We start from the raw sequence: 84,094 nt of genomic DNA on the forward strand, positions 1-84,094 counted from the left end.
GCAATGGAAAATGGCATGTCGCCATCCGGGGACCTTTCACAGATTGACGAAACGAATTGGGGAAGAGTACCCCGTAATCAGCCCGTCATCCAGGCCTTCGACAATGACCCCGCCGCCCGCGCCCGCCAGGACATCGGACTGGATGGCCTCAATGACGTCGACGAACGCAGTTTTCATGGCGACTTCCTATCCCGGATGCAGGGGTTACTCAATCCCGGTGCTTTGCAGGAGCTTGCCAATGACCCGTCGGGCGACAACTTCCAGTACTTCCGGGGACCCGAGCTTGACAATCAAAACGCCGGCATCCTGAAACGGTACGAGCGCTTCAATGGCCCCGAAGGAAACTCCCGGACCCCTGAGCAGTCTGTTGGCGTCGAAACGTCTGCCTCTACCCTGCTCCCTGACGGCGAAGATATCAACCGCGACAATAACATGAACGAGGCGGAAGAGTACTATCAGTACCGGATATCGCTTCGGCCGCAGGACATGCAGGTCGGGCAAAACTATATTGCGGATATGCATACCGCCGATGTCAAATTGCCAAACGGACGTACTGAGCAGGTAAGATGGTACCAATTCCGTATCCCGATTGCCCAATACCAGGAACGCGTAGGCAACATCCGTGATTTCAAATCCATCCGGTTTATCCGCATGTTTATGACCGATTTTGCTGATACCGCAGTGGTACGGCTCGCACAGATGCAACTGGTACGGGGCGAGTGGCGCCGGTACAATGCAGAGAACAATAACGCCAAGGTCATCGCGGACCCGAGCATGGGCAACGTATCCCTGGATAATTCTACGGTTGAGGTTGCCGCCTTCAACATCGAACAAAACGGTAACCGACAACCCATTCCCTATGTAGTACCTCCGGGAATCCAACGTCAGCTCGACTGGGGTAACCTCAACAACAACGTGCAGCTCAATGAACAATCGCTCTCCCTGGACGTGAAGAATCTGCGCGACGGCTACGGCCGTGCCGCTTACCGCACCGCAACTAATGATTTCCGAGCCTACGGTCGCCTGGAGATGTTTATCCACGCCGAAGGACAATACCTGCATGACGGCGATTTCCGCGCCTTCATACGGGTAGGTACGGATGATCAGTATAACTACTACCAATACGACATCCCGCTGAAAATTACACCGCCTGGCACCAATGATCCTGAACTCATATGGCCCCAGGAAAATCGGATGAATATCCGCATCGGCATCTTCCAAGAGGCCAAGCAAGCCCGAAACCGGGCGACACGTAATGGCCAACCTTGGCCTATCGACGTTCCTTTTACCTTCTTTGACGGTGAAAATCGTGTGACGATCGTCGGGCAACCCGATATCAGTAAAGTACGCTTCTACATGCTTGGCGTAATGAACCCATTGCGCGGCACCGAGGTCAGTACACCCAATGATGATGGGCTCGATAAATCGGGAATCTTCTGGTTTAACGAACTGCGACTTACTGATTTTGACAATAAAGGAGGCTGGGCGGCTACGGCCAGGATGAATGCGCAATTGGCCGATTTTGCCAATGTAACGGTGTCCGGAAGTAAGAGCACGATCGGTTTCGGCTCCATTGAACAACGTGTCGGCGAACGCAGCCGTAGTGACGATATGTACTTCGATCTGGTTACGAATGCCGAACTGGGTAAGTTTTTCCCCGCTGATTATGGTTTGCGCATACCGCTCTTTTTCAGCTATACCCGCCAAGTGGGCACACCAGAATATAACCCGCTCATGCCGGATATCGAACTCAACAGTGCTTTGGCCAATCTTTCGCGAAACCAACGCGATTCGCTGCTTCGGGTAACCCAGGATTTTACCATCCGCAGAAGCTTTAACCTCACCAACGTACGTAAAGTACGTACGAACATCGATAAGCCCATACGCCCATGGGACATCGAAAACTTCAGCGCCACGTATGCGTATTCGCAACACTACCACCGCGATTACCTCACGGAAGTAGCGCTTCAAAAGAATTATCGTGCTGTCGTGGATTACACATTCAATAGCAGTGATGACCTGACGTTTGAACCGTTTAGAAAGTTCATCAAAAACAGGCACTTAGGTATCCTCAGCGATTTCAATTTTAACCTCATGCCTTCGTTACTCAATTTCCGTATCGACGTCAATCGCATATACAACGAAAATACTTTACGGGCAAACAACTCGGCAGACAATTTCCTGCCCGCCATGGGGACATTGTACAATAAAAATTTCACGATGAACCGCATCTATGGTATCAGTTGGAATCTTTCCAAATCATTGAAGCTCGACTTCAATGCCACCAACTATGCGATTGTCGATGAGCCGGATGGACGCATAAATGGATTAAAACGTGATACACTCTGGGAAAATTTCTGGCGGTTAGGCCGTACAACGGATTATAGCCACATGATGAACATCACCTATACGTTGCCTATCCATAAACTACCGGGACTGGACTGGGTGAATGTGGACGCACGCTATGGGACACAATTCAACTGGCAGACGGAGCCACTTTTATCAATACGTAGCCAGGATATCAGCATGGGTAATAGCATCCAAAATTCGCGTAATATCCAAGTAAATCCCACACTCAATATGGCTGGTTTGTACAACAAATTTGGCTTTATACGAAACAACACGGGACTAGACGCCAGCGGTACCGCCGCATTTTTCACTGGCCTGCTTACCAGCATCAAAAACGTCAACGCTGCTTATACACGGGTACAAAATACCTTTTTGCCGGGCTATTTACCGCAGACCAACATCTTGGGCTATGACTTTGATCATAATGCTCCTGGCTGGGGGTTCCTGTTCGGAAGCCAACGTGATATCCGTCAGCGCGCAGCAGCAAACGGCTGGATTACGACAGATACATTGCAGACACAGCTTTATATGACATCGCTAACGGAGGATATCTCCGTACGGGCCATACTCGAACCGCTTCGCGATTTGAATATCGAGCTGACGGCGGTAAAACTCAATAACCGGAACTACACGACATCGTTTCAATATTCGACGCAGGACGATGCGTTCCAAAGCCTGACCCCGGTCACGACCGGCAACTATAGCATCTCATACCTGACCATTGGTACCGCCTTCAAAAACCATGATGCACTTTTCCGTGAGTTTGAGCGCAACCGTCAGACCGTATCCCAACGGCTCGGCCAGTTGAACCCCAACTCTTCGGGGCAAAATGCCGGTTTTTCGGACGGCTATGGCCGTACGGCACAAGACGTCGTAGTAAACGCTTTCCTTGCGGCCTACCGGGGTAAGGATGCCAGGCGTGTCAGACTGGGTAATTTTCCGGAAATACCGATTCCAAACTGGAACGTCACGTACAATGGATTAGGCAAACTGCCGCTATTCAGCGAGGTGCTTACCTCACTCACCCTCCGGCATGGTTATAACACCCGGTATTCCATTAACGGTTATAATTCGCTCATACGGTACAACGAGGCTAATGGCTTCCCTTCCGAGCGGGATGTTAATAACAATTTCCTGCCGGAATTTCAGTTCCAACAGGTTTCCATCTTCGAACAGTTTGTGCCGTTGCTGGGTTTTGACGCACGATTCAAAAATAACCTGACGGCCAATGCGGAATACCGTAGAGCTCGCACATTGAATCTCAGCCTACAAAACAGCCAACTGGCGATGCTGAGCGACCAATCATTTATATTGGGCGCAGGTTACCGGGCTACCGGTTTTCAAATGCCGTTCGGATGGTTTAGCAACTTCAAAATGAATAACGACCTGAATTTCCGCTTAGATGTGGCTATTAACGACCTAAAAACCTTAATTTACCGGTCAGATATCAACGAATCAGAAGTGTCTGCCGGCAACAGAAGTATTTCCTACCGGCCTTCGGTGGATTATGTAATCAACCAGCGGTTCAATATCCGGATTTTCTTTGACAGTAACGCCGTTCGGCCCTATACTTCACAGACCTTCGCCACGTCATATACCAATTTCGGTTTTAACTTAAGGTTGATGCTCCAGTAGGCGGTAGCACCCGGAAGATTATTTTATTAATGAAACCCGGTATAAATCACGGCGGCGATCCGTGAGGTTCTGGACAGTGCCGTACCGATTCAGTTCTTTAAGTAAATTCAAATCCACATCCACTACCAATACCATTTCGGCGTTCGGTGTCGCCTCGGCTTTCACCGCATTGGTGGGGAAAGCGAAATCCGAAGGGGTAAAAACAGCCGATTGGGCATATTGGATATCCATGTTATTCACTTTGGGGAGGTTGCCTACCGATCCGGCGATGGCCACATAACACTCGTTCTCAATGGCCCGCGCTTGCGCACAATTGCGCACCCGGGTATAACCGTTCTGGGTATCGGTAAGAAACGGTACAAACATGATCTGCAACCCCTGGTCAGCCAAAATGCGGCCCAGCTCCGGAAATTCCACATCATAGCAAATCAATATGCCTACCTTTCCGCAGTCGGTATCGAACACACGCACTTGATCTCCCCCATACATGCCATAGTACCTGGTTTCATTGGGCGTGATGTGTACCTTCCGGTATTCGTCTGTCCGGCCATTCCGCTGGCACAGGTAGGAGACATTGTACAACCTGTTTTCCTCGCCCAGAAACGGCATCGAGCCCGCAATGATGTTTACATTGTACGAAACGGCCAGCCGCTGGATTTGCTGTTTGGTATCTTCCGTAAGCTTAGCCAGTTCGCGCATCGCCTCCGTAGTTGGCAAGTGGTTGTAAGGCTCCATTAAGGGTGTATTGAAAAACTCAGGGAACAAGGCAAAATCTGCGCCATAGCCGCTTACCACATCAACGAAAAACTCGACCTGCTCGTAAAACGCCTCGACATTCTGGAACGTCCGCATCTGCCACTGCACCAACCCCAGACGGATGGTCTGCTTCGTCTGGGATGCCGCTCTGGTCTGCGGCTCGTAATAAATATTATTCCATTCCAGCAAGGTAGCATATTCCAGCGATTCGGTATCACCGGGCAGGTAGTTTTTTAAAATCTTCTTGACGTGGAAATCATTGGCCAATTGGAACGTCAATGCCGGATCATAAATTTCCTTCAGCTTCACTTTCTCGATGTATTGCCTTGGTGTTAGTTCACCGGCGTGTTCGTGGTATTTGGGCAACCGGCCGCCCACCAGGATGCCCTTGAGGTTCCAATGTTCGCAAAGTTCCTTGCGGGCATCATAAAGCCGCCGGCCGAGCCGCAAGTCCCTGAACTCCGGATGGACGAATATTTCAATACCATAAAGCAGATCGCCCTCGGGATCGTGCGTGGAAAAGGTGCCCCCGGCAATAATCTCGCGGTAAGGATCAGTAATATCGGTTTTCTGGCTATCGATAATGATCGCCAAAGCGCATGCTACAACACGGCCATCTACGGCGACACAAAGCTGGCCCTCAGGAAATAACGTAATGAGATCCTTGATGTGATTGCGTGTCCACAGCCCACCTACACCACCATACGCCTGTGTCATGGAGTCGATGAGGCCGCGATAATCCTTGAGCGATAATTTCCTGATTTGGATGTTCATCTGTCAATCTCCTTATTTGCCGGTCAGTCGCCGTCACGATATTCGCCGGTGAGTGCATACCAACCAAATATACATAATCCTCCCGTAATGATGGGCATCAGGATAAAGGTATAGATAACGGCCGGCACCAAATCTTCGCCCTTGCCACTGGTAAATTGAGGAATAGCTTGGCTAACGATTAGGTAATAGCCTGCTGCCAGCCCCAATACAATCCAAACAATGCCCAATATTCGCTTTATCGTATTCATGTTAAATTTGCGCTATTACTACGTATTACTGCACATCCTGGTTTTTGTTTTTGATATACAATAACCCGATGATGAAGCTGACACTCGCAATGATAATGGGATACCAAAGCCCCTCTAAGTATGGCTTGTCATAGGGTAAAGCACCGGATGCCTGCTGCACCATATTTGCGGCTTGCGCCTTGGTAACCAAGTAGGTGGCAACCGCAGGCAAAAGCCCCCCGAAAATTCCATTCCCGATATGGTAGGGCAATGACATGGAGGTATAACGAATATGCACCGGAAACATCTCCACCAAAAAAGCTGCAATGGGTCCGTAAACCATGGTGACGTACAAGACCTGAATAAATACCAGCAGCGCGAGGAAGAAAAAAGCGCGTTGCCCTACCTTTACGGTTTGGGTGACGGCGTCTCCCTGACTGACTACCGTGGCGGTACTGCCGTCGTCATACACCTTAACCAACGTCTGACCAACCGTGCGCCGCTGCTCCATCAGCTCCTGTTTTGCTTCTACATCCGTTAACTGGTACATCCGGTCATAAATCGGCCGGTAAGTCAGCACAGCTAACAGCATACCGGCCAGCATGATGGGTTTCCGGCCGATTTTATCGGATAGCCACCCAAAAAAGACGAAAAAACCGGTTCCTGCCAGTAAAGCACACCCGATGATAAAATTAGTTTGGTCGAAATCGACCTTACATACGCTTTGGAGGAAAGATAACGCATAAAACTGGCCCGTATACCAGATGACCCCCTGCCCCATCGTAGCACCGAAAAGTGCCAGCAGCACAAACTTGAAGTTGTATTTCTTGCCGAAAGATTCCCGAAGTGGGTTGGTGGATGTTTTTCCTTCATTTTTTGCCTTTTTGAACAGTGGCGACTCATCCATATTCCGACGAATAAAGTAAGATACCACGACCATGACCGAGGAAATCAAGAAAGGTACGCGCCACCCCCAATCGTCAAATGCCTCAGCCGACATACTGCTTTTTGTCAACATAATCACCGCGAGCGAAATAAACAGGCCGAAGGTAGCGGTAGTCTGAATCCACGAAGTACGGAATCCCCGCTTATGCGGCTCGGAATGTTCGGCGACATACGTGGCCGCACCGCCATATTCGCCTCCCAGGGCCAAGCCTTGCAACAAGCGCAGCACCAATACGATAATCGGCGCCGCAAAACCGATGGTCTCATAACCGGGCACCAAGCCGATTGCGCATGTGGCCAGGCCCATGAGCAGCAAGGTAACCATGAACGTGTACTTACGGCCGATGATATCGCCCAGGCGACCGAAAAACAACGCTCCGAACGGACGCACCACGAACCCTGCCGCAAAGGTGGCCAATGTAGAAAGGAAGGCTGCGGTAGGATTGTCCGGAGGGAAAAACTTGGTGGAAATGACAATGGCAAGGCTGCCAAAGATGTAAAAGTCGTACCATTCAATCAATGTACCTAAAGAAGATGCACCAATCACTTTCCATAGTGTTTTCTTATTGGTTGTTACGGCAGGCGACGCTGAAGCATTGACCATAATCTTGGTTTAAAACGAATATTGGCTTACAGAATGTATATCCGATCAAAGGAGCATATTATATAATGGGAGCTAATGTAAAAATTTTCTGAAACAAAAGTGCGCATCCAAAGCGGTATAACGCACTTTTTTCAATTATACACCTGTGCGGGCTGGCACCCCGTGCCCTCAGGCAACAAGTGCGGCACTATCCCCATCAAGGAACAGTATGGCATTTGGATGTCTTCTCAACGCTGTCGAAGGATAAGCGGATGCGACTTCTGCGGTAAGGGTATGATAAACGGCTTGGGCTTTGGTAGGTCCGGGCACGATACAAAAGATATTGGCGGCCGCCATTAACGCCGGCACTGTTAAGGTCAAGGCATGAGTGGGTACATCTTCGATATCCGAAAAACAGCCGTCGTGAACTTGTTGGTTACGGCAAGCCAGGTCCAAATCAACCACCTTGACACGCATTGGGTCTTCAAAATCGGCCACATGTGGGTCGTTGAAAGCGATGTGGCAGTTTTCTCCAATGCCCATACAGACGATATCAATGGGATACTGAGTCAGCAAATCGGCGTACCGTTGGCATTCGGCCAGCGGATCAATGGTATCTCCATTCAGGTAATTGACCGCTCGGAAAGGCAATTTAGCAAACAACCGTTGTTTCAAGAAAAAGCCAAACCGCTGTGGGGCATTTGCAGGGAGACCGAGATACTCATCCATATGAAACGCGTTCACACGATTCCAGTTAATACCGCTGCTGTCTACCAAGTTTTCCAGAAATTCATTTTGGGAGGGCGCCGCTGCGAAGACAATGTTCACAGTATCCTGATTCGCTTGTAACCGCTTGACGGTTTCCGCAACGGCGTTGGCTGCAACCTTGCCCATCTCCTGTCGGTCGTTGCTGCGAACAACCGACAATTCGTCGATTCTATTATTCATCGTTCAACAGAAATAATTCCTACCATACTACGTCTCGTGCTTATAGACGATATCGCCGTTGACCAAGGTCAATCGGATTTCGATATCGTCATTAAACAAGACCACATCAGCGTCTTTTCCGTTGGCCAATACGCCTACGTGGTGATCGACGCCGAGTATCCGGGCCGGTGTGGCTGTGATCATCCGCACCGCTTCAACCAATGGAATACCCGCGCCGGCAACCATGGTCCGTACTAAGCGGTCTGCGGTCGCGATACTACCGGCAAACGCGGTACGATCCGGCAATTTGGCCACGCCGTCTTCCACGAGCACGGCCATACCGTCCGCGATATTACCCAGCACGCTGGGGCCCTCCGGCATTGCGGCGGCACGCATTGCATCCGTAATCAAAGCCGTGCGATCCGCTCCTTTTATCTTATAAACCAACTGAAGCAATTCCGGGGGCAGGTGTTTTCCGTCTGCGATGATCTCCACATCCATATCGTCCAAGAGGTAGGCACTTTCAATCACCCCGCCATAACGATAGGCGTTTCGCCGGGTAACACCAGACATGGCGGAATACAAGTGAGTCACCAGCGTATAGCCATTATCAAAGGCTTTCAAGACATCCGCATACAAAGCATCGGTATGCGCGATGGACGGTAGGATATTCCGCTCTCGTAGCATGCGGCCAAATGCTATTGCCCCCGCGCGTTCGGGTGCGATGCTCCAGCGCTTAATGGACGACGAACTCGCCAAGATTTCCATGTACTCAGCTGGGTCGGGGTCGCGGATATAGCGTGGATCCTGCGCACCACGCTGTTTCATGGCAAAATATGGCCCTTCGATATGCACACCCAAAAATCGCGAGCCCTGGATAGCGCGGGCTGCGGCTTGCTCATACAAAGCCAGCGATTGGATGATTTGTTCTTTCGTACTGGTCAGGATGGTGGGCAGGAGCGCCGTAGTGCCATAGCGTACATGTGTTTTGGCCGCCGTCAGAAAGGCATCTATGGAGCCATCCATGAAATCGGCACCACCACCGCCATGTACATGCATGTCGATGAATCCCGGTGCGACATAACTCCCCTTCGCATCAATTATCTCCGAGTTTGGCGCGTCGATATTGCCATCGGACACCTCCACAATCTTTCCCTCGCTCAACAGCAGCTGCCCATCCACTATCACACGGTTCGGGGTAATAATCCGGCCATTTATAATTTTTTTATATGCTTTGCCCATCTAAAAGGTTTTTCTACGCTCTAATTTACTCCAACTCCTTAGTTTATGCCCCCATATGGCATAATAGATCAAGTACAGATAACATGGCAGCAACACCCCGTACGCTTCACGTAAACCGGCACTATCCGCAAAATACCCATATACCATCGGCAAGACAGCATTGCCGCACAGGCCCATGATTAGCAGCGATGCGCCCACCTTGGTGAACCTACCCAAACCATCTAGTGCCAACGGCCATATCCCGGCCCACGTCAGCGAGTTGGGAATGCCGAGCAGCACCACAAACCAAATGGATATATCTGTATGATAACCGAATAAGGTGACATCTCCCTTGACGAACACGACCAACAATGACAACACGGCACCGAGGCCCGTCACCAGTCGTAACATATTCGTCTGGCTAATCCAACGCGGAATGACTAAGACACCCAAAAAATACCCTACGATAGCCATGCCGAGTGTATAAGACGGAAAGGCCTTCGCTTCCATGAGCGATATCCCCATCGACCCCGCGTAGTTGATGATGGTATCGATAGAAATCACCTGAGCGCCCACGTGGATGAAAATGGCCAAAGCGCCCAGCACCAAGTGCGGAAATTGTAGCACGCTGTTTTTGCTGCTGTTTGCCACGGCCACCTCCCCACGCTCTTCCTCGGCATCAATTTCCGGCAGCGGGGAGTAGCGAACACCTATGCCGATAACCAGCAGCAAGGTACCCACTACTGAATAGGGTACGACTACCCGGCGGATCAGCTCGTCAAGCGCTGCTCCACGCGCTTCTTCATGCATGAATGCCAGACTATCAAACAACGCTTGATCGGTAGGCCGAAGAACTGCCGCCGCAAAAAATAGGGGTGCTAAGATGCCTGCAACCTTATTGCAGATTCCCATGATACTGATGCGCTGGGCCGCACGTTCCTTGGGACCAAGGATGGTCACATAGGGATTGGCAGCCGTCTGTAAAATAGCAAGTCCAATACCAATGGTGAACAAGCCCAGAAGGAATAGACCATATGTCCGCATCATCGCCGCCGGTACGAAAATAAATGCCCCCAAGCTCAGCGCAAAAAAACCAACCATCATCCCCCGTTTGAACCCCAACTTTTTAAGCAGGTACGACGAGGGTACCGCCATAACGAAATAGGCAATGTAAAATGCGAAGGCCACTAAGTACGATTGGAAATGCGTAAGCTCGCAAGCGATCTTAAAATACGGGATAAGGATTGCATTGATCCAAGAAAGAAAGCCGAAGATGAAAAACATTCCGGCGATGATCGTAATCGACACAACCGTTTCTTGGCGTGATAAGGTACTGACGTTTACTGACTCCTCTTTTTTCATAACACGACCATTCAAGCCCCAAATTCAATTTGTCCAAAATCTTCAATCCGGTGAAAATTGGGTGTTTCAAACCAAATCGGATTCCATGACAGGTAATGTACTGTCGGTAATCCGTCACCGCATTTATAAAAATTCCCTATCGCTTTTACTCGCTTAAATGATGATATATTGTGATAACAGAACAATGCTGCAGGAATGGCCAACACAATCTGCCACGCAAACCGCTTCTTGTTGCCAACACTCGCCACATCCATCGTTGTCGCCGAGGCGATTAAATTGACAGTGTGCTCAGGTAGTAACTTCCTTGCGGGCCCCATCACGCCATAAGCGGCTTTGCACCAACCCAAGCAATTGAATTCCAAGTTGTAATACAGGATACCGTCAAACGAAACGAAGAATTCGACACAACTGTCTTGATGAACAGCTCCATTTGTAGTGGCTCTTGCCGTCACGTGCGCTTCCACAATGTCATACTTCAAAAAAATCGCATTGCCATTGTGAGCTATTGTGACATTTGCTTCCACGTCGTGGACAAAGTGCGGCCAAGGATTTACATCAATGGGCGTTTTTTGCACGGTCTCCAGCAACGGCATGACCTCCCGTGGTGATGGCACGCCGGCTACCGGAATAAACGGAACAATCAATCTTTTCATGCCGATACACACTTGTTATTATTCGGCATCTTTTAACTTGGCCAATCGGTGATAAAGCACGTGAACCTGCTCAACCCGCCACCGATTTTGTTCGGCGATCTCAGCTGGATAAAGAAAACCCGACATCAACCCTTCGAACCGCTGGTTAAGTACATCGGCATCAGCTAATATAGCATGAATTGCCGTAAGCAATTCCGGGGTTTGCGCCGGATCGAAATCCGCTGCATTGTATTTTGCTTCAATAGCTTTATAAGCCAGGTAATGCATGCGCAGATCGACCATCAGCTTGAAGTGTTCAAACTCTCGCTGGTTTCGCTTGGGGCTACAGGTATTTACCCCTTGCTGTACCTTTGTATAATTTTGAATAAGCATTTCAATGGTGCTGCCATCGGCAGGTTTGCCATCCGTGATCAGCACGGGCGGTGCCGCGAAAAATGACCAAAGCGCGTCGGCCTCCGTTGCCGTCAGTCCAAAACGGTCTTTGCCATACGTGTATACAAATGCCTGCGCGTCCAGCGGTTCAGAAGATGCCAATGCTTGAGCATAACTGGCAATCAAGATCCGAAATCCGGCCAAAGGATAGGTATTCCGTACCTGTATCATGTCGATCACATCATATCCTACATCCCATATGAAACCATAGACGCCGGTTGTAGACCACGAGGTCATGACCATTCCGCGATAACCCGCCTCTCGCGAATACGGAATAAAATCACGTTGATTATTGAAGTGAGTCATCCAATCGGTGACGTACCAGTTATCCGGATGGCAGCGGATGGATGGAGCTCCCCAAAACGTGAACCCTTGTTGTTGAAGTGCTGCAACGTCGCCAAAATGGTTAGTTTTCCACCCATAATTCCAATCGACAAATATGACTTCATCAGGTAACTCTGCCACCGCTTCGGGGTACTTCAATATGATATCTGCCCACATGATAGGTGTCTTTCCCAAATCAACCACCAATTGTGCTATCATTTTCATGTGATCGACAAAAAGTTTGGATTTGCCTGCTTCAGCAACCTTTCGGGCGCATTTTTCACAATGCCCCAACAGGTAGGTTTCGTCCCCTCCGATATGGATATAATCTGAATGATGGGTGTCAGCCAGATCGGCGAACAATTCTTTGAAAAGCGCTTTGCTGGCATCTGTCTCCATGGGACAGAGCTGAGAGATATCTTTACGGTCTTCTTTCAGCAGGCTATACCGTGGATGACGCAGAATATATTCAACATGCCCAAGCGTTTGTTGGAGCGGGATAACACTGATTCCCAATGAATCGCAGTAAGCGATAAAGTCGTTTACCTCCTCGCGGCTATACGCATACTGGTTGGCGATTATCGCGTGCTTTTTAAAGGGATAGGTTCCCTCCCATTCCATTACCAAGGTGTTGATGCCGAAATCAGCAAGTTCTTTTGCAAAAGATTTGAGCGCTTGGGGCGTCATGACCTGAATGCGCAAATCGAGGTGAAAGCCCTTAATCTCGAAATCATCCGAAACTTCTTTCGGAGTGGCCTGACTGGACGACGCACCGGTGAGTACCAGAAATACCAACAAAAATTTAATCAGGTGAAAATTAAACATAATACCTTTTCTTACTTGTTCTTTTGCACGAAATTAGTTCAATTCGCTATAAACTCGACGCGTTCAATGATCAGCTCCTGCTCGTTCAAATCAGCTGGCGATTGCCCCCTGAATAGCCACAAATTGATCTTCAATCGTTCTTCACTGTCAGGCGGAATATTTGCGCCCGTGTACGTCCACTGGTGAATCAAGTTGTCTGTTGTTGGTGTTAAACCATGTCCGCGTAAGCTGACAAAATCGATCCGATCAGGCTGCCAATCAAAAGCATGTGTTGAATAGGACCCGGTTAGATTCAGATCAAACCGCACTTTATTGCCGGGCAGATGCGAGGGCTGCACGGCAAACTGGGCGTCTTCGTTATCTGGCGCTGACCAACGGGAAAACTCAATATCAATTTCCTCTTCATCGTTCATATACGTAAACAATCCTGCCACTACGTTCTGATCCAGTTCATCGACCCGGCTCGACACATAGAAAACATACTTACCGTAGCTCAGGGAACGGCGCAGTGAGACGCCTGAACAATACCAGTTGCCACCCTTTTGGATGATTTTCAGGTGCAAGCGACCGTCATTGTCCACCCATACGTTTTCTTCCGAATCCGAAAAATAATTTGGCCCGGGGCCTTCTTGGTTTTGGCCCGATGTGCGTACGACCCAATCGAATCCAGAAAACTGAACGATACGGGTGGTGTACGTAGGAGCATCTTCTGGTAGCGCCTTGTCGCCGCATGAACACAAAACGACCATGACAATACTTAACGTTTTAAATACTTTAAAAAATGGTCCCATACAGTCGAGTTATTGTATATTAATGGATACCCGGATATCTTCTATCTCTGCACCTGTCCTATCCCTCGCAGATAAGACCATGGTATCCTCTCCGCTGCTCTCACCATCGTGAATATAAAGCAGGCTCAATGACTGGAGATCCGCCTGCGTAAACTCTCCACCCTGCCCAATAATATCGGCGCCTCTTATGAGCCAACCTTTTAAGGGTGCAGTTTCCACAGTATAGATGATATCGCCAGCATCGGCACCGGCTATCTCCAAGAGGTCCGTATTGATGACTACCGAGCCACCGTTCGAAACCGTGGCCTGTTCATTTGTCTCTACAACCAACTCATTTTGATTTGTTGCCAATGTTGCGATGATCATGGGTGGCGCCAGCGTGGCATGTTCTTTTGAGGCCAAATCATCAGTTTTGTTGCCAGCAGGAGCGGCACCACTCTCCACCGTAAAGGAAACCCTTCCACTCGGTGACTCATTTTTGTAGAAATCTGTAATATCAAAATTGAAGGCATCCACTTTAGACGTAGTAACGTATGAAATACGATCTCCAGCGCGACCGGGAGCATTGTTGAATGTGATAGTTGATTCCGTCCAATTGTTGTTTGCTGCTTTGTAAAGATCCAATGTATAGCCATCTCCGGTGGTGAAACTGACCGCCAGTCTGAGTTGCATATCCACGACGATACCCGGTTTTTCAAAATCCTCAAGGTCAAACATTAGATATGCAACCCTGTCGTAGGCCGAATTGCCTGTTGGACTAGCATATTTCGGCCTAAGAAGTGGATTCGCCCCATAGTTCGTATTCCCATATAATTCACCGGGGCTATCACCAGCTACAAACGAATCATGCAACGGATAGATCGTATCCCGATCCAAGGTGGTCTCCGTACTGTTATCAATCGCTGGAGCGGAGAAATAGACGATGAAATCGACAGCATGCATCACCCCATTGGTTGGCTCCAAGTTGGATGTACGGATCTCCCATTGCCTTGAGGTCCCTTGATTAATCAAGCCTACATAATTGTTATTGCGTGAGAGGTACATTAGCTGTCCATTTTCGGTCTCATAGGGAAGGGGACGATCACGGACGATGTCCGGATCAGTAAAAATAATGCGTTCCCTGACGACGTGGTACCGCAGCATATTGCGCAATATGGGTAAGGGTATATCGTCAATAGAGCCGTAACCGCTATTTTGCAAGTATGTGCTGAAGGCGTTGTTGTTGGGCACAATAAAGGTCCTTTCCTCATCTTGATACAGGTTTTGAAGTCCTGTACGTATAATTGCAGTCCTTAACTGTTCGAAATCACTGCTGGTCTGAATAAATTCCCATGCAGTTACACCCAATTTTCCATCGACCCCGGAGGGCTTATATGTGAAGTCCTCCTGGACTTCACAGCCACTTGCCAATGCCAATAAGGCAATGCAAACAACCAAAAATTGCCTAATGAATTTATTATTTTGCATCATCATACGTTTAAAGCTCAAAAATGAGGTTATCTATAAAATTCATTTTGTTCCAGATTGGGATTACGGTTGATGGCTTCCTCGTGTATTGGCCACAGGATATTGGCCTCATCACGCAGCCCGTTGATGGGCTGCATAATTTCAATCGCCCGGCCAGTGCGTACCAAATCGAACCACCGATGCCCTTCAAATGACAGCTCAATCGATCGTTCATGCAGAATAGCTGACTCGATATCGCCATACAACGATTCCGCCGTAGCTTGGTCGAGTGATGCCAAACCCGCACGCTCCCTGATTTCGTTCAGGAGGGGCAGCGCTTCTTCCGGCTGGCCAGATCGCGCGTGAGCCTCTGCTTTTAGCAGCATGATGTCTGCCAACCGTACCAGCACAATATTATTCGCAGAAGGATCAGGACTTTCATCATTGAATCCTTCGCCAAAAAACTTCCAAACCATACGCGGCTGTACGGCCGTAATGTCGTAGATACGGGGCCTTCGAAGGTCACCCTCCTCAAATGAATTCATAAACCGCTCACTGGGGAAATAATAACTATCTGAACCCAGAGCGTACAAAATCCGCAGCGAATTGGTTTGGACTTCATTGTAGCCTACCTCAAAAATACTCTCTGAAGAAAGGCCTATGGCAAAAACATTCGTCCAATCGCCCATGGTCACGAGCGAATATAGCGGATTATCCATAACGCGCTCAGCGGCAGCGATGGCATTTGCATAGTCTTTTCGCCACATGTATACATGGGTCAAAAAGGCATCTGCTCCGCCGCGCGTGATCAGCACCCTGTCGCGTTCGCCTCCGTAGCTTGCAGCACAATTAACCGAAGCAAACGTCAAATCTTCCTCGATCTGGTCCAACACAGCTTCGCGATCGGTCTTGCGGACAAATAGCTCCTGGTCGATACTTTCATAAGGTTCAAGAATCAACGGCACATCGCCCCAAACCCTCACCGCATAGAAGTAGGCGATGGCGCGAAGGGCATATGCCTGTCCCAATAACTGGTTTCGCAACGGACTATCCGCCCCACCAAATACCTGCGGAATATACTTAATCGCATAATTGGCCCTACTGATTACCGTGTAAAGGTTGTCCCATCTGGCAGAATTAATGATCGGAGTCAACGTGTTCTGCCGGAGTGCGGCCGGATCCCCTACAGCGTTCGAACCCACAGCATCAGCGCGGCCTTCACCCCACAGGGCGAAATTCAAACGAAAGGCCGACTGGAATGCATTATAGATGCCATAAACGCCCGCCTGCGCGTCGCTGGTATTTTTATAAAAACCCTGCGCAGAAAAGTTACTGATCGGCTCCTTGTCCAACAGGGTATCCGCACAAGAGGCCATCACCGCCACGACGGTCAATGCCCCAATTTTCTTTATAATTGTCTTCATCGGTGTGTGATTTAAAGCCCAATATTGATTCCGAAAATAAACGACCGGTTTTGCGGGTACGATCCTTCATCCACGCCCACGCGCAATCCGGCATATGAATTTACATCCGGGTCAAAGCCCGTGTACTTGGTCCAAGTGATCAGGTTGGTTGCCGTCATGAATGCCTCCAATTGCCTCAGGCCAATCCGGTCAATCAGGCTCGGCGCAAAACGGTACCGGAGGTTGACATTCTTCAACTTGATGAACGAACCGTCCTCAACCCACCTGCTTTGAACCCTACTGTCAGACTGTTTTGGGTCGTCACGTATGAGTTTCGGGAAGTCGGTAATGTCGCCTTGCTGCCTCCACCGCCGCAACGCATCTGTAGAAAGGTTGTTGTAGCGGACAATCGCATTGCGCTGATGATTGATCTCACTGTATATATCATTGCCTTGTGAAAACTGGAAGAATATATTCAGCGAAAAGTTCTTATAAGAAAAATCATTGGATATCCCGCCAAAGAAATTAGGCTCGGCATTTCCGATGATTTGGCGATCGTTCTGATCAATAATATGATCGCCGTTCAGATCGTGCCAGATGGGATCACCTCCTGCGAACACAGGACCTTGTGCACCGTGAGTGACTCCATTGACATTGTCTTCGTCCCGGGCATATACACCATCGAACCTCCACCCGTAAAAAATCCCGATGGGTAATCCTTCTTTCAGGATGTGGTAAGCCCCGTTCTGGATAAAGCCATTGGTGAGCACATTTTCAGGCAGCGATATCACCTTATTACGATTTGCGCTGATATTAAAATTGGTGCTCCACTGGAATTCGCCAACGAGGTTCCGGCTTGTCACCAAAAATTCAATGCCCCTGTTTCGGATACTACCGATGTTTTGGGTGATGGATGCAAATCCGGTTTCCCTGGGTATCGGCACGCTGTACAGTAAGTCACGGGTATCCTTAAGGTATGCGTCGACGTTCAAGATTAGGCGATTGGCCCATAAGGCGATGTCCAACCCAGCGTTATACTGCGTGGTCGTTTCCCATGTCAATGCAGCATTGGGCATCACAGTCGGCGCAGCGCCGGAATAGTCCAAATAGTTTGTCCCAACCAGAAACTCCCCTTGTGACGTGTAATCGCCGATAGCTTCATTGCCCGTCGACCCAATACTAAACCGGAGCTTCGCGTCGTTCAGGAAGCTCAGATCATTGAAGAGTCCTTCTTCGGAGAAGCGCCAGCCTACTGACGCTGATGGGAAATAACCAAACCGCTTATCACGTCCGAAACGTGATGAGCCGTCTGCCCGGAGATTTATCTCGGCGAGGTACTTACCTTGGTAGTCGTACATCACCCTTCCGAAATAAGACAGCATCGCGTGCTCCGAAGCCACGTTTATATCCATCCCGTTTGCATCTTTGTTGGAAATTACGCTTGCAGCATTCAGCGTACGGATGTCATCGCTTGGGAAAAATGATCCATTCAATCCTGTCCGTTCGTAACGCCAATTTTGGAAGCTGAACCCAGCAACACCTCCCACATGATGCCCATCACCAAATGTGCGGTCGTACTGGAAAAAATTCTCATTTCCCCAAGTCAGGTTATTGATGCTACGTACAGCACCGGTATTATACCCTTCGCGGTAATCCAGGATCGAGGGCATGAATTCATCTTCTTTCATAGCGGTGAAATCGAAATTCAGGTTGCTCCTGAACTTCAACCCTTCAATAATCTGGTATTCCAGATACTGGCTACCGATGATCCGATTGCTCTTATTCAAATGTGTGGCATGTAACGCGATACCGACAGGGTTACGCCTTCCCAAAGAATAGCCGTTCAATGAGCCATCGGGAAGGTACATAGACATGATAGGCGGCCGCACCAACAACTCGCGTATGACGCTTAGATTTCCAGTGCCACCTGCGTTAATCCGATTGTTCAGGCCATTTGTGTAAGAAATGCTTTGCCCTATTTTTAATTTATCCGTAACATTAAAATCTACATTCAACCGCGATGTGATACGCTTGTAGTTCGAGTTGATGATAATACCATCTTGGTCGAGATACGAGGAACTCCAGGCATACTGGGTGTTTTTGGTACCACCCCGGATAGCCAGGTTGACCTGATATTGCCCAGCAGCTCGCATCAGTTCGTCTTGCCAATCTACATCACCGTTATTCATCGGATTAAGCGAGTCCACCACGGTCCAGTACGGCTGTTCAGGGTTATCCATATTCATATAGGACTCCATCACAGCGTCTCTGTATTGGCTTGCATTCAACACGCTCAACTTGCGTGTCAACTCGCTGATACCGCTATTCACGGTCAGATTCACCTGTGCTTTGCCCTCGGCGCCGCGTTTCGTCGTGATCATGACCACGCCATTCGCCGCCCGCGAACCATAAATGGCGGTAGAAGCCGCATCTTTTAGGATTTCGATAGACTCAATGTCTCCGGGATTGATGTCTGCCAGCGGATTCAAACCGAAGTTTTCTGTACCGTTTAAGGAAGATAACGAACCGGATTCGATGGGGATTCCATCAACCACGAATAACGGATTATTACCCGAATTCAACGACGAATTACCGCGGACCCGGATCGTCATTTCGCCTCCGGGGGCACCCGAATTGGACGTTACCTGAACGCCCGCAGCACGTCCTTGAAGTACAGAAATCGGATCTTGCAGTGCAGTTTTGGCGATCTCCTCGCTGCCGACGGACACGACTGACCCAGTTAGATTGCGTTTTTTCTGACGACCGTAGCCGACTACGACTGTTTCCTCCAAGAGGTTGATAGATTCAGCCAAAGCAACGTCTATCGTTGTCTGCGATCCAACGGTGACTTCCTTTGTATCATAACCCACAGAACTAAAAACAAGCACATCACCAGCTGAAACGCCCTGCAACATATAGTAGCCGGTAGCGTCGGTGCTGCCTCCCCCCGCAGTCCCTTTGATAGCGACATTCGCACCTTCAATGGCGCGACCGTCCGCAAGGTCTGTCACCCTGCCTCGAACGGTATTTTCCTGACCAGCTACATCATCCACTGTAAGCAAGCCGACCATGAAAACGATGATGAGTGCTGCAAATTTTTTATTTCCGGTAAAAAATAACAGCAGACGGTTGTTGTTTCCCTTGATCATACAACATCATTTTAGTTTAGTTATTTGCGAATTTAAGTACGGGTACGTACCCGAAAAAAGAAACATGTATTTAAAGTAAAGCATCTTATCTAAGTTGCGCTATCTGCCGCACAATCCCAAACGGTAACGTACCCGCAGAAAACGAATTGAAACGCATCAAAACAATTACAGCCTTCGCCTCTATTAATATATGAGGTCTATAATGGTTAACGGTAACGTACCCGCTAAATACCGCATTAATTTTTATTTCTGCAACTTATTTTGAAAAAAGTTACGCAAACGCATGTGATCGCGAGAAAAAATATCCGGAAGCACCCGGCCGCGGAGACACGAATTATTGTTCAATTTTTGTAAAATTCGACGTTTTCCCTAGTAATAATGTCTATCGGCATGTATTGTTCTTTGTCAATCTTTTTACCCATTACAACGGCCTGGAACAACACCATAAGCCCTAAATATCCTTGCTCTTCTGGTTTCTGCCCTATCAAAAAGTCAATTGTCCCTTCCGTAAGGTAACCAATATTTTCCTCGATCAGGTCATAGCCAATAAGGGTGAGCTTGTTCTTCCGGCGTTTGCGAAGGTACTTTGCAACGCTACGCACGCGTGAATTGGTCACAAAAATGGCGGCAACGTCGGCATGCGCCTCCAATACAGCTCCCACTGCTTCGCCAACAGCCTTATCATTTGTGACCGTGATGTCAATTTTTTCGATATGGATGACGCTATTCTTTTTGTTTGTTCTATTGATATATGACCGGAATCCCTCTTCTTTTCTCAATAAATGGTGATAAGCGTCGATTTCCCTAGAAATATTCACGAGCAGCACCTTACCACTTTTGACGCCGAAACGGATCAACTGCCCTGCCAAGCGTCCGCTTTTGAACAAATGAGGGCCAACATACGCCAAGCTCTCCGCACCGGGCACATCTGAGTTAACGAATACATAAGGAATCTTTCTGGATTCGCAGGCCGCCGTAAACTTTCTCGCCTCATTTACAAAGGACGGAGCCAGCACCACTCCATCAAAGTCACCATCCAAAATCGTGGTTGCGTGCTTAGCGAAGGTCGTTTTGTCATTTAAATCGAAAAGGAACTGTTCTAATTGAATACCGTACTGCTTGATTTCCTGATAGGCTCGCTCAACCCCCTTACGGGGTGCTTCCCAATAGTCTGTCTCGCTGGCGTTGGGAATCAGGACCGCAAATCGGTTTGTCTTCTTTGAAGCCAATCTACTGGCTAAAATATTCGGCTGAAAGCCAATATCTTCAATAATCTCATTGATTCGCTGCCGGGTGGCTTCCGATACACCTTTTCGGTTGTGGATCACACGATCTACCGTGGCAATCGACACTCCAGCTCGCCGGGCAATCTCCTTAACCCCCGATAGTTGGCCTTCGGCGCGTTCTTTCTTCATAGCCTCTGATATGGTAGGCCAAAAATAAACGTTTTAGCGAATTTCCAAAATTTGCCATTATTCGGACCACCTTCAAAATGCACTGCATGTGAAACATTATACAATGCGATTGCTATATTTGGCGCCGAATACAGGTTGTCTACGTTAAAAAATAGCTAAATATGCTTGCTAAACACCTATCGCCAATCTTCATTATCGCTTTGTGCACCCTCGTTGCTCGTTCTCAACAACAGGCACCGAATCTTACCATCATCCCGGCTCCCGCGGAAATCTCGGTACAACCGGGCCGATTTGTCATCAATGCGTCGACCACCATCGGATACGACAGCGAATCTGACAAAAAAGTAGCTGAATTTTTCGGTGACTATGTCCGGGAAGCCTTGCAGATCACCCTTCCCGTCAAACGCGAGGCAGTGGGGGAATCCGTTATCTATTTTTCCTCGAAAGGAACCGAAGGGCTACCGAATGACGAGGCGTACACACTGGTTGTAGCGCCGGACCGGGTACACCTACAAGGTAAAAACGCTGGGCTGTTTTATGCGATGCAGACATTGACGCAATTGCTGCCAAAAGAGGACGATGCCCAACCGGCCATTCCTGCTGTCACCATCAGGGATGAACCACGTTATCGCTACCGCGGCATGCACCTCGACGTGTGCAGGCACCTGTTTCCTATCGAATTCATTAAAAAATATATCGATTTTATTGCGGCCTATAAACTTAACAATTTCCATTGGCACCTTACCGAAGACCAAGGCTGGCGCATCGAGATTAAAAAATACCCTAAACTGACCGAGGTAGGCGCCTACCGTGCGCAAACACTCATCGGCAACAACAAACAGCAGGGCGACTATGATGCGACACCTTACGGCGGATTCTATACGCAGGACGAAATCCGGGAAGTGGTTGCCTACGCTGCGGAACGCTATGTAAATGTTGTCCCCGAAATTGAGATGCCCGGCCACGCGTTAGCTGCGCTGGCATCCTATCCGTATTTGGGATGCGGTGATAACCCGGGGCCTTATAAAACCGCTGAGACTTGGGGCGTATTCGACGATGTATTCTGTGCAGGCAAAGAAGAGACTTTTGCCTTTTTGGAAGCCGTCATTGATGAGGTTATTGAACTGTTCCCCAGTGAATACATCCACATCGGGGGAGACGAGTGCCCTAAGACGCGCTGGCAGGCTTGCCCATACTGCCAAAAGCGCATGAAAAATGAAGGGCTGAAAGACGAACACGAGCTGCAGAGCTATTTCGTCCAACGGATGGAGAAATATATCAACGCCAAGGGGCGCCGTATCATTGGCTGGGATGAAATATTGGAAGGAGGCTTAGCGCCCAACGCGACGGTGATGAGTTGGCGAGGCGACGAAGGCGCCAGGGCTGCCGCTAAGCAAGGTCATGACGTCATTATGACGGCTCATACCTATGGGCTTTATTTCGATAACAAACAGGGGCCCGACACACACCGTGAACCGTTGAATATCGGCGGTTACGCTCCATTGGAAAAAGTGTACGCAGCGGACCCAACCCCCAAAGCACTTTCGGAAGCTGAGCGAAAGCACATCCTTGGTGTACAAGCGAATATGTGGACCGAATACATGGAAACCGACAGAAAAGTGGAGTTCATGCTATTACCGCGCCTATATGCCCTCTCGGAAATCGCATGGACAACCCCTGATCGCAAAAACTGGAAAGATTTTTCGGAAGTGCGCGTGCCGGCACATCTCGCCAAAATAGACCAAACGGAAACGGTGTATCGCGTCCCGGAAGTCATCGGGCTGAAAGACACCGTCATTTATGCCAGCGAATATGTATTCAAAGGGCTTCAACCTTCGGTTTTAGGGGGCAAGATCTATTACACCATTGACAACTTCAACCCCACAGATACCGACCTCGAATACCGAGACGGAGTAACAGTGGTTGTACCCAAAGGCAAAGAGCGGGTATTTAAAGCTATAGTGGTTGCGCCTTCAGGAAGACACAGCAACTATGTCCGCGCGGTTATTATCAACAGCAAATCGCCCGAAACAACTGCAAAGTAACACGCTAAAATCATACACCATGGCTGAAGAATTTAATTTTGCTTCTGGCACTAAAGAAGAACAATACCAAGCGCTGCTCCCTCAGCTGGAAGCGCTGGTAGCAGGCGAAGAAGACCTCGTGGCCAACATGGCCAACCTATCAGCGGTGCTCAGGGCCCAGTTCGATTTCTTCTGGGTGGGCTTCTATATCGTTAAAGGAGACGAATTGGTACTCGGACCTTTCCAAGGGCCGCTGGCTTGCACACGCATCGCCAAAGGTAAGGGGGTATGTGGATCCGCTTGGGAACGCAAAGAAACCATCATTGTGCCGGATGTCGACGCTTTCCCGGGCCATATTGCCTGTAGTTCGCTGTCTAAATCGGAAATCGTTGTACCGGTCACTCGCGCGGGGGAAGTTGTTGCTGTGCTGGATGTGGACAGTGAATACCTCAACCATTTCGATGAGGTCGATGCGCGTTATTTGGCGCAAATCGTAAACTTATTATCTTAACTTGTCCGACTGTTGAGGGGCGATCTCCCAAACCATCACTTGCTTATCGTCGCTGACCGACACAAGCTGGTTTCTATAGCTATTCCAGACCATATCGTTAATGGAAAGAACATGGCTGTCAAATCCCCGCTCAACATTGATTATTCGCAATAATCTGAAATCATCTGCGGCCCAAATCTTGATGCTTTTATCCCGGCTGCCCGTAGCAAAAATTGGCAGTGTGGGATGGTATTTAATAGCATAGACTGTAAACAAATGCGGGGTAAATGCCTTAGCGAGCGAAAATCCTTCTACGGCATCCAACACGTTCAACTGTGCATCGCGACCACCGGTAAGCAAAAAACGTCCATCGGGTGAAAAACAAAGTGAGGTGACGGGCATCGTGTGACCGGGCAGCTCCATAGCCAAGGAATAGTCAAGCGCGTTGTACAACTTAACTTTTCCGTCCTTGGTACCAAATACCACCCATTTTTCATCATTGCTGATAGCAATGGTTCGCACGGTTTGTGCCGAAACCTGAAAGTGATACAGGAGCTTAAAAGTATCCGTATTCCAAACGGAAACCGTCCCATCCTCCGATGAAACTACCATCTCGGGCTTGGTACTGAAGGTCTTGATGCCAAACACAGGGCGCTGATGGTGTTCAAGTTTGGCTGCCAGCCGTTGTACGCTCGTATCGACGACAGCTACTTTGCCATCGCGCATACCGATGGCCAATAACGGTGTATGGGCAATTAAGTGAAGTGCGTATACCGAAAATTGCAATGGATATAAAATGCGCTCGAACGCCATCTTCTCTAAATCCCATTGTACCACTCCTTTATCATTGCCCGCTGTAAATAGGATATGGGGTTCAGGGCCATTTTCAATGGCAAAAATCGGATTTTGGTGCCCCGACAATATACCCGACTTGTGGACTTCAAGTTTCATTCGATTCACAAGTAATAGCATGCCTACCAGCCCATCGACACCGGACTTCGGCCGCCGCCCGCTTATTGATGTCTGCTTTCCAGGTTTTTAGCGATAGTCTCCAACGATATGTTCTTTTCCCGCAACAATACAAGGAGGTGAAACAGCAAATCGGATGTTTCATTGATAAAGTCCACCTCCGCCTCAGCCAGCGCAGCTATTACGGTTTCCACTGCTTCTTCGCCAACCTTTTGGGCGATTTTATTCAACCCCCGCTCCCGTAATCGATTTACATAAGAATCAGCCGTCGGAAATTCGTAACGCCTATTAATGATTTTTGCCAGCTCAAAGATAAAATTTTGATTATAGTCCGTACCGAAACAGCTTCTGCTCCCGGTGTGACAGGTAGGGCCCTGAGGCTTGGCCTTGACCAATATGGTGTCACGGTCGCAATCAATATGTGTACTCACTACATGGAGGAAATGTCCACTTTCCTCTCCTTTTGTCCACAGCCGTCCTTTACTTCGTGAAAAAAAAGTAACGCGCCCCTCGATTTGGGTTTTTCGCCAAGCTTCTTCATCCATGTAGCCCAGCATCAATACCTCCAAGGTCTGCGCATCCTGTATGATGGCCGGAATAAGGCCCCCGCTTTTTTCAAAATCCAACATATCCAAAGAAATTACCTTACTTCAATTCCATGCCGTCGTAGCTCCGCTTTCAAATCGGGAATCAAAATCTCTCCGTAATGAAATACAGAAGCCGCCAGTGCAGCGTCCACATTGCTTTGCTGAAACACATCCACGAAATGCTGCCTGTTTCCCGCACCCCCCGATGCGATCAACGGAATGGATAAGTTATCATTAATTTTCTTCAAGAACGCACAGTCAAACCCATTTTTGGTCCCATCGTGATCCATGGATGTCAACAAAATTTCCCCCGCACCTCGGTTTTCAGCTTCCTTAATCCAGTCCTCGGTCTCGATGTCGGTTTTCAGGCGACCTCCGTTAAGGTGCACAAAATTCTTTCCGCCAACATTTCGTGTATCCACGGCTACCACTACAAACTGTATACCGAAGGCATCTGCCAACTCGTTAATCAACGCAGGATTCCGCACAGCCGCCGAATTGATGGATATTTTATCTGCACCTGAATGCAGTAAGATATCCGCATCGGCCAGTTCATTGATACCGCCACCTATGGTAAAGGGAATATTCACTTGCCGTGCTACCGCCTTGACAAGTTCCACTGTGGTTTTACGCCGTTCGTGTGTGGCAGTAATATCCAGAAAGACCAACTCATCAGCCCCCTGCCTTGAATACTGCCAAGCAAGCTCCACCGGATCGCCGGCGTCGCGTAAGTCAACAAAGTTGACCCCCTTTACGGTCCGCCCATCTTTGACATCCAGGCAGGGAATAATGCGTTTGGCCAACATGACTATCTAGAAACGAATGAGGGATTTGAGATTCCACTCTTTAATCTGTTCGATCGTAATCCGGTTTTCGTAAATAGCCTTACCTACCACACATGCCTCCACCTTGATAGCATCCAACGCATAGATATCTTCCATTGAACTGATGCCTCCGGAAGCAATCAGCTTAATGATAGGCGAATGATCCAGCAATTTCCGGTACAAATCTACTCCTGCCCCGCCTAGCTTGCCATCTTTATTGATATCGGTACATAGGAACCGGAAAAAACCCAATGAAAGGCATCTGTCAATATAGTCCAGTAACTTAACCGGCGAACTTTCCATCCAACCGGAATATTTAATGACCTCATCCAGCACGTCAATGGCAATCACGACATGGTCTGCATACTTCCGTTTGCCTTGATTGAGCTTGCTAAGCTCATCCAAAAACTCAGGATTTGTAATTGCCTGTGTACCGATGACCACGCGATGTATACCGGCATCCACTAATTCCTTTACTTTCTCTATACTGCGCACGCCACCACCGTATTGAACTTTCATATCGGTTTGACGGACAATATCGAGCAGGTATGCCTGATTGGAAAGATCTCCCCTCGCGCCGTTGAGATCTACGATATGGACAAATTCAGTACCATTAGACTGGTACTTTTCAATCATTTCTTCAAGACTTACGCTATATATGGTGGCATCATCATAATTGCCTTCACGTAAGCGGACGACTTTTTTGTCCAATACATCTATTGCCGGAATGATATACATACTTCTTTTAAAGGTTGATTGTTAATATAAGTTTGAAAAATTCAACAATAACCGCTCACCTGCCTCCCCAGATTTTTCAGGATGAAACTGTACGCCATAAAAATTTCTGTCCTGTATGGCAGCTGAAAATTTCAGTCCATAATGAGCAAAAGCGGCTGTAAAAGTAGCATTATATTCAATAAAATAAGAGTGAACAAAGTAAAAGTAGGCATCTTTTTTTATATTGTCGAATATCGGACAGCCATTTTCATGAAACACCTTATTCCAACCCATATGGGGGACTTTTTCAGCTATCCGCTTTTCAAAGTGTAACGTATTCAACGGAATAATATCCAACAGCGGGCTGTCGCCTTCTTCGGAATAAGCCGTAAGTAGTTGCATGCCAACGCATATTCCCAAGACGGGTTTAGTAATGCGGCTAATTAATGACGCCAGTCCGGACTCCCTCAACTTTCGCATTGCCGCACCCGCGTGGCCAACTCCAGGAATGATGATGCGGTCGTAAATCGCCAGTTCGTCTACCTCATTGATCATTCCATACGGAATATCCAGCCGGTCCAGGGCAGCCGTCAGTGAAAAAATATTTCCCGCTCCGTAATTAATGATTCCTGTCATATTATTTTGAATTGAGGACGAAAGAATCAAAGAACAAGAACAGCCCTTATTTTTCGCTCCTGTTCATGCTCTATTTATCCAGCCTCACAATACCCCTTTCGTGCTTGGCAACTCCATATGTTCGGCGTCTCTACGCACGGCCTTTTTAATGGACTTGGCAAACGCCTTGAAAATCGCCTCTATTTTATGATGTTCATTTTCACCTTCTGCCTTAATGTTGAGGTTGCACTTTGCGGCATCCGAAAACGATTTAAAGAAATGGAAAAACATCTCCGTGGGCATATCCCCGATTTTTTCCCGTTTGAATTCGGCGTCCCACACAATCCAGTTTCGTCCACCAAAATCGATGGCGACCTGTGCCAAGCAATCGTCCATCGGCAAGGTAAACGCATAACGTTCAATACCTCGTTTATCACCCAATGTCTCGGCAAAAATTTCTCCCAGGGCTATCCCTGTGTCCTCGATGGTATGGTGTTCGTCGATATGCAAATCGCCTTTGGCACGTACTGTGAGATCGATTTGGCCATGACGAGCTATCTGATCGAGCATATGGTCAAAAAAGGGCAACCCGGTGTAAATGTCAGCCTTGCCCTTGCCATCAAGGTTTAGCTTGATGTAAATATCGGTTTCATTGGTCTTGCGACGATGCTCCCCTATACGCGCACCCAATTTCAAGAATTCATAGATAGCTTTCCAGTCAGCGGTCTCCAATGCCACCACCGATTCGTCGATTTGATGGGCTTCAGCGGCACCGAGTGTGTCATTATTGCGCAACCAAATGGCCTTCGATCCAAGGTTTTGCGCCAACTTCACATCATTTACGCGATCACCAATCACATAGGAGTGTGCGAGATCATACCTATCTTTATCGAAATAAGCCGTAAGCAGAGCTGTCCCAGGCTTGCGTGTGGGCGCATTTTCATGCGGAAAGGTTCGATCGATATGTTGGGCGGTAAATACAACCCCCTCTCCGGCAAAGGTGTCGATGACAAAATGGTGCACCGGCCAGAAGTGTTCTTCCGGATGCGCGTTTGTGCCCAACCCATCCTGGTTGGTCACCAATACCAATTCAAAATCCAGTTCGCTCGCAATCCGCGGCAAATATTGCAATGCTCCCGGGTAAAACTTGAGCTTGGAAAACGAATCAACCTGTTCGTCCTCTGGCTCGAGAATCAACGTACCATCGCGGTCTATGAAAAGTAATCGTTTAATCGTATCAGGCATGGATCTAACTATTTGCCCCCCCTATTAAGATCGTATTGACCCCGCCAAACTTAGGTAAAATTGTCATGCAATAAAACAAAATTTTCTTCATTTCAATAGCTGCCGTGGCAGCATCCTAATCTCAGGGATACCGTTTCAGCGCCGCGATCAGCATCTTATTTTCATCAGGCGTCCCCACAGTTATGCGCAAGCATCCGGCGCATAGCTCCACTTTGGAGCGGTCGCGTACAATGATGCCCTTGTTTACTAAATACTCATACACCTGTCGCGGTTCGGTCGTTTTCGCCAGTATGAAATTGGCATCTGATGGATAAACATGCAAGACAAACGGCAATTTCCGCAGTTCCTCCGACAACTGTTCCCGTTCAGTGACGGTTTCCCTGATCCATGCATTCACCGTTTCCAGCTTATCCAGCGCTTTTAATACCAATTCCTGCGTAGCCTGATTGACATTATAAGGTGGCTTTATCTTGTTAAACACTTCGATTATCTCCTCGCTTGCGAAAGCCATCCCAAGCCGTAATCCGGCTAAGCCCCAAGCCTTAGATAGCGTCTGCAACACCACCAGGTTGCTATATTCGGTTAGTTCTTGAATAAAGGTTTTCTGCCTTGAGTAGTTGATGTATGCCTCGTCTATCACGACCAGTCCGCCGAAATTCGCCAAAATAGTTTCCACATCTTCCCGACGCAGGGAATTGCCGGTGGGATTGTTTGGCGAGCACAAGAAAATCATCCGTGTATTGTCGTCGATGGCCTCTGCGATCCCATCCAAATCAAGCTGAAAGTCGGGGGTAAGGCTTACCTTCTTGACCGCTATATCATTGATATTGGCCGACACTTCATACATACCGTATGTTGGAGGCACGAGCAAGACATTATCAATACCCGGGCGACAAAACGCCCGGTATAAAAGGTCTATTGCTTCGTCGCTGCCATTCCCCAGAAAAATATTCCGGGCAGGCACTCCTTTGATGCCGCTCAATTTCAGCTTTAACTGGTGCTGCAGCGGATCTGGATAACGATTGTAGCTCCGGTCCAAGGGGGAACCATATGCATTCTCATTGGCATCCATCAATACAGACGCCTCTCCTTTAAACTCGTCTCGAGCTGATGAATAAGGGATTAGTTTTCGGATGTTATCCCTCAATAGATTCGTTAAATCAAATGAATTAGCCATCAATAACTTCAACTGAATTTTATACGCTATACCAACTGCCCTCTAAAGCTAACTGTGTCGCCTCAAATACCGTCTTGCTTTCTTCCAGCAACGGTTTTAAATCTTTATATCGTGCCGAATAATGTCCGATGAGTAGCTTTTTCGCCTGTACCTCCACGGCAATTTCACCAGCCTGCAATGCGGTCGTATGATAGGTATCCCGCGCTCTGTCAAGCATATTATGGAGGAATGTAGCTTCATGGTACAATAAATCCACCTTTCGAATATATGGAAGATAGCTCGGCGTCATCACAGTATCGGAGCAGTATGCATAGCTCCTTGGAAAAGGGGGTTCAAGGGTCAAATTCTGCCAGCGATGTACTGTTCCGTCAGGTGCCGTATAGTCATGTCCACGCTTGATAAGGGGTAAGTACGCGGTAGGGACGCCCAACGCTTCGGTCTTTGCACGATCGATCGTCGGCAACCGCTTTTTTTCATCGAATCGGAACCCTGTGCATGCGATTCGGTGGTCGAGGGGGAAACTGCTTACTTGAAGGTGTTCATTCTCAAAAATCATTTCCGCGGATTCATCTTGCGTAGCATGTACATACAATGGATACCGCAACACCGTTTGCGAGTGTAAAAAATGAATGTTGATAATCTCTTCCAATGCCGCCGGACCGTAGACATGCACTTCTTCCTTACGCCCCACCAAATGCATAGAAGAAAGGAGACCTATCAGCCCTAAGTAATGGTCGCCATGTAAATGGCTGATGAATATGTGCTTGATCCGATTGCTCTTAATGCCATATTTAATCAATTGCACTTGTGTACCCTCACCGCAATCGACCAAGTATAATTGTTCATTGACGTTGATGAGTTGCGCCGTTGGGTGGCGGCCATATATCGGTGTAGCAGAACTACTCCCTAAAATCAATACTTCAAATCTCATCCCTCTTCCACGGCACCCCTCAGATCCTTTTCCAGTTCTTTTGAAAAAATTAAATCTTCTGCTTCCGCAGTATTTGGTGCCACGGTCAACACATCATTCAGCTTACATACCGAAATCAGGTTTTTGATTTGCTGGTTTGCACAAGCCAGAATGAACACCCCCCCCGCTGCTTTGCACAGGCGATGAGCCAACAGCCCGGTACGTAAACCCGAAGAATCGGCCTCTTTTACATACGACAAGTCCAGCACAATATTGCGTTGTCCTCCGCTATTGCGTAAAAGAAATTCAGCTTTAATCTTGGGCGCTGAGTCGCCATCCAATACTTCCACATGAGGCTGGACGATGACATATTTTTCGTGTTTATCAATGGTGAATTTCATGATGGCAATAAATTTAAATCACATCTTTAACTAGTTAGCTCTTGCAGTGCAGCTACGACATTGCGCTCTACCCGTTCCAGCACATCCATTTCCAACGGATACGCAAACTGCTCTCCGGTGATGTGTTGGAAGAGCTCAATGTATCTTTCGGAGATCGAAGATACAATTTCATCCGTCATTTCAGGAACTTTTTGATCGTCTTTCCCCTGGAACCCATTTTCTATTAACCATTTCCGGACAAATTCCTTAGACAATTGCCGTTGCGGCTTTCCTTCCTGCTGCAATTGTTCGTAGCTATCCGCATAGAAATAACGCGAGGAATCGGGCGTATGGATCTCATCGATGAGGTATATTCTTCCATCCAATTTACCGAACTCGTATTTGGTATCCACCAAAATCAGCCCTCGTTCGGCAGCTAATTCGGTACCCCGCTTAAAAAGCGCGTGTGTGTATTGCTCCAATAGCGCATAATCCGATGCCGATACAACGCCTTGCCTCAATAGTTCCTCCTTTGAAATATCCTCATCATGGCCCACAGCTGCTTTGGTCGTTGGTGTAATGATGGGGGCTGGTAGCCGATCGTTTTCCCGGAGACCATCGGGGAGCGGCTCGCCGCAGATCGTGCGTTTGCCAGTTTGGTATTCCCGCCAAGCGTGACCGGAGAGGTAACCCCGTATAACCATTTCTACTTTAAACGGCTGGCAGAGGAGACCGATCGTCACGCAGGGATCCGGCACTGCCATGATCCAATTGGGCACGATGTCTTCTGTAGCCCGAAGAAATTTTGCCGCTATTTGATTGAGTACCTGACCCTTATAGGGAATGGCCCGAGGAAGTACAACGTCGAAAGCGGAGATCCGATCAGTAGCAACCATGGCCAAGTACTTATTTGAAATTGTATAAACGTCCCGCACCTTTCCGCGGTAAAAGGCAGTTTGGTTCTGAAAATGGAAATTTGTCTCTTTTATCGTGTTCATTTTTCTAACATCAAATATCTCCGTAGGCCTCCAGTATGCGCCGCACCAGCTTGTGCCGCACCACGTCCCCGCCACTTAGGTAAATAATATCTATACCCTCAATGCCATCAAGTAATTTCAGTGCGGTTTGCAACCCCGACTGCTGTTTTTTGGGAAGGTCAATCTGTGTCACATCTCCCGTAACGATGAACTTCGCGGTTGGTCCCATCCGCGTAAGAAACATCTTCATCTGCATATCGGTGGCGTTTTGCGCTTCGTCTAGGATAACGAAGCAATTGTCCAACGTGCGCCCTCGCATAAAGGCAAGTGGAGCAACTTCTATCGTCCGGTTTTCCAAAAAGACCTTCAGTTTCTCGGCAGGAATCATATCATCCAATGCGTCATAAAGCGGTCTTAGGTACGGATCTACTTTTTCCTTCAAATCACCTGGTAGGAACCCCAAGTTTTCGCCCGCTTCCACAGCTGGCCTTGTCAGAATAATGCGCCTTATTTCCTTGTTGCGCAGTGCACGAACAGCAAGTGCGACCGCGGTATATGTTTTACCGGTTCCAGCCGGGCCGATAGCGAACAAAATATCGTTTTTTATGATGCTTTCAACCATCCGCCGCTGGTTAGCTGTCCGTGCCTTGACCACAATACCATTAGGCCCGAAGACAATAGGCTCACCGCCGATATTGCTGCTTGCCACAGCATGATCCGCTTTCCTCGACACATCCGATGACGCCGGTGCTCCCAGTATGGTTTCCACATCGGTTAGGGTTAAGCTGTTATACTGCTCGACGTGGGCAATCACTTTGTCAAAACGCTCTTTAAACGCTGCAATCTCACGCCCGTCGCCCAGTATTTTCACTTCATTGCCCCTGGCAACAATCCTCAGTTTCGGAAATTGTTTTTTGAACACCTCGAAATGTTCATTTTGCGCTCCCCATAGTACAGCGGGATTCACATATTCTAAGGTAATATTTAACTCGCTCAAATTCTTCCCAGTTTGCTTTACGCTTTTCATGCTTTAAGCTTTATGCTGTAGGCTGTAAGCTCACCGCTTGCAGCCTATTGCCTAAGGCCTAGTCAAGTGCCGCCTTCAAATATAGCGATAAATTGCAATTCGTATCGCTGAAATTAAAAATCTACTTTGCAGACAATTTTAAAATGATACCAACTTTATCTAAGTTTGCATCGGTTGCAATCAAGGCGGGTATGGGTGTCATTACCTTAACAACAGATTTGGGGAATAAAGATTTTTATCAGGCTGCACTGAAGGGCAGCATCATTAGCCAATTTCCGGCAGTACAATTGGTCGATATTTCCCATGAGATCCCCCCTTTTGACATTCAATATGCGGCATTCGTATTAAAAAATGCCTATACATATTTTCCGGAAAACACCGTTCACCTTATCGGTATCGACTCTGTGTTCAATCAAAACACACGCTATTTGGCGTTAGCGTACAACGGTCACTTTTTTGTCGGAGCAGACAACGGTATTTTTTCACTGATATTGGATGGCCCGCCGACTGACGCTGTGGAACTTAATATCATTCAAGACTTAAAGTACCTGCATTTCCCGTTGACGGACATTTTTGCCAAGGCGGCATGCCACCTCGCAAAAGGCGGCAAGCTGACTGATATCGGCGATCCCGTAAATGCTGTGGTAGATCGTACCCTGGTACAACCTGTAGTTGAAAAAGACAGCTTGAGAGGCAGTGTTGTCTTCGTCGATTCGTTTGGCAACGTCATTAGCAACATCAGCAAAGAACTGTTTAACAAAGTGCAGCGTGGACGCAATTTTGTATTGTATTTTAGGCGCAATGAGACCATTGACCAGATGAGCTGGCATTACAACGAGGTACCTGAAGGTGAGAAGCTTTGTTTGTTCGGCATCAGCAATTACTTAGAAATAGCCATCAACAAAGGCAACGCAAGCGGGCTGCTCGGACTGCATAAGGGAGACATCATCCGCGTGGAATTTCGTAAATAATTTGACAGGGAAAAGTGATTGTAATGAGCGGTTTTTTGAATAGAATTATTATACGCATGTATAGACGGACAAGCGCTTGTTTTGCTTACCTCATGCCTACAAGCTGTAGCCTACTACTCATACTATTGGCCTTCGCACCGTCGTTTGCCCGGCAGCAAACGACAGACACGGTAGGGTACGAAAGTCAACGCCGAAAGGTAAACGAATTGTTGGCCCAGCGCAGCGAACGATTCGGCCAGTTCGATGAAAGCCTCAGAAGACGTACCGGAATTTTTGGCCTTAAAACCAAGAAAGACATGCAGGCCTCCATTGATATCCTAAAGCAGATTGTACTCATGGACAACGATATATTCTACGAAACAAAAACGTTGCTCGATTATAAGGAGTTTGAAAAATCGCAAATAGCTGAGCAAGCTTCCGAATATGACGGCCGTATTAATGGTTACATTAAGACAATTAGCAAGCTGCAGCAGCAACAAGAAGAACTCGCCAGTCAAATCAGCGCACTGGAAAAGACCAACCAATTATATGAAGGCCTGGTGATACTACTGGGACTAACGTTATTAGGTGGCGGTGCCTATGTTTTTATCAAACGCCAAAAATTGACGAAAACGTGATATGGCTAACGCATTATTGTCCATACTTTTGTGCCTATAGTTTTTATTTATAGGACATGGCAAGACAACGGTTAAATAGTGGGGATACGCCATCAGAGGATCTGCCCAAACCAAAACTCACCAAAACTACGCTTAGGAAAGCCGCCAAGTTGCTGGCCTACCTAAAACCTTATCGATTGAAATTCATCGTTGGTATGGTCTTTCTGTTTTTGTCGAGCCTAACCGCACTCACTTTCCCTGCGCTTCTGGGTGCCATGATTGATGCAGCCCAAGGCGAGCGAAGTTACGCTTGGATACCGGCAGATATCCGCACAATCGGCGCTGTTGCATTCGCCATCCTGTTCGTCCAGTCGGTGGTATCTTTTTTTCGGATACGCCTCTTTGTCGAGGTCGCTGAAAAGTCCCTAGCGGATATTCGCCGTGATTCCTATTATAAGCTAATCACGCTGCCGCTTGATTTCTTTGCCAACCGAAGAGTCGGTGAGTTAAATAGCCGCCTTTCGGCAGATTTGGCACAGATTCAGGATACGATGACGACGACCTTGGCCGAAATCATCAGGCAGATTATCTTGTTGAGCGGCGGTGTGTGCCTGCTATTTGTCGTCTCGGGCAAACTCACGCTACTTAACCTAAGCATTTTACCTATTCTCGTCGTGATTGCCGTCGTATTCGGGCGGTTTATCCGTAAATTATCACGTAAAGCGCAAGACAAACTTGCTGAATCAAACACGGTTGTGCAGGAAACGCTGCAGGGTATCAGCAATGTAAAGGCGTTCGTCAATGAAGCTTACGAAGCTGCCCGCTATTCCAAAGCGCTTCATGCTGTAGTCAAACTTGCCGTCAAGGGCGCCACATACCGCGGCATCTTTGCTTCTTTCATTATTTTCTGCCTCTTTGGTGCCGTGGTGGCGGTCATTTGGTATGGATCGGCCCTGGTAGCCACGGGCAATATTTCTGTGGGGGACCTCACTACCTATATTCTTTACTCGATATTCGTTGCTGGATCTATGGGCAGTTTCCCCGAACTATACGCCAACGTTCAAAAAGCAATAGGCGCCAGTGAGCGTGTCATCGAAATTTTAGACGAGCAGCAAGAAGACATCGGTTTATTGCAAGAGGAGAAAACCATCAAAAATCCAATAGCCGGAAGTGTTGCCTTCCAAAATGTAACGTTTGCTTATCCCTCTCGACGTGAAATCACCGTATTGAAAAACGTGTCATTCCACGCGCAAGCCGGCGAAAAAATTGCTATTGTAGGACCGAGCGGCACAGGCAAATCCACGATTGCTGCTTTGATATTGCAATTTTACAAACCCGATAGCGGTCATATCCTGTTTGATGACCGCGAAGCAAGCAGTTACCCATTGACCGATATCCGTCATCAAGTCGCCATTGTGCCACAGGACGTACTGCTCTTCGGCGGTACTATCCGCGAAAACATTGCCTATGGAAGGCTTGATGCTGATGCCGACGAGATCATTACGGCCGCTAAGCGGGCCAATGCCCATGATTTCATCATGGATTTCCCTGAAGGTTATGATACCTTGGTGGGTGAACGCGGCGTGAAATTGTCGGGCGGGCAGCGCCAGCGCATCGCCATTGCCCGAGCATTACTTAAAGATCCAGCCATCCTCATTCTTGATGAGGCTACATCATCATTGGATTCCGAATCCGAACGGCAAGTTCAGCAAGCCTTGGAAGAATTGATGAAAAACCGCACCTCCATCATTATTGCCCATCGCCTCTCCACAATTCGTGAAGCCGACCAAATTGTAGTGGTTGAATGCGGGCAGGTGGTCGCTTCCGGTACTCATCAAGAACTCATGGAAATGGGGGAAGGGTTGTACCATCACCTTTATAAACTTCAGCTCGCAGATAAATAGTCTATTAAAACTTTTTTTGTGTACCGTTGTTCTTAATTATAAAAACGGTGATAACGATAATAAAAGGACAACAAGATGAACACGAAAAACAGTATTGCTACGTATGCGTTGGTTGGGCTTGCAGCAGGTACCGTCGCTTGGTTGCTGCTAGGCACGAAGGAAGGCCGCAAACAATTGGATCGTGCAGGAGAAGGAATACGTGAGCTTACCCAATCCATTCGGAAAAGCACGAAAGAAGGCTTAAATAAAGCGTCAAAAATGGCCGATCGGGCTACGCGTGAAATCAACGATTTGGGTGCTCAAGCACGAAGCAAAGGCCAGTCGGCTATCCATAAGGCCGACCAATTGGCCAAGGAAGGTGTAGACAAAGCAGGCGATGCCGTAAAAACCGCTCAACATAAGGTGCAAGAAGAAATATAGTATCCGGTTCACCCGCAAAATACGCCGCGAATTGTATCTTTGCGGGAATGAGTCTGCTCAAAGAGGTCAAAGCCCTCATCCATAAGGATATCGTGTTGGAATGGCGTTCCAAATACGCCCTCAACGGTATTTTGCTTTATGTGGTATCCACGGTTTTTGTTTGCTATCAAGCATTTAAATCCGTGGATCCTACTACGTGGAATGCTCTGTTTTGGATTATTCTTCTGTTTGCTTCCGTCAACGCAATCAACAAAAGCTTCGTTCAAGAGAGTCGCGGCCGCCAATTGTACTACTACACATTAGCCAGCGCCAAAGCCGTAATCCTTTCAAAAATCATTTATAATATTCTGATGATGCTATTGTTGTCAGCGATAGCGTATCTCGTATATGGCATAATTTTCCGGAATCCGCTTGGTGATCCGGCGCTTTATTTGGTCACCGTATTATTGGGAAGCACTGGTTTCGCATGTGTTTTTACTATGGTTTCTGGTATTAGCGCCAAGGCAGGAAATAACAGCACGCTGATGGCGATACTTAGCTTCCCTATCATTATTCCGTTGCTTCTGGTGCTCATTAAAGTCTCTAAAAATGCGATGAATGGGTTGGATCGCAGCGCTAGTTATGATGAACTGGTTGTCCTTGTTGCCATCAACATGATGACAATTGCCATTTCTTTACTGTTATTTCCTTACCTTTGGCGAGATTGATTTGTAAGATCTTTGTTCAATATTAACGTTCGATGAAACACGCCTGGTGGAAGCTCCTTGGAATTCTGTTGCTGCTATATAGTATTATTATGGGCATACTGGGACCGGTACCTGCCCTTCCCATTGTACATGAAACCATCCGCAATGTGTATTTCCATGTCCCCATGTGGTTTGCGATGTTTACCCTCTATTCCATCTCGGTCATCTATAGTATCAAATACCTGTCTACAAGCAATCCGCAGGATGACTTGGTCGCAGTGGAAAGCGTCAATGTAGGTATTGTTTTTTGTATATTCGGACTGCTCAGCGGTATGTTGTGGGCTAATTTTACGTGGGGCGATCCCTGGCCCAATGATCCGAAGCTGAACGGCTCCGCTATTGCTACATTGATGTACCTGGCGTATTTAGTACTTCGCAATGCGTTGGAGGAAGAGCAAAAACGGGCGAAAATATCCGCCGTTTACAACGTGTTTGCTTTTCCTATCATGATTGTATTGATGTATATCCTACCTAAAACCACCGATTCCCTCCACCCTGGCGCCGGCGGGAATTCGGGATTCGGGCAGTTTGATCTTGACGGCTCCATGAAAGCCGTATTATACCCTGCGTCGTTGGGTTGGATACTTATCGGCATATGGTTAATGACCCTGCGCTATCGTATCCGCAGATTGGAATATAAGCATTATGCCGCAGTCGAATAAATGTTGGCATTATGACAATTATAAAACGATTAAACGAGAAAAATTGACAATGTTTATTGCAAAACAATATGAAAAAGATAATTCTTTCTTTGCTATTAGTTATCAATGGGTTAATATGTAGTTTTGCGCAATCGAACACCGGGGTTGAAATGGCCACGGGTTTACGTAGCTCAGGCAAGATTTATGTAGTGGTAGCCGTATTGGTGGTGCTCTTTTTAGGGCTGGCTGTTTACTTGTTTACCATCGACAGGAAACTTTCGCGTTTGGAAAAGCAACAAAAACACTAATGCATTCGCGAGACATCTTTAGGCTGCTTGTTTATTTAAACGTTACCAACTAATAATTAACTATTGTTATGGCTAAGTCAATAGCAAAAACAACGCAGGAACCCCATTTTTTTGACGACGTATCCGCCTTTTTTGATCATGCAGCGCAATTCACCAAGCATCCCCAGGGGTTGCTTAACCAGATCAAAGTGTGCAACAGCATTTATCGTTTTAGTTTCCCGTTCCGGAGAGGCGACACACTGGAAGTAATCAACGCGTGGCGCGTCGAACATTCGCAGCACATGTCGCCTACCAAAGGAGGTATTCGATATAGCGAAATAGTAAATGAAGACGAGGTGATGGCGCTCGCAGCCCTGATGACTTATAAATGTGCCATTGTCAACGTACCGTTTGGAGGCGCCAAAGGCGGAATAGCCATCAATCCCAAAAACTATTCGGTAGCTGAACTCGAAAATATTACCCGGCGATACACGGTTGAATTAATCAAAAAGAATTTTATCGGGCCGGCTATTGACGTGCCAGCGCCGGACTATGGAACCGGAGAGCGGGAAATGAGCTGGATCGCCGACACGTATACAACGATGAATCCGGGACAATTGGATTCGTTTGGCTGCGTGACAGGTAAGCCCCTGTCATTACACGGGATCAATGGCCGCAAAGCAGCTACCGGCAGGGGCGTAGCCATCGCCATACGCGAATGCGTAGACGTGGCTGAAGACATGAAGAAAATCGGCCTCACACCAGGTATCGCCGGCAAAAAAGTAATCGTACAGGGACTAGGTAATGTTGGATACAATACCGCCAAGGTACTAATGGAGTTTGGCGCCATCATCGTAGGGATATGCGAGTACGACGGCGCACTGTTTAATCCGGATGGATTAGACCCGGATGCCATCCTCGAACATCGCAAAAATACCGGCTCCATATTGGGCTACAAAAAGGCTACCCTTGAATTTCCGACATCTGCTGAAGGATTAGAGCAAGCTTGTGATATCTTGGTGCCGGCAGCGCTCGAAAACCAGTTGACTGAGGAAAATATTGGCCGAATTAAAGCCAAGATTATTGCCGAGGGTGCAAACGGCCCCACCACACCCGGCGCTGAAGCCGCATTCGTCAAAGCAGGCGGCATCATTATTCCCGATATGTATTGCAATGCCGGCGGTGTGACTGTGTCTTACTTCGAATGGTTGAAAAATTTGTCCCATGTAGCCTTTGGGCGTATGGATAAACGCTACGAGGAAATGGCAAACCTTAATTTGGTCAATACGGTCGAAGCTATCACGGGCAAATCGCTAACCCCGGCTCAGCGCATGACCATCGTGAAAGGCGCCGATGAATTGGAGCTGGTTAACTCCGGGTTAGAAGACACCATGATCCGTGCTTACCATGAAATCAGGGCCATAAAAAATTCCAATAACGCCATCGATACTTTACGGACCGCGGCCTTTGTAGGCGCAATTGACAAGATTGCCGCCTCTTACCAAAATTTAGGTATCTGGCCATAATACACTTCCGATGTGGACTATCCGAAACACCTCCTTTTTGGATAGTCCTTTTCCTTTTTCCTAGCCTTCTACATCACAACAGCCGCGTGCTGCGGTTTCTCGCCCCCTATTAAACAAGCAGCTATAGCCTGTTACGCAAATTTATTTACAAATGAAAAGTTAGGATTTTAATAAAAAAGACTTTAACTTTATTTCCGTAATCGCATGGTTATTCAATTAAACGGTCTTTCTACTTAAAAATAATGTAATACCAGTTACAGCTATGATAAGCGAAAAGCACTATTCGGCAGTGTTTGAGGCGTTGCCGACACCATGCTTAGTTCTGCTTCCAGACGCACCAGTATTTACTGTCGTCAATGCTAGCGATGCCTACTTAGCGCTGAGTGCTACTACGCGTGAGGAACTGGTTGGTAAAGGTTTTTTTGATATTTTCCCCTGTAACCCGTGCGTGGACAACAAATTATGGAAGGCTACGTTTGACCAGGTACTTACCGAAAAAAAACCAGGTAAACCGACGACTCAAAAATTTGCGTTTCCACTGGCCGGTTCACCTACCAACTTCGATATCAAATACCTTAATGTATCGAACGCCCCCGTGCTGGATGAACAAGGAGAAATCAAGCTTATTATCCGATCGATGACCGACGTAACCGATGCGAAACGTCATGAGCGGCTGTTAGAACAAACCCAACAAATGGCCCAATCGGGTAGTTGGGAAGTCAATATGATGCATAAGACTGTTGCCTTATCACGCCGGCTAAAAACGATTCTACAGGTCGATTCTTCATTTCAACCCGATTTTGAATCCGCCTTATCTTTTTTTGACTCAATAAGTCGCAAAAGCGTTGTAAGGGCGTTTCAAAAAACTAGCCGGCTCGGCACCCCTTTCCGGCTTACCCTTCCGTTCACCACCGCTAAGGGCCAGAAACGTTGGCTGTCTACCGTCGGTAAAGCCGACATGGTAAATGGTGTGTGTGTACGGATTTACGGGACTTCCAAAGATATCACCAAGAAGCGGAATACCGAAGAAGCACTGGTTTCTTCCGATCGGAATTTTCAAAACCTGATTCAAACGATTGACGGAATTGTGTGGGAAGCCAGCGTAGCGCCTTATGAACTGACATTTGTCAGCAAAAAGGCGGAAAGGATGCTGGGTTACACTGCCACAGACTGGTTTTCCGAACCCGATTTCTGGACGAAGCACGTCCACGAATCCGATCGGGAACGCGTGATTAAATACCATCGTCAGCAAACGAAAAAATTGGCGAACCATACCGTCGACTACCGGGCAGTAAAAAAAAATGGAGATATCGTTTGGGTGAAGAATGTCATATCAGTCATCACCAAGTCTGGCCAGCCGAGATGGCTGCGAGGAGTCATGGTCGATATCACCGAAACCAAGCGCCTTGCCGACCTTGACCGTCTCGAAAAAAACATATTGGAACTCATTGCTCGCCGGGATACGCCCATTAAATCGATACTCGCTGAATACCTGCTGGGTATTGAAGCGCTTTTCCAAGGCATTTATTGTTCGCTACACCGCGTACATGACGGGCGATTGCTTCACTTGGCTGCGCCTTCGTTACCGCAAGCGTATTCAGCAGCTATACACAACCGTACAATAGGCAACAATACCGGTTCCTGCGGCACCGCGGTCTATCTCAAAGCGCCGGTCATTGTCAGCGATATTGCTACTGATTCCAAATGGGAAAACATCCGGCATTTGCCCCTTGCCCATGGGTTCAAGGCTTGCTGGTCATATCCGATTATCGATTCGGATGGCCATGTGATGGCCGTCCTCGGTCTTTATTATAAACAGGTAAAGTCCCCGAATGCAGAAGAATCGGCTATCATCGAACGCACTGCGACACTGTTAAAGATGATCCTGGAAAACCGCAGGAACGCCGATCTGGCCCAGGAAGCGTCCGCCATGATTGATCAAGCACAGGAATTGGCGCGTTTTGGCAATTGGCAGTGGGATGCTGAAACCAACAAGGTGCGTTGGTCAAACGTACTGCGCGAGATCTATGGCTTTGCCAACACCAACTGTCGCCCAACCTTCCAAGGATACCTGGCCGTATTGCATGATGATGATAAGAACCGCATTGTAGACATCTTAAAACAAGTACATAAAACCGGTAATGACAGTGTCTTTGAAGAGCGTATCGTACGTCCTGACGGTGATACCCGGTATTTAAGAACATGGGTAAGAAGCATCGTCGATGAAGAGGGCGTGCCTGTCAAAATGATAGGTGCATGCCTTGATGTTACCGGAATGAAGCAGAAAGAGTTAAAACTGAAAGAAATGCACCATCAATTGGAGCAACATCTCCGAGAGGTGGAAGAATCCGAGGCCAAATACAGCAATTTATTCCACCTCAGCCCACAACCCATGTGGGTTTACGATTTGGAAACCCTTCGTTTTTTGGACGTCAACATCGCTGCAGTTAAGCACTATGGCTATAGCCGAGAGGAATTTCTAACCCTATCGATCAATGATATTAAACCTGCCCAAAAGCAATCAAAGCCAAAGGGGAATAACACATTCTCCAAAGAACATGATGAATTATTCAATCAAGATGTCTATATCCACCGCAAAAAAAATGGCGAAATCATTCATGTAGAAGTGCAACGCGCTGTTATTAATTTCCACGGTCGCGCTTCAGCACTTATCTTAGCACAGGACATCACTGAAAAGCTGAATCATATCGAGGCTATCGAAACGCAAAACAGGAAACTACAAGAAATTGCTTGGATGCAGTCGCATGTTGTACGGGCACCGTTGGCACGTATTATGGGACTCGTCGATTTGATTCAAAATTTTCCAGAATCCGGCATCGAAAATGAAGAATTACTAGACTCCATCTCCGGTTCAGCAATTGAGCTGGACGATATTTTAAAAGCAATCACAAACAAAGCTGAACAGATCAATTTCACCTAAAACCAACATTATACAATGGAGCTACATGTCATGGTAATTGATGATGATAAGATGTTTAACACGATGGCCAAGGTTTTGCTCAATAACACGGGCATCGCGAGGGAGCCAGAAATTTGTACAAGTGGTAAGGAAGCACTCATGCGATTAAAACAGCATATTTCTGCAGACAAGCGATTCCTGCTATTCCTTGACATCAATATGCCGGTCATGAGTGGATGGGACGTGCTGGACGCCTTGAGTTTATTGCCTTACCGTAATCAGATACGCGTGGTCATCGTCACATCATCGATTGACAAGGCTGACAAAGAACGAGCAATGACCTATGACCAGCTTGCCGGTTATCTCGTCAAACCGATAAAACGGGAAGATCTCTCCACCTTAAAATTCTCCAGGCACTTGACTCATTTTTTTGCAGACTGATTGCTATTTTTTTACTTTTCAACGTTTCAATGCTTCCCAAAGGATTTCTACGGGGTGATATGCCTTCCTACCTGTACCATCTTTGATTTGATGGCGACAACTGGTTCCCGGCGCAGCGATAATCACTTCGCCAGGCGTATCTCTTACCGCTGGGAGCAACACGAGCTCACCTATTTTCATAGACACGTTATAATGTTCCTTTTCATAACCGAACGAACCGGCCATACCGCAGCAACCAGATGGAATGGTTTCTACTTGGTATCCGCTAGGCAATGAAAGCACCTTTACGGTGGAATCTACCAAATGGAAAGCTTTTTGGTAGCAATGCGCATGCAGCTTAATTATCCGACTCTGGTCGGTAAAATAAGCTGAATCGATATTTCCCGCATTCATTTCTTGAAGGATAAATTCGTCGATGAGCAAGGCATGCTTTGCAAGGCGGGCAGCGTCTGCCACCCATTGTTCATCGACCAACTCCGGATATTCATCGCGAAATGTGAGGATAGCCGACGGCTCAATACCAATCAAAGGGGTGTCCGCCGTGATTACGTCCTTCAGGTACTGGACATTTCGGTTGGCGATAATTTTCGCCTTACGTACCAATCCTTTTGAAAGATACGTTCGTCCACTTTCCGTATGTTTGGCAAGCCGTACCTCATAGCCCAATGCCGTGAGCAAGTGGTATGCCGTTTGCCCGATATGTACATCATTGTAATCCGTGAATTCATCACAAAATAGATACACCTGCTTTTTCCACCTGGCAGGACGGTCACCGGACTGATTGACGCGCAGTTGCCGTTTGATCCACTTGTGTAACCTTACATGCCCCACTTCCGGCAACGATCGCCCTTGGGCGAAGCCAAGTGTTCCTTTAATCAAAGCAGCTAAAAGCTTACTATTTATCATGGCGTTGTAAATCCTGGGGAAATAGGAAGCCAGCCGCTGAGATCTCGTAAAATTGGCGATTACCTGTGCCCTGAACGGCGTGCCATTGGCATCGTAGTAATGCTGAAGAAATTCAGCCTTCATCTTGGCAATATCCACACCAGAAGGGCACTCTGTCTTACACCCCTTACAGCTTAGGCAAAGATCCATTACCTCCTTAATTTCCGGGTGATCAAATCGGTTGGCTTTGGGCGAACCGGTGAGAAATTGCCGCAGCATATTAGCCCGCGCACGGGTAGTGTCTTTTTCTTCTCGGGTGGCCATGTACGAGGGGCACATGGTGCCTCCGGCAATATGGGTTTTACGGCAGTCTCCAGATCCTGAACATTTTTCGGCTAACCGCAGGATACTCTCCTGCCTGCTGAAATCAAATACCGTTTCCACTTTTATCGTAGAAGGATCTTGTTCGTACCGCAGGAACTTGTCCATAGGCGGTGTATCGACAATTTTATGGGCATTGAAGACACCCTGCGGATCAAAAATAGCTTTCACTTGTTTCAATAATCCGTAAACCTCACTGCCCAATACAGCACCGATGAATTCACCGCGCAGCCGTCCATCTCCATGTTCTCCACTAAGCGAGCCGTTGTACTTTTTCACCAATTGAGCCGTCTCAGCAAGTACCGTTCGGAAGGTTTCTCGCCCTTCGGTGGTCTTTAGATTGATAAGCGGTTCTACGTGCAATTCACCGGCGCCGGCATGTGCATAATAGGAAGCTTTGAGGCCATGGCGTTCCAAAATACGCTGCAAATCTGTAATGTACGCTGGCAGATCTTCTGGAGATACCGCGCAATCCTCTATTAGGTTCACAGGTTGGATATCGCCCGGTAGATTACGTATAAGCCCTAAGCCAGCTTTGCGCACATCCCATACCAGGTTGGTCCGATGCCCCGTAATTAGAGGATAAGCATAACCTAAGCCTTTTGCCAACAAATCAGCGCTCAATGCTTCCGCTTTCCGTTGGACTTCAGCCAAGCTATTACCCCGGAATTCGACCATCAGCAGTGCTTCAGGATCACCTTCAATGAAAAATCGGTTATACTGGTACGTGGGATGGCCTTTGGTGAAATCCATGATGTACTTATCTACCAATTCGGAGGCTGCAGGATGATGTTGCAGTGCTATAATGTTGGCATGCAGCGATTCAATAAGCGTATGACAATGGATACACAGTAATCCCACCTCCTTAGGAGGCAATGGCAGGAGGCTAAGCTTGGCTTCGGTGAGGATACCCAGCGTCCCCTCTGACCCGGCAAGCAATTTGCAGAAATTGAACGGTTGCGAAGCGTCAATGAGCATATCCAACGCATACCCTGTATTCCGTCGGGTGAGTGATGGCCTGGGGTAACCTGTTTTGATAGCTCGCTGATTTGCAGGTATGGACAGCAAGTCTATGGTCTGGCGGTAGATCTGCCCTTCACGATTATCCAACACCAGTTTATTGAATAACGCCTGTTCATTCAGCGCTTCAAACACGACTTCCGAGCCATCGTCCAGTAGTACATTGGCTGATAGCAGATGACTGCGTGTATCGCCCCACACAATAGAATGTAAGCCGGAAGAATTGTTACCTATCATTCCTCCCACCATCGCCCTATTGGCAGTAGACGTCTCCGGGCCGAACATCAGGTTATAAGGGCGAAGATAAGCATTAAGGTCATCGCGTACAACGCCGGGTTGTACACGTACCCAACGTTCTTCTGGATTTACCTCTAATACACGATTGAAATACTTAGACATATCCACCACGATACCGTCGCCAACTACTTGCCCAGCCAACGAAGTGCCTGCCGTACGGGGAATGAGCGTAATCCCATGTCTGCGTGCAAACGCGATCAACTCCCGTAAGTCATCGGGATCTTTTGGAATAACGACGGCTAACGGACGTTCTTGGTATACCGAAGCGTCCGTAGAATAGGCTCTTAGTATGGCTTGGTGTTGGGCGCTGCCGTCGTAATAGAGCGGACCATTTAAGATGCCGCTCAATCTGGATAGCCCGTCATATATAGCTGCTGCGTTCATTTTCACGTGCTAAAGATACACATCACCAGTTAATTACGGGGCAACGGAAACGTTATTCCTTATGCCAGCCCCTACCTCATCGATGCTGATACAGCTTTTTCAAGGCAGGCACTTGCAAAAGTTCGCAATTTAATGCATCTTGTATTCGAATACTATCCAAGTTTACAAAAAACCATGATAACGCGAAGAGATTTCATTCGGAATGGGATATGGGTTACGTTGCCTTGTGTAAGTGTGCATGACCGTTTGCAACACTTCTTATCAGCGAGTGATTACCTTATGACGGTCAATGGACCAATATCACGCATGAAGGCTGGTTTTATATTGCCACATGAACATACCTTAGTTGATTTCATCGGTGCCGATCAAGTGAATCCAGCACGCTACGTCGAAGATGAGGTGTACGACACCGTATTGCCCTACCTGAAACAAGCGTATCTCTACGGAGCCCGGACTTTCGTCGACTGTACACCTCAATGGCTGGGCCGAAATGTAAAGTTATTACAACGGCTCTCAGACGCCTGCGGAATGCACATCATTACAAATACAGGATACTATGGTGCCGCCAAAGAGAAATACCTCCCTCCCCATGCCTACACGGAGTCTGCTGAGCAGTTGGCCGCACGATGGACAACTGAATGGAGGGAGGGCATCGGCGAGACGCCGATTAGACCTGGGATTATCAAAACAGGGGTCGACAATTATCCATTATCGGCAACACAGCAAAAGCTAATCCGAGCGGCTGCGCTCGCCCATCTGGAAACTGGATTAACTATATTTGTGCACACCGGAGACGGAAAGGCTGCACTTGAACAGCTAACGATCATCGAAGATATAGGCGTAAAGGCCGATGCCTGGGTATGGACGCATGCACAAAATGAAGCAGACAGGGCCATACACATTCAGGCCGCAAAGGCGGGCGGGTGGATTGCCTTTGACGGCTTATATCCGCAACTGACGGACCGTTACTTGGCGTTTTTGATTGACATGAAAAAGCAACACCTTTTGCATCGGATTTTATTATCACACGATGCCGGCTGGTATCAGGTAGGGACTCCGCGCGGCGGCGCTTTCCGTCCGTATGTTTCCGTGTTCACCGATCTCATTCCTGCCCTGAAAAAAGCACAGTTTACCGACAACGAGCTGACGCTGCTCTTTAAAACCAATCCGGCTAACGCATTAGCGGTAAAAGTCCGAAAAGTCTAGTGAAAAAAACTACGCCAAGTTGAGCATACGGCTGGTCATTTCCTGGGCGATAAGCACCCATATATCGGCAAGTATGAATGGTCTCATCTATGAAACGATTGGCGTCCGTTGGCATTGATAAAGCAAGGGTTGGATGCATCTGTAGCTAACATTTAAATAAAAAAACAAAATCGCCAAAAATCACCTATTTTTAGCCCATGAAAGCACGGATTTCTTGGTTATTATTTCTTTCAGCCGCCTCCATATGCTGCGGGCAGTTGGCTATCGGACAAACAATTTATTTTCCGCCACCGTCTGCATGGCAACGCCAATCTCCCGCGCAGCTTGGGCTGAATGCTGCGGCGATTGACCAAGCGGTCGAGTTTGCTACGGGACACGAGGCAAAGACCGTGCGCGAAGGCTTGTTGGCGCAAATCCACAGCTTTGGCCGGGAACCGTTGAGTGATCCGATTGGACCGTTGAAAGATCGCGGCGGAGCAACCGGACTGATCATTTACAAAGGATATATCGTAGCAGAATGGGGGAATCCGTCGCGCGTGGATATGACGCATAGCGTAACGAAGAGCTTTCTATCTACCGTCGTAGGGCTGGCGGTCGACCGTCATCTGATTGGCAGTACCTTAGACACAATCGCTCACGCTATACCGCCCATAGAAATTTTTGGCCCTGGAGGCAATACACCTCCTGAGTTCATATACCCGTTTGAATCGAAACATAACCGTAAGCTGACGTGGGAGGTCATGCTGAGACAAACAAGCGATTGGGAGGGCACACTATGGGACAAGCCCGATTGGGCAGACAGACCACAAGGCAATATTGATGAGTGGAAAACCCGAGATCGTCACGAGCCTGGTGCGGTATGGAAATACAACGATGTAAGGGTCAATGCACTGGCCCTGGCGGCAACCACCATCTGGCGAAGACCACTCCCCGATGTCTTAAAGGAATACATCATGGATCCGATTGGTGCATCCAATACTTGGCACTGGACAGGATATCACAATTCATGGGTTGTGCTCAATGGGCAGGTTATTCAATCAGTAAGTGGCGGAGGGCACTGGGGAGGCGGCCTATTCATCAATGCATACGACATGGCCAGGTTCGGCTTGCTCACACTACACCATGGCAATTGGAACGGCAAACAACTCATCAGTCAGCAGTGGATCAAGCAGGCATTGACACCAACGGCAGCCAATACAGGCTACGGCTATATGAACTGGTTTTTGAATACGGACAAAAAACTACTTCCTTCTGCCCCTGAAACCTCGTGGGTACACATCGGCAACGGCACCAATATGATCTACTGCGATCCCGAACATGATCTGGTCGTGGTAGCCCGCTGGATTGAAAATAAGGAAATGGATGGCCTGATCCGCAATGTACTCGAAGCATTACAAAAGTAAGCGCCGTGTTTTTTTTCACAACGGCAAACAATTTATCGCTTTCGCTGTCTACGATACAAAGTTAAACTTAAGTGTCAAGATATGAAGGCAAAAACATATGCTTTGCTGGCAATGGTAATGTTGTCATTCACATTCGGCGTACCGGTATCGGCAAAGATAACCGATGAGCATCCGAGCAAGACAATGGATAAGACGGAGGCTGCTACGGCAACAAAACTCGCTGAGATGCGGGCCCGGGTGGCTGAAATCAAAGCCATGGATAAAACAAACCTGAGCAAGGAGGAACGTAAATCCCTTAAAAAAGAGCTTCGTGACATGAACAAAAAGGCGCGTGCACTTGGCTCTGGCGGAGTTTACCTGTCCGTAGGCGCTATCATTCTAATCATTTTGGCGCTCATACTGATCCTTTAAGCCACGCAAGCGCGTGAAAGTATTAGCCGATCCAGCCTGCGTAAAGACGGGCATCTCCATGAGCATCGTCCTCTGAACCAACAAAAAGCATCGTGCACAACAAAAATCCCCGTTCCAGCTATGGACGGGGATTCGCCACAATAAGTTAAGCGTAAACAATTTACTGGTTCGAGTTTGCTACAACGATTGAAAATATGCATCTTTACGCGGTACCGTGTTCGTGATGTGCTGAAAGACTTGGGCGGATTATTAGTTAGTCATAAAACGTTGAAACTTGTCATTTTCGAATTTAAATCTTGCCGAACCACTATTACAGGCGCTGAAGGTTTCAGGCTACCATCTACCTACCCCTATCCAACAACAAGCCATTCCGATCATCCTTAGAAAAATCGACGTACTCGCCTGTGCTCAGACCGGCACTGGCAAAACAGCTGCATTTGCCCTGCCGATTATCCAGCATTTGCTTGAATACGCACCAAACATGCCATCAAATGGGCCAATGGCACTTATTGTCGCCCCCACACGGGAACTAGCCATCCAAATAGACGAAAACATAGCAGCATATACACGCTTCACCCATATCAGTCATACCGTGGTGTTCGGCGGTGTATCGATAAATAACCAAATCAGTGAACTGAAAAAAAAGCCTGAGATGCTTGTGGCCACCCCAGGACGCCTGCTTGACTTGATTGCGCAACAGGAACTTTCGTTGCAAAACGTCGCTTTTTTTGTGCTGGATGAAGCAGACCAGATGCTCGATATGGGCTTTATTAAGGAAGTCAGAAAGATTATCAAACTTATCCCGGCTAACCGCCATACATCGCTATTCTCAGCAACCATGCCCACTGACATCATAAAGCTTGCGAATACGATGCTGAGAAACCCACAACAGATTGCTGTGACGCCGGTCGCCTCAACGGTAGATAAAATCTCACAAGTAGTCTACCCAGTGGAAAAACCGGATAAAGCTAACCTGCTGATTCACTTAATCAAAAAAGAAGCTGCCGATACCAACATACTCGTTTTTTCAAGGACGAAATTTGGAGCCGATAGAATTGCTAAAAAGTTAAAGAAAAACGGCATTTCTGCGGGCGCCATTCATGGCGACAAGAAACAACAAACACGGCAAAACACACTTTCAGCATTCAAAGCCGGAAAAATTCAGGCATTGGTAGCTACCGACATCGCTGCTCGGGGCATCGATATCGAGCGTCTTCAACTGGTGGTTAACTACGATTTGCCTAACGAGCCGGAAACGTATGTGCATCGCATAGGACGGACAGGCCGGGCGGGCGAAAGCGGCCGGGCCTTCTCATTCTGCGCGCCCGAAGAGTTAGAATACCTATCGCAAATTATTCGATTGACGAAACAGCAGATTCCATTGGATGTCGATCATCCCTTTGTGACAGCTACTAAGGCCATACAAGACGAACAACTTGATAAACCAATACCTCTAAAACCGAAGAAAAGAAAAAAACGCAGGCGGCCAAAAACTCATACGCCGGTCTAGCGAGGGCATCGGTAATTTGAGCGGCCCTTACCTTGATGTATGCGACCACAATGGGAAAGCGAAGCGCAGGACTCTTGATCTATCGGTATAAATCGGAATTACAAGTATTTCTGGTCCATCCGGGCGGATCTTTTTTTGCCAAGAAAGACGACGGCGCGTGGACTATACCGAAAGGAGAATACGGAGATGATGAGGAACCGTTTCATGCTGCGGTGCGCGAATTTGAAGAAGAAACAGGCATAGCACCGGCCATAGACAGCCCCGTTCCATTGCCCGCGGTAAAGCAAAAGGGAGGCAAAGTCGTTATGGCTTGGGCAGGACAATATGATATTGACCCGTCGGTAGTGGTAAGCAATACCTTCGCCTTGGAATGGCCACCCAAGTCGGGCAGTATGTGTACATTTCCAGAGATAGATAAAGCTGGGTGGTTTTCACTTGAAGAAGCACGCAAAAAAATCAATACGGCGCAAGTAATATGGCTGGACTATTTACAGGCCCTTCAACAAGCTTAAAATCATAAGTCTGACGGCTGCGCATCATCTGAAGAAGGGGCAGCGAATAGCTTTAACTGGGCATCGATTGTTTTTTCTCTGCGCACACCGTCTTGTTTCTCAAGATTAGACACCCCCACTCCAAGCAGGCGTATTTTCCGCCCCCGTAAATCCACTTTACCGATGATGCGCTTCACGATGTGAAAAAGGCTTCCTTCATCATTCACCGGCTCTTGGAGCGTGTGACTACGTGTCATCAGGCTAAAATCATGGAATTTGAACTTAACCGTAATCGTACGTCCCTTCAACTGCGCGCCTTGTAAGCGGGAGACCAGCTTAACCGTGAGTCGTCCCAATTCAGCCAACATGTCATCGACAGCCGTAAGATCCTGCTGGTAAGTATCCTCCACACTTACCGACTTTGCCTCCCGATGGGGCTGCACTTCTCGATGATCTATTCCCCGAACAATCTGATAATAAAACCGCCCGGGTTTGCCGAAGTAGTGTATCAGCTCGGCTTCAGAAAGTTTCTTGAGGTCAGCCCCTATATTGAACCCCATCGCTTTCATCTTGGCAGCGGTGACCTTGCCCACACCGAAAAATCTTTCCACCGGTAATTCTTCCATAAAGGCCTCTATTTTTGAAGGGCCAATAAACGTAAGGCCATCTGGCTTTTGCATATCTGACGCAATCTTCGCCACAAATTTATTGATAGAAACACCCGCAGATGCGGTCAGTTGCAACTCTTCCCGGATAGCTTGTTTTATCCGTTTAGCGATAACGAGCGCAGATCCTATCCCTTGTTTATCATCGGTGACATCCAAATAAGCTTCATCCAATGACAGCGGTTCGACAATGTCGGTATACCGATGGAAGATTTCACGAATATGCCGGGACGCCGCTTTATATGCATCAAACCGGGGATAAACAAACAGCGCATCCGGACAAAGGCGTTGAGCGACTTTAGAGGGCATAGCTGACCGGACACCATAGCTGCGCGCTTCATAACTTGCGGTAGCTACGACTCCTCCACGCCCTTCTGGCAAACCACCGACAATAAGCGGTTTCCCCCGATATTCGGGGAAATCGCGCTGTTCTACCGAAGCGTAAAACGCATCCATGTCAACGTGAATGATCTTACGTTGCCTCCTCATATTTCGCATGTTGCCGTGTGTAGGCAAGGTAGCAAATTTTATAACACGCGATGGAATTTCCACCCAATTATTTGTTAAATTTGATACGACACTTATATAAATAGCGGGATATGCCATCAAAAGAATCATTTCGGATAAACGGTGAAAATCTGCTTAAGAAGATAAAAGAACTGATTGCGGAAGGAAACATCCGCAAAATTACCATCTCAGACAAAGCAGGAAAGGAGATCATGAGCTTTCCGCTCACCGTGGGGGTAGTAGGCACAATTGTAGCCCCCCTCTTCGCAGCAATAGGTGCGCTCGCCGCATTGATTGGCGAATGCTCAATTACCGTAGAACGGGAAGACGCTACGGGCGATGATAGCAACAACCAAGCGCCTTAGCGTCCGGTGGGATTGAATTTATTGAAAATCAATCAGAAAATTAATCCGTCACTAACATTCAGGTAATGTCGGCACCTTTACTTTGCAGGTAATATGGCATACCTGTTGGAAATAACGATTTGCGCCACCATCCTTTGCTTAGGCGGATTGTTGTATTTATTTGCCAAGTACATCGATGTACGGTTTGAAGACAGGGAAGATTGTTAATACACTACGTATGAATAAACGGGATGTAGACCTTGTCATCTTGTCTGATGTACACCTCGGCACTTATGGCTGCCACGCCAAGGAACTCTTGCGCTACCTCAAAAGCATTAAACCAAAGCAGCTGCTACTCAACGGCGACATTATCGATGTCTGGCAATTCAGCAAACGCTATTGGCCCGAGTCACACATGAAGGTCGTTCGGAAAATTCTTAAATTTGTAGCCGAAGGAGTGCCGGTAACCTACCTGACAGGTAATCACGACGAGATGCTCCGCAAATTTACGGACTTCCAGTTAGGTTCGCTCACGTTGACCAACAAGCTCTCGCTACCTATCGGCAAAAAACGAGCTTGGATCTTCCATGGCGACATCTTCGATGTAACCATGCAACATTCCAAATGGCTCGCACGCTTAGGAGCCATCGGATATGATAGCCTCATCTTGCTAAACAGTTTCGTCAACTGGATGCTCACCAAACTGGGCAAGGAAAAGATGAGCTTATCTAAGCGGATAAAAAACAGCATAAAAAACGCCGTCAAATTCATCAACGATTTTGAGGTAACGGCCGCCGAACTGGCTATTGAAAAGGGATACGAGTATGTCATTTGCGGCCACATTCACCAGCCTGAAATCCGACAAATCGAAACTGAAAAGGGTACGGTCACTTACCTCAACTCCGGCGACTGGGTAGAAAACCTGACAGCATTGGAATACCATAAAGGCACTTGGCAGATATACCGCTATCACGCTGCGGACTACCCGCTGTCCGACTTGGCTGACCTGGACGCGGACACCTCGGAGAACGACGACCTAAACGGCAAGCTCGACATCAAACGGCTACTCGACCTATTCAAATCTGAACCTGCTGTTTAGGTGCAGAAATTGGCGCGGCCGACTATTTATCCAATGTCAGCATCAAATATCCAATCCGTCTTCTTATTATTGTAGCGTGGAAGTGGCGCTTGCAATATGATTAATCAGTTTCGGAAATATACGCCTTTAAATATATTTTTATTGTCGGTTGTAGGGCTCGTCCTATGCCTGGGCGTGTTTACGCACTTACCTGAGAACTTAATGCCTGTATTCTTTGAGCCGGCAATAAGTAATTTCACCGGCAAACTGTCTGCCGAAAACATCTCACCCCAAGCGAATGTTATCATTACGTTAGTGCTTACTATTGCACAGGCCCTGTTCATCAATAAGGTGGTGAACCACTTCAATTTGGTAGGTCGGCCTAGTTTTTTGGCAGCATTGATGTTTATGACACTTGCCAGCCTGATATTACCCTTTTTAGTACTGTCTCCCATTTTAATTTGCAACTTTCTCAGCATTTGGATGCTTGACAAACTACTCAGTATTTATCGGCGTACCGAAATAAAGCCTTTGATGTTTGATTTGGGTATGATTGTGGCGCTGGGTAGTTTGGTTTATTTTCCGTTCATCATCATGTTGTTATTGCTCTGGTGCAGTCTAATCATTTTCCGCCCATTCAATTGGCGCGAGTGGTTAGCACCTCCCATTGGTTTTGCTACCGTATATTTCCTATTGGGGGTGGTGTATCTGTGGTTTGACCGGATGGACGCATTCTACGAAATCTGGCTTCCATTAACTTATGCTTTTCCCACTTCTATACACATAGACATTTACGACTACTTAGTGCTGCTTCCCGTAGTAATCATCATGATATTATTTATTCTTTCCTTGCGACAGAATCTCTTCAAAAGCGTTGTACATATACGCAAGTCCTTCCAGCTATTATTCTGCATGTTTATCCTGTCCATTATTTCTTTTTACCTCAATGCAGATCTAGCAGCAAACCACTTCCTACTCGCTGTACCGCCAATAGCCATATACATGACCTATTATTTTAATTATGCAGCCACGCGATGGTTTTATGAAAGCGTATTTGCACTGTTATTGCTGACTATTATTTATTTTCAGTTTTTCTGACCTGTTTACATCCAATCTAACCAATTTACAAACAGGGTTTTAACCTTTTTTAACAAAAAGGATGTCCCGTGACAACTAAAAATTAGATAGCTTTGCATACTTTTTCAGCGGATAGGCCACCCTGTGGACGCAGGTTTGACCAACAGACAGTATATTACTTAGTTACCGCATTATTTATAGATTGTATCATTTAACATATTCACATGAAGTTCGGTGTGGTTATATTTCCGGGTTCTAACTGCGATGAGGATATCATTTACGTTTTAGAACACATAATGGGGCAAGAGGTGGTGCGCCTGTGGCACAAAGACCATGATTTGCAGGGGGCCGAATTTATTGTATTGCCGGGTGGATTTTCCTACGGGGATTATCTCCGTTCAGGGGCGATAGCGCGTTTTTCTCCAATTATGCAGGAAATCATCGCCTATGCCAACAAAGGTGGTTATCTGTTAGGTATTTGCAATGGCTTCCAGATCCTCGCCGAGGCCGGGCTGGTTCCCGGTGCACTGCTGCACAACAAACAACGGAAGTTTATCTGCGAGAATGTTTACCTGAAGGCGCAAACATCAAATTCCCTAATTACGGCACAATTGGATCTTGACCGAGCCTATAAAATTCCCGTCGCTCATGGTGAGGGCAATTATTTCGTTGACACCGACACCTTGAAGTCGTTAAACGACAACGATCAGGTATTGTTCCGTTATTGTGATGCTGCCGGCAATATCACTGAGGCGGCGAACCCCAATGGTTCTATAGCCAACATAGCGGGCGTGTGCAACCGGGCACGTAATGTATTCGGTATGATGCCACATCCGGAGCGCGCCGCAGATTGCGTATTGGGAAATGAGGACGGATTAGGCATTTTTGAATCTATCCTTCATACTGCACTATCGTAACTAAGTTTATTTATGCAGCACCGCATCCCGAAGCACTCTCATCGTACCATGCATCATATTCTGAAAGTTGTTATTCTCTCCGTTTTTTTCCTGACCTCTACCTTGGTGTATGCGCAGCGCTCAACCACCAGTTCGCCGTATTCTCGATTTGGATTGGGAGAAATTCGCGGTGACCTTTTGCCACAGACCCGTGCCATGGGCGGTATCGCTACTGGCGTCCGCTACCAAAGCGGTTATGGAAATATCAACGTCGCCAATCCTGCCGCGTATTCTGCCCTTCAATTTACTACTGTAGACGTAGGCGTCTTTGGCAATATTACGCAATTAAGCAGGAACCAACGCGCTGAGAACTCTTACAATTTTTCACTAAGCCACATTAATTTCGGTATCCCACTGGGCCGTCCGGGTGGTCTGAGCTTCGGTATCATGCCGTTTTCCGACGTTGGCTTTAGCTATGCAATCCCTGGTGCAATTGACACCACGGCCATCCGTACCGTATATGCCGGAGCAGGTGGCACGACAAAAGCCTACTTGGGGTATGGCATCGCTATCAACAACAATTTCAGTGTCGGTGCAAATGTCTCTTATATCTTCGGCACATTGGAAAGTATCAATTCGGTCGAATTCCCCAACGACATAGGCGCTTTACATGTACGACAAGACAGTACGCAATATGTAAATGGCTTCAGTTTTGACTATGGCGCCCAGTACTTCCAACTCTTGGGCAATAACGTAAGCCTTACTGTCGGGTACGCTGGTACGGCTGGCACGCCGCTGAACACCCAAGCCTCACGCGTGATCACGCGTACGCCTACGAGCGTTGAAGATGACTTTGAAAACCTGCCCTTAGACTCCATTCATACGTATGAAGGCCAAAAGCAGCGGATCACCATGCCAATGAAACATAGCGTTGGATTCAGCATCGCTAAAGGCAATAAGTGGATGGTGGGAGGAGATGTCAATTACGCAAAATGGAGCAGCTACCGTATCGGTGATCATAATCCAGCGCTCTCCGATAGCTATGGCTTCGCTGTTGGCGGCCAAATTACTCCTGACATCACGTCTGTGAGCTACTTCAATGTCATCGACTACCGGCTGGGGTTTAAATATAATAAGTCATACATCAACATTGAAAACCAAGATATCAAGCAGATGGCACTGACCGTAGGTTTTGGCTTTCCTTTGCCATCGCTGTTTGGAGGTGCATTTTACAAAATCAACTTTTCTTCTGAGCTGGGTCAGCGAGGTACACTCTCGAACAATCTTGTGCGCGAACGCTATATCAATTTTAATTTAGGATTTACCCTGAATGAGCGTTGGTTTCAACGCAGGCGTTATGACTAATACAAATTCTCATGATGGCAGATCATGAACGTGTTGAGTAATAATATTTTACATGTTGCAGCTGCCACGCTTACCGTGGCGGCGGTATTGACTTCATGCGAAACGGACCTGAAAGAGGTTGATCGTATCGCGGCGATTCAAGCCGAGGAACCGGTGGATATATCACAGGGCGTAACCGTCGTCTATAGTGATTCGGCTAAAGTCAAAGCAAGGATGACCGCCCCGGAAATGCGACACTACAATGTAAAAGAGCCGTATTACGAATTCCAAAAAGGCGTAACCATCATTTTCTTTGACGACATCGGCAAAGAAACCCAGCGTATTACGTCGGACTATGCCATCCAAAAAGAGGTGCAAGAACTCACCGAGTTCAGGGGTAATGTCGTGATTACGCGGGCAGACGGGTCAATCATTAAAACAGAGGAACTCATCTACGACCAGAAAGCAAATATATTTTACAACCACGTATCCATTGAAGCGTATTTCAAGGACGGGCGCGGAAACTTCATGGGTTCTTCTTTTCAATCAGACGGCAATTTTGAAAACATCGAGGTACAGAACTCAACGGGATTGTACATATTTGAGGAAGGGCAGGGTCCAACATTTCGGTAACGACCAGTGCTCCAAATCCCTTAACAGCTGCGAATGAGATGATTTATTGAAGTTTTTATTCTTTTTTTGATAAAAGTCGTATCTTGCGCCTCATTTTGAAAAAGGCGGGGGACAACCACCTGAAAACAAGATTTGACATAATAAATAACAGCTTAACAGAAACAGTTTTATACAGGCTATGGGATTAATGAATTATTTGCGCAACCGTGCGGGAGTGATTATCGTTGTTTTTATCGGTTTCGCGATTTTTGCGTTTTTGTTGGGAGACGTAATTAACTATGGGACACCATTTTGGGCGCGCCATCAAAACCAAGTTGGCAGTATTAATGGTGAATCTATCGACATTAATGAATTCAATGCGCAAGTAGACCAGACCTCAGAGATGTTTCGTCAACAAATGGGAGGAGGTACACTGAGTCCGCAGATGAGATCATGGGCCGTACAACAGGTATGGGGCCAATACCTTAATCGCGAGTTATTGAAGCGTGAGGTGGAACGAATCGGACTTGCTGTAGGACGGACTGAATTGAATGACCTTGTACAGGGCGACAATCCAGCTATGCAAATCCAACAAGCTTTCCGAAACCCGCAAACCGGGCAATTTGACCGCGCTCAACTTACCTCCTTCATTTCTCAGGTAGGTACACTTCCGCAAGGCCACGAGGCTCACGGTCAATGGGAGGCTTTATTGCAAAATGTCATTGACGAACGGTTAAGTGCTAAGTATACCAACCTGATAAACAACAGCATTTATATAACTTCACTGGAAGCTACTGAAGAGTACAATCAACGAAACAAGTTGGCTAATTTTGAGTATGTGCTTTTGGACTACGACAGTGTAGCGGACAGCGCTGTAACCGTTACTGAGCAAGATTATAAGGAATATTACAACGAAAACAAAGGTGTATTTAAGAACCCTGAAGAAACCCGTAGCCTTGAATTTGTTGTCTTCGATGCAAGTCCAACTGCGCAGGATACCGCACGGGTACGAACAACCATCGACGAGTTGAAAGCGCAACTCGCCGAATCCACTACAGATTCCTTGTTCGCTGCAGTCAATTCAGACACCAAATATCCATACATCTTTCGTAAACAAGGCGAATTCACGCCTGCACTAGATACATTGGTGTTTAATGCACCGTTGGGCACCGTAGTTGGCCCCGTACTTTCCAACGGCCGGTTTGAAATTGCCAAAATAGTGGAGACGAAGGTTGGCCCTGATTCGGTAAAAGCCAGCCACATTCTGCTTAACCCGGCGACAGAGGGCGGAACGGACCGCGCAAAAGCGAAGGCAGACTCCATTAAAGGACTCATTGAAAAAGGCGAGAGCTTTGCTGCATTGGCGGTACAGTTCAGCGTTGACGAAGGAAGCAAAATTAACGGCGGGGAACTCGGCACGTTTGGACGGGGTCAGATGGTCCCTGCTTTTGAAAACGCCGCTTTTGATGCTCGCAAAGGAGACGTTGTCATAGCTACGTCTCAATTCGGCATCCATATCGTCAAAGTAGAGGACCAAATAGGCTCATCCCGTGTGGTGAAAGCCGCCATCATTGACAAACAAATCAATAGTGGCCGGGAGACGATGGATGCCGCTTATAGTAAAGCTAACCAATTTTTCGGAGCGCTCCGTTCAAACAATTTTCAGGAGACCGCTACACAGCAAGGGCTATCCGTATTGAAGGCCAATGATATCACGGCGATGGAAACGATGTTGAGCGGCACTGAAGTACCCCGTGAGCTTGTTCGTTGGGCATTTGAGGCTGACAAGGGCGATGTTACGGACAAAGTGTACGAATCTGACACAAAATATATCGTCGCGCGGGTCACTGATATTCACAAGAAGGGCCAATTGCCGCTGGAGGCTGTCAAAAGCGATATCGAAAGCGTAGTACGCAACCGGGTAAAAGCCAAGAAGCTGATCGCCCAAGCAACGGAAGCTGCCAACGGCGCCACTAGCCTTGCTCAAATTGGCCAGAAATTAGGTAAGACACCTACGCTGGCGGAGAACATTGTATTCGCAAACCCAGTAATACCAGGAGTAGCGCAGGAAAATGCCGTTGTTGGTACCGTCTTTGGATTACAACCTAAGCAGCCTTCCAAGCCCATAAGAGGCTCCCAAGGGGTGTATATTGTTGAGGTCACCGGATTTGTCAATCCAGCTGCTCCGACTGATTTGAGTGCTCAAAAGCGCCAAATGACACAGTCGCTGGCTCAGCGCACCTGGTCGCTAGCGTTCCGTGCGCTGCAAGATAAAGCTGATATTGAGGACAACCGAGCGAGGTTCTTTTAGTAAGTCTGCATCGAACGTTATTTTTCGTAACTTTGTATCCGGATAGCGGCAGACGTTATCCGGATTTTTTATGATTATGGAAATACAGGAAACTATCGTCAATAAAGTTGCTCAAAGTGGCTTGGTCACCGTAGACCTTGCTCATTTTGCTCCCCAGGGCGATCGGGTGCTCTACGATATCAAAGACAATTTATTTCATGGACTCATCCTGCGGGAAAAGGATTTCAGGGAGTTTGTCAAAACCCATGATTGGGCGCAATATACGGGAAAATATGTGGCCATTACCTGTACGGCGGATGCGATTGTTCCGACATGGGCCTATATGCTATTGGCTAACCGTCTGGCACCTTATGCTGAAGAGGTTGTTTTTGGGGATCTCGCCACGATGGAAACCCTGCTATATGAAAGAGCATTAGCACATGTAGACATGGAAGTATACCGGGACCAGCGTGTGGTGGTCAAAGGGTGTGGTGATATCGAGGTTCCCGAATCGGCCTTTGTCAAATTTACCGCTATGTTGAGTAAAGTCGCGAAAAGTATCATGTATGGCGAACCGTGTTCTACCGTACCGGTATTTAAGCGTAAGGCGTAAACGTATGGTTAAAAGCGGCATTTTATTTGTAAGGAATAGCGCATGAAGAGAACGCTCGCCTTTATCTGCTTTTGCTTTGGCGTGGCGCTGTTTGCCAATGCGCAATCTCTCCCCTATCTAAAAGAATCTGCTTTCAAAGCAGGAGAGGAGCTCCGTTACCGGCTACGCTATGGCGTGATATCTGCCGCTACCGGTACGTTGACTGTTGAAGATTCAAAAATCAAATTCAGCAGCCCTCACAGTTTTCACCTTTCGGCAAGGGGGCGTACATCCAATGCATTCAGCATTTTTTACACGGTAGATAACCGGTATGATTCATATATCGATTCCCGAACGTTTTTACCGCATTATTATACAGAAAATATTCGGGAAGGTAATTATCGCCGCACAGATATCGTCCGTTTCGACCATCGGAATCGCACAGTACAGGGAAATAAGGGAACATTCAAAAGCGAATCCGCCCAGACATTCGATTTGCTTTCTGCTTATTACTTCTCGCGAAACCTGGACTTATCCAACGTCAAACCCGGGCAATCATTTACCATGACCTATTTCCTGAATGATGAAATTGCCACGCTTGGTATTGAATACGTTGGTATTGAGAGCGTGAAAACACCGTTAGGCACGCTCGAATGTTTGAAATTCAGCCCCGAAATCACTCCCGGAAGAATATTCAGGAAAGATAGCCGGCTGTATTTATGGGTCACCAACGATGGGAACCGCATCCCGGTAAAAGCACAAGTGGAAATATTGATAGGCTCCGTTACGTTGGAGCTGAGCGAGGCCACAGGATTGAAGTATCCATTAGGACAAAAAGTGCAGGGTGTATCCAAATAAAGTGAATCGACCATGATGATTGAAGTAGGCTCCGTATTGGTCAGTGAAGAATTGGTTAAAGAAGAATTTGTATGCAACCTGAGCAAGTGCCGCGGTGCATGTTGCGTGGAAGGCGACGCTGGTGCTCCGTTGCAAGAAGACGAATTGGCTGTACTGGACGGTATTTATCCCAAGGTGAAACCTTATATGACGAAAAAGGGCATTGCCGCGGTCGAAGAATTCGGCACGCACGTCGTCGACGCCGACGGCGATCTCACGACACCTTGTGTAGATGGCCATAAAGAATGCGCCTATGTGACTTGGGAAAACGGCATCACCAAATGTGCTATTGAAAAGGCGTACGAAAAAGGGGAAATCAGTTGGAAAAAACCTATTTCCTGCCACCTCTACCCTATCCGTACTACGGCATACCCTGAGTTTGACGTACTGCACTATGACCGCTGGCACATTTGCCAACCAGCTTGTGCCCTTGGCCGGGAACTCCAGATGCCCGTGTATACGTTTCTGAAAGACCCGCTTATCCGCAAATATGGCCAGGAATGGTATGACGAGTTGGAAGAATCGGTAGCCCTGCTATAGGTTATGAAAATATCTTAGTATCTTGCGCCGGTTTTTAATCAACAGGTTTTATCCGTGGCTGCCGACCGTTTTACATGCTCAAACTAAGCGAAATACAGAAACCCATTGCCGCCGAATTGGCAATTTTCGAGGACAAATTCAAAGAATCGATGCGCAGTTCGGTTCCTTTGCTCGATCGTATCACGCATTATATTGTCAAACGAAAAGGCAAACAAATGCGCCCCATGTTTGTCTTTTTTTCGGCAGGGCTCTGCGGGGCCATCAACGACGCCACACACCGGGGAGCTGCGTTGGTTGAGCTTTTGCATACCGCAACGCTGGTGCATGACGACGTAGTGGATAATGCCAATGTACGGCGGGGTTTTTTCTCAGTAAACGCATTGTGGAAAAACAAGATTGCCGTGCTCGTGGGTGACTTTTTGCTGGCCAAAGGACTGTCGCTCTCTATCCGCAACAGCGATTTTAAATTGCTCGAAATCGTTACCCATGCCGTTGAACAAATGAGCGAAGGCGAACTGCTCCAGATTGAAAAAGCCAGACGCATGGATATAGAAGAACCCGTGTATTTCGAGGTTATCCGGCAAAAGACCGCCTCCCTGATTGCTTCATGCTGTGCATGCGGCGCAGCGTCGGCAGGTTCCGATGGTTCAACCGTCAATAAAATGCACTTGTTCGGCGAAAAGGTAGGCATAGCCTTCCAAATTAAGGATGACCTTTTTGACTTTGGGATTGATGACGTAGGAAAGCCGTTGGGAAATGATATTAAAGAAAAAAAGATCACCCTACCGTTGATTTATGCATTGAAACAAGTAAGCAAGTCTGAAAAGCGTTATATCATCAATTTAGTAAAAAATCACAACGAAGATCATCAAAAGGTGAACGAAGTGATCGCCTTTGTCAAAGCCAATGGCGGCATGGAATATGCTACTTCGCAAATGCTGACCTATCAACAGGAAGCCTTTGACATCCTCGCCCAGTTCCCGTCCAGTCCATATCGAGACGGGTTGGAGCAACTTGTAAGATACACAACTGAACGAAATAAATAACCATGAGTCACGAAATCCTGTTCTTTGGAGGTTTTCTACTTTTTATCATACTAATGCTGGCCATAGACCTGGGCCTCTTCAGTAAAAGTAATAAACCGGTGAGCTTTAGACAAGCTGCGATAATGAGTGCGATATGGGTGACCTTTGCCCTCGGCTTCTACGTGGTTTTACGGATATGGGGCTACGAACTCCATGATATCCAAGATTTCGATCGGTTAACGGAGATAACAAAACGACACCTCCATAATATCCGGTTGATACCAGGTGATTTTGAAACCAGCCTTGCGTTGTATAATAAGAACCTTGCGCTCGAGTACATCACCGGATACGTGGTAGAATACGCCTTATCAGTAGACAACATCTTTGTCATGGTATTGATTTTTACTTCTTTCGGGGTGCCGGCACAGTATTACCATAAGGTATTGGTTTGGGGCATCATTGGTGCTATCGTGCTGCGCTTCCTGTTTATTTTTTTGGGGGCGGCGTTGATTAGCCAGTTTGGATGGATCCTTTACCTTTTTGGCTTCTTCCTGGTCTACACCGGAATTAACATGTTTTTACATCGCAGCGAAGAGGAAGAAATTGATCCCAAAAACCACAAGGTGGTCAAATTTGCTTCTAGGTATTTTTCCGTGTATCCTACATTCGTCGGCGGCAAATTCTTTCACAGGGAAAACGGGAAAAAATACATCACGCCACTCTTTTTGGTGCTATTGGTCATCGAGTTTACCGACTTGATATTTGCTGTAGATTCCATTCCGGCTATTTTTGCCGTCACGAAAGATCCCTATATTGTCTTTTTCTCCAACATTTTTGCCATTCTGGGATTACGTTCCATGTTTTTCCTGCTGGTCAATATTATCCACAAATTCCATTACCTAAAAACTGGGCTTTCCTTTCTCCTGGTGTTTATCGGTGCGAAGATGCTGCTCCATCACTGGCTTGACGACTGGGGTTTCACCACTTCTCATTCACTGATTATCATCATTTCGATATTAGCCGTCAGCGTGGTCGCATCACTTATTTTTCCTAAAAAAGAAAAGCAACACCCTAAAAATGAAGCTGGAAAGAACGCGTTTTAAAGTAAAATCGTACATTCGTGCGTCAAAGCTAATCAAACACATGCGTATCAGTTATATAATGAAAAAAGGCAGCTTTACCTTGCTGCTATTCACCTGCCTGCTTAGCAGACATAATTTATTTGCACAGCAACAGGCTGACTTGGAAACGGCATTCAGGCAGATTAATGCCGAAGTGTTGAGCCATTCCGAGGCTTATGTCCGTCTTGGTGAGTCGATACAACAAATCGGCCACCGCCTCACCGGCTCACCCAATGGCGCCAAAGCCGAGCAATATGTGTTTGACTTGCTTAAAGCCTACGGATTTGAAGAGGTGGCTTTTCAACCATTCGCCATCAACGGCTGGGCCCGTGAAAGTCTCGATCTGCGAGTAGGGTCGCCAGGAAATCTGCAACCGGTAAAAGCAGTCGCATTGGCCAGCACGCCTGTGTCCGCCCAGGTCTCTGGCGAACTGGTGGATATGGGCAATGGATTGGAGAGTGACTATGCAGCCAATCCGGAGCGGGCTCAGGGAAAGATCGTCCTTGCGGCACTACATTTGCTTCCCAATTCACCCCAGGGCACTAAAAACCTACACCGATCTTCCAAAGCTGCGCTTGCCATAAAATATGGAGCCAAGGGCATCATTCTATTTAATAGTGTGGCCGGTGGCACGTTACTCACTGGGACAGCCTCCATTACCGGAGACCTGCTGACTATTCCCGCACTATGCGTTGGACTTGAAGAGGGCAATAGGCTCAAAGCCCGCATTGCCGAAGGCCGGCAGGAGGCGACCATCGAGATGAAGAATAAAGCAGGCAAGATGCAAGCCCGCAATGTAATCGCCCGGATTACCGGCAGCGAATTGCCCAATGAGAAAATCGTAGTGGGCGGCCATTTGGATAGCTGGGATCTCTCCCCAGGCGCGGTAGACAATGGTTTAGGAGCTTTTTCGGTACTTGATATGGCACGGACGTTTATGGCTTTGGGTATCAAACCGAAGCGCACTATCGAATTTGTGCTGTTCATGGGTGAGGAACAGGGACTACTTGGCTCAAAGGCCTATGTTCAACAGGCTATGAGCAATGGCACACTCGACCAAATCCGTTTCATGCTCAATTTTGACATGACCAACGACCCAAAGGGCTTTTATGCAACACTTGAGGGAAACAGGGCGCTATTTGAAGAAATCGGCCATAGCGCAGCTCGGATTGACACAACGTTTAAAGGTACGTTTTCAGCTACCGCTGGACTTTACAGCGACCACCAGCCGTTTATGTTGCAAGGCATTCCCACAGGAGGGGCAGACGGCAGCACATTAAGTCGCGAAGCACTCAATTGCTACCATGCGGATTGTGACGTCTTTGAGTTGGTAAACGAACAGCAGATGAAAAACACGGTGCGGTTTTGCAGTATGCTGGTATATGGTTTGGCCAATACCAATGAAATCCCGGTCAAGCGACTTTCTGATGCTGAAGTCAAGCAATTGATGGTCGACAACAACCTGGAAGAGGCGTTACGTTTAGGAGGAGACTGGCGCTGGGACTGAAGTAACAGTAAGCGTTAAGCTTACTGCCTTAAAACAGTATATCCCTTATCGCGGGCGTCCTGTCAAATACACGTTTAGCGTAAGTACACAACGGCATAACGCGAAGACCGTTTTCCCGTGCAAAAGACACGCCCGCCATCACCAATTGCTTGCCTACTCCTTTACCTGAAAAGTCAGGATTCACCTCGGTGTGATCAATGATAAACTTATTGCTGCCCGCCCAAGTATAAGTCATAAGACCGACTTCCTCGCCATCAATGATTGCCCTGAATAGGCCTTTTTTGCCGTTATCGTCCCGTTGAATTTCCATGTTGTTATATATATTTATACATTGCCAGCATCATTCCATATGTCACTCAACATAAGGTGTCCCCGTATTCTGGAATAGAAAGGCCCACTTGTCTGCCTGTTCGGCAATGACCATGGCCGTCGGTTTGCCCGCCCCATGCCCTGCTTTGGTTTCAATACGGATCAATACCGGATTTGATCCCGCATGGTATGCTTGCAGGCGCGCCGCAAATTTAAAGGAATGAGCAGGCACGACACGATCGTCATGATCTGCCGTAGTAACAAGCGTAGCAGGATAGGCCGTACCTTCCCTTAGCGCGTGGTAAGGTGAATACGCATAGAGATACCTGAACATCTCCTCATTATCGTCGGCCGTACCATAATCGTACGCCCAACCTGCGCCTGCCGTAAATTTGTGATAACGCAGCATGTCCATCACGCCCACAGCAGGGAAAGCCACCTTAAATAGTTCAGGCCGTTGTGTCATAGCAGCCCCCACAAGCAGCCCGCCATTCGAACCGCCTGCAATGCCAAGTTTTTCCGGCAATGTGTATTTTTCGCTGATCAAGTATTCGGCCGCCGCAATAAAATCATCAAATACATTTTGCTTTTGGAGCTTAGTGCCTGCAAGGTGCCATTTCTCGCCATACTCACCACCGCCCCTCAGGTTGGCCACGGCATATACACCACCCTGTTCGAGAAGAATAATGTTTGAAGTACTGAATGACGGCGTAAGACTGATGTTGAAGCCACCGTATCCATACAGTAAGGTTGGATTATTACCATCCAATTCCAGCCCTTTTTTGTGGGTGATGATCATGGGCACCTCGGTTCCATCCTTGGACGTATAAAACACCTGTTTGGACTCATATTGGGTTGGATCGAAATCCACTCCCGAAGCTTTATATAATGTCGATTTGCCCGATGCGATATCATACTTAAAAATCGTGGGCGGATACACGTAAGAAGTAAACGAATAATACAGTTCCTTATCTTCCGCCTTAGCGCCAAACCCGCCAACCGACCCCACATCCGGCAATTCGATGGTGCGCTCCAGCTTACCGGTCCGATCATATTGCTGCACCAAAGATGTCGCATCCTTGAGGTAATGTGCAAATAGCTTGCCACCGCCGGTCCTTGGGCTAAGTACGTTATCCGTTTCTGCAATCAAATCCACCCACTTTTCAGGTCGGGGATCCTCCGCATTTACCGTGACGATTTTCCCATTCGGCGCATTAAGGTTAGTGTAAATAAACAACTTATTGCCGTCATTATCGATAACGGCATGGTCTTTTTCGAAATTATCTACCACATTTACTATTGGGCTTTCCGGTTTGGATAGATCCTGAATATACAACTCCCCTCCACTCGTTGTATTCGCTGCCGAAATAACGAGAAACCGCTCATCCTCTGTTAGGTATCCGCCGACATAACGTCGTGGCGTGCTGGATGCTCCAAAAATGAGTATATCTTCGTTTTGGGGTGTATTAAGCCGGTGGAAATACAGCTTATGCTGGTCGGTAATACCAGAAAGTGTGCTTCCGTCCTTCGGCTTGTCGTAGCTGCTGTAGTAGAATCCTTCATTACCCCGCCAGGCAAGGCCGCTAAACTTCACATCGACCAAGGTGTCGCCAATTACGGTTTTATCGTCTGCCCGAATCGCTACGACCTTCGTCCAATCGGACCCGCCCTCCGAAATTTGGTAAGCAACCAAGCTTCCATCTTTGCTGAATGCGATACCAGCTAAAGAAGTTGTGCCGTCTGTCGAAAACTTATTGGGATCAAGGAAAACCTCTACTTCGCCGTCTTCCCCTTTTTGGCGATACAGAACACTTTGGTTTTGCAAGCCGTCGTTTTTATAAAAATAAGTATAATCCCCTTCCCTGAACGGTGCAGAGAATTTTTCATAGTTCCATAGTCTCTCCAACCGTTTATAAATTGCATCACGGTAGGGAATCTGTTTGAGATAATTATTCGTGACTTCATTCTCTGCATCCACCCAAGTTTTCGTATCGGCGGCAGTATCATTTTCGAGCCAACGGTACGGATCAGGCACTGGGACACCAAAATGATTAGTTACCACATCGCCTTTTCTAGTCTCCGGATAGGGTAGTAATGTAATCGCTGGGGCAGGATCAATGGTCTTTTGGTTTTGACAGGCTGTCACCAGTGTGGCCAGCACAAGGATGTTGACGTTTTTGTTCATACGGAATGGTTTAAATCCATCGTGGATTCCTTTACTACAAACGTAGATAAATTGTGCTTGATTTGCAAATAGCGGGCGGCATTCCGGCATACGGAAGCCCGCGATTGATCTTTTTGCGTTTGAATCCATTTTTAGCTATGTTTGGCTGCACATGGCGATACGCGACAAGATATATTTTGCTTCAGATTTCCACCTAGGCGCTCATCCCCGTTCGACGACGCGCGAACGAGAATCCAGGATTGTCCGTTGGCTGGATGCCATCAAAGCCGATGCAGACGAACTTTATCTGATGGGCGATATCTTCGACTTTTGGTTTGAGTATGCCACCGTGGTGCCCAAGGGCTATATTCGGTTTCTTGGCAAGCTAGCTGAACTCGCCGATCTGGGTATCAAAATCACGCTCTTTAAAGGAAACCACGACATGTGGATGTTTGGCTATTTAAAACACGAGATCGGAGTTGAAATCATAGACAACGAGTTAATTATAGAACGGAACGGCAAAACATTTTACATGCACCATGGCGACGGATTAGGTCCCGGCGATAACAAGTACAAACTACTGAAGAGAATATTCAGAAGCAAAGCATGCCAATGGCTTTTTGCACGGCTGCATCCCAATCTGGGAATAGGTATCGCCCAGCGATGGTCTGCCCACAGCCGTGCCGCTTCCGGAACCGATGAAGTATTTCTCGGGGAAGACAACGAGTGGTTGATTGTATATGCCAAGTCCATCCTTGCGAATCGGCACTACGACTATTTTGTCTTTGGCCACCGCCACCTGCCTTTAGAGGTTGACTTACCCAACGGCAGCAGGTATGTAAACCTCGGCGAATGGATAAACCACAATACCTATGCGGTATTTGATGGTGAAAGATTGGAATTAAAAAAATGGCTAACCTCATCGCTATAATTGTATATTATGAATTGGATCATCTTAATTATTGCCGGGCTTTTTGAAGTGGGCTTTACGGCAAGCCTCGGCAAAGCGAAGACAACAACTGGCATGGAGTCCGTTTGGTGGTATGGCAGCTTTGCCCTTTGCCTTACCTTAAGCATGGCCCTATTAATACGGGCTACCCAAACGCTGCCGCTCGGCACGGCCTACGCCGTGTGGACCGGTATTGGAGCGGTGGGCACCGTGTTGGTCGGAATCATATTCTTTAAAGAACCAGCTACACTATGGCGACTGGTGTTTATCACTACCCTTATCGGTTCCATCGTGGGGCTTAAGGCAGTATCACCGCATTAAGTCTGGCATCCCGCCGATTTTTCATCCATTAAAAAAACCGGTAAAAAAGCGTACTTTTGTACACATTTTTGTGATTTCGTTTCCCGGCCCTCGTTGCACTGTTGGGGTGAAGCAGGAGCTAAGGCGAAGCGCAAGCACCAAACACATTACGTATGTTAGAAAAGTTAAAAGCCATAAAAGATCGTTGGGAAGAGGTAGAGCGCGAACTAAGCAGTCCTGAAGCCATCAACGACATGAAACGGTTTGCTCAGCTCAATAAAGAATACAAGGATTTGGGAAGAATCGTAGAGCAGTATCATATCTATAAGAATATGGTCAGCAACATCGACACCAATAAGGATATCCTTGCCAATGAGAAAGACCAGGAGCTGCGCGAAATGGCTAAGGAAGAGCTGGATATTCTTTTGGAGCAAAAAGAGGCGAAGGAAGAAGAGATTCGTTTGATGCTCATCCCGAAAGATCCGGAAGACGCTAAAAATGCCATCCTTGAAATCCGCGGCGGCACTGGGGGCGATGAAGCAGCGCTATTTGCCGGCGACCTCTACCGCATGTATACTCGCTATTTCGAAAAGAAAGGATGGCGTGCAGAAGTCATGGATGTAACCGAAGGTACTGCGGGTGGTTACAAGGAGGTGATCCTGAAAGTAACTGGCGAGGATGTCTATGGACAACTAAAATATGAATCTGGTGTACATCGGGTACAACGTGTGCCGGATACAGAAACCCAAGGGCGTGTGCACACATCTGCCGCGTCAGTAGCTGTACTTCCTGAAGCGGAGGAAGTGGATGTAGAAATCAATCCAGCGGATATTGAGATGCAGACATCTCGATCAGGCGGCGCAGGCGGTCAGAATGTAAATAAGGTAGAAACCAAGGTACAGCTCACTCATAAACCTACGGGCATTGTTGTCGTTTGCCAAGTGGAGCGCTCGCAACTGGCGAACCGTGAATTGGCCATGGAAATGCTGCGTTCAAAACTGTATGAGCTTGAAGTGCAGAAAAAACACGGCGATATTGCCGCTAAACGCAAAACCATGGTCTCCACCGGCGACCGTTCTGCAAAAATCCGGACATACAATTTTCCACAGGGTCGGGTTACCGAACACCGCATAGGGCTGACGATGTACAACCTTCCAGCCATCATGGATGGTGATATTCAGGAGGTTATTGATGCGCTTCAATTTGCAGAAAATGCAGAGAAAATGAAGGAGGGGGCAACGCTCTAATTATTTTAAAAAAAATGTTTGCAAATAGAGAAAACACGCTATATTTGCAGTCCCAAACGGGAAGTAGGTCTGGTAGTTCAGCTGGTTAGAATACATGCCTGTCACGCATGGGGTCGCGGGTTCGAGTCCCGTCCAGACCGCCGAAAAACAAAAAAGGGTATCCAAAACGGATGCCCTTTTTGTTTTCGAACATGAACCGAAATCGTACCTTTGTTTAACCAACGAACACCAAGAAGGTAAAAATATAGACAGACAGATGAAACCGTTCCTTATCTTAAGTGTTTTATTCGTGGCGGTAGCCTGCAACAACACACAACCCTCCGAGCAAATGAAATACAACACAACAGGCAGTATCGAACGACTTGATTCCGCATTGGACGCTATCATTGACACCGATGCAAAGGCTGAAATCATTGCGGAAGGCTTCGATTGGAGCGAAGGGCCGCTGTGGGTAGAAAGCGAACAAATGCTGTTGTTTTCAGACGTACCAACCAACACCGTTTATAAATGGACGGAAGAAAACGGCACGGAAGTTTACTTGCGGCCCAGCGGCTATACCGGGTCGAAGCCCAATCTGAGCAAAGAACCCGGCAGTAACGGCCTACTGCTGGATAACGAAGGGAGCCTTGTTCTTTGCCAACACGGCGATCGGCGGATGGCCAGAATGAACGCAAGACTAGACCAGCCCGAAGCTACGTTTACAACATTGGCCGACACCTACAACGGCAAGCGCTTCAATAGTCCGAACGATGCGGTATATAACCATGCTGGCGACCTGTTTTTTACTGACCCTCCTTATGGACTGCCAGCGCAAAATGACGACGACCCAGCTAAAGAAATTCCCTTTAACGGCGTATACAAAGTAAAGCCGAATGGTGAAGTGATCCTATTGGCCGATAGCATCACAAGGCCGAACGGAATCGCGTTTTTTCCCGATCAAAAAAAATTGCTGGTCGCTTGTTCCGACCCCAATGCGGCCAACTGGTATGTACTTGATGCTGAAGATAATACACTGGAATCGCCCACTTTATTTTATAGTGCTACTGATGAACGGGATGGATTGAAAGGCCTTCCCGACGGGCTGAAGATTAATAAAAACGGGACCGTATTTGCGAGCGGTCCCGGGGGCATATGGATATTCAACTCAGCGGGAAAAGTACTCGGAAAAATAAAATTAGATGAAGCAGCATCCAATGTGGCCTTATCTGCCGATGAAAAAACCGTCTACGTGACCAACGACATGTACGTCCTACGGATCAAACTGAAACCCTAAAAAATATAATCCGTACTCAAAAAGTTGGAGTTATGTTCCCGGACAATGGCATTAAACAGGTGTTTATTAGGCTTCGTTACTTTAGTCGCTACCAATGAACGTATCGAGAATGACCGCAAGGCATCAAATACCGATAGCGTACCTTCCGCACTGTCTTTCCTGCCTGTAAACGGAAAGACGTCGGGTCCCCGCTGCGCCTGACAGTTGATGTTCACGCGGCTGACAAGGTTTACAAAAGAATCGATGAGTTTGGCCACTTCAACCGGATCTTCGCTGAATATGCTTACCTGCATACCGTGCGAAGCATTTACCTGGTATTTGATAGGTTCTTCGATGCCATCAAAAGGCACTACGGGAATCACAGGGCCAAATTGTTCTTCATGATATAGTCTCATCTTTTCATTGACGGGATACACCACGGCGGGAAATACAAAGGAGGCCTGGGTATACCCACCGTTTTCATTAACTACGTGAGCACCTTTAGCCAACGCATCGTCAATACACCCACGGAGATAAGCCGGTTTGTTCGGTTCAGGAAGGGGAGTGATTTTCACATCTTTCTCCCATGGCAATCCCGGCTTCAGCGCTGACACAGCGGCATTCAGCTTTTCGACAAACTTGGCTGCTATTTCTTTCTGAACAAATATTAGTTTCAGTGCAGTGCAACGTTGCCCGTTGAAGGAAAGTGCACCTAATATGCATTCGCTTACCGCTACATCGATGTCTGCATGTCTAGTCACAATTGCAGCATTTTTTGCATCGAGACTCAATATCGCACGTAGGCGGTTTACTTTTGGATGCAATTTTTTAAGTCCGTTGGCCACCTTGCTTGATCCGATGAAGGCCAGCACACTGACCTTGCCACTTTCCATGATTGGTCGAATAATTTCGGAGCCCTTGCCGTACAACGTGTTCACCGTTCCTTTTGGAAACGCTTCCTTAAACGCCTTAAGTAGTGGATAATGGGCTAAAACACCGTGCTTAGGCAACTTAAAGAGTATGGTGTTGCCCATGATAAGCGCCGGTATAAGCGTTGTAAATATTTCGTTCAGTGGATAATTGAACGGCCCCATGCTTAACACCACCCCCAACGGAGCCCGTCTTATCTGGGCAATGGTACCCTCAGCTTGTTGAAAGCGTGACGACTCCCGGTCCAGATCTTTCAATGCGTCAATCGTATCGTTTATGTAATCAACCGTACGATCAAATTCCTTGGCTGCATCTGGTAGTGTTTTTCCGATTTCCCACATCAACAGTTTGACAACCACGTCACGTTGCTGTACCATAAGGTAGACGAATTGCTGCATGCATTGAATCCGCCCTTCCACTGACATCGTCGGCCATTGACCAAGCCCGTTATCATACGCGGCAAAAGCGGCGTCCAGCGCTTCTAAAGCTTCCTTTGGACTAGTATCCGGTACACTACCCAATAATTTCCGTTCAAGTCCATTCGAAGTAGGAATACATACCGGAGAATAAATATTCGTAACAGCACCGTCCCAGGGCACTAGCTTTCCATTTAATAAATATTCCCGCTGATGAATTTCAGGGACAATGTATGCTTCCGGTATGCTGTTTTCATCTTTGAATATTCCAGACAGCGTACCCCCAGTGACGTGTTGTTGTTCCATAGTTTTATGAATCTGTTAAAAGAACCCGCTATTTAAACGACATATTCAAATTTAAAGAATTTATTCGTCCGGCGGTACTGTTTTGTCTAACGGACATTTGTCGCCGGTCGCTATGCTATCGCTTTTGGGTGGGTCTTCAACTGAACAACGTTCGTATACCGGGCTCTTCACAGCTCAATACCCATGCCAACGGCCGGGCTGACCAAGGGTATTGACAGGAAATCCATTACTTCGATATTCCCCTAGGGGTACGTGTATAGCTTCTTCCTGATGATTAATACCACCGAGGCTCCCTATCGGGAAGAAGCACCAACCTGGGCTACGAGTGACTCTTCATTTTATCCGTACGCGTCCTTAAGAGCTGAATCACTTTATCTGATGCCTGTTTAAACGCCACATCAATGTTGTCTGCCGTCGCCGTTACGGCTTCAGGGTTCAAGCCCTTGATGCGCACTTCTATCGTACAACGTTTGTCGTTACTCCCCTGTTTGCCGCTATTTTCATCAGCCAGAAAGACTTCAAGACGGGTAACAAATTCGGCAAAATGTGATAGCGAATCATTCAAACTCGTCGTAATCTTGCTGATAAAACTTTCGCTTACCTCGATGTTTTTGTCAGAATTAACTTGTATAGTCATAACTTGTTTTTTTGCGATAATACAAATAAGAATTTTAATCGATGTCACCATTTTTCATGATAACGTCAAAAAGTCAACCAAAACCCTTCTTCAGATCAACACCCAAACGTTGATGCGCGAAAGTTCATTAAAAATGAGCACCATCGCATATCGTAAACAAACAATCTTTATCTTCGTCCTGTTAGACATTTTATATGCTACTGCCCATAGGAGACGAAAATCACGACCGGAGATCATTCCCCTTCATCAATTATTTACTGATTGGCATAAACATTTTTGTTTTTGTCTTTTTCCAAGGTTTCGGTTATAATATCCAGTTCACGTTTTCCTATGCCACTATCCCTGCAGAGATATTGACAGGAAAAGACATTGTTACGGAAAGCCAGCTCGTCGTTGACCCGATTTCGGGCACGTCTTTTGAAATGCCCGGATTGCAACGCACCGATATACCGGTATTTTTGACACTCATTACAGCCATGTTTATGCATGGGGGTATAGGGCATTTGGCCGGAAACATGCTCTACCTTTGGATATGTGGAGACAATGTAGAGGATAGACTTGGCCATTTCAGGTACTTGATTTTCTATTTGTTATGCGGTATTCTGAGCGGCCTAAGCCATGTATTCACCACCCTGTTTTTTGGTCAGAATCTATTGACCCCATGTTTAGGTGCGTCAGGGGCAATCTCGGCCGTCCTTGCGGGTTATATGGTACTTTTTCCTCGTAAACGCATCACCATTTGGATGTTTTTCCTGGTCTTTTCTGTCCCAGCTATTGTAGCGATTGGCTTATGGTTTTTGTTTCAGGTCAGCAATGGCCTCGGCGCTTTAGGCGGCGAGCAAGCCGGAGGCGTAGCCTATGCCGCTCATATCGGCGGTTTCATCGCGGGATTATTGTTGGTCAATCGGTTCAGGAAGCGCATTACTTATGCTCGTGCCTGAACTACGCCGGCACATAGCCCCCAGAGACAGTGGTCATACTCGCTATTACCAACGTGACGGCGACAGTTCCGTTTAAGCTGCCATGTCCCTCAAAATATCGATGGCCTGATTGATATCAGGCACATGCTCAAAGGCAATGCGGAGAGCGCCCTTTACTTCTTTCAGGTTGCAAATGGTAGGGTTTTGTTGCACGAACTGGAGCACCTTACCAAAGCGGTCACTTTCGAAATAGCCGGGATTGGTAGCAAAGTAACCCCGCAGCAAATTGCTTTTGTAGGAGATTTTCTCCAATCCAATTTCCCGGCCCAACCATTGGAGGCGCAAGGTATTGAGCAATTCTTCCACTTGGCGTGGTACTGGTCCAAAACGGTCCCGAAGCGACTGCTTGAATGCATCGAGCTGCTGCTCGTTTTCCAATTTAGCAATTTCGTTGTACAGATTATAGCGCTCGGCGACATTGGTCACATACTCATCCGGAATAAGCACCTCCAGATCGGTATCAATTTGAGTAAACGGCACGAACTCGCGCGGCTTTACGTCATCGAACAAATCCGAAAACTCGTCATCTTTCAACTCCTGTATTGCCTCATCCAATATCTTATGATACATTTCAAACCCAATTTCGGCGATGAACCCACTTTGTTCAGCCCCCAGCAGGTTGCCACTGCCTCGGATATCGAGGTCGCGCATGGCTACGTTGAAGCCACTGCCCAACTCGGAAAACTCCTCAATCGCACTGAGTCGCTTATATGCCTCCGAAGTAAGCGTGGAAAGCGGCGGGCTCAGCAGGTAACAAAACGCTTTCTTATTGGTACGCCCTACACGGCCACGCATCTGGTGCAAATCGCTTAAGCCAAACATATGGGCATGGTTGATGATGATCGTATTGGCGTTGGGGATATCCAGCCCGGCCTCAATGATGGTAGTAGCTACCAGCACGTCGTAGTTGTGATTGATAAATTTGAGCATTACATCTTCCAGGGCATCGCCTTCCAGCTGCCCGTGAGCCACGCCTACACGGGCATCAGGCACCAGTTTCTTGATGAGATTGCCCAACTGCGGCAGGTCAGCCACGCGGTTGTGGATGAAAAATACTTGCCCGCCACGTTCAATTTCATAAGACACGGCTTCCTGTATCAAGGTCTCATTAAAAACGTGCAGCTCAGTCTGCACCGGTTGCCTGTTAGGCGGCGGGGTATTGATGATACTCAAGTCGCGTGCACCCATTAGCGAAAAATGCAACGTACGTGGTATAGGTGTGGCGGTAAGTGTGAGCGCATCCACATTTGCACGAAGTTGCTTGAGCTTCTCTTTGACGCCTACCCCGAACTTTTGTTCTTCGTCCACGATCATTAAGCCGAGATCCTTAAATTTGACATCCTTGCTCACCAAGCGATGCGTACCGATGATAATATCCAGTTTACCATCGGCCAGCCGGGCCAAAGTTTCCTTGATCTCTTTGGTAGTCTTAAACCGGTTGATATAGTCAATCGTGCACGGAAAGCCCTTAAGCCGCTCGGAAAATGTACGGTAATGCTGCATAGCCAAAATCGTCGTCGGTACGAGTACCGCCACCTGTTTGCTATCCGCTACGGCTTTAAATGCTGCTCTAATGGCGACCTCCGTCTTGCCGAAGCCCACATCACCACACACTAATCGATCCATCGGGTGGGGCGATTCCATGTCACGCTTCACATCTGCCGTTGCCTTCTCTTGGTCGGGCGTATCTTCATAGATAAAAGACGCTTCCAACTCGGTCTGCAAGTAGGTATCAGGGCTAAAGGCGTTGCCGGTCTGTGCCTTGCGCTGGGCGTAAAGCTTAATTAGATCCCGCGCGATGTCCTTAACTTTTTTTTTAGTGGTTTTCTTGAGCTTGTCCCACGTATCAGTCCCCAATTTGTTCATTTTGGGCACTGTCCCTTCCTTGCCTGTATATTTGGAAATACGGTTCAGCGAGTTGATATTGACATACAGCAGGTCATTGTCGGCATACACCAGTCGAATCATCTCCTGCATCTTTCCATTGACCTCGACTTTTTCCAACCCCGCATATTTGCCGATGCCATGATCGATATGAGTGATATAATCACCCGGTTTTAGCTCACGCAACTCTTTGAGTGTAATTGCCTGCGATCGCTCATATCCTTTTTTTCGCTTGTATTTATAATAGCGGTCAAATACTTGGTGGTCCGTATAACAAGCAATCCCCAGCTCGACATCCAAAAATCCTTCCCTCAACGCCGTATTGATAGGCGTAAATGTCACCGACTTATCCAAGTCCTCCAAGATGGCCAGTAGGCGTTCAATTTGTTTGGGTGAGTCGGCAAAAATACAGTTTTGGATCTGCGCTTTCTCGTTTTCCTTAAAGTTATGGATGAGCAAGCTGAAGTCTTTATTAAAGGACGGCTGCGGCCGCTGATCAAACGCAATAGTTTCGGTTGGCTGGTAAAAAAACTGCTTACCAAACTCCACCACCGCAAAGTCGTGCAGCATAGCCGCGAGGTTCTTTTCGTCGATGAAACTGTACCGTGGGTCTATCCACTCCGGATTTTGCTGTTTGTCTGCGTCAGGGAGAGCCTTCCACAACTCACCGGCGCGCTTGTACCCTTTGGCCATCACATCCAGCGTGAACTGCACATCTTCAAACCAGATTGCTGAATCTGCCGAGATGTATTCCAGTAACGAGATATTTCCCTCGGTGAGGAACTTGGCCTGGACGTTCGGCACAATCGTCACGGTATGTATCTTGCTCACCGAAAGCTGGCTCTCCACATCAAATGTGCGGATGCTTTCTATATCATTGCCGAAAAACTCGATGCGGTAGGGCAGATCATTGGAGAACGAAAAGATATCCACAATGCCACCCCGGATGGCATACTGCCCCGGCTCGTATACGAAGTCTACACGCTCAAACTCATACTCCTGCAAAAATTCGTTTATAAATTCGATATCCAGGTTGCTACTTTGGGTGATTTCAAGCGTATTCTTTTCCAAATCCTTCCGGTTGATCACCTTCTCGGCCAATGCCTCGGGATAGGTGACCACCATTTTGGGCAGTTCGGTCGTATGATTAAGCGTGCTGAGTGTTTCGGCACGCTGCAAGACGTGCGCACTGTCAGTCTGCGTGAAGTCAAAGGCTTTGCGATAAGATGCTGGGAAAAATAACACTTGTCTATCCAGCAAACCTTCCAAATCACTCAGAAAGTAAGAAGCGTCTTCGTGGTTGGGCAACACAAAAACCATGGGGCGTTCCTGCAGCTGATAACATGCCACCGCTACCATCGCATCTGCTGACCCGATTAGTCCGCGCAGCCGGATTCTCGGGTTTTTGCCGTGCAATGCCTTCGCTAAAGCGCGTATATTGTCGCTTTGCTGATACCTCGCTAAAATGTCACCTATACCCACGTCTAAAAACGGGGCAAAGGTACGGAAAAAATTGGCGATACTAAACTAAAAATGTCATCAGGGTATGATGCCGGAAGACCCTATCACCTTTTCCATACCCACTTCCGATCTGCAAATTGGATGGCGCATACCGCAAGGATTGCGAACCCTATAATGGGCAAATATGTCCTGAACCAAAGCAAAGCTGCTCTAAACCGCGGCAAATCCACCACGTAATAAAACACGGCTATCGCTATCAATCCGCAGCCGACGCCGACAATGAGGTTAAGCGCATCCGTACGACGATCCTTTTTTTCCTGTAGTAGAACGACCTGTGCCATCACCTCATCCGCCAGCCCGATGGGCTGTTCGTGGTTTGCCACGGATGCTTCCTGAGCAAGCGATTCGAAGAGCTGTGTGTAAGCACCGATATCCGTCGCGGTGAGCGGCCGTTGTTCGGCTCCGGCTTGTTCGTCCAGTAGTTTGCTCAATTGTTCATTTGTCAATTTCATAAGCTTCCTCCTATTTTACCAGGTAAGCCAATTTGTCCTTTAGCAATTTCCTTGCCCGGAACAAGTGGCTCTTTATCGTACCCTCCGACAAGCCCGTGATTTCTACAATTTCCTGATAAGAATAATCATCGATGTGAAAAAGATTAACCACTAGCCGATAATTTTCCGGCAACTGGTCAATCATTTTCAAAATAAAAGTACGCATTTCTTTTTGATCCAAGGTCTGTCCGGGATGCGCTGTGCTTGCGAGCGTGTCGCGGTAGTCTTCGGTACGGTCAATGAGCGACTCCCTATGCCTTACACTTTTAAGGTAATCCAAGCTGGTGTGATAAGCAATCCGAGCAATCCAAGTAGAAAGCTTGCTTTCCTGCTTGAAGTGTTTGAGATTTTTATACACCTTAATAAATACCTCTTGACAGACGTCTTTCACGTTTTCCTCGTCCTTGATCACCCGCCGTACCATGCTCAACACCAATCGCTCATTCATACTAACCAGCAACCTGAATGCATGCAGGTTCCCTGCATTAATTTTCGCAATCAGTTCGTGGTCCGAATACATCATTGCCCGTTAGACGATATCGGATAACCACAGGTTTCAAAAAAAGAAAATTAAAATAATTGCAACTTTCTTCGGTTACGAATCGTCACACGGGCAACATTAAAATTTAATTGACATGAATGTCCATCTTGTACCAATCCTGTTGACAGGAATCGTATTCTTCACTGTCGCATACATAATCGAAACGATATTAAAATATCGTCTGCGCTCGCGTATTGTCGCCTCAGGCCTCACCGACGAGCGATTCATCAAAGGGCTGTTTTCCAGCAGAGCAGACAATAAGGCAAGTTCGCTGAAGTGGGGGCTTATCCTGCTGTTTGCGGGTATCGGGCTTATCGTGCTCGAATATGTGCCGTACGAATACGATTCGCCCCTACCCTATGGCATCGAAGGTACGTTTATTGCACTGGGCTTCCTGATTTATTTCTTTATCGTGAATGGAAAACGAATCAGGCAGACACACACTGAACACTCCAGTACCGAGCGTGATTTTTGACCGCTTAAAAGCAGGCTGAGCCGTGCGATTTGTTTTTCGAAACTTTCATACGTCTTTCACGGTTTGACCGCCGACTACCTGAAGCTACAACGCACCGCAGCACGGAGGAGTCAGCTGGCTATCAGCCTGCGGTCGGCTTGCGGTAAGGGCGCGCAAAACAGCGAGCTGACAGCCAGCCCACGGCACTTAGATAGCCCTGCGCCGCGCAGCAGTCTAACAGCAGTCGGGGAGCAGTCTAGCCCTGTGGCATGAGCTTTGCCTTTTTTCCTGTAAAACAAAAAAAGAAAGGTTATACAGATGAAAAATCAAATGATCATGTTTGGAGGATTGGTAATAGCTGCCTTGATGTTTTTAGTTTCATGTGACAAGGATACTGATCCTGCTGATAGGGACCTGTTTGTAGGCACCTACGAAGGTACAATAACCTTCAACGACAACGAGCGGACCATCGCTGATGAAGATGGCCGTGTAACGGTAACAAAAGTCGGTGATTCTTATACCTTTGTCTTCGGTAGCGGTATACCGGATCTTACCGGTGTGCGCTTCGAAAGTGGCGATAACAATACCTATGTCAGTATTGGAGACGGACTCACGGGCATTACCATTACTGCAAGTTCACTCAACATGCTGGTAACGAACGACCGCGGCACTTGGACCGCGGATTGCAGCCGGTAATTTTAGTAAAAAGGGGCGATCATAGATAAAGATCGCTCCTTTTTTACTATTTTGCAAACGCATAGGAAATTGTATGGAAAGCGTGACATTGCGTAAACAAGACAAGACAATACGGACAAATGGCTGGACAGTAAAAGCCGATTGGCCCAACCGCATCGTTAAGGCTTCGCTAATGGTTATCGGCATATTGTTTCTTACCGCGTCATGCACGTTGGATAAACAAGCTAAAGCATTGAAGGCTTTGGAGAAATGCCGTTATGAGTTTGTATCAGCTGATAGTATATTTTTGGCTGGCACGGATATTAATAAGTTTGTTGCGAATGGTCGGATAGATGTAAGCCGTCTTCCTGGCGTAGCGCTGGGATTCTTAAACCGAGATGTCCCACTTTCGGGCATACTGAATATCCAAATCACCAACCCAACGAGTAACCTCGCTGGAATTAACCAATTTGCCTATAAAATAGCGATCGAAGATAAGGAAGTGCTTGACGGCACCTCGGATTTACCGATAGCAATACGCCCAGGGGAAACAATCACCGTACCGGTAAAATTGCAGACCAATGTGTATAAATTCCTTTCAGACAAGCAGACACTGGATAAGCTGCTTTCATTTATCCAACGTGCACAAAGCGGGGCAACGGATGAAAAAATCAACTTAACCTTCAGTATCAAACCCACGCTTGCATTAGGCAATAAACAAATTAACTACCCGGGTTACATCCGGATAGACAAGCAGGTCGATGCTAACCTACTCATCAGCAACGGAATTATACCTTCGCACTAACGGCTTGTGTATTGCTCCTCGTAGTATTGCTGGTAATGGCCGGAAGTAACGTCTTGCAACCATGCTTCATTGGCTAAATACCAATCGACTGTTTTTTCCAGCCCTTCTTCAAACTGCAAACTGGGTTCCCAACCGAGATCCCGCTTCAGCTTTGTTGCGTCGATGGCATAGCGAAGGTCATGGCCGGCACGGTCTTTCACGAAGGTAATCAACTTGGCTGATTCACCTGCTGCCCGCCCCAATTTGCGATCCATAATATTGCAAAGCAATCGAATGAGGTCTATGTTTTTCCATTCGTTGTGCCCGCCAATATTATAGGTCTCGCCCGATGCCGCCTTGTGAAAAATCACATCAATTGCACGAGCATGATCTTCCACCCACAGCCAATCACGTACATTCTCCCCCTTACCATATACCGGCACGGGCTTGTTGTTCTTGATATTATTGATTGCCAACGGGATAAGCTTTTCCGGAAAATGATGCGACCCATAATTGTTAGAGCAGTTAGAAATGACGGTATCAATACCATAAGTATCGTGATAGGCGCGTACAAAATGATCCGAAGAAGCCTTGGAGGCCGAATAAGGGGAATGCGGATCGTATTTGGTCTCCTCCGTGAACATGCCGGTATCGCCCAAAGCTCCGTATACCTCATCTGTAGATACATGGTAAAACCGATGCGCAGGGTAAGCGCCCTGCCAATGTTTCCGGGCAGCATTCAATAGCACGACTGTACCCACCACGTTGGTCAATACAAAGTCTATCGGGTTGCTTATCGAGCGGTCTACATGCGATTCAGCCGCGAGGTGGATGACAGCATCCGGTTGTTCTGCGGTAAACAAACCATCGATAAATTGTGCATCGGTGATATCCCCTTTGACAAACCGGTAATTTGGTCGATCTTCTACATCGCGAAGATTGGCCAGATTACCGGCATACGTGAGGTTATCGAGATTAATGATTTGGTAGTCCGGATAAGTCGTTACGAATCGGCGCACCACATGCGATCCGATGAAGCCGGCGCCACCTGTTATGATGATTTTCTTCATTTATGACATACATTTTTCAGGCGCAAGAAGCTTACCTGAATTATTTCACCTTGCAAAATTAATCCTTTAGGGGGTTATCCTTCAAATACTGCTCCCATTTCCATGCCGAACGCATCATTTCTTCGATACCCAGCTCCGCTTTCCACCCCAATTCGGTGGCCGATTTGGATACATCGCCCCATACCTGTTCTACGTCGCCAGCACGACGGGGACCTATCTGATAGTTAAGCTTCACACCCGTAGATCCCTCAAATGCCTTGATAACTTCCAGCACGGAATTGCCCCTACCGGTACCGATATTAAAGACATCGTAGTTGCCGTTCGGATTGCCTTTTTCGAGTAACCTGATGGCTGCTACATGTGCTTTAGCCAGATCGACCACATGGATGTAATCACGGATGGCTGATCCATCCGGCGTGTTATAGTCATTTCCGAATACCGTGATGGGGCCCCGCTTGCCGATAGCGCTCTGTGTAATGAATGGCACCAGGTTCTGCGGCACGCCCAGTGGTAACTCACCAATAAGCGCACTTTCATGGGCACCCACCGGATTGAAATACCGGAGGGATATTATGTTATAGTTGTTGAAGGCCGCAGCGGTCTCCGCCAATATTTCTTCAGCGATCTGCTTTGTATTACCATAAGGAGATTCTGCCCGTTTCACAGGGGCTGCCTCCGTGACAGGCAACGTATCGGGCTGACCATACACTGTACAGCTGGACGAAAACACGAAATTCACGGGCTTGCCCTGATAGGCATTCAACAGGTTGATAAGCGAAAAAAAGTTATTGTGATAATATTTCAGTGGCTCGCGTACAGACTCTCCTACGGCCTTATATGCGGCGAAATGAATAATCCCCGTGATGCTGGGATGATCGGCAATGAACTGCCTGACTGCCGCCTCGTCACAAAGGTCGAACTGATGAAACTCCGGTTTGATGCCGGTAATTTTACGGATTTGTTCCAATACGCCGATGTCCGAATTGGATAGATTGTCGATGATCACGGGTGTATAGCCCGCCTGCTGCAACTCGACTACGGTATGGGATCCAATATAGCCTGTACCCCCTGTTACTAATATTTCAGCCAT

At 47.4% G+C, this 84,094-nt stretch carries 74 protein-coding genes and 1 tRNA gene (1 of these 75 cut by a window edge); 40 read left to right on the forward strand and 35 right to left on the reverse strand.

Annotated features, from left to right (window positions below; genetic code table 11):
* On the forward strand, positions 1-3,984 hold the 3' portion of the coding sequence (gene sprA, locus JHJ32_RS12850) for a cell surface protein SprA (RefSeq protein WP_233632642.1). It extends 3,048 nt beyond the left edge of the window; only the last 3,984 of its 7,032 coding nucleotides appear in the window; the start codon falls outside the window, past its left edge; its stop codon occupies positions 3,982-3,984.
* 18 nt (positions 3,985-4,002) lie between these two features.
* Here the strand turns inward: sprA and JHJ32_RS12855 are convergent, their stop codons facing one another.
* The 13 genes from JHJ32_RS12855 to JHJ32_RS12915 form a co-directional block, all read right to left on the reverse strand.
* Positions 4,003-5,514, reverse strand: coding sequence for a carbon-nitrogen hydrolase family protein (locus JHJ32_RS12855; RefSeq protein ID WP_079717570.1), 1,512 nt, complete (start codon positions 5,512-5,514; stop codon positions 4,003-4,005).
* Positions 5,515-5,537: 23 nt separating this feature from the next.
* A complete protein-coding gene (locus tag JHJ32_RS12860; RefSeq protein WP_079717569.1) occupies positions 5,538-5,762 on the reverse strand; it encodes a DUF6814 family protein in 225 nt (74 codons plus the stop codon).
* 25 nt (positions 5,763-5,787) lie between these two features.
* The gene (locus tag JHJ32_RS12865; RefSeq protein ID WP_200121213.1) at positions 5,788-7,290 is read right to left on the reverse strand and encodes an MFS transporter; all 1,503 of its coding nucleotides are present in this window, start codon (positions 7,288-7,290) and stop codon (positions 5,788-5,790) included.
* Between the two features lie 168 nt (positions 7,291-7,458).
* Positions 7,459-8,217 (reverse strand): glucosamine-6-phosphate deaminase, encoded by a 759-nt coding sequence (locus tag JHJ32_RS12870; protein WP_200121214.1) that lies wholly within the window; start codon positions 8,215-8,217, stop codon positions 7,459-7,461.
* Between the two features lie 27 nt (positions 8,218-8,244).
* Positions 8,245-9,438, reverse strand: a complete 1,194-nt coding sequence (gene nagA / locus JHJ32_RS12875; RefSeq protein ID WP_200121215.1) for an N-acetylglucosamine-6-phosphate deacetylase — start codon at positions 9,436-9,438, stop codon at positions 8,245-8,247.
* Entirely contained in the window at positions 9,439-10,779 is a 1,341-nt protein-coding gene (locus JHJ32_RS12880) for a sugar MFS transporter (protein ID WP_200121216.1), read from the reverse strand.
* An 11-nt stretch (positions 10,780-10,790) separates the two neighbouring features.
* Entirely contained in the window at positions 10,791-11,432 is a 642-nt protein-coding gene (locus JHJ32_RS12885; RefSeq protein WP_200121217.1) for a carbohydrate-binding family 9-like protein, read from the reverse strand.
* A gap of 18 nt (positions 11,433-11,450) precedes the next feature.
* Complete coding sequence (locus JHJ32_RS12890) at positions 11,451-13,013, reverse strand: DUF4838 domain-containing protein (RefSeq protein ID WP_200121218.1); 1,563 nt, start codon at positions 13,011-13,013, stop codon at positions 11,451-11,453.
* Between the two features lie 38 nt (positions 13,014-13,051).
* Positions 13,052-13,804: a glycoside hydrolase family 16 protein gene (locus JHJ32_RS12895; RefSeq protein WP_200121219.1), complete on the reverse strand. Its 753-nt coding sequence runs from the start codon at positions 13,802-13,804 to the stop codon at positions 13,052-13,054.
* 9 nt (positions 13,805-13,813) lie between these two features.
* The gene (locus JHJ32_RS12900; protein ID WP_079717561.1) at positions 13,814-15,277 is read right to left on the reverse strand and encodes a DNRLRE domain-containing protein; all 1,464 of its coding nucleotides are present in this window, start codon (positions 15,275-15,277) and stop codon (positions 13,814-13,816) included.
* A gap of 23 nt (positions 15,278-15,300) precedes the next feature.
* Positions 15,301-16,674, reverse strand: coding sequence for a RagB/SusD family nutrient uptake outer membrane protein (locus JHJ32_RS12905; protein WP_079717560.1), 1,374 nt, complete (start codon positions 16,672-16,674; stop codon positions 15,301-15,303).
* An 11-nt stretch (positions 16,675-16,685) separates the two neighbouring features.
* Positions 16,686-19,802, reverse strand: coding sequence for a TonB-dependent receptor (locus tag JHJ32_RS12910; protein ID WP_200121220.1), 3,117 nt, complete (start codon positions 19,800-19,802; stop codon positions 16,686-16,688).
* Positions 19,803-20,143: 341 nt separating this feature from the next.
* Positions 20,144-21,217 (reverse strand): substrate-binding domain-containing protein, encoded by a 1,074-nt coding sequence (locus tag JHJ32_RS12915; protein WP_079717559.1) that lies wholly within the window; start codon positions 21,215-21,217, stop codon positions 20,144-20,146.
* Positions 21,218-21,378: 161 nt separating this feature from the next.
* Here JHJ32_RS12915 and JHJ32_RS12920 point away from each other — a divergent pair, with 161 nt between their 5' ends.
* Together JHJ32_RS12920 and JHJ32_RS12925 are read left to right on the forward strand one after the other, a co-directional pair.
* On the forward strand, positions 21,379-23,262 hold the full coding sequence (locus tag JHJ32_RS12920) for a family 20 glycosylhydrolase (RefSeq protein ID WP_200121221.1): 1,884 nt from the start codon (positions 21,379-21,381) through the stop codon (positions 23,260-23,262).
* Positions 23,263-23,281: 19 nt separating this feature from the next.
* The gene (locus JHJ32_RS12925; RefSeq protein WP_079717557.1) at positions 23,282-23,752 is read left to right on the forward strand and encodes a GAF domain-containing protein; all 471 of its coding nucleotides are present in this window, start codon (positions 23,282-23,284) and stop codon (positions 23,750-23,752) included.
* Here the strand turns inward: JHJ32_RS12925 and JHJ32_RS12930 are convergent.
* The 11 genes from JHJ32_RS12930 to JHJ32_RS12980 all read right to left on the reverse strand — a co-directional run bounded on the left by JHJ32_RS12930 (position 23,744) and on the right by JHJ32_RS12980 (position 33,129).
* Positions 23,744-24,682, reverse strand: a complete 939-nt coding sequence (locus tag JHJ32_RS12930; RefSeq protein ID WP_200121222.1) for a WD40 repeat domain-containing protein — start codon at positions 24,680-24,682, stop codon at positions 23,744-23,746. The genes JHJ32_RS12925 and JHJ32_RS12930 overlap by 9 nt on opposite strands.
* Before the next feature lie 62 nt (positions 24,683-24,744).
* Positions 24,745-25,329, reverse strand: coding sequence for a bifunctional phosphoribosyl-AMP cyclohydrolase/phosphoribosyl-ATP diphosphatase HisIE (gene hisIE / locus JHJ32_RS12935; protein WP_079717555.1), 585 nt, complete (start codon positions 25,327-25,329; stop codon positions 24,745-24,747).
* An 11-nt stretch (positions 25,330-25,340) separates the two neighbouring features.
* Positions 25,341-26,093 carry an imidazole glycerol phosphate synthase subunit HisF gene (gene hisF / locus JHJ32_RS12940; protein WP_200121223.1) on the reverse strand — a complete coding sequence of 251 codons (753 nt, stop codon included), beginning with the start codon at positions 26,091-26,093 and terminating at the stop codon, positions 25,341-25,343.
* A gap of 6 nt (positions 26,094-26,099) precedes the next feature.
* Positions 26,100-26,849, reverse strand: coding sequence for a HisA/HisF-related TIM barrel protein (locus JHJ32_RS12945; RefSeq protein ID WP_079717553.1), 750 nt, complete (start codon positions 26,847-26,849; stop codon positions 26,100-26,102).
* A gap of 21 nt (positions 26,850-26,870) precedes the next feature.
* Positions 26,871-27,464, reverse strand: coding sequence for an imidazole glycerol phosphate synthase subunit HisH (gene hisH, locus JHJ32_RS12950; RefSeq protein WP_200121224.1), 594 nt, complete (start codon positions 27,462-27,464; stop codon positions 26,871-26,873).
* Between the two features lie 84 nt (positions 27,465-27,548).
* Positions 27,549-28,688: a bifunctional histidinol-phosphatase/imidazoleglycerol-phosphate dehydratase HisB gene (gene hisB / locus JHJ32_RS12955; RefSeq protein WP_079717551.1), complete on the reverse strand. Its 1,140-nt coding sequence runs from the start codon at positions 28,686-28,688 to the stop codon at positions 27,549-27,551.
* 121 nt (positions 28,689-28,809) lie between these two features.
* Complete coding sequence (gene hisC, locus JHJ32_RS12960) at positions 28,810-29,865, reverse strand: histidinol-phosphate transaminase (RefSeq protein ID WP_200121225.1); 1,056 nt, start codon at positions 29,863-29,865, stop codon at positions 28,810-28,812.
* 19 nt (positions 29,866-29,884) lie between these two features.
* A complete protein-coding gene (locus JHJ32_RS12965) occupies positions 29,885-30,796 on the reverse strand; it encodes a ribonuclease Z (RefSeq protein WP_200121226.1) in 912 nt (303 codons plus the stop codon).
* The gene (locus tag JHJ32_RS12970; protein ID WP_200121227.1) at positions 30,793-31,176 is read right to left on the reverse strand and encodes an STAS domain-containing protein; all 384 of its coding nucleotides are present in this window, start codon (positions 31,174-31,176) and stop codon (positions 30,793-30,795) included. The genes JHJ32_RS12965 and JHJ32_RS12970 overlap by 4 nt, the downstream gene beginning before the upstream one ends.
* A gap of 26 nt (positions 31,177-31,202) precedes the next feature.
* Positions 31,203-32,153, reverse strand: coding sequence for a phosphoribosylaminoimidazolesuccinocarboxamide synthase (locus tag JHJ32_RS12975; RefSeq protein WP_200121228.1), 951 nt, complete (start codon positions 32,151-32,153; stop codon positions 31,203-31,205).
* 10 nt (positions 32,154-32,163) lie between these two features.
* Positions 32,164-33,129, reverse strand: a complete 966-nt coding sequence (locus JHJ32_RS12980; protein ID WP_079717682.1) for a PhoH family protein — start codon at positions 33,127-33,129, stop codon at positions 32,164-32,166.
* Positions 33,130-33,350: 221 nt separating this feature from the next.
* Here JHJ32_RS12980 and JHJ32_RS12985 point away from each other — a divergent pair, with 221 nt between their 5' ends.
* The 10 genes from JHJ32_RS12985 to JHJ32_RS13030 all read left to right on the forward strand — a co-directional run bounded on the left by JHJ32_RS12985 (position 33,351) and on the right by JHJ32_RS13030 (position 43,611).
* A complete protein-coding gene (locus JHJ32_RS12985) occupies positions 33,351-34,130 on the forward strand; it encodes an S-adenosyl-l-methionine hydroxide adenosyltransferase family protein (RefSeq protein ID WP_079717681.1) in 780 nt (259 codons plus the stop codon).
* 56 nt (positions 34,131-34,186) lie between these two features.
* Positions 34,187-34,747 (forward strand): hypothetical protein, encoded by a 561-nt coding sequence (locus JHJ32_RS12990; protein WP_200121229.1) that lies wholly within the window; start codon positions 34,187-34,189, stop codon positions 34,745-34,747.
* Between the two features lie 56 nt (positions 34,748-34,803).
* Positions 34,804-36,630 carry an ABC transporter ATP-binding protein gene (locus JHJ32_RS12995; protein ID WP_079717545.1) on the forward strand — a complete coding sequence of 609 codons (1,827 nt, stop codon included), beginning with the start codon at positions 34,804-34,806 and terminating at the stop codon, positions 36,628-36,630.
* A 75-nt stretch (positions 36,631-36,705) separates the two neighbouring features.
* On the forward strand, positions 36,706-37,050 hold the full coding sequence (locus tag JHJ32_RS13000; protein WP_079717544.1) for a hypothetical protein: 345 nt from the start codon (positions 36,706-36,708) through the stop codon (positions 37,048-37,050).
* Positions 37,051-37,097: 47 nt separating this feature from the next.
* The gene (locus JHJ32_RS13005) at positions 37,098-37,757 is read left to right on the forward strand and encodes a heme exporter protein CcmB (RefSeq protein WP_079717543.1); all 660 of its coding nucleotides are present in this window, start codon (positions 37,098-37,100) and stop codon (positions 37,755-37,757) included.
* 32 nt (positions 37,758-37,789) lie between these two features.
* On the forward strand, positions 37,790-38,458 hold the full coding sequence (gene ccsA / locus JHJ32_RS13010; RefSeq protein WP_079717542.1) for a cytochrome c biogenesis protein: 669 nt from the start codon (positions 37,790-37,792) through the stop codon (positions 38,456-38,458).
* A gap of 68 nt (positions 38,459-38,526) precedes the next feature.
* The gene (locus tag JHJ32_RS13015) at positions 38,527-38,745 is read left to right on the forward strand and encodes a CcmD family protein (RefSeq protein WP_079717541.1); all 219 of its coding nucleotides are present in this window, start codon (positions 38,527-38,529) and stop codon (positions 38,743-38,745) included.
* 68 nt (positions 38,746-38,813) lie between these two features.
* Entirely contained in the window at positions 38,814-40,250 is a 1,437-nt protein-coding gene (locus JHJ32_RS13020; protein ID WP_176146212.1) for a Glu/Leu/Phe/Val dehydrogenase, read from the forward strand.
* A 262-nt stretch (positions 40,251-40,512) separates the two neighbouring features.
* Positions 40,513-43,191 carry a PAS domain S-box protein gene (locus JHJ32_RS13025; protein ID WP_200121230.1) on the forward strand — a complete coding sequence of 893 codons (2,679 nt, stop codon included), beginning with the start codon at positions 40,513-40,515 and terminating at the stop codon, positions 43,189-43,191.
* 15 nt (positions 43,192-43,206) lie between these two features.
* Entirely contained in the window at positions 43,207-43,611 is a 405-nt protein-coding gene (locus JHJ32_RS13030; protein ID WP_079717539.1) for a response regulator, read from the forward strand.
* Between the two features lie 18 nt (positions 43,612-43,629).
* On the opposite strand, the gene JHJ32_RS13035 is transcribed toward JHJ32_RS13030, so the two are convergent.
* Positions 43,630-46,578: an FAD-binding and (Fe-S)-binding domain-containing protein gene (locus tag JHJ32_RS13035; protein ID WP_200121231.1), complete on the reverse strand. Its 2,949-nt coding sequence runs from the start codon at positions 46,576-46,578 to the stop codon at positions 43,630-43,632.
* A 174-nt stretch (positions 46,579-46,752) separates the two neighbouring features.
* On the opposite strand from JHJ32_RS13035, the gene JHJ32_RS13040 reads away from it, so the two are divergent.
* The 5 genes from JHJ32_RS13040 (at position 46,753) to JHJ32_RS13060 (ending at position 51,620) form a co-directional block, all read left to right on the forward strand.
* On the forward strand, positions 46,753-47,784 hold the full coding sequence (locus tag JHJ32_RS13040; RefSeq protein WP_200121232.1) for a phosphotriesterase: 1,032 nt from the start codon (positions 46,753-46,755) through the stop codon (positions 47,782-47,784).
* 197 nt (positions 47,785-47,981) lie between these two features.
* Positions 47,982-49,187: a serine hydrolase gene (locus tag JHJ32_RS13045; RefSeq protein WP_200121233.1), complete on the forward strand. Its 1,206-nt coding sequence runs from the start codon at positions 47,982-47,984 to the stop codon at positions 49,185-49,187.
* An 81-nt stretch (positions 49,188-49,268) separates the two neighbouring features.
* Entirely contained in the window at positions 49,269-49,598 is a 330-nt protein-coding gene (locus JHJ32_RS13050; RefSeq protein ID WP_200121234.1) for a hypothetical protein, read from the forward strand.
* A 274-nt stretch (positions 49,599-49,872) separates the two neighbouring features.
* On the forward strand, positions 49,873-51,108 hold the full coding sequence (locus tag JHJ32_RS13055) for a DEAD/DEAH box helicase (RefSeq protein ID WP_200121235.1): 1,236 nt from the start codon (positions 49,873-49,875) through the stop codon (positions 51,106-51,108).
* Between the two features lie 50 nt (positions 51,109-51,158).
* On the forward strand, positions 51,159-51,620 hold the full coding sequence (locus tag JHJ32_RS13060; protein WP_200121236.1) for an NUDIX domain-containing protein: 462 nt from the start codon (positions 51,159-51,161) through the stop codon (positions 51,618-51,620).
* Positions 51,621-51,622: 2 nt separating this feature from the next.
* Here JHJ32_RS13060 and dinB read toward each other — a convergent pair whose 3' ends face one another.
* Positions 51,623-52,753 carry a DNA polymerase IV gene (gene dinB / locus JHJ32_RS13065; RefSeq protein ID WP_200121237.1) on the reverse strand — a complete coding sequence of 377 codons (1,131 nt, stop codon included), beginning with the start codon at positions 52,751-52,753 and terminating at the stop codon, positions 51,623-51,625.
* A gap of 110 nt (positions 52,754-52,863) precedes the next feature.
* Between dinB and JHJ32_RS13070 the strand changes: the two genes are divergently transcribed.
* The 13 genes from JHJ32_RS13070 (at position 52,864) to JHJ32_RS13130 (ending at position 66,094) form a co-directional block, all read left to right on the forward strand.
* A complete protein-coding gene (locus tag JHJ32_RS13070; RefSeq protein WP_079717533.1) occupies positions 52,864-53,136 on the forward strand; it encodes a DUF4342 domain-containing protein in 273 nt (90 codons plus the stop codon).
* 217 nt (positions 53,137-53,353) lie between these two features.
* Complete coding sequence (locus JHJ32_RS13075; protein ID WP_200121238.1) at positions 53,354-54,214, forward strand: UDP-2,3-diacylglucosamine diphosphatase; 861 nt, start codon at positions 53,354-53,356, stop codon at positions 54,212-54,214.
* A 201-nt stretch (positions 54,215-54,415) separates the two neighbouring features.
* Positions 54,416-55,291 carry a DUF6427 family protein gene (locus JHJ32_RS13080; protein WP_233632643.1) on the forward strand — a complete coding sequence of 292 codons (876 nt, stop codon included), beginning with the start codon at positions 54,416-54,418 and terminating at the stop codon, positions 55,289-55,291.
* Positions 55,292-55,494: 203 nt separating this feature from the next.
* Positions 55,495-56,187, forward strand: coding sequence for a phosphoribosylformylglycinamidine synthase subunit PurQ (purQ, locus tag JHJ32_RS13085; protein ID WP_079717530.1), 693 nt, complete (start codon positions 55,495-55,497; stop codon positions 56,185-56,187).
* Positions 56,188-56,199: 12 nt separating this feature from the next.
* Positions 56,200-57,531 carry a hypothetical protein gene (locus tag JHJ32_RS13090; protein WP_233632644.1) on the forward strand — a complete coding sequence of 444 codons (1,332 nt, stop codon included), beginning with the start codon at positions 56,200-56,202 and terminating at the stop codon, positions 57,529-57,531.
* 24 nt (positions 57,532-57,555) lie between these two features.
* Complete coding sequence (lptC, locus tag JHJ32_RS13095; RefSeq protein WP_079717528.1) at positions 57,556-58,143, forward strand: LPS export ABC transporter periplasmic protein LptC; 588 nt, start codon at positions 57,556-57,558, stop codon at positions 58,141-58,143.
* A 178-nt stretch (positions 58,144-58,321) separates the two neighbouring features.
* Positions 58,322-60,433 (forward strand): SurA N-terminal domain-containing protein, encoded by a 2,112-nt coding sequence (locus JHJ32_RS13100; RefSeq protein ID WP_200121240.1) that lies wholly within the window; start codon positions 58,322-58,324, stop codon positions 60,431-60,433.
* Between the two features lie 76 nt (positions 60,434-60,509).
* A complete protein-coding gene (locus JHJ32_RS13105) occupies positions 60,510-61,025 on the forward strand; it encodes a DUF2480 family protein (RefSeq protein WP_079717678.1) in 516 nt (171 codons plus the stop codon).
* 42 nt (positions 61,026-61,067) lie between these two features.
* On the forward strand, positions 61,068-61,862 hold the full coding sequence (locus JHJ32_RS13110; RefSeq protein ID WP_079717526.1) for a DUF3108 domain-containing protein: 795 nt from the start codon (positions 61,068-61,070) through the stop codon (positions 61,860-61,862).
* A 15-nt stretch (positions 61,863-61,877) separates the two neighbouring features.
* A complete protein-coding gene (locus JHJ32_RS13115; RefSeq protein ID WP_079717677.1) occupies positions 61,878-62,441 on the forward strand; it encodes a DUF3109 family protein in 564 nt (187 codons plus the stop codon).
* Between the two features lie 74 nt (positions 62,442-62,515).
* The gene (locus tag JHJ32_RS13120) at positions 62,516-63,487 is read left to right on the forward strand and encodes a polyprenyl synthetase family protein (protein WP_079717525.1); all 972 of its coding nucleotides are present in this window, start codon (positions 62,516-62,518) and stop codon (positions 63,485-63,487) included.
* Between the two features lie 2 nt (positions 63,488-63,489).
* On the forward strand, positions 63,490-64,569 hold the full coding sequence (locus tag JHJ32_RS13125; protein ID WP_200121241.1) for a TerC family protein: 1,080 nt from the start codon (positions 63,490-63,492) through the stop codon (positions 64,567-64,569).
* Positions 64,570-64,627: 58 nt separating this feature from the next.
* Positions 64,628-66,094, forward strand: a complete 1,467-nt coding sequence (locus JHJ32_RS13130) for a M20/M25/M40 family metallo-hydrolase (protein WP_200121242.1) — start codon at positions 64,628-64,630, stop codon at positions 66,092-66,094.
* A 28-nt stretch (positions 66,095-66,122) separates the two neighbouring features.
* Here the strand turns inward: JHJ32_RS13130 and JHJ32_RS13135 are convergent, their stop codons facing one another.
* Positions 66,123-66,404: a GNAT family N-acetyltransferase gene (locus JHJ32_RS13135; RefSeq protein ID WP_079717523.1), complete on the reverse strand. Its 282-nt coding sequence runs from the start codon at positions 66,402-66,404 to the stop codon at positions 66,123-66,125.
* A 42-nt stretch (positions 66,405-66,446) separates the two neighbouring features.
* On the reverse strand, positions 66,447-68,588 hold the full coding sequence (locus tag JHJ32_RS13140; protein WP_200121243.1) for a prolyl oligopeptidase family protein: 2,142 nt from the start codon (positions 68,586-68,588) through the stop codon (positions 66,447-66,449).
* A gap of 151 nt (positions 68,589-68,739) precedes the next feature.
* Here JHJ32_RS13140 and JHJ32_RS13145 point away from each other — a divergent pair, with 151 nt between their 5' ends.
* From JHJ32_RS13145 to JHJ32_RS13165, 5 genes are all read left to right on the forward strand, one after another.
* Positions 68,740-69,498 carry a UDP-2,3-diacylglucosamine diphosphatase gene (locus tag JHJ32_RS13145; protein WP_200121244.1) on the forward strand — a complete coding sequence of 253 codons (759 nt, stop codon included), beginning with the start codon at positions 68,740-68,742 and terminating at the stop codon, positions 69,496-69,498.
* Between the two features lie 9 nt (positions 69,499-69,507).
* Positions 69,508-69,837 (forward strand): multidrug efflux SMR transporter, encoded by a 330-nt coding sequence (locus tag JHJ32_RS13150; RefSeq protein WP_079717521.1) that lies wholly within the window; start codon positions 69,508-69,510, stop codon positions 69,835-69,837.
* Positions 69,838-69,989: 152 nt separating this feature from the next.
* Entirely contained in the window at positions 69,990-71,063 is a 1,074-nt protein-coding gene (gene prfA / locus JHJ32_RS13155; RefSeq protein ID WP_079717520.1) for a peptide chain release factor 1, read from the forward strand.
* Between the two features lie 66 nt (positions 71,064-71,129).
* A tRNA-Asp gene (locus JHJ32_RS13160) sits at positions 71,130-71,203 on the forward strand.
* Positions 71,204-71,319: 116 nt separating this feature from the next.
* Positions 71,320-72,336: an SMP-30/gluconolactonase/LRE family protein gene (locus JHJ32_RS13165; RefSeq protein ID WP_200121245.1), complete on the forward strand. Its 1,017-nt coding sequence runs from the start codon at positions 71,320-71,322 to the stop codon at positions 72,334-72,336.
* Here JHJ32_RS13165 and JHJ32_RS13170 read toward each other — a convergent pair.
* Positions 72,333-73,967 carry an NADP-dependent glyceraldehyde-3-phosphate dehydrogenase gene (locus tag JHJ32_RS13170; protein WP_200121246.1) on the reverse strand — a complete coding sequence of 545 codons (1,635 nt, stop codon included), beginning with the start codon at positions 73,965-73,967 and terminating at the stop codon, positions 72,333-72,335. The two genes, JHJ32_RS13165 and JHJ32_RS13170, sit on opposite strands and share 4 nt — an antisense overlap.
* 319 nt (positions 73,968-74,286) lie before the next feature.
* Positions 74,287-74,604, reverse strand: a complete 318-nt coding sequence (locus JHJ32_RS13175) for an HPF/RaiA family ribosome-associated protein (protein WP_139378694.1) — start codon at positions 74,602-74,604, stop codon at positions 74,287-74,289.
* Positions 74,605-74,798: 194 nt separating this feature from the next.
* On the opposite strand from JHJ32_RS13175, the gene JHJ32_RS13180 reads away from it, so the two are divergent.
* Positions 74,799-75,545, forward strand: a complete 747-nt coding sequence (locus JHJ32_RS13180; RefSeq protein ID WP_079717514.1) for a rhomboid family intramembrane serine protease — start codon at positions 74,799-74,801, stop codon at positions 75,543-75,545.
* Between the two features lie 72 nt (positions 75,546-75,617).
* Here the strand turns inward: JHJ32_RS13180 and mfd are convergent, their stop codons facing one another.
* From mfd to JHJ32_RS13195, 3 genes are all read right to left on the reverse strand, one after another.
* Positions 75,618-78,950, reverse strand: coding sequence for a transcription-repair coupling factor (gene mfd / locus JHJ32_RS13185; RefSeq protein ID WP_200121247.1), 3,333 nt, complete (start codon positions 78,948-78,950; stop codon positions 75,618-75,620).
* 83 nt (positions 78,951-79,033) lie between these two features.
* On the reverse strand, positions 79,034-79,441 hold the full coding sequence (locus JHJ32_RS13190) for a hypothetical protein (RefSeq protein ID WP_200121248.1): 408 nt from the start codon (positions 79,439-79,441) through the stop codon (positions 79,034-79,036).
* Between the two features lie 10 nt (positions 79,442-79,451).
* On the reverse strand, positions 79,452-80,003 hold the full coding sequence (locus JHJ32_RS13195; RefSeq protein WP_200121249.1) for an RNA polymerase sigma factor: 552 nt from the start codon (positions 80,001-80,003) through the stop codon (positions 79,452-79,454).
* Between the two features lie 112 nt (positions 80,004-80,115).
* Here JHJ32_RS13195 and JHJ32_RS13200 point away from each other — a divergent pair, with 112 nt between their 5' ends.
* The 3 genes from JHJ32_RS13200 (at position 80,116) to JHJ32_RS13210 (ending at position 81,955) form a co-directional block, all read left to right on the forward strand.
* Positions 80,116-80,496 (forward strand): DUF6249 domain-containing protein, encoded by a 381-nt coding sequence (locus JHJ32_RS13200; protein ID WP_079717511.1) that lies wholly within the window; start codon positions 80,116-80,118, stop codon positions 80,494-80,496.
* Between the two features lie 297 nt (positions 80,497-80,793).
* Positions 80,794-81,171: a hypothetical protein gene (locus JHJ32_RS13205; RefSeq protein WP_079717510.1), complete on the forward strand. Its 378-nt coding sequence runs from the start codon at positions 80,794-80,796 to the stop codon at positions 81,169-81,171.
* Positions 81,172-81,244: 73 nt separating this feature from the next.
* Positions 81,245-81,955 carry a hypothetical protein gene (locus JHJ32_RS13210; protein WP_200121250.1) on the forward strand — a complete coding sequence of 237 codons (711 nt, stop codon included), beginning with the start codon at positions 81,245-81,247 and terminating at the stop codon, positions 81,953-81,955.
* On the opposite strand, the gene rfbB is transcribed toward JHJ32_RS13210, so the two are convergent.
* Positions 81,952-83,004: a dTDP-glucose 4,6-dehydratase gene (gene rfbB, locus JHJ32_RS13215; RefSeq protein ID WP_200121251.1), complete on the reverse strand. Its 1,053-nt coding sequence runs from the start codon at positions 83,002-83,004 to the stop codon at positions 81,952-81,954. The genes JHJ32_RS13210 and rfbB overlap by 4 nt on opposite strands.
* A 58-nt stretch (positions 83,005-83,062) precedes the next feature.
* The coding region (gene galE / locus JHJ32_RS13220) for a UDP-glucose 4-epimerase GalE (protein ID WP_200121252.1) at positions 83,063-84,094 on the reverse strand (1,032 nt) is incomplete at its 5' end.

The organism is Parapedobacter sp. ISTM3 (assembly GCF_016533505.1).
GTDB classification, from domain to species: Bacteria; Bacteroidota; Bacteroidia; order Sphingobacteriales; family Sphingobacteriaceae; genus Parapedobacter; species Parapedobacter luteus.

What these genes read in the sequence shown, in the direction of transcription:
- JHJ32_RS12865 (WP_200121213.1), bottom strand. Translation starts at nt 7,290, where the DNA reads ATGGTCAATGCTTCAGCGTCGCCTGCCGTAACAACCAATAAGAAAACA.
- JHJ32_RS13125 (WP_200121241.1), top strand. Translation starts at nt 63,490, where the DNA reads ATGAGTCACGAAATCCTGTTCTTTGGAGGTTTTCTACTTTTTATCATA.
- prfA (WP_079717520.1), top strand. Translation starts at nt 69,990, where the DNA reads ATGTTAGAAAAGTTAAAAGCCATAAAAGATCGTTGGGAAGAGGTAGAG.
- lptC (WP_079717528.1), top strand. Translation starts at nt 57,556, where the DNA reads ATGAACGTGTTGAGTAATAATATTTTACATGTTGCAGCTGCCACGCTT.
- JHJ32_RS13210 (WP_200121250.1), top strand. Translation starts at nt 81,245, where the DNA reads ATGGAAAGCGTGACATTGCGTAAACAAGACAAGACAATACGGACAAAT.
- JHJ32_RS13120 (WP_079717525.1), top strand. Translation starts at nt 62,516, where the DNA reads ATGCTCAAACTAAGCGAAATACAGAAACCCATTGCCGCCGAATTGGCA.
- JHJ32_RS13150 (WP_079717521.1), top strand. Translation starts at nt 69,508, where the DNA reads ATGAATTGGATCATCTTAATTATTGCCGGGCTTTTTGAAGTGGGCTTT.
- JHJ32_RS12870 (WP_200121214.1), bottom strand. Translation starts at nt 8,217, where the DNA reads ATGAATAATAGAATCGACGAATTGTCGGTTGTTCGCAGCAACGACCGA.
- JHJ32_RS13005 (WP_079717543.1), top strand. Translation starts at nt 37,098, where the DNA reads ATGAGTCTGCTCAAAGAGGTCAAAGCCCTCATCCATAAGGATATCGTG.
- JHJ32_RS13100 (WP_200121240.1), top strand. Translation starts at nt 58,322, where the DNA reads ATGGGATTAATGAATTATTTGCGCAACCGTGCGGGAGTGATTATCGTT.
- JHJ32_RS12890 (WP_200121218.1), bottom strand. Translation starts at nt 13,013, where the DNA reads ATGTTTAATTTTCACCTGATTAAATTTTTGTTGGTATTTCTGGTACTC.
- hisB (WP_079717551.1), bottom strand. Translation starts at nt 28,688, where the DNA reads ATGCCTGATACGATTAAACGATTACTTTTCATAGACCGCGATGGTACG.
- JHJ32_RS13195 (WP_200121249.1), bottom strand. Translation starts at nt 80,003, where the DNA reads ATGATGTATTCGGACCACGAACTGATTGCGAAAATTAATGCAGGGAAC.
- JHJ32_RS12965 (WP_200121226.1), bottom strand. Translation starts at nt 30,796, where the DNA reads ATGAGATTTGAAGTATTGATTTTAGGGAGTAGTTCTGCTACACCGATA.
- JHJ32_RS13165 (WP_200121245.1), top strand. Translation starts at nt 71,320, where the DNA reads ATGAAACCGTTCCTTATCTTAAGTGTTTTATTCGTGGCGGTAGCCTGC.
- JHJ32_RS13115 (WP_079717677.1), top strand. Translation starts at nt 61,878, where the DNA reads ATGATTGAAGTAGGCTCCGTATTGGTCAGTGAAGAATTGGTTAAAGAA.
- hisIE (WP_079717555.1), bottom strand. Translation starts at nt 25,329, where the DNA reads ATGTTGGATTTTGAAAAAAGCGGGGGCCTTATTCCGGCCATCATACAG.
- JHJ32_RS12970 (WP_200121227.1), bottom strand. Translation starts at nt 31,176, where the DNA reads ATGAAATTCACCATTGATAAACACGAAAAATATGTCATCGTCCAGCCT.
- JHJ32_RS13050 (WP_200121234.1), top strand. Translation starts at nt 49,269, where the DNA reads ATGAAGGCAAAAACATATGCTTTGCTGGCAATGGTAATGTTGTCATTC.
- rfbB (WP_200121251.1), bottom strand. Translation starts at nt 83,004, where the DNA reads ATGAAGAAAATCATCATAACAGGTGGCGCCGGCTTCATCGGATCGCAT.
- ccsA (WP_079717542.1), top strand. Translation starts at nt 37,790, where the DNA reads ATGAAACACGCCTGGTGGAAGCTCCTTGGAATTCTGTTGCTGCTATAT.
- JHJ32_RS13020 (WP_176146212.1), top strand. Translation starts at nt 38,814, where the DNA reads ATGGCTAAGTCAATAGCAAAAACAACGCAGGAACCCCATTTTTTTGAC.
- JHJ32_RS13075 (WP_200121238.1), top strand. Translation starts at nt 53,354, where the DNA reads ATGAATAAACGGGATGTAGACCTTGTCATCTTGTCTGATGTACACCTC.
- JHJ32_RS13110 (WP_079717526.1), top strand. Translation starts at nt 61,068, where the DNA reads ATGAAGAGAACGCTCGCCTTTATCTGCTTTTGCTTTGGCGTGGCGCTG.
- JHJ32_RS12920 (WP_200121221.1), top strand. Translation starts at nt 21,379, where the DNA reads ATGCTTGCTAAACACCTATCGCCAATCTTCATTATCGCTTTGTGCACC.
- JHJ32_RS13190 (WP_200121248.1), bottom strand. Translation starts at nt 79,441, where the DNA reads ATGAAATTGACAAATGAACAATTGAGCAAACTACTGGACGAACAAGCC.
- JHJ32_RS13045 (WP_200121233.1), top strand. Translation starts at nt 47,982, where the DNA reads ATGAAAGCACGGATTTCTTGGTTATTATTTCTTTCAGCCGCCTCCATA.
- JHJ32_RS13070 (WP_079717533.1), top strand. Translation starts at nt 52,864, where the DNA reads ATGCCATCAAAAGAATCATTTCGGATAAACGGTGAAAATCTGCTTAAG.
- nagA (WP_200121215.1), bottom strand. Translation starts at nt 9,438, where the DNA reads ATGGGCAAAGCATATAAAAAAATTATAAATGGCCGGATTATTACCCCG.
- JHJ32_RS13090 (WP_233632644.1), top strand. Translation starts at nt 56,200, where the DNA reads ATGCAGCACCGCATCCCGAAGCACTCTCATCGTACCATGCATCATATT.
- JHJ32_RS13140 (WP_200121243.1), bottom strand. Translation starts at nt 68,588, where the DNA reads ATGAACAAAAACGTCAACATCCTTGTGCTGGCCACACTGGTGACAGCC.
- JHJ32_RS12895 (WP_200121219.1), bottom strand. Translation starts at nt 13,804, where the DNA reads ATGGGACCATTTTTTAAAGTATTTAAAACGTTAAGTATTGTCATGGTC.
- hisH (WP_200121224.1), bottom strand. Translation starts at nt 27,464, where the DNA reads ATGACAGGAATCATTAATTACGGAGCGGGAAATATTTTTTCACTGACG.
- JHJ32_RS12930 (WP_200121222.1), bottom strand. Translation starts at nt 24,682, where the DNA reads ATGAAACTTGAAGTCCACAAGTCGGGTATATTGTCGGGGCACCAAAAT.
- hisC (WP_200121225.1), bottom strand. Translation starts at nt 29,865, where the DNA reads ATGGCTAATTCATTTGATTTAACGAATCTATTGAGGGATAACATCCGA.
- JHJ32_RS13080 (WP_233632643.1), top strand. Translation starts at nt 54,416, where the DNA reads ATGCCTGTATTCTTTGAGCCGGCAATAAGTAATTTCACCGGCAAACTG.
- JHJ32_RS13040 (WP_200121232.1), top strand. Translation starts at nt 46,753, where the DNA reads ATGATAACGCGAAGAGATTTCATTCGGAATGGGATATGGGTTACGTTG.
- JHJ32_RS12945 (WP_079717553.1), bottom strand. Translation starts at nt 26,849, where the DNA reads ATGTATATCATTCCGGCAATAGATGTATTGGACAAAAAAGTCGTCCGC.
- JHJ32_RS13025 (WP_200121230.1), top strand. Translation starts at nt 40,513, where the DNA reads ATGATAAGCGAAAAGCACTATTCGGCAGTGTTTGAGGCGTTGCCGACA.
- JHJ32_RS12985 (WP_079717681.1), top strand. Translation starts at nt 33,351, where the DNA reads ATGGGTGTCATTACCTTAACAACAGATTTGGGGAATAAAGATTTTTAT.
- JHJ32_RS13170 (WP_200121246.1), bottom strand. Translation starts at nt 73,967, where the DNA reads ATGGAACAACAACACGTCACTGGGGGTACGCTGTCTGGAATATTCAAA.
- JHJ32_RS13015 (WP_079717541.1), top strand. Translation starts at nt 38,527, where the DNA reads ATGAAAAAGATAATTCTTTCTTTGCTATTAGTTATCAATGGGTTAATA.
- JHJ32_RS12915 (WP_079717559.1), bottom strand. Translation starts at nt 21,217, where the DNA reads ATGAAGAAAGAACGCGCCGAAGGCCAACTATCGGGGGTTAAGGAGATT.
- JHJ32_RS12885 (WP_200121217.1), bottom strand. Translation starts at nt 11,432, where the DNA reads ATGAAAAGATTGATTGTTCCGTTTATTCCGGTAGCCGGCGTGCCATCA.
- JHJ32_RS12995 (WP_079717545.1), top strand. Translation starts at nt 34,804, where the DNA reads ATGGCAAGACAACGGTTAAATAGTGGGGATACGCCATCAGAGGATCTG.
- JHJ32_RS13135 (WP_079717523.1), bottom strand. Translation starts at nt 66,404, where the DNA reads ATGGAAATTCAACGGGACGATAACGGCAAAAAAGGCCTATTCAGGGCA.
- JHJ32_RS12925 (WP_079717557.1), top strand. Translation starts at nt 23,282, where the DNA reads ATGGCTGAAGAATTTAATTTTGCTTCTGGCACTAAAGAAGAACAATAC.
- JHJ32_RS12855 (WP_079717570.1), bottom strand. Translation starts at nt 5,514, where the DNA reads ATGAACATCCAAATCAGGAAATTATCGCTCAAGGATTATCGCGGCCTC.
- JHJ32_RS13035 (WP_200121231.1), bottom strand. Translation starts at nt 46,578, where the DNA reads ATGAACGCAGCAGCTATATATGACGGGCTATCCAGATTGAGCGGCATC.
- JHJ32_RS13000 (WP_079717544.1), top strand. Translation starts at nt 36,706, where the DNA reads ATGAACACGAAAAACAGTATTGCTACGTATGCGTTGGTTGGGCTTGCA.
- JHJ32_RS13175 (WP_139378694.1), bottom strand. Translation starts at nt 74,604, where the DNA reads ATGACTATACAAGTTAATTCTGACAAAAACATCGAGGTAAGCGAAAGT.
- JHJ32_RS12905 (WP_079717560.1), bottom strand. Translation starts at nt 16,674, where the DNA reads ATGAAGACAATTATAAAGAAAATTGGGGCATTGACCGTCGTGGCGGTG.
- JHJ32_RS13130 (WP_200121242.1), top strand. Translation starts at nt 64,628, where the DNA reads ATGAAAAAAGGCAGCTTTACCTTGCTGCTATTCACCTGCCTGCTTAGC.
- JHJ32_RS12975 (WP_200121228.1), bottom strand. Translation starts at nt 32,153, where the DNA reads ATGAACACGATAAAAGAGACAAATTTCCATTTTCAGAACCAAACTGCC.
- dinB (WP_200121237.1), bottom strand. Translation starts at nt 52,753, where the DNA reads ATGAGGAGGCAACGTAAGATCATTCACGTTGACATGGATGCGTTTTAC.
- JHJ32_RS13180 (WP_079717514.1), top strand. Translation starts at nt 74,799, where the DNA reads ATGCTACTGCCCATAGGAGACGAAAATCACGACCGGAGATCATTCCCC.
- hisF (WP_200121223.1), bottom strand. Translation starts at nt 26,093, where the DNA reads ATGTTGGCCAAACGCATTATTCCCTGCCTGGATGTCAAAGATGGGCGG.
- JHJ32_RS13060 (WP_200121236.1), top strand. Translation starts at nt 51,159, where the DNA reads ATGGGAAAGCGAAGCGCAGGACTCTTGATCTATCGGTATAAATCGGAA.
- JHJ32_RS12880 (WP_200121216.1), bottom strand. Translation starts at nt 10,779, where the DNA reads ATGAAAAAAGAGGAGTCAGTAAACGTCAGTACCTTATCACGCCAAGAA.
- JHJ32_RS13030 (WP_079717539.1), top strand. Translation starts at nt 43,207, where the DNA reads ATGGAGCTACATGTCATGGTAATTGATGATGATAAGATGTTTAACACG.
- JHJ32_RS13105 (WP_079717678.1), top strand. Translation starts at nt 60,510, where the DNA reads ATGGAAATACAGGAAACTATCGTCAATAAAGTTGCTCAAAGTGGCTTG.
- JHJ32_RS13145 (WP_200121244.1), top strand. Translation starts at nt 68,740, where the DNA reads ATGGCGATACGCGACAAGATATATTTTGCTTCAGATTTCCACCTAGGC.
- JHJ32_RS12860 (WP_079717569.1), bottom strand. Translation starts at nt 5,762, where the DNA reads ATGAATACGATAAAGCGAATATTGGGCATTGTTTGGATTGTATTGGGG.
- JHJ32_RS13200 (WP_079717511.1), top strand. Translation starts at nt 80,116, where the DNA reads ATGAATGTCCATCTTGTACCAATCCTGTTGACAGGAATCGTATTCTTC.
- JHJ32_RS12910 (WP_200121220.1), bottom strand. Translation starts at nt 19,802, where the DNA reads ATGATCAAGGGAAACAACAACCGTCTGCTGTTATTTTTTACCGGAAAT.
- JHJ32_RS12900 (WP_079717561.1), bottom strand. Translation starts at nt 15,277, where the DNA reads ATGATGATGCAAAATAATAAATTCATTAGGCAATTTTTGGTTGTTTGC.
- JHJ32_RS13205 (WP_079717510.1), top strand. Translation starts at nt 80,794, where the DNA reads ATGAAAAATCAAATGATCATGTTTGGAGGATTGGTAATAGCTGCCTTG.
- JHJ32_RS12990 (WP_200121229.1), top strand. Translation starts at nt 34,187, where the DNA reads ATGTATAGACGGACAAGCGCTTGTTTTGCTTACCTCATGCCTACAAGC.
- purQ (WP_079717530.1), top strand. Translation starts at nt 55,495, where the DNA reads ATGAAGTTCGGTGTGGTTATATTTCCGGGTTCTAACTGCGATGAGGAT.